The sequence below is a fragment of the Chryseobacterium sp. GW823-FHT05E08 genome (assembly GCF_058795655.1).
This window is the reverse complement of record NZ_JBXAHY010000009.1, coordinates 1-87,307: the sequence shown is the minus strand read 5'-3', so window position 1 is coordinate 87,307 and position 87,307 is coordinate 1. Positions and strand designations below refer to the sequence as shown.

Annotated in this window: 85 protein-coding genes and 1 tRNA gene; 55 read left to right on the top strand and 31 right to left on the bottom strand. The window is 33.5% G+C overall.

Annotated elements, in window-relative coordinates:
• The first annotated feature begins 212 nt into the window (after positions 1-212).
• Positions 213-1,094, top strand: a complete 882-nt coding sequence (locus AC1Q7L_RS22065; protein WP_492307975.1) for an SDR family oxidoreductase — start codon at positions 213-215, stop codon at positions 1,092-1,094.
• A 150-nt stretch (positions 1,095-1,244) separates the two neighbouring features.
• Positions 1,245-2,072: an endonuclease/exonuclease/phosphatase family protein gene (locus tag AC1Q7L_RS22060; protein WP_492307976.1), complete on the top strand. Its 828-nt coding sequence runs from the start codon at positions 1,245-1,247 to the stop codon at positions 2,070-2,072.
• 50 nt (positions 2,073-2,122) lie between these two features.
• Here the strand turns inward: AC1Q7L_RS22060 and AC1Q7L_RS22055 are convergent, their stop codons facing one another.
• Entirely contained in the window at positions 2,123-2,935 is an 813-nt protein-coding gene (locus AC1Q7L_RS22055; protein WP_492307977.1) for a DUF3658 domain-containing protein, read from the bottom strand.
• Positions 2,936-3,244: 309 nt separating this feature from the next.
• Between AC1Q7L_RS22055 and AC1Q7L_RS22050 the strand changes: the two genes are divergently transcribed.
• Positions 3,245-5,107, top strand: a complete 1,863-nt coding sequence (locus AC1Q7L_RS22050; protein ID WP_492307978.1) for a M1 family metallopeptidase — start codon at positions 3,245-3,247, stop codon at positions 5,105-5,107.
• A gap of 72 nt (positions 5,108-5,179) precedes the next feature.
• Here AC1Q7L_RS22050 and AC1Q7L_RS22045 read toward each other — a convergent pair whose 3' ends face one another.
• The 5 genes from AC1Q7L_RS22045 to clpB form a co-directional block, all read right to left on the bottom strand.
• Positions 5,180-5,824: a response regulator gene (locus AC1Q7L_RS22045; protein WP_410694145.1), complete on the bottom strand. Its 645-nt coding sequence runs from the start codon at positions 5,822-5,824 to the stop codon at positions 5,180-5,182.
• Positions 5,821-6,555, bottom strand: coding sequence for a sensor histidine kinase (locus tag AC1Q7L_RS22040; RefSeq protein WP_228394358.1), 735 nt, complete (start codon positions 6,553-6,555; stop codon positions 5,821-5,823). Before AC1Q7L_RS22040 ends, AC1Q7L_RS22045 begins: the two co-directional genes overlap by 4 nt.
• Positions 6,556-6,584: 29 nt before the next feature.
• A complete protein-coding gene (locus AC1Q7L_RS22035; RefSeq protein WP_410694146.1) occupies positions 6,585-7,232 on the bottom strand; it encodes a hypothetical protein in 648 nt (215 codons plus the stop codon).
• Positions 7,233-7,267: 35 nt separating this feature from the next.
• Positions 7,268-7,828 (bottom strand): hypothetical protein, encoded by a 561-nt coding sequence (locus AC1Q7L_RS22030; protein WP_492307979.1) that lies wholly within the window; start codon positions 7,826-7,828, stop codon positions 7,268-7,270.
• Between the two features lie 222 nt (positions 7,829-8,050).
• Positions 8,051-10,645 (bottom strand): ATP-dependent chaperone ClpB, encoded by a 2,595-nt coding sequence (gene clpB / locus AC1Q7L_RS22025; RefSeq protein WP_492307980.1) that lies wholly within the window; start codon positions 10,643-10,645, stop codon positions 8,051-8,053.
• Between the two features lie 587 nt (positions 10,646-11,232).
• On the opposite strand from clpB, the gene AC1Q7L_RS22020 reads away from it, so the two are divergent.
• The 24 genes from AC1Q7L_RS22020 to AC1Q7L_RS21905 all read left to right on the top strand — a co-directional run bounded on the left by AC1Q7L_RS22020 (position 11,233) and on the right by AC1Q7L_RS21905 (position 32,071).
• Positions 11,233-11,823, top strand: a complete 591-nt coding sequence (locus AC1Q7L_RS22020; RefSeq protein WP_492307981.1) for a TetR/AcrR family transcriptional regulator — start codon at positions 11,233-11,235, stop codon at positions 11,821-11,823.
• Between the two features lie 223 nt (positions 11,824-12,046).
• Positions 12,047-13,366: a phenylacetate--CoA ligase family protein gene (locus AC1Q7L_RS22015; protein WP_492308039.1), complete on the top strand. Its 1,320-nt coding sequence runs from the start codon at positions 12,047-12,049 to the stop codon at positions 13,364-13,366.
• Positions 13,363-14,448 carry a 2Fe-2S iron-sulfur cluster-binding protein gene (locus AC1Q7L_RS22010; protein ID WP_492307982.1) on the top strand — a complete coding sequence of 362 codons (1,086 nt, stop codon included), beginning with the start codon at positions 13,363-13,365 and terminating at the stop codon, positions 14,446-14,448. The genes AC1Q7L_RS22015 and AC1Q7L_RS22010 overlap by 4 nt, the downstream gene beginning before the upstream one ends.
• 38 nt (positions 14,449-14,486) lie before the next feature.
• Entirely contained in the window at positions 14,487-15,425 is a 939-nt protein-coding gene (gene paaA, locus AC1Q7L_RS22005) for a 1,2-phenylacetyl-CoA epoxidase subunit PaaA (RefSeq protein ID WP_129535011.1), read from the top strand.
• A 164-nt stretch (positions 15,426-15,589) separates the two neighbouring features.
• A complete protein-coding gene (gene paaB, locus AC1Q7L_RS22000) occupies positions 15,590-15,871 on the top strand; it encodes a 1,2-phenylacetyl-CoA epoxidase subunit PaaB (RefSeq protein ID WP_034679196.1) in 282 nt (93 codons plus the stop codon).
• Positions 15,871-16,620: a 1,2-phenylacetyl-CoA epoxidase subunit PaaC gene (gene paaC, locus AC1Q7L_RS21995; protein WP_492307983.1), complete on the top strand. Its 750-nt coding sequence runs from the start codon at positions 15,871-15,873 to the stop codon at positions 16,618-16,620. Before paaB ends, paaC begins: the two co-directional genes overlap by 1 nt.
• 106 nt (positions 16,621-16,726) lie before the next feature.
• A complete protein-coding gene (gene paaD / locus AC1Q7L_RS21990; protein ID WP_054511920.1) occupies positions 16,727-17,191 on the top strand; it encodes a 1,2-phenylacetyl-CoA epoxidase subunit PaaD in 465 nt (154 codons plus the stop codon).
• Between the two features lie 117 nt (positions 17,192-17,308).
• Positions 17,309-19,078: a right-handed parallel beta-helix repeat-containing protein gene (locus AC1Q7L_RS21985; protein WP_492307984.1), complete on the top strand. Its 1,770-nt coding sequence runs from the start codon at positions 17,309-17,311 to the stop codon at positions 19,076-19,078.
• Between the two features lie 153 nt (positions 19,079-19,231).
• Complete coding sequence (locus tag AC1Q7L_RS21980; protein WP_492307985.1) at positions 19,232-20,032, top strand: enoyl-CoA hydratase/isomerase family protein; 801 nt, start codon at positions 19,232-19,234, stop codon at positions 20,030-20,032.
• 86 nt (positions 20,033-20,118) lie between these two features.
• A complete protein-coding gene (locus tag AC1Q7L_RS21975) occupies positions 20,119-21,252 on the top strand; it encodes a 3-hydroxyacyl-CoA dehydrogenase NAD-binding domain-containing protein (RefSeq protein ID WP_492307986.1) in 1,134 nt (377 codons plus the stop codon).
• A 21-nt stretch (positions 21,253-21,273) separates the two neighbouring features.
• Positions 21,274-21,501 carry a hypothetical protein gene (locus AC1Q7L_RS21970; protein ID WP_123982793.1) on the top strand — a complete coding sequence of 76 codons (228 nt, stop codon included), beginning with the start codon at positions 21,274-21,276 and terminating at the stop codon, positions 21,499-21,501.
• A 13-nt stretch (positions 21,502-21,514) separates the two neighbouring features.
• Entirely contained in the window at positions 21,515-21,832 is a 318-nt protein-coding gene (locus tag AC1Q7L_RS21965) for a hypothetical protein (RefSeq protein WP_492307987.1), read from the top strand.
• Between the two features lie 2 nt (positions 21,833-21,834).
• Positions 21,835-22,248, top strand: a complete 414-nt coding sequence (locus tag AC1Q7L_RS21960; protein WP_492307988.1) for a PaaI family thioesterase — start codon at positions 21,835-21,837, stop codon at positions 22,246-22,248.
• 67 nt (positions 22,249-22,315) lie between these two features.
• Positions 22,316-22,570 carry a hypothetical protein gene (locus tag AC1Q7L_RS21955; protein ID WP_345204536.1) on the top strand — a complete coding sequence of 85 codons (255 nt, stop codon included), beginning with the start codon at positions 22,316-22,318 and terminating at the stop codon, positions 22,568-22,570.
• A gap of 61 nt (positions 22,571-22,631) precedes the next feature.
• Positions 22,632-23,837 carry a 3-oxoadipyl-CoA thiolase gene (pcaF, locus tag AC1Q7L_RS21950; RefSeq protein WP_492307989.1) on the top strand — a complete coding sequence of 402 codons (1,206 nt, stop codon included), beginning with the start codon at positions 22,632-22,634 and terminating at the stop codon, positions 23,835-23,837.
• A gap of 132 nt (positions 23,838-23,969) precedes the next feature.
• The gene (locus AC1Q7L_RS21945; RefSeq protein WP_492307990.1) at positions 23,970-24,563 is read left to right on the top strand and encodes an acyltransferase; all 594 of its coding nucleotides are present in this window, start codon (positions 23,970-23,972) and stop codon (positions 24,561-24,563) included.
• A 21-nt stretch (positions 24,564-24,584) separates the two neighbouring features.
• Positions 24,585-25,412: an alpha/beta hydrolase gene (locus AC1Q7L_RS21940; protein WP_492307991.1), complete on the top strand. Its 828-nt coding sequence runs from the start codon at positions 24,585-24,587 to the stop codon at positions 25,410-25,412.
• 56 nt (positions 25,413-25,468) lie between these two features.
• Complete coding sequence (gene paaZ / locus AC1Q7L_RS21935; RefSeq protein ID WP_492307992.1) at positions 25,469-27,958, top strand: phenylacetic acid degradation bifunctional protein PaaZ; 2,490 nt, start codon at positions 25,469-25,471, stop codon at positions 27,956-27,958.
• A gap of 117 nt (positions 27,959-28,075) precedes the next feature.
• Positions 28,076-28,687 (top strand): transposase, encoded by a 612-nt coding sequence (locus AC1Q7L_RS21930; RefSeq protein WP_492307993.1) that lies wholly within the window; start codon positions 28,076-28,078, stop codon positions 28,685-28,687.
• Positions 28,688-28,836: 149 nt separating this feature from the next.
• Positions 28,837-29,373, top strand: coding sequence for an SMI1/KNR4 family protein (locus AC1Q7L_RS21925; RefSeq protein ID WP_492307994.1), 537 nt, complete (start codon positions 28,837-28,839; stop codon positions 29,371-29,373).
• A gap of 43 nt (positions 29,374-29,416) precedes the next feature.
• Complete coding sequence (locus AC1Q7L_RS21920; protein ID WP_492307995.1) at positions 29,417-30,196, top strand: DUF4241 domain-containing protein; 780 nt, start codon at positions 29,417-29,419, stop codon at positions 30,194-30,196.
• 204 nt (positions 30,197-30,400) lie between these two features.
• Positions 30,401-30,763 (top strand): hypothetical protein, encoded by a 363-nt coding sequence (locus AC1Q7L_RS21915; protein WP_492307996.1) that lies wholly within the window; start codon positions 30,401-30,403, stop codon positions 30,761-30,763.
• A 20-nt stretch (positions 30,764-30,783) separates the two neighbouring features.
• Positions 30,784-31,275, top strand: coding sequence for a hypothetical protein (locus AC1Q7L_RS21910; protein WP_492307997.1), 492 nt, complete (start codon positions 30,784-30,786; stop codon positions 31,273-31,275).
• 94 nt (positions 31,276-31,369) lie between these two features.
• Positions 31,370-32,071 (top strand): SMUG2 DNA glycosylase family protein, encoded by a 702-nt coding sequence (locus AC1Q7L_RS21905; protein WP_492307998.1) that lies wholly within the window; start codon positions 31,370-31,372, stop codon positions 32,069-32,071.
• A 92-nt stretch (positions 32,072-32,163) separates the two neighbouring features.
• Here AC1Q7L_RS21905 and AC1Q7L_RS21900 read toward each other — a convergent pair whose 3' ends face one another.
• The 4 genes from AC1Q7L_RS21900 to AC1Q7L_RS21885 all read right to left on the bottom strand — a co-directional run bounded on the left by AC1Q7L_RS21900 (position 32,164) and on the right by AC1Q7L_RS21885 (position 34,814).
• Positions 32,164-32,994, bottom strand: coding sequence for a T9SS type A sorting domain-containing protein (locus AC1Q7L_RS21900; protein ID WP_492307999.1), 831 nt, complete (start codon positions 32,992-32,994; stop codon positions 32,164-32,166).
• 33 nt (positions 32,995-33,027) lie between these two features.
• Entirely contained in the window at positions 33,028-33,570 is a 543-nt protein-coding gene (locus AC1Q7L_RS21895) for a phage tail protein (RefSeq protein WP_492308000.1), read from the bottom strand.
• A 47-nt stretch (positions 33,571-33,617) separates the two neighbouring features.
• Positions 33,618-34,166 carry a phage tail protein gene (locus tag AC1Q7L_RS21890; protein ID WP_492308001.1) on the bottom strand — a complete coding sequence of 183 codons (549 nt, stop codon included), beginning with the start codon at positions 34,164-34,166 and terminating at the stop codon, positions 33,618-33,620.
• Between the two features lie 303 nt (positions 34,167-34,469).
• Positions 34,470-34,814 carry a hypothetical protein gene (locus tag AC1Q7L_RS21885; RefSeq protein WP_492308002.1) on the bottom strand — a complete coding sequence of 115 codons (345 nt, stop codon included), beginning with the start codon at positions 34,812-34,814 and terminating at the stop codon, positions 34,470-34,472.
• Between the two features lie 275 nt (positions 34,815-35,089).
• On the opposite strand from AC1Q7L_RS21885, the gene AC1Q7L_RS21880 reads away from it, so the two are divergent.
• The 9 genes from AC1Q7L_RS21880 to AC1Q7L_RS21840 all read left to right on the top strand — a co-directional run bounded on the left by AC1Q7L_RS21880 (position 35,090) and on the right by AC1Q7L_RS21840 (position 41,468).
• Positions 35,090-35,854, top strand: a complete 765-nt coding sequence (locus AC1Q7L_RS21880) for an enoyl-CoA hydratase/isomerase family protein (RefSeq protein WP_492308003.1) — start codon at positions 35,090-35,092, stop codon at positions 35,852-35,854.
• 236 nt (positions 35,855-36,090) lie between these two features.
• Positions 36,091-36,708: a hypothetical protein gene (locus AC1Q7L_RS21875; RefSeq protein ID WP_492308004.1), complete on the top strand. Its 618-nt coding sequence runs from the start codon at positions 36,091-36,093 to the stop codon at positions 36,706-36,708.
• Positions 36,709-36,767: 59 nt separating this feature from the next.
• A complete protein-coding gene (locus tag AC1Q7L_RS21870) occupies positions 36,768-37,058 on the top strand; it encodes a winged helix-turn-helix domain-containing protein (RefSeq protein ID WP_054511899.1) in 291 nt (96 codons plus the stop codon).
• 75 nt (positions 37,059-37,133) lie between these two features.
• Positions 37,134-37,433 carry a hypothetical protein gene (locus AC1Q7L_RS21865; RefSeq protein ID WP_492308005.1) on the top strand — a complete coding sequence of 100 codons (300 nt, stop codon included), beginning with the start codon at positions 37,134-37,136 and terminating at the stop codon, positions 37,431-37,433.
• A 16-nt stretch (positions 37,434-37,449) separates the two neighbouring features.
• Complete coding sequence (locus tag AC1Q7L_RS21860) at positions 37,450-37,935, top strand: Coq4 family protein (RefSeq protein WP_492308006.1); 486 nt, start codon at positions 37,450-37,452, stop codon at positions 37,933-37,935.
• 50 nt (positions 37,936-37,985) lie between these two features.
• On the top strand, positions 37,986-39,356 hold the full coding sequence (locus AC1Q7L_RS21855) for a DUF4153 domain-containing protein (RefSeq protein WP_492308007.1): 1,371 nt from the start codon (positions 37,986-37,988) through the stop codon (positions 39,354-39,356).
• 13 nt (positions 39,357-39,369) lie between these two features.
• Positions 39,370-40,038: a DUF1361 domain-containing protein gene (locus tag AC1Q7L_RS21850; RefSeq protein ID WP_492308008.1), complete on the top strand. Its 669-nt coding sequence runs from the start codon at positions 39,370-39,372 to the stop codon at positions 40,036-40,038.
• Between the two features lie 332 nt (positions 40,039-40,370).
• Positions 40,371-40,910 (top strand): hypothetical protein, encoded by a 540-nt coding sequence (locus tag AC1Q7L_RS21845; RefSeq protein ID WP_492308009.1) that lies wholly within the window; start codon positions 40,371-40,373, stop codon positions 40,908-40,910.
• A gap of 45 nt (positions 40,911-40,955) precedes the next feature.
• Positions 40,956-41,468, top strand: coding sequence for a hypothetical protein (locus AC1Q7L_RS21840; RefSeq protein ID WP_066752482.1), 513 nt, complete (start codon positions 40,956-40,958; stop codon positions 41,466-41,468).
• Between the two features lie 106 nt (positions 41,469-41,574).
• Here the strand turns inward: AC1Q7L_RS21840 and AC1Q7L_RS21835 are convergent, their stop codons facing one another.
• From AC1Q7L_RS21835 to AC1Q7L_RS21820, 4 genes are all read right to left on the bottom strand, one after another.
• On the bottom strand, positions 41,575-43,260 hold the full coding sequence (locus AC1Q7L_RS21835) for a S8 family peptidase (protein WP_492308010.1): 1,686 nt from the start codon (positions 43,258-43,260) through the stop codon (positions 41,575-41,577).
• A gap of 126 nt (positions 43,261-43,386) precedes the next feature.
• Positions 43,387-44,070, bottom strand: coding sequence for an FKBP-type peptidyl-prolyl cis-trans isomerase (locus tag AC1Q7L_RS21830; RefSeq protein ID WP_492308011.1), 684 nt, complete (start codon positions 44,068-44,070; stop codon positions 43,387-43,389).
• Between the two features lie 31 nt (positions 44,071-44,101).
• Positions 44,102-44,551 carry a D-aminoacyl-tRNA deacylase gene (gene dtd, locus AC1Q7L_RS21825; RefSeq protein WP_492308012.1) on the bottom strand — a complete coding sequence of 150 codons (450 nt, stop codon included), beginning with the start codon at positions 44,549-44,551 and terminating at the stop codon, positions 44,102-44,104.
• 1 nt (position 44,552) lies between these two features.
• Positions 44,553-45,005: a hypothetical protein gene (locus AC1Q7L_RS21820; protein ID WP_492308013.1), complete on the bottom strand. Its 453-nt coding sequence runs from the start codon at positions 45,003-45,005 to the stop codon at positions 44,553-44,555.
• A gap of 109 nt (positions 45,006-45,114) precedes the next feature.
• On the opposite strand from AC1Q7L_RS21820, the gene greA reads away from it, so the two are divergent.
• From greA to AC1Q7L_RS21785, 7 genes are all read left to right on the top strand, one after another.
• Positions 45,115-45,585 carry a transcription elongation factor GreA gene (greA, locus tag AC1Q7L_RS21815; protein WP_410694188.1) on the top strand — a complete coding sequence of 157 codons (471 nt, stop codon included), beginning with the start codon at positions 45,115-45,117 and terminating at the stop codon, positions 45,583-45,585.
• 40 nt (positions 45,586-45,625) lie between these two features.
• Positions 45,626-46,015, top strand: coding sequence for an HIT family protein (locus tag AC1Q7L_RS21810; RefSeq protein WP_492308014.1), 390 nt, complete (start codon positions 45,626-45,628; stop codon positions 46,013-46,015).
• Positions 46,016-46,081: 66 nt separating this feature from the next.
• Positions 46,082-47,269, top strand: coding sequence for an ATP-dependent Clp protease ATP-binding subunit ClpX (gene clpX, locus AC1Q7L_RS21805; protein ID WP_492308015.1), 1,188 nt, complete (start codon positions 46,082-46,084; stop codon positions 47,267-47,269).
• Between the two features lie 77 nt (positions 47,270-47,346).
• Positions 47,347-49,314 carry a T9SS type A sorting domain-containing protein gene (locus AC1Q7L_RS21800; protein ID WP_492308016.1) on the top strand — a complete coding sequence of 656 codons (1,968 nt, stop codon included), beginning with the start codon at positions 47,347-47,349 and terminating at the stop codon, positions 49,312-49,314.
• Positions 49,315-49,319: 5 nt separating this feature from the next.
• On the top strand, positions 49,320-49,532 hold the full coding sequence (locus tag AC1Q7L_RS21795; protein WP_066752461.1) for a hypothetical protein: 213 nt from the start codon (positions 49,320-49,322) through the stop codon (positions 49,530-49,532).
• A 60-nt stretch (positions 49,533-49,592) separates the two neighbouring features.
• Positions 49,593-50,879 (top strand): peroxiredoxin family protein, encoded by a 1,287-nt coding sequence (locus AC1Q7L_RS21790; protein WP_492308017.1) that lies wholly within the window; start codon positions 49,593-49,595, stop codon positions 50,877-50,879.
• Between the two features lie 44 nt (positions 50,880-50,923).
• Positions 50,924-50,997 (top strand) — tRNA-Met (locus AC1Q7L_RS21785).
• Between the two features lie 62 nt (positions 50,998-51,059).
• On the opposite strand, the gene AC1Q7L_RS21780 is transcribed toward AC1Q7L_RS21785, so the two are convergent.
• From AC1Q7L_RS21780 to AC1Q7L_RS21720, 13 genes are all read right to left on the bottom strand, one after another.
• Entirely contained in the window at positions 51,060-52,364 is a 1,305-nt protein-coding gene (locus tag AC1Q7L_RS21780; protein WP_492308018.1) for an HlyD family secretion protein, read from the bottom strand.
• On the bottom strand, positions 52,354-54,546 hold the full coding sequence (locus tag AC1Q7L_RS21775) for a peptidase domain-containing ABC transporter (protein ID WP_492308040.1): 2,193 nt from the start codon (positions 54,544-54,546) through the stop codon (positions 52,354-52,356). The genes AC1Q7L_RS21780 and AC1Q7L_RS21775 overlap by 11 nt, the downstream gene beginning before the upstream one ends.
• 97 nt (positions 54,547-54,643) lie before the next feature.
• Positions 54,644-54,838: a bacteriocin-like protein gene (locus AC1Q7L_RS21770; RefSeq protein ID WP_410694195.1), complete on the bottom strand. Its 195-nt coding sequence runs from the start codon at positions 54,836-54,838 to the stop codon at positions 54,644-54,646.
• Between the two features lie 106 nt (positions 54,839-54,944).
• A complete protein-coding gene (locus tag AC1Q7L_RS21765) occupies positions 54,945-55,121 on the bottom strand; it encodes a bacteriocin-like protein (protein WP_492308019.1) in 177 nt (58 codons plus the stop codon).
• A gap of 21 nt (positions 55,122-55,142) precedes the next feature.
• Complete coding sequence (locus tag AC1Q7L_RS21760; RefSeq protein WP_492308020.1) at positions 55,143-55,316, bottom strand: bacteriocin-like protein; 174 nt, start codon at positions 55,314-55,316, stop codon at positions 55,143-55,145.
• Positions 55,317-55,359: 43 nt separating this feature from the next.
• Complete coding sequence (locus tag AC1Q7L_RS21755; protein ID WP_157885961.1) at positions 55,360-55,503, bottom strand: bacteriocin-like protein; 144 nt, start codon at positions 55,501-55,503, stop codon at positions 55,360-55,362.
• 100 nt (positions 55,504-55,603) lie between these two features.
• Positions 55,604-57,115 carry a thioredoxin domain-containing protein gene (locus AC1Q7L_RS21750; protein ID WP_492308021.1) on the bottom strand — a complete coding sequence of 504 codons (1,512 nt, stop codon included), beginning with the start codon at positions 57,113-57,115 and terminating at the stop codon, positions 55,604-55,606.
• Positions 57,116-57,331: 216 nt separating this feature from the next.
• Positions 57,332-59,491 (bottom strand): peptidase domain-containing ABC transporter, encoded by a 2,160-nt coding sequence (locus tag AC1Q7L_RS21745; protein ID WP_492308022.1) that lies wholly within the window; start codon positions 59,489-59,491, stop codon positions 57,332-57,334.
• The gene (locus AC1Q7L_RS21740; RefSeq protein WP_492308023.1) at positions 59,491-60,573 is read right to left on the bottom strand and encodes an HlyD family secretion protein; all 1,083 of its coding nucleotides are present in this window, start codon (positions 60,571-60,573) and stop codon (positions 59,491-59,493) included. Before AC1Q7L_RS21740 ends, AC1Q7L_RS21745 begins: the two co-directional genes overlap by 1 nt.
• A gap of 12 nt (positions 60,574-60,585) precedes the next feature.
• Positions 60,586-61,047: a CPBP family glutamic-type intramembrane protease gene (locus AC1Q7L_RS21735; protein ID WP_492308024.1), complete on the bottom strand. Its 462-nt coding sequence runs from the start codon at positions 61,045-61,047 to the stop codon at positions 60,586-60,588.
• A gap of 53 nt (positions 61,048-61,100) precedes the next feature.
• Positions 61,101-61,274, bottom strand: a complete 174-nt coding sequence (locus tag AC1Q7L_RS21730; RefSeq protein ID WP_492308025.1) for a hypothetical protein — start codon at positions 61,272-61,274, stop codon at positions 61,101-61,103.
• A 172-nt stretch (positions 61,275-61,446) separates the two neighbouring features.
• Positions 61,447-61,665 (bottom strand): hypothetical protein, encoded by a 219-nt coding sequence (locus AC1Q7L_RS21725; RefSeq protein ID WP_492308026.1) that lies wholly within the window; start codon positions 61,663-61,665, stop codon positions 61,447-61,449.
• 191 nt (positions 61,666-61,856) lie between these two features.
• A complete protein-coding gene (locus AC1Q7L_RS21720; RefSeq protein WP_492308027.1) occupies positions 61,857-63,590 on the bottom strand; it encodes a helix-turn-helix domain-containing protein in 1,734 nt (577 codons plus the stop codon).
• A gap of 205 nt (positions 63,591-63,795) precedes the next feature.
• Here AC1Q7L_RS21720 and AC1Q7L_RS21715 point away from each other — a divergent pair, with 205 nt between their 5' ends.
• Genes AC1Q7L_RS21715 through AC1Q7L_RS21700 form a run of 4 tightly spaced genes read left to right on the top strand, consistent with a single transcriptional unit; the run spans position 63,796 to position 69,181 of the window.
• Complete coding sequence (locus tag AC1Q7L_RS21715) at positions 63,796-63,966, top strand: hypothetical protein (protein ID WP_492308028.1); 171 nt, start codon at positions 63,796-63,798, stop codon at positions 63,964-63,966.
• Between the two features lie 11 nt (positions 63,967-63,977).
• Positions 63,978-66,155 (top strand): prolyl oligopeptidase family serine peptidase, encoded by a 2,178-nt coding sequence (locus tag AC1Q7L_RS21710; protein WP_492308029.1) that lies wholly within the window; start codon positions 63,978-63,980, stop codon positions 66,153-66,155.
• 1 nt (position 66,156) lies between these two features.
• The gene (locus AC1Q7L_RS21705) at positions 66,157-68,346 is read left to right on the top strand and encodes a lantibiotic dehydratase family protein (RefSeq protein WP_492308030.1); all 2,190 of its coding nucleotides are present in this window, start codon (positions 66,157-66,159) and stop codon (positions 68,344-68,346) included.
• A 4-nt stretch (positions 68,347-68,350) separates the two neighbouring features.
• A complete protein-coding gene (locus tag AC1Q7L_RS21700) occupies positions 68,351-69,181 on the top strand; it encodes a thiopeptide-type bacteriocin biosynthesis protein (protein ID WP_492308031.1) in 831 nt (276 codons plus the stop codon).
• Positions 69,182-69,571: 390 nt separating this feature from the next.
• Here AC1Q7L_RS21700 and AC1Q7L_RS21695 read toward each other — a convergent pair whose 3' ends face one another.
• The 4 genes from AC1Q7L_RS21695 to AC1Q7L_RS21680 form a co-directional block, all read right to left on the bottom strand.
• Positions 69,572-70,528 (bottom strand): DUF3810 domain-containing protein, encoded by a 957-nt coding sequence (locus AC1Q7L_RS21695; protein WP_492329398.1) that lies wholly within the window; start codon positions 70,526-70,528, stop codon positions 69,572-69,574.
• Between the two features lie 94 nt (positions 70,529-70,622).
• On the bottom strand, positions 70,623-72,068 hold the full coding sequence (locus AC1Q7L_RS21690; protein ID WP_492308033.1) for an MFS transporter: 1,446 nt from the start codon (positions 72,066-72,068) through the stop codon (positions 70,623-70,625).
• A 41-nt stretch (positions 72,069-72,109) separates the two neighbouring features.
• The gene (locus AC1Q7L_RS21685) at positions 72,110-72,838 is read right to left on the bottom strand and encodes a lysophospholipid acyltransferase family protein (RefSeq protein WP_492308034.1); all 729 of its coding nucleotides are present in this window, start codon (positions 72,836-72,838) and stop codon (positions 72,110-72,112) included.
• 3 nt (positions 72,839-72,841) lie between these two features.
• Positions 72,842-73,300 (bottom strand): GtrA family protein, encoded by a 459-nt coding sequence (locus AC1Q7L_RS21680; RefSeq protein ID WP_492308035.1) that lies wholly within the window; start codon positions 73,298-73,300, stop codon positions 72,842-72,844.
• 230 nt (positions 73,301-73,530) lie between these two features.
• Between AC1Q7L_RS21680 and AC1Q7L_RS21675 the strand changes: the two genes are divergently transcribed.
• The 8 genes from AC1Q7L_RS21675 to AC1Q7L_RS21640 all read left to right on the top strand — a co-directional run bounded on the left by AC1Q7L_RS21675 (position 73,531) and on the right by AC1Q7L_RS21640 (position 86,464).
• Entirely contained in the window at positions 73,531-73,794 is a 264-nt protein-coding gene (locus AC1Q7L_RS21675; RefSeq protein ID WP_492308036.1) for a hypothetical protein, read from the top strand.
• 85 nt (positions 73,795-73,879) lie between these two features.
• Entirely contained in the window at positions 73,880-74,731 is an 852-nt protein-coding gene (locus AC1Q7L_RS21670; protein ID WP_410694304.1) for an ATPase, read from the top strand.
• A 12-nt stretch (positions 74,732-74,743) separates the two neighbouring features.
• Complete coding sequence (locus AC1Q7L_RS21665; RefSeq protein ID WP_492308037.1) at positions 74,744-77,038, top strand: NADP-dependent malic enzyme; 2,295 nt, start codon at positions 74,744-74,746, stop codon at positions 77,036-77,038.
• Between the two features lie 86 nt (positions 77,039-77,124).
• Positions 77,125-77,769, top strand: coding sequence for an HAD family hydrolase (locus AC1Q7L_RS21660; RefSeq protein ID WP_410694306.1), 645 nt, complete (start codon positions 77,125-77,127; stop codon positions 77,767-77,769).
• Between the two features lie 187 nt (positions 77,770-77,956).
• A complete protein-coding gene (gene ruvA, locus AC1Q7L_RS21655) occupies positions 77,957-78,541 on the top strand; it encodes a Holliday junction branch migration protein RuvA (RefSeq protein ID WP_066752393.1) in 585 nt (194 codons plus the stop codon).
• 6 nt (positions 78,542-78,547) lie between these two features.
• Entirely contained in the window at positions 78,548-85,624 is a 7,077-nt protein-coding gene (sov, locus tag AC1Q7L_RS21650; protein ID WP_492308038.1) for a T9SS outer membrane translocon Sov/SprA, read from the top strand.
• A 110-nt stretch (positions 85,625-85,734) separates the two neighbouring features.
• A complete protein-coding gene (gene gcvH / locus AC1Q7L_RS21645) occupies positions 85,735-86,112 on the top strand; it encodes a glycine cleavage system protein GcvH (protein WP_410694308.1) in 378 nt (125 codons plus the stop codon).
• 55 nt (positions 86,113-86,167) lie between these two features.
• A complete protein-coding gene (locus AC1Q7L_RS21640) occupies positions 86,168-86,464 on the top strand; it encodes a VanZ family protein (protein ID WP_492308041.1) in 297 nt (98 codons plus the stop codon).
• Positions 86,465-87,307 lie beyond the last annotated feature (843 nt).

Sequence of the window (87,307 nt, the reverse complement as noted above, 5' to 3'; positions counted from 1 at the left end):
GCCGAAACCCGAAGCCCTGAAAAATGAGCTCAAACAAAGCTGCAATCGGGGCTAGGGTTGCAGTCTCCCATTTAAAAATTTGGAGAAAAATTACTAATTCTTTTGCGATAAAGACTATAAAATTTAAAACAGTTATTTATAGCATCATTTCTTGATTTATTTTAAAGCATTACATTTTAATATTTGTTATTTTTAGGAAAAATTAAAACAATATGAATCTATATACACAACCGATGTTGCGTGAAGATGCACTGAAAGATAAAGTAGCCATCGTTACAGGCGGTGGAAGCGGTCTTGGAAAAGCAATGACCAAATATTTTCTTCAATTAGGCGCAAAAGTGGTCATCACTTCCAGAAATTTGGAAAAATTACAGGGAACTGCGAAAGAATTGGAGGAAGAAACGGGCGGAAAAGTTCTTTGCGTTGCGTGTGACGTAAGAAATTGGGATGAGGTAGAAGCGATGAAAGAAGCTGCTTTGAAAGAATTCGGAAGAATTGATATTCTACTAAACAACGCGGCCGGAAATTTCATCTCTCCAACAGAAAGATTGACGCATTCTGCTTTTGATTCTATTTTAGATATTGTATTGAAAGGAACAAAAAACTGTACACTTTCCATCGGAAAACATTGGATCGATTCAAAAACTCCGGGAACAGTTTTAAATATTGTAACAACTTACGCTTGGACAGGTTCTGCTTACGTTGTTCCATCTGCTTGCGCAAAAGCAGGAGTATTGGCAATGACAAGATCTCTTGCTGTAGAGTGGGGGAAATATAATATTCGATTCAATGCCATTGCGCCGGGACCATTCCCAACTAAAGGAGCTTGGGATAGATTGCTTCCTGGAGATATGAAAGATCAATTTGATTTAGCGAAGAAAAATCCGCTTAAAAGAGTAGGAGAGCACCAGGAATTAGCGAATCTTGCCGCTTATCTGGTTTCTGATTTTTCATCTTTTGTGAATGGAGAAGTCGTAACCATCGACGGTGGTGAATGGCTACAAGGTGCAGGAGAATTTAATATGCTCGAAGATATTCCGCAGGAAATGTGGGATGCGTTGGAAGCAATGATAAAAGCAAAAAAGTCAAACTAAAAATTACAAATTATAACTGATGAGTTAATTTTGCTTATTGCTTATTGCTTATTGCTTATTGCAAGAATTAACATACTAATTATACATCTAAAACTTCTCTCTCACGGAGAAGTTTTATTTTTGTTTCTTATTAATTTAAAATTGATGAATATGAATTTGAGATTTTCAATGGTATTCCTGATGTTTTTTGCATTGGGATTTTCGCAGGATCTAAAAGTGATGAGTTTTAACATCAGACTTCAGGTAGAATCGGATAAAGAAAATGCTTGGACAGAGAGAAAACAAGATGCAGTAGATTTATTAAATTATTATCATCCGGATTATTTCGGCGTTCAGGAAGCGCTTCCCGAGCAGATGAAAGATATCAAAAATGGATTGAAAAATTATGATTATGTAGGTGTGGGAAGAGAGGATGGCAAAGAAAAAGGAGAGTTTTCGGCTATATTTTATGATACGAACAGACTTCAGGTTGTAAATTCAGGAACATTTTGGCTTTCTGAAACGCCTGAAAAACCGTCAAGAGGTTGGGATGCTGCTTTGAACAGAATTTGTACTTATGCTGTTTTTAAAGATAAAAAATCAAAGAAAGAATTTCTAGCAATGAATCTTCACTTCGATCATATCGGAAATATTGCAAGAGTAAAATCTGCGGATTTAATTTTAAAGAAAATCAAGGAAATCAACCCTAAAAATTTACCGGTAACATTGACCGGCGATTTTAATTTAACAGATGATTCTGAACCCATTAAAATTCTTTCTCAAAATATGAAAGATAGTTTTTATAATTCAGAATCAAAACATTATGGCCCTGTTGGAACTTTTACAGCTTTCAACGTTAATGAAGTTCCGAAAAACAGAATCGACTATATTTTTGTAAAAGGATTGAAGATAAAATCTCACAGACATATCAATGACAGAAGGGAAAACTTATTGTATCCTTCCGATCATTTTCCGGTCTTGGTAGATTTACAGTTTTAATGAAATACTTAAATTAAAATAAAAATGAGCTTTATTCTACGGGATGAAGCTTATTTTTTTCTGATTTCTAAATCTCGCATTATCGACAGATCACCTTGATATTCTAGTAGTTGCTGATCGATCAACATATGAATTCTATACAAAAGATAATAGTCTCCGATTGTAGATTTTTGCTTCCCCATTGTTTCGCCAATTACTCTCGCTGCTTTTTGGTAGTCTGAACTGCAGTTATCTAAAATACTTTGGTCATAATAATCCTCATTTACAGAAATTACACGGTCATCTTGCAAGATTCTGTTTGTTTTTTGATCTTTTTTTAGTCTTTCCCATTCATTTGCGTAAAACGATTTCGTGTTTTCATCAATCTCGTTTAAAATATTGAAAACTCCGTCCAGATCTTCCGGATTTTGTATGGCTAAACAATTGGTTCTATAATCGTTCTTTAACGTTGTTGGCCAATCATCCAGATTGATTTCATACAAATCTCTGTTTTTTAAAAGACTACAATAACGGTATAACATGAGTTTTTCGCCAGCATCACTTCCATGCCAGATAATTAACGGGGTTTCTTTTGGGAAATCAATACTAAATTCAGTTGATAAATCATTGAAATTGATGTCATTCTCATCATTATTCTCAATTGTATCGGGCGAACAGACAGTATCAATGGTTTTCCAATATGAAATAAATTTTTCGTAATCCGAAGCTGAGGTGAGGTCACTCAAAGGTCCCGTCGTTAAGTCATTATAAATACAGTGAATTTGTATTTTATCTTCAGGAAAATGGATTTTGAAATAAGATTCTAAATTTCCTCTTCCGGGGTTGCTATACACCAAATGAATTGCCTTTTTAAAATCGATCATACTATTTATATTAAATCAATTAGAAGTCTATTATGCAAGTTATAAAATACGCTCTTACTGTTTGATAGAATAAAGATAAGAGTTTTTATAATGGAATATATTAATATTATTGCAATTAGATATTTGTATTCTAAATGACGGTTTTAGGATTTTAATTTTCTTATTATTTTGTATTTTAATGTAAGATTTTAATTGAAAAAACAATTAAATCAAAAAAAGAGGAAAAAGTTTTTAATGCAAAGCGCAACTAGATATTGCCATTTTTGTTACTTTTATGTTAAATTGAATACTTATTGTAAAATAATTGAAATGAGAGGGATAATTTTAGCGTTTGCTTTTGCAATTTCTTGTCAGATTTCTGCGCAGGAATTATATATGCCGAGAAATATTAAGAAAGCTTATGAAAATGGAACAAGAGATATTTCTGGCGCTCCGGGAAAAAACTATTGGCAGAATAAAGGGATTTATAACGTTGATGTAAAGGTTGATGCCAACACGAAAGTCGTGTCTGGGAAAGAAACAATTGTTTATACTAACAACAGCCCGAATGATCTGAATGAATTAGCCATAAGATTCGTTAATAACTTACATAAACCACAGTCACCAAGGTCAGGATCTGTTTCCAAAGACTTTTTGTCTTCAGGTCTACATATCAAATCTTTCATCGTAAATGGTGAAAAATACGAAGTGAACAGTGACGATTGGGGAACAGTTGAAAAAGTAAAATTAAATTCAGTTTTAAAATCTAAAGCCAAAGCTGAGGTTAAAATTGAGTGGGAATATCCGTTATCTGTGCAAAGTGGAAGAGAAGGGCAAATTGATTCCGAAACGTTCTATGTAGCCTATTCTTTCCCAAGAATTTCTGTGTACGACGATTACAACGGTTGGGATATGCTTCCGCACTCCGACAGACAGGAGTTTTATAACGATTTTAATGATTATAGTTTCGCGATCACGGCTCCGAAAAACTATGTGGTTTGGTCAACGGGAGATTTCTTAAATCCTGATGCAGTTCTTCAACCGGAATATTTAAAAAGATATAAATCTTCATTAAAAAGTGACAAAGTAATACACGTTGCCACCGAACAGGAAATGAAATCGGGGAAAGTTACAAAACCTAATAAGTGGAATGTTTGGAAATTTAAGGCCAATAATATCACCGATTTCTGTTTTGCCTTGAGCAATCATTACGTTTGGGATGCAGCAAGTGTTCAGTTAAAAACAAAAAGAGCCAGTGTTCAGGCGGGATATAAAGCAGGAGCAAAAGACTTTGAACATTATGTAGACTGGATGCGTTATAACTTGGATTGGTTCTCAAAAAACTGGCCGGGTGTAGAATATCCGTACAATGTGATGACGGCAATTCAAGGATATGCAGATATGGAATATCCAATGATGATCAATGATTCAACCGTTCCGGATAATTTTCAGGATGCGAGATTAACGGCAGATCACGAAATTGCACACACGTATTTCCCTTTCTACATGGGAATCAACGAAACGCGTTACGCTTTTATGGATGAAGGTTGGGCAACGACTTTGGAATATTTAATTGGAATTGATGAAAACGGAGAAGCTGCAGCCAAAGAATTCTATCAAAATTTTAGGGTTAAAAAATGGATCAATGATCCTTCAGCAGAACAAGATCAGCCGATTATTTCGATGAGTACGCAGGTAAGTGGAGCAGGTTATGGAAATAACTCTTATGTTAAAGCATCTCTCTCTTATTTGGCTTTGAAAGATTATCTGGGTGATGAGGTTTTCAAAAAAGCATTACATCATTACATGGATAACTGGAATGGAAAACACCCAATTCCGTGGGATTATTTCTATTCTATGAACGCTGGTTCGGGGAAAAACTTAAATTGGTTTTTCAATAACTGGTTTTACACCAATAATTATATTGATTTAAAAATCGCAAACGTTTCTCAATTGAACGATCTTTTAACCGTTAATATCGATAATGTAGGAGGTTTTGCTATTCCTTTTGAAGCGATATTGACCTACGAAGACGGAACTGTGGAAAAGCTTCATTTCTCGCCATCACTTTGGGAGAAAGATCAAAAACAGGCTGTTTTAACGATTCCGATTAAAAAGAAAGTAAAATCTGTGAATTTAGACGGCGGTCTTTTTATGGATTATACACCGGCGGATAATTCTAAGAATTTATAGAAATAATTAAATAAAAAACAAAATCCTTTTCAGACCGAAAAGGATTTTTTTATGTTTAAATGTGTATTTAAATTATGATTCAGCAAAACCATTTTTAATAGCAAAAACAGCCAAACCAACACGCGTTTTTAGGTCTAATTTATCACAAAGCTGATCTCTGTAACTTTCAACTGTTCTTGGACTACAGCACATTTTATCGGCAATTTCTTTATAGCTGAGTTCGGTTACGGTGTATCGTAAAAATTCTTTTTCACGGTCAGAAATTCTTACTCCGTTTTCAGTGCCTTTATCATTATTCATATTAGAGAAAATGATCTTTGAAGCCCATTCCGGATAGAAAAAACCGTCTGAATTTAATTTAATAAGAGCATTCTCAAGTTCTTTTGGGTGGGTGTTTTTCAGTAAATAACCTTTTGCCCCGTTTTTGATCATTTTAATGACACTTTTATCGTCACCCTGCATGCTCAGCGCCATTACTTTGATGTTTGGCTGATTTTCTTTGAGCCATAATACAGTTTCAAAACCATCCATAATCGGCATGCTGATGTCTAAAAGAATGATGTCGGGAATTTTGCTGTTATTCTCAAATTTTTGGATGAGGTCTTTCCCATTTTCAGCAACATAAATTACTTCAAAATCTTTAAAATTATCAATAATTCCTTCTAAAGCTTTTGCGATAAGTACATGATCATCAACAATAACTATAGTTTTTTTCATGGCTGTTTTTTTAAAATAATATTGAGTGTAGTTCCGAGGTTTTTCTGGCTTTCAAGGCTGAAATCTGCCCCGATGATCTCGGCTCTGTTTTTCATGTTGGTTAAACCGATTCCGTTTGAGGTGATCTTCGAACGATCAAATCCCAAGCCGTCATCCTTGATATTCAATTCCCAAAAAGATTCATCAGAAGTGTTCAGATTAATGAAAATATTTTTACATTTTGCGTGTTTTATACTATTCTGAATGAATTCCTGGGTAATTCTTAAAAGCATATTTTTCTGAACAAAGTCTAAATCAAGGTTTTCGAAATTATGCTGAAAATTTACTTTACACTTTTTAAAGCTGTTGGTATTGTCAACTTCTTCCTGTATTAAAGTTACGATTTCCTTTTGACTTATATTGTCATCTGTCAATGTTTTTGAAAGGCTCCTCAAATCCTGTAAAGATTGGTTGATGATCTGTGAAACCTGTTCTATTCTTTCACTCACCTCAGGAACTTTATTTTCATATAAAAGTTGCTGAGTGTAAAGGCTTACAAGGGTTAATTTCTGTCCGATATTATCATGAAGTTCACGCCCGATCTGCTGCATGGTCGCCTGCTGAATTTCCAGCTGTGTTGCCAGAAGTTCTTTCTGATGGATCTCGTTTTTTATTTCAATCTCAGTTAAATATTCCTTTTTACGCTGCTTATATTTTCTGATATAAACCATGATCGCGGCGACAAACAACACAAAAAATATGTTGAATAGGATTAACGTTATTAAGAGCTCTGTTTTCCCCATATGAATGAAATTGAGAATAATAAGTACATCACGATCCCGGAAATAAGGAAGTAAGCAAAATAGATATTGTAGATTTCTCTATATGTTCTGATAAGAGGGAAAAATGTCCAGAAAGGTAAAGTCCCGATATAAAATAATGTTACTCCTAAATTGATATAAAACATTGGATTCTTACTGAAATTAAGAATATTTGATGAATTAATTTGTTTATAATATTCCATTACAACGAGTATCATCAAAATTAGGCATCCAAATGTATAATTGATCGAAAACATGACTTTATCGGTATCCAAAATAAATTCACTTGGTATAAATGAAAGTAAATAAATGCCGGATAATACTAAAAATGTTTTCTTTTTTTCAAACGATTTAGCGGCATAAAGCCAAAAGAAAAAGATAAATTGAACTGGAATTACAAAATAGTTGTAAAATGCCTGTTTATTATAATCAACAACAAGTGAACCCCATTTTCCAATTGCTTCACACAGAAAAATAAATATTAAATAAAATACAAAGTACTTCCAAGACTGATTTTTTATACGATTATAATATAAAATTGAGATAAGTGCAGCGATACCCTCACTCCAGAATAAAGATTCATATATCACTTTTTGGAAGTCCGTCATTGTGTTAGTTTAATATTGGATTAAATATAAAAAAATTAGAATGATTCTGTTACAGTATTATCTGGCGGAATAAGATTTCCGTGATTTTGACATAAAATAGCTGATAAAGCCTTATTCATTGCCATTACTTCTCCCTGTTCGCCATCATTATCACTGTTCTGATTATAAGTGGAAGCGTCCAAAGGATTGAAGTCATAACTTAAAGTTTCTCCTTCTGTATTCTCCATTTTCAATGTAGGAATCATTACTAAAGTATGTTTTCCTGCATAGTTCGTTCCGATTGGAGTGCCTTCCATTGTGTTCCAGTTTTCAACCTGCGGATATGCTGCATAGTAAAATCTAACGCCCAGATCATTTTCAGTAATTGTTGGATTTACTTTTTTCGCTTCGTTCTCAATATCTGAAATAAATTTTTTCAAGGTTGATAAATCGAAACGGATAGAATGAGCATCTTCAATCCCAAATTTGGTATTGATTGCAGCTAATTGATTATTACGGTAGTTGTCAACTAATTTTTGAATAAATGATGAAGACATGGTGTTTGGAGCTTCTGTTAGCTCGATGGTGTCTCCGTTAAAGATAGGTTTTGTTTTCATAATGTTAGCTTTTATAGTAGAATGTTAGTTAGTATTGCAAATTTCGTAAATTTTTTATGTTAAATGATACGTTTTTTTCCTATTAATTCTCCGTGATTTTACGGATTGTTATGTATGGTTAAAATTATTAAGGATTTGGACGTGTTTGTATAAAAAAAATAAGTGCTGTAGATTGGGTCTACAGCACTTATTACAAAAATAATATATATGAAAAAAAACTACTTATTTTTCTGCAGGTCTGAAAACCAAACCTGTTTCCTCGAAATAATCTAACGTGATTCTATCACCTTCATTCACCGTTCCTGCCAAAATCTCTTTTGATAATTTATTTAAAACTTCCTGTTGAATGACTCTTTTCAAAGGTCTTGCCCCGAACGCCGGATCATATCCTTTATTCATCAAATAATCCAAAGCGTCCTGAGTGGCAGTCATGATGATATTACGTTTTCCTAATAAATCATTGAAACCTCTCAACTGATACTGAACGATTTTTCCAATTTCTTTTTTTCTTAAAGGCTGGAACAATACCGTCTCATCAATTCTGTTCAAAAATTCCGGACGTAAAGTCTGTTTCAACAAATCAAAAACCTCAATTTTAGTTTTGTCAACAATTTCGTCTTGATTTTCTTCGGTAATATCTTCAAAATTCTCCTGAATGATGTGCGAACCTAAATTCGAAGTCATAATGATGATCGAGTTTTTGAAATTCACGACTCTGCCTTTATTATCCGTCAAACGACCGTCATCCAAAACTTGTAACAATGTATTGAAAACATCTGGATGCGCTTTTTCAATTTCGTCTAAAAGCACGACTGAGTAAGGTCTTCTTCTCACCGCTTCCGTCAATTGACCTCCTTCATCATATCCGACATATCCCGGAGGCGCACCCACCAATCTTGAAACCGAATGACGCTCCTGATATTCACTCATATCAATTCTCGTCATATTGTTTTCATCGTCGAATAAAAACTCAGCCAACGCTTTTGCAAGCTCAGTCTTACCAACACCCGTCGTTCCTAAGAAAAGGAATGATCCGATCGGTTTTTTCTCGTCGCTCAGTCCTGCTCTGTTTCTTCTGATCGCATCTGCAACAGCCCCAATTGCTTCTTCCTGACCTACAACTCTGTGATGAAGTTCAGTTTCAAGATGTAATAATTTTTCTCTTTCAGATTGAAGCAATTTTGTAACAGGAATTCCTGTCCATTTTCCGATCACTTCGGAAATATTTTCTGCGGTTACTTCTTCTTTAATCAATTCATTCTGATGATTTTGCATCTCCAGTTCGAGTTTCTGCAAAGCATCTTCTTTTTCTTTAATTTTTCCGTACTGAATTTCAGCAACTTTCGCATAATCTCCTGCTCTTGAAGCTCTTTCGGCTTCTAGTTTCAAAGATTCTATATCTTTTTTAATCTGGGTTAAATCCTCAGATTTTTGTTTTTCTTTCAGCCATTTAGCATTAATTTCGTTTCTTTCCTCAGAAATCTTTGAAATATCTTCTTTTAAATGGTCAATTTTTGTCTGATTCCCTTCTCTTGAAATGGCGGCCAATTCTATTTCCATCTGCATTAATTTTCTGTCTAAAACATCCAATTCCTCAGGTTTTGAATTGATTTCCATTCTTAATTTAGCCGAAGCTTCGTCAATCAAGTCAATTGCTTTGTCGGGTAAAAATCGATCCGAAATATATCGTTGAGACATTTCCACCGCCGCAATAATCGCCTCGTCTTTGATTCTGACTTTATGGTGGGCTTCATATTTATCTTTAATTCCACGAAGAATAGAGATTGCAGATTCAGTGTCAGGTTCTTCCACCATCACTTTCTGGAAACGTCTTTCAAGTGCTTTATCTTTTTCGAAATATTTTTGATATTCATTTAAAGTTGTCGCACCGATCGCTCTTAATTCTCCTCTTGCCAAAGCCGGTTTCAAAATATTTGCTGCGTCCATTGCTCCTTCACCACCTCCAGCTCCCACCAAAGTGTGAATTTCGTCAATGAAAAGGATGATTTGCCCATCTGATTTGATCACCTCATTAACGACTGATTTTAATCTTTCTTCAAATTCTCCTTTATATTTTGCGCCGGCGATCAAAGCTCCCATATCCAATGAATACAACGTTTTATCCATCAGGTTTTCAGGAATATCTCCGCTGATGATTCTGTGGGCAATTCCTTCTGCGATTGCGGTTTTACCAACACCCGGCTCACCAATTAAGATCGGATTGTTTTTAGTTCTTCTTGAAAGAATCTGTAAAACTCTCCTGATTTCTTCATCACGACCGATTACTGGATCAAGTTTCCCTTCTGCAGCTAATTCATTAAAATTTTTAGCATATTTATTTAACGATTGATAAGTCTCTTCCGAACTTGCAGAAGTTGCCTTACTACCTTTTCTTAATTCTTTAATTCCGCCTTCCAAAAGACTTTTTGTAACGCCCATATCTTTCAATGTTTTCGAAACTTCAGAATTGGTTTCTAAAAGTGAAAGCCATAAATGTTCGATCGTCACAAATTCATCACCCATTTTTTTAGCGATGTTAGGAGCGTCAAGCAAAACTTTATTTGCTGATTGAGAAAGATAGATATTTCCTCCCTGTACTTTCGGAAGTTTTTCTAAATTTTCACGGTTGCGCTCTCTTACCAAATTGGCATCTGCTTCAGATTTTTTTAATAAGAAAGGCGATATATTTTCATCTATCTGGAAAATTCCTTCCAATAAATGTTGAGGTTCTATGCTTTGATTACCAAATTCCATAGCAACTTGCTGTGCCGCCTGGATGGCTTCTTGTGATTTTACAGTATATTGATTTAAGTTCATATTGTGTATATTTTTTGTAATGATTAAGTTTAGTTTAATTCTTTTTAAAAACATCAAGAAACTAAATTTTCAGGCTTAGCTTCTTAATGCTATCAATTATTTATCATTTAATTCAATTACCTTATCGCAAAAACTGTTCAATTATTAAATTTATAAAAAATGTAGACAAAATTTCCGAATATTGTATTTTTAACGTAAAATTAACTTGACAAAATTTCCGATAATTAAAAATTTTATTTAAAATGATGTAAAAGTCGTCACATCGCAGAAAAATCAAGCGGAGTTAAAATTCCCCTCCTCTGGAGGGGTGGCGAAAATTCAAAGAATTTGACGGGGTGGTTTAAAAAGGAATTATAAGTTTCGGTTAAAATTCTAATGATTGTTGTAAATTAAATGCCTTCTGTCATTCTGAATGAAACGAAGTGGGGTGAAGAATCTCTAATAATAAAGGGTTAAGATTCTTCCTTCGTCAGAATGACAAACTTTGAGTAATACAGAAAATAGATTAATTTTAAAATAAACTTTGCGACCATCGCGTTAAAAATTATTCCCCTCAAAATCAAATATTAAAATCAAAATAGTTACTTTTGCCTGCATTGATGGAACTTAAAGAAAAACAAAGAAAAATATTAGACGTTGCCGTAGAACTTTTCAAAGAGAAAGGGTATATGGGCAGCTCTGTGAGGGATTTGGCTACAAAACTCAATATTAAAGCAGCTTCCTTATATGCACACATCCGTTCAAAGGAGGAAATTCTGGAATGGATCTGCTTCGGAATTGCCAATGATTTCTTTACTGAGCTTCAAACTGTAAAAAATACAGACATCAATCCAAAAGATAAGTTGAATTTATTCATTGATAAACATTTATCAATAGTTCTCAGAAATCGTGATGTTACGCATATTTATTCTAATGAATGGAGACATTTGGAGGAAAGACTTCCTGAATTTGTAGAATTAAGAAAAAAATATCAACAGGAAGTTGAAGAACTGATTTCTGAAATTTATCAAGCTGAAAACTGGGAATTAAGCTCACCAACTTTTACAACAAGATTTATTCTTCACACTTTAAACAATTCTTATTTTTGGTTCAAAAGAAACATTGAATCCACTACTGAAATTACTGATGAAATAAGGGATAAGATTCTTTTTGGTCTTTTAGGAAATCACAAACAATAAACGTCTCTTTTGTCATCCTGACTAAGGAAGAATATCAACACTTTATTATTAGAGATTTTTCACTCCGCTTTGCTCCTTTCAGAATGACAGTCAAAAACGGAAAAGCCTTCTCAACCTCAAAACTATTTAGAATCATTCAAAATGTGACGAAAATCATAAAAATTTTGTCACCTCCCAAATTCTTTTTAAATTTACACCTAACAAATGTTAGTTAGTCATGGATGTGGATTTTTCAGTTGAATACTTACAGCTCGACCAATTGAGAAAACTCCAGTCGGAAAGATTGGTGGATTTGGTGGGTTATCTTGAGGAGAAGTCGGATTTTTATAAAGGAAAATTTGATGAATTAGGAATATCAACTGAGGAAATAAGGACAATTGAAGATATTTCAAAATTGCCTATCACATACAAGCAAGATTTAAGAGACAATTATCCGTTCGGATTATTTACTGTTCCAAAGAATGAATTGCAAAGAATTCACTGTTCAAGCGGAACAACAGGAAAACCAACGGTGGTAGGATATACAAAAGAAGATGTTGATTTATTCAGCGAAGTGGTAGCAAGATCTTTGAATGCAGCGGGAGCAAAACAGGGAATGCAGTTACACAACGCCTATGGATATGGAATTTTCACGGGCGGACTTGGACTTCATTACGGAGCAGAAAAATTAGGGATGAGTGTCCTTCCAATTTCAGGAGGAATGACAACGAGACAGATTGATTTAATTATAGATTTTAAACCTGAAGTGATCTGTTGCTCACCGTCTTATGCTTTAACAATCGCTGATGAATTTGCTAAAAGAGGAATTTCGGCAGACGAAATCAGTTTAAAATATGCCGTTTTAGGTTCAGAGCCTTGGACGGAGATTATCAGACATCATATTGAAGAAAAATTGGGAGTTCACGCTACCAATATTTATGGGTTGAGTGAAATTATCGGACCCGGAGTTTCGATGGAAGATTTTGAGGAAAAAGGAGGTTCTTACATTTGGGAAGATCATTTTTATCCTGAAATTTTAGATCCGATTACAAAACAACCGGTTCCTTTTGGCGAAGAAGGAGTTTTGGTGATTACGACTTTAACGAAAAAAGCAATGCCGCTTTTACGTTATTGGACGAATGATATCACAAGTCTTTATTATGAAGAAAACTCAAAAAGAACAATGGTTAAAATGAAACCAATTCTTGGAAGAGCCGACGATATGCTGATTGTAAGAGGGGTAAATGTATATCCAAGTCAGATTGAAGAAGCGTTTTCTCATGTGGAAGGAGTGGTTCCGAATTATTATTTAACACCGATTGAAAAAGAACAAATGTGTGTTGCATTGGATATTGATCTGGAAATCGATGATGAATTTGTGAAAGCCAAACAAATTGAAATTAATACCGATGATTATGCTATTTTTGTCGGAGACTTTGGAAAAAGTATAGAAAACGAAATAAAAAAACGAGTAGGAATCACCACGAAAGTGAAAATTCATGCTCAGGACAGTTTGCCTAAGTGCGAAGGTGGAAAAATTAATAGAATACTTAAAACAAAATGAATTCATTTTATAAATTAAAAACTGTAAGGGTTCAGAAAGATACCAACGATGCTGTAAATGTAGCCGTTGAAATTCCTGAAGAACTGAAAGATAAATTCAGATTCAAGCAGGGGCAGTATCTTAACTTCCGAATGATGATCGACGGAAACGAAGAGAGACGTTCTTATTCTATCTGCAATGCTCCAAGTGAAAAAAGCAACACGCTGGAAGTATTGGTTAAGCTTTTAGAAAATGGAAAAGTTTCAGGTTATTTCAATGAGCATCTTCACATGGATGAAGTTCTTGAAGTGATGCCTCCGATGGGCGGTTTTCATACGTCTTATCACCCGACAAACGTAAAAACGTATGTTGGTTTGGCAGCAGGAAGTGGAATTTCCCCCGTTTTATCAAATATTAAAGAAAGTCTTTACCAGGAACCGAATTCAAATGCCTATTTATTCTACAGCAACAGAAGCATGAATCATGTGATGAAAAAGGCTGAGATCGATAAATTGGTTGAAACTTTTAACGGAAGACTGAAAGTTGTTTATTTAGTAAGCCGTGAGCAGCATGAAGACCCGATTTTTGAAGGAAGAATTTCTCCTGAAAAAATAGATCATTTATTTGAAAGATATGCAGATATCGATGTTAAAGAATCTACATTTTTCATTTGCGGACCTTCGGAAATGATTAAAGGGATCGCAGATTATTTAAAGAAAGATAAAAAAGTACCTGCAATCCAGGTTTTATTTGAATATTTCACTGCTCCAGACGAAGAAAATTCTGAAGAAATGAGTGATGAATTCAAGGCAATTGCCAATTTAGAAAGTATGGTAACGGTCATTATCGATGATGATGAATATTCGTTCCACCTTAATTCTAAAAAAGAGAGTATCTTAGATAAAGCATTGAAAGACAATCTTCCTGTACCTTTTGCTTGCAAAGGAGGAGTTTGTTGTACGTGTAAAGCGCAGGTTTTGGAAGGGGAAGTTTTCATGGAGAAAAATTTCGCGCTTACCGAAGACGAGGTAGCAAGAGGATTTGTTCTTACTTGCCAATGTCACCCGACAACGAATGTGGTGATGCTTAATTATGATGTTTAATTTTTAATGAATTTTTTTCATTATTAAAACTAAAAAAGATGGACTTAGAAAAATTTGTTCAATACGTACACGACGAAAATAAAGTAGAACCAAAAGATGTAATGCCCGATGATTACAGAAAATTATTGGTTCGTCAGATTTCACAGCACGCGCATTCTGAGATTGTCGGAATGTTGCCGGAAGCTAACTGGATTTCCAGAGCACCTTCATTGAGAAGAAAAATGGCTCTTTTAGCTAAAGTTCAGGATGAAGCAGGTCACGGTTTATACCTTTATTCTGCGACTGAAACTTTAGGAAACGGAACTATCAGAGCGGATAGAGATGCGACTTATGATGATATGTTGGAAGGAAAAGCGAAATACTCAAGTATTTTTAACTATCCGACATTGAGTTGGGCAGATATCGGCGCAATCGGTTGGTTAGTTGATGGTGCAGCAATTATGAACCAAGTAATGTTGATGGGGAATTCTTATGGACCTTACTCAAGAGCGATGGTGAAGATATGTAAAGAAGAATCTTTCCACCAAAGACAAGGATATGAAATTCTAATGGCGCTTTGTCGCGGCACAAAACAGCAGAAAGAAATGGCACAGGCTTCGTTAAACCGTTTCTGGTGGCCGGCTTTAATGATGTTTGGTCCAAATGACGACAGTTCGCCAAACTCTAAAATCTCTATGAATTACAGAGTTAAAAGGGAAAGTAACGATAGTCTTCGTCAGAGATTTATCGACGTTACGGTTTCTCAGGCTGAATTCTTAGGATTAACAATGCCTGATAAAGATCTTAAATGGAATGAGGAAAGACAACATTATGATTTCGGAGAACTTCCTTGGGGTGAATTCATGGAAATCTTAAAAGGTAACGGACCTTGTAATAAGAAAAGATTACAGACAAAAGTAAAAGCGCAGCAGGAAAACCTTTGGGTAAAAGAAGCGGCGATTGCTTTTGCAGAAAAACAACAAAAAGAAGTAATATAATATTTAATTTAAACCATTAAGATTTTGTTTTGAGGTTTAGTTTAATTAAGATAAATCATTCTGATTTTAAAGCTAAACTTAATATTCTTAACAGCTTAATTGTCCTTAATGGTTCGAAAATTAAAGTTTAAAATAATTCAAAACTTAGAATTTAAAATTTGACTATGGCAAATTTAGATATGTGGGAAGTGTTTATTCAGACTAAACCGGGATTATCTCACAAACACGTTGGAATTGTACAGGCGCCAACAGCAGAAATGGCTTTGCAGAACGCAAGAGATGTTTATACAAGAAGAAAAGAAGGAACTTCTGTTTGGGTTGTTCCAAGTAAATATATTGTGACTTCAGAAGGAATTGATAAAGAAGCTTTCTTTGATCCGGCTGATGATAAATTGTACCGTCACCCGACGTTCTACGATATTCCTAACGATGTAAAAAACATGTAATGAGCGCACTATTCAATTATTTATTAAAGTTTGCTGATGACAGTTTCATCATGGGACAAAGACTGTCTGCATGGTGTGGTGAAGGGCCTTATTTAGAGGAAGACATTGCATTAACAAACATCGCATTGGACGAACTTGGACAAGCAAACAACTTTTATGTTTACGCTTCAAGAGTTATCGATAACGGTAAAAGCGAAGATGATTTAGCATTTTTAAGATACGAGCATGAATACGTGAACGCACATTGGGTTGAACTTCCGAATGAAGATTATGCGCAGACGATTCTTAAAGTATATGTTTTCTCGGTATATCAGAAATTGATGTATGAGGCATTATCAAATTCTGCAGATGAAGAACTTTCTGCTCTTGCTCAAAAATCGTTGAAAGAAGTTAGATATCACTATACACATGCTGCATCTTGGATGAAAATTTTCGCTCAGGGAACAGAAGAAAGTAAAGCTCGTTTGGTAAAATCTCTTGAAAATATTTGGGAATACACGAAAGGTTTATTCGCAAAAGTGGAAGGAGAAGATGATTTAATAGCTTTAAATATCGCTCCAAATGTTGATGCTATGTATGAAGATTTCCTTTCTATTACACAAAAAGATTTTGCAGATTTTGGTTTAGAATATCCTGCAAATCCTTTTATGCAGCCAAAATCAAGAACGGGATATCACACAGAATACTTCGGATTTATTCTTTGTGAATTGCAGTATATGCAGAGAGCATATCCGGGTTGTACTTGGTAATTTTTTGAACTTTGCTAAGTGAAGCGCCTTTGCGAGCTTAAAAACAGTTAGTAGTCAAAAAAAACTTTGCGCACTTTGCGTTTAAAAAAAATCAGATTAAAAAAGATTGAAAAATCCTTTAGAAATATTAGAATTAGTCCCAGATCCGGAAATTCCGGTAATCAATATCGTGGAATTAGGTATTGTAAGAGAAGCGAAAATTACGAGCGAAAATTCTTGTGAAGTAACGATTACGCCGACTTATTCTGCCTGCCCGGCTATGTTTACCATTGAGGAAGACATCATGAAAATCATGAAAGAAAACGGTTGGGATGCGAAAGTGGTCACCAAAATGTTTCCAATTTGGACAACAGATTGGTTGACGGATGAAGCGAGAGAAAAACTTCGTGTGTACGGAATTTCACCTCCCGAAAAAGGAGCAGACGAACATCACATCGGGAAACCGAAAAAATGTCCGCGTTGTGGTTCTATGCATTCAAAACAGATTAGCAGATTCGGGTCTACATTATGCAAGGCTTCGTATCAGTGTTTAGACTGTTTAGAGCCTTTTGATTATTTTAAATGTCATTAAAATATATTATAAATAAAAATGATACGTCAAGTTTTGTCGCTAGCAGCGCTTAGTTTTGCTTCAGTATCATTTTTTAATGATCTATTTAATTAAAATAATCAAAACAAAAAATTAATTATGACAAATTGTAACAGTCAGAAATTTCCATCAACGTGTATTCCTTCAGATTATGGATTCAAGAAATTTTTTCCTCATACAGGAGAAGAAGTTTATTATCAGAATATCACTGGAACTAATTTACCAGAAGATGGCATCGTTATTATTCTTGAAAACGGAGAATATTATAAAGCTATTTTAAATGAAAATACCATCAATATTGAATGGTACAGGTGTGACAAGGAAAATAGATATCATAATGACGAGGAAATTATTTTGGCAGCTGTTAAAATGGCAGCTTATTTAGGTGCTACATTGAGGTTTGATGCAAGAGAGTATATTGTAAATAATCAACTTTCTTTTCAGAACCTTTCCTGTTTTAAGCTTTTAGGAGATAAACAGCATACGTGGATTAAATCAAATACTAATGTAAGATTTGAAAGCTTTTATTTCAACTTTACAGATTGTAGTAATATTATTATAGAAGGATTCAACTTTGATCTGAACAAAAATAACTTACCAACCTATAATTCTTCTGATAATGCACTTTCAAAAGAATTTAATGGAGGAATATTATTTAAAGGGACATATGAAGTTAATGGTTCATATAATATAGAAATTACAAATTGTCATTTTTATGATCTATATAATCGTGCTTTACGTTTCTATAATTGTGGAGAAGGGCATATTACAGTGAAAAATAATCTATTTGAAAGTGGTGTCCAGCAACAAATCTATGTAATGGAGCATTTGGTTATTACGCAGTCACATAACGCAAATGTCATAGTAGAAAAAAATATTTTCAAAAATGCTGAAAACTATGATTCATCTAAAGCACCATGCGGTATTTTCGCATTTGATTTAGGGCTTTATGGATCAGTATTGATCAATGATAATTATTTTGAATATTGTGGAAGAGATAATACAGGACATCATAGGTTATATGCGATAGATTTCTACGATAGTGTTAATAATTTTGTCATTTCCAACAATACATTTAGAAATACGACTTGGGGAGCTATCAGATTTGATGGAATTAGAAAAAACGGAATTATTACTAACAATATAATTCATCAGTTAATTTCAGATGATGGGGGAATGATCAACGCTTCTTCAAGAGGTGCTGCAGAATTTAATCAGACAGAATTCAGAAATATAATAATTAGTAATAATATTTTGGAATCGTCTGGGACAGAAAGTTATGGGATAACTCTTCAGGGACTATCACCATTTTGTAATTCAGAAAACATTGAGATTTCAAATAATAAATTCTATAATTTAAAAAGCTGTATAACTCTGCATGGAGATATGGATGTGATTTCAATAAATAACAATCAGGCATTTAATCTTACATCTATAGGAGTGTATATTCAAGGACGTAAGATTGTTAATACAGTACAAGTTGAGCCTCGTAAAATTGCTAAGATTTACATTAATAATAATAATTTTAGTGGAAATTTAAACCCTGATTTTAAAGGAATAATTGGAGTTCAGATAGATGGACTTAACGGAACTCATACTTTTATGGGCAGAGTTTGGATTAATGATAATTTTATTACCAACAATAATTATGGATATGGAATTATTGCTAATACCGGAGATTCTTCAGATAATGTTATTACAATTACAAATAATTTAATTGAAAACGTTGGATGTGGACTTTATATAAGAACCAAAAAAGTTTTGGTTAAGGATAATTTGATTTATAATGCATCTGTAAATATTAATGATACAGATGTGCCTGGTCAAACTATTTATCACGAAAATTTTAATAATAACGTAATAATTTAAATAATTATATCAGCGATGAATATCCTTATTTAACAGTATAAAATTATAAAAGGAACAATTATGTATATGTTGAAATATTCATGTTTTTCATTACAGAATTGTTCCTTATATACTGTTAAATGATTATATTTAACTGATTTAAAATTAAAAACTATGTATACACAACTTGATATTGAAACGCATTTTGACGGAAAACTTAAAATCGCTTACCTCAATCAACCCGATACAATGAACGCGCTTACAAAGCCTTCTTTATCAGATTTAAAAGATTTTATTAAAGAATGTAGCGATGACGAAACAGTAAGATGTGTGGCAATTTCAGGAAGAGGAAAAGCTTTTTGCTCCGGCCAAAACCTGGATGATGCTTTCGTACAAGGTAACGAACACCACGACCACGATATCATCAGAAAAATTGTGGTAGATTATTATAACCCTTTGGTGACAGAGATTACAAAATGTAAAAAACCAGTTGTTGCATTGGTAAATGGTCCTGCAGTAGGAGCTGGCGCAATGTTGGCATTAATCTGTGACTTCGTTTTAGCAGTTGATAAATCTTATTTTGCGCAGGCATTTTCAAATATTGGATTGATTCCTGATACGGGAGGAACGTATTTCTTACCGAAATTATTGGGAAGACAATTGGCAAATTATTTAGCATTCACAGGGAAAAGATTATCTGCTGATGAAGCAAAATCTTACGGTTTGGTTGCTGAAATTTTCAATGAAGAAGAGTTCGCTCCAAAATCAATGGAAATCCTTGAAAAAATGTCAAATATGCCGACTGCAGCTATCAAATTAACTAAAAAGGCTTTCGCTCAGTCATATACAAATACATTGAGAGAGCAACTTGAATTAGAAGGAGATTTACAACAGGAAGCTGCTGAAACAGAAGATTTCAAAGAAGGGGTAAGTGCCTTTTTACAAAAAAGAAAGCCTAATTATAAAGGAAAATAATATTATAGAAATTAGAAATTAGAGGTTAGAAATTAGCAGGTAAAAAATCTAACTTCTAACTTCTAGATTCTAACATCTATAAATTAATGAAAAATATCGGAATTATTGGTGCAGGAACTATGGGCGTAGGAATCGCTCAGGTAGCTGCAACAGCGGGTTGCAAAGTTGTTTTATTCGACGCAAATACTCCGCAAATTAATAAAGCACTTTCTGGCTTAGAGAAAACATTAAATAAATTAGTTGAAAAAGCTAAAATTTCTCAGGAAAAAGCCACAGAAATCAGAAATAATATCGTTAAAGGTGAAACTTTACAGGATCTAAAAGATTCTGATTTAGTGATTGAAGCCATTATCGAAAACAAAGAAATCAAAACCAAAGTTTTTACAGAACTAGAGACTTACGTTTCAGAAAACTGTATTATTGGTTCTAATACATCATCTATTTCCATCACCTCCCTTGGTGCGGAATTACAAAAACCGGAGCGTTTCATCGGAATTCACTTTTTCAATCCGGCTCCTTTAATGCCTTTGGTTGAGGTTATCCCGTCTTTACTTACAGAAAAATCATTAGCGGAAAAAATCTATAATCTGATGAAACATTGGGGAAAAACTCCTGTTATTGCCAAAGATATTCCAGGTTTTATCGTCAACAGAATCGCTCGTCCTTACTACGGTGAAGGATTGAGAATTGTTGAAGAAAACATCGCAACTATAGAACAGGTTGATGAAGCGATGAAAACAATTGGAAACTTCAAAATGGGACCTTTTGAATTAATGGATTTAATTGGTGTTGATGTGAATTTCTCTGTAACGACAACAGTTTACAAGGAATATTTCTACGATCCGAAATACAAACCATCTCTTCTTCAACAAAGAATGTCTGAAGCCAAGCTTCACGGCAGAAAAACAGGAAAAGGTTTCTACGATTATAATGAAGGCGCAGAAAAACTTGTTGCAGAAAAAAACGATGCTCTTTATCAACAAATATTTTTGAGAATTATTTCAATGTTGATCAATGAAGCGGTTGAAGCAAAAAGATTAGGTATTGCCAACGATGAAGATCTTGAATTGGCAATGCAGAAAGGCGTAAATTATCCAAAAGGATTATTGGCTTGGGGAAAAGAAATCGGATATTCAAAAATCTCCGAAACCCTGCAAAATCTTTACGAAGAATATCAGGAAGAAAGATATAGACAAAGCCCGTTGTTGAGAAAATTATAAATAATAATAGCTAGTTTATTAATGAGTAGGTCAAGAAAGAAAACTCCGATAATAGGAATTACAACTGCAGTGACAGAAAAGAAAAATAAATTAGAAGCAAATAGAAAATTAAGAAGATTGAACAGAATCAAAATTCATAAAGGTGATTATGATTTATTTCAATTAAGAGAAATATCAAATGTTTGGGGTTTTGATAAAGATGGTAAAAGATATTTAAAAGATCCTGATAGAAAAGATTTGATGAAATAATTAATATTTTTTCATGAATATAGATGAATTCAGAGCCGAATTAGAAACAAGGCTTTTCATTGAAAAAGAATATATCGTTCAGGAACTTTCTTCGATCGATGATGATCAGGAAAGACTTGAGTTATTAGGGAAATTTAATGAAAAATATAAAGAGCTGATCAAACGGTTAGCTAATGAAAATGGTATTGACTTAAATGCTCCTTATCAAAATGAATCTAATCCGTCAAATTCAGAAAATCTTTCATACGAGCAGATAATTCTTGGTAAAACGATGGGGATTTATGAGAAGTTGGTTGAAGAATTATATGAAGAAATAACAAACGTAAATTAGAAATGAATCCAAGACAAGTTGCTGAATATATGTTCGATCAGGATTATTTTTCCCAATGGATGAATATCAAAATGATCGAAGTCAAAGAAAATTATTGTTTACTGGAAATGCCCATCAAAAAAGATATGATTAATGGGTTGAAAACCGTTCACGGAGGCGTTACGTTTGCTTTTGCAGATTCTGCATTGGCATTTTCGTCCAACAATTCCGGAGACGCTGCCGTTGCATTGAATTGCATCATCAATTTTACAAAAGCCGGAAAAGAAGGTGATATTTTCAGAGCAGAAAGTATCTTGGTAAACGATACCAGAAAAACTGCTGTTTTTGACATTAAAATTACCAATCAAAACGATGAATTGATTGCAAAATTCGTCGGAACAGTGTATAAAATCGGAAAAAAAGTAGTAGAGCTTTAAAGATAAATTGGATAAGAATAAAATTTTAAAAAAGTTTTCAAGTACTTTTTCCATTGATGGAGAAAAGATGAAAAGTTATTTCGAAGATAATAATCTTGAAAATTTTGATGAAATTTTAAAAGAGTTTGAAGATATGCGAACTGATACATTCAATATCATTTGGAATAAATCTGAGCATTCACAATTTACATCCAAAGAAATTGAAAACCTATCCGAAAAATATTTAAAAGAAAATCATTTTTGGATTGATGAAGAGGGAATTAAGACAGTTAATAATTATTTATTGTGGATGTCTTGGCATGAAGGAATTTTGAAAAATTAATAAGCGGTATAAAAAATAAACAGTCAATTTAGCATTGCTAAATTATTATATTAAAAACATTATGAACAACGTATATATCATAGATTACATCAGAACTCCTATTTCAAAATTACAGGGAGGTTTATCAGAAGTTAGAGCCGATGATTTGGCAGCAGTTGTGCTTAAAGAAATTGTTGCAAGAAATCCTGAAGTTCCAGTTGAAGAAATCGAAGACGTTATTTTCGGATGTGCTAACCAAGCAGGTGAAGATAACAGAAATGTAGCAAGAATGGGACTTTTATTGGCTGGACTTCCATACAAAATCGGAGGTGAGACAGTAAACAGATTGTGCGCTTCTGGAATGTCGGCAGTTGCCAATGCTTTCCGTTCAATTGCTTCAGGAGAAGGTGAAATCTACATTGCAGGTGGAGTCGAGCACATGACGCGTTCACCTTATGTAATGTCAAAACCAAGCGCAGCTTTTGGGAGAGATAGCCAGATGTTTGATACGACTTTCGGATGGAGGTTTGTGAATCCAAAAATGAAAGAATTATACGGAGTTGACGGAATGGGAGATACTGCGGAAAACTTAGCAGATATGCATAACATCAGCCGTGAAGATCAGGATAAATTTGCTCTTTGGTCTCAGCAAAAAGCAACCAAAGCTCAGCAAAGTGGAAGATTGGCAGAGGAAATTGTAAAAGTTGAAATTCCACAAAGAAAAGGCGAACCGAAAATTTTCGATACAGACGAATTCATTAAACCAACTTCTTCAATGGAAGGACTAGGGAAACTTCGTCCGGCTTTTAGAAAAGAAGGAACGGTAACCGCAGGAAATGCTTCAGGAATGAATGACGGTGCTGCAGCTCTTATTTTAGCAAGTGAAGAAGCCGTGAAGAAATATGGGTTGAAACCAAAAGCTAAAATTTTAGGTTCATCGGTTGCAGGTGTTGAGCCAAGAATTATGGGAATCGGACCTGTTGAAGCGACTCAAAAATTATTGAAAAGATTAAATCTTTCTTTAGATGATATAGATGTTATTGAATTGAATGAAGCGTTTGCCGCTCAATCTTTAGCAGTAACTAGAAGTTTAGGTTTACAGGATGATGATGCAAGAGTAAATCCAAACGGAGGTGCTATTGCGATTGGTCACCCGCTTGGAGTTTCCGGGGCAAGAATTATCGGTTCTGCAGCAATTGAACTTCAAAAACAAAATAAAAAATATGCATTGTGTACCCTTTGTATCGGTGTCGGACAGGGTTATGCAATGGTGATTGAAAAAGTATAATTTTTTCAATAATGTAACAATATAGAAATGTATCAATGTAACAATTCCATTGTCATGCTGAGCTTGTCGAAGCATCTATTGGTAAACTGTTAGATTGATACATTGTTAAATTAAATTTTTAACAAAAATTTTATGAATATTTACTCATATCACGGCATTCGTCCCATCATAAAGCCTTCAGCATACGTTCATCCACAAGCAGTGGTTATTGGAAATGTAGAAATTGGAGAAGAAGTTTATATCGGTCCCAATGCGGTGATCCGCGGCGACTGGGGTAAAATTATCATCAAAGACGGAGCCAATGTTCAGGAAAACTGTACGCTTCATGTTTTTCCGGGGATTGAAACCATTTTAGAAGAAGGTGCGCACATCGGTCATGGTGCAATTATTCATTCAGGACACATCGGTAAAAACTGTTTGGTGGGAATGAATGCAGTGGTGATGGACAAAGCCGTTATCGGTGATGAATGTATTATTGGAGCTTTGGCTTTCGTTCCCGCGAACTTCAAATGTGATGCAAGAAAATTAATTGTGGGAAGTCCTGCAAAAATCATTCGTGATGTTTCTGATGAAATGATTAAATGGAAAACAGAAGGAACGAAGCTTTATCAGGAGTTGGCAAGAGAAGGAAAAGATGCAATTCTTCCTTGCGAACCGTTTACAGAATATGTTGAGCAGATCCCTACGAAAGTTGTTGATTACAGCATTTGGGATGATGTAAAATAACCTCACCTTACAAAATTTAATATGTTAAAAAAACTTCTAATTTTCTGCAGTATTATATTTACATTCCAATCTATGGTTTTAGCCCAAAAAGGAAATGTGAAACCATTGAATATTGGAGAAATCAGAACAATAAAGTCTAAAATTTTAAATGAAGACAGAATTTTAAACATCTATCTTCCGCTAGGATTTGACAAAACAAAATCTCATCCAATTATCTATCTTCTGGATGGAAGTATGAATGAAGACTTTATTCATGTTACAGGTCTGGTACAATTCTTTAATCAAATGTATTCCATGCCAGAAACGATCGTTGTCGGAATTGCCAATATCGATAGAAAAAGAGATTTCACTTTTCACACTGATTTAAAAGATTTACAAAAAGATTATCCTACAACGGGACATTCAGATAAATTCATCAGTTTTCTTGAAAAAGAATTAAAACCTTATATCGAAAGTCAGTTTAAAACGACCGATACCTACATCTTCGGTCAATCACTTGGCGGACTTTTAGCAACAGAAATATTGTTGAAAAAGCCTGAAATGTTTAATAACTATTTCATCATCAGTCCAAGTTTGTGGTGGGATGATGAAAGTCTTTTGAAACAGGCTCCTCAATTGTTAGCTAAAATCCCGGATACTAAAAAATTCGTTTATGTTTCTGTCGGAAAAGGCGAGCATCCGGTAATGGTAAAAGATGCTGAAGCTTTCTACGATGTTCTTAAAAAATCAAATAAGAAAAACTGGACAGTAGAATATAAAATGATGGAAGGAGATAATCATGCAACAATTCTTCATAGGAGTTTATATGAAGGTTTGGTAAAAATGTTTCCTTATAAAGAACCGAAATAAATTTAAAATATAACAATCTAAAAATGTATTTGATACATTATTAAATTAAAAACTATATGGAAAAGTTAAAAAACTATATCCACGGAGAATGGATCGAAGGTTCCGGAAACGGAATTCCTTTATACAATGCCGTGACGGGAGAGCAGGTTGCTGTTTCAGATACTGAAGGACTGAATTTTGAACAGGCTCTTGATTATGGTAGAACGGTAGGGTACAAAAATCTTTCTTCAATGACGTTCTACGATCGTGGAGAAATGTTGAAAAAAGTAGCGCTTTACCTGTTGGAAAGAAAGAAAAAATATTACGAATTATCATATAAAACAGGAGCAACTCACGCAGATTCTTGGGTAGATATTGAAGGAGGTTTTGGTACTTTCTTTACATACTCAGGATTGGCAAAGAGAATGCTTCCGAACACTCCGTTTTGGGTGGATGGAGAAACTCAGAAAATTTCTGCTAATGGAACTTTCTTAGGAACTCACATTCTAACACCAAGTGAAGGGGTTTCTGTACAAATCAATGCATATAACTTTCCTGTCTGGGGAATGCTGGAGAAATTATCCACTTCATTGTTGGCGGGTGTTCCATCTATTGTGAAGCCATCTCCTTTTGGTTCTTATTTGACCAACGCAGTTTTTCAGGATATGATTGAAAGTGGAGTTCTTCCTGAGGGAGCACTTCAACTGGTTTGCGGGGAGCCGGGAAATATTTTGGATTATGTTCAGGATGGAGATTCTGTTTTATTCACAGGTTCTGCAACAACGGGTAGAAAATTAAAAGCTTTGCCGTCTGTTTCAGGAAATTCTGTTCGTTTCAATATGGAAGCAGATTCTTTGAACTGTTCAATTCTTGGATTGGATGCAAAACCGGGAACTCCTGAGTTTGATTTGTTCATCAAAGAAGTTCGTACAGAAATGACCACAAAAGCAGGTCAGAAATGTACAGCGATCAGAAGAATTATTGTTCCTGAAAACTTAATTGGGGATGTTCAAAATGCATTGTCTAAAGCTTTAGATCAAACTAAAATAGGAAATCCTTTAAGTAGAGATACAAGAATGGGTTCTTTGGTTGGAAAACAACAGTACGATGAGGTTCTTAGAAAAATAAATATTTTAAAAACTGAAAACGAACTTATATACGACGGAAAACACGAACTTGTAGATGCAGACTATGAAAATGGTGCATTTATGAGTCCGAAATTGTTCTTAAACGATTCTCCATTTACAAAGAACATCTCTCATGATGTTGAAGCTTTCGGTCCGGTTTCTACGTTGATGCCTTACAAAGATGCAGAAGAAGCTGCAGCGTTGGCAAAAAGAGGAAAAGGAAGTTTGGTAGGTTCTATTGTTTCTCATGATGAGAAATTCGTAGCAGAAACTTCTTGGAAAATGGCTTCTCAACACGGTAGAATTTTCGTGTTAAACAGAGATAATGCAAAAGAAAGTACAGGTCACGGTTCTCCACTTCCAACTTTAATGCATGGAGGTCCTGGTAGAGCAGGAGGTGGTGAAGAAATGGGTGGATTGAATGGTCTTCATTTCTTCCTTCAAAAAACAGCAATTCAAGGTTCTCCGAATATTTTGACGGCGATCACAAAAGTATATCAGCAAGGAGCAGAGAAAAAATATGCAGACAAACATCCTTTCCAGAAATATTTTGAAGATGTTGAGGTGGGTGATTCGTTGGAAACCGCAGGAAGAACGGTTACTGATGCAGATATCGTTAATTTCTCTAATGTTTCTTGGGATCACTTCTACGCACACACAGATGCAACGAGCTTGACAGGAACTATCTTCGATAAAACAGTAGCTCATGGATATTTTATCCTTTCTGCAGCGGCTGGATTGTTCGTTTCAGGGAAAAAAGGACCAGTCATTGCGAATTATGGATTAGAAAACTGTTCGTTCTTCAAGCCTGTTTATGCGGGAGATACGATTACGGTTTATTTAACCGCGAAAGAAAAGATCAACAGAGGCGTAAAAGGAAGAAATATTCCTTCCGGTGTGGTGAAATGGCTGGTTGAAGTTGTGAATCAGAGAGAAGAAGTAGTTTGTGTAGCAACGATTTTAACATTAGTAGCGAAGCATTCTCCTTTCATCGAACTTAAAAATGTTCAGAAAATAGTCAATGGATTAACTGAAAATACACAATCAAATTGGGGTAAAATGTCTCCTCAACAAATGATCGAGCATTTGGAACACGGTGTTTTGGTAAGCCTTGGCGAGCCGGAAGCTGATAAATGTTTCACTCCTGAAGAACACTTGGAAAAATGGCAGGATTCTCTTTACAATCACAGAAAAATGCCGAAAGATTTCCCTGCGCCATTCTTGGCTGAAGATGAAAAGTTATTGGAATTAAGACATAAAAATCTGGACGTTGCAAAACAGTCTTTCTTAGAAAGTTTGAAGAAATTCTCAATATATTACAAAGAAAATCCGCAGGCTGAACACATGAATTTTGTTTTCGGAAAATTAAACAAAGAAATGTGGGAACTGATGCACAAAAAGCATTTTACGCATCATTTTGAGCAGTTTGGATTGATTTAATTCAAAATAAATAAAATTTTATAATCCCTTTTGGTTTCTACTGAAAGGGATTTTTTTAATACTTTTAATCCTTGTCAAGGTTCCAAACCTTGACAAGGATTAAAACAACACACACAAATGACAGACATTAGAACTGCCCCCATTGAAGCAGATCGTTTTTACCATATTTATAATCGTGGAATTAACGGAGAAAATATTTTTAAATCAGATCGAAATTATTTGTTCTTTCTCAATAAAATGGCTGAATTTATTATTCCTGTTTGTGATGTATATGCATATTGTCTTATGCCTAATCATTTTCATCTTTTGGTTAAGATAAAATCTGATGTAGAGTTGGAAAGCCTTGTCAAGGTCAGAAACCCTGATAAGGCTTTTGTAGGACTTCACTCACCACAAAATATTTTCTCAAAGCAATTTGCTCGAATTTTTAATTCTTATTCCCAAGCTTTTAACAAGGAAAATAACAGACATGGCTCTTTAATAGAATCTCCATTTAAAAGAAAACAGATTACGTCGGATGAATATTTAATTAATACAATTATTTATATTCATCAAAATCCGCAGAATCATTCTATTGCGAGCGATTTTTCAAAATATAATTTTTCCTCCTATCAATCCATTTTAAGCCATTCTAAAACTTTATTGAAAAGAAGTGAGGTTATTGAATTATTTGATAATAGAGAAAATTTTATAATATCGCATAAAAAAGTTATTGATCTTGATCTTTGATTTTTAGTTAAATCATCCTTGTCAAGGTTCAAAACCTTGACAAGGATTGTTAGTGCTCAGTACAAAATCTTAGCGGAAAAAATGTTTTTAATTAAAAATGATAATTACTTTTACAGTAAAATCAGAATCTCATTTATTTAAAATAAAATATGGAACTACAATTTTTCAAAGGCTTTGACTTTACAAATTTCTGGAGTGAAAGCAGTTATTCAGTAAGAGATTACATCGAAGAATTTCCCGATGATGAAATGATTGCTTCAATTGAAAACGAATTAGGCTACAAACTTCCTGCTTCATACATTGAATTAATGAGAGTCCAAAACGGCGGATTGGTAGAAAAAAGCTGTTTCTCCACAACGGAAGACAATTCTTGGGCAGAAGATCATGTCGCGATTACCGGAATTATGGGAATCGGAAGAGAGAAAACCTATTCTGTTTGTGGAGAACTCGGAAGTCAATTTATGATTGACGAATGGGGATATCCTGCGATCGGAGTTTATATTGGCGATTGTCCTTCTGCAGGTCATGATATGATCTTGCTTGATTATTCCAAGTGTGGAAAAGACGGCGAACCGGAAGTCGTTCATGTAGATCAGGAAGCTGATTATAAGAAAATTTTTCTGGCAAAGGATTTTGAAACATTTATTAAAGGATTAAAAGACGAAGAAGAGTTTGATGTAGACTAAATAAGCTGTAATTTTAGTGCTTACAATTAAATCATAAATTATAATGAACGAAAACTGGATGCAAAAATGGGAAGAAGTAAAAGATATCATGGTTTGTCCTACAGACCTTGAAACCTATTTTACTTCGAATGAAATTCTGGGACAGAAAATGGAAACGATGGCCATCGGAAATGTTTCTCTTCCTTCCGGAAAAGTGGTGGTGAGAGATCCGCTTGTTTATCTGAGTTCTAATGAAAAACCTTATTTCATTCAGGCTCCGAAAGGAAATTTCCCTGTGACAATTGCTGTGGTAAAATCTGAAGATTGGGGCGACAGATACGCTGTTGTAAAAGTTGAATTTACCAAAGAAAAACCTGTTGTTTATCGTGAAGCCTTAATCGGAATTGAAGAATTGGAAGGAGTAACTGAAGACGATTTTTTCGGTTTTGGAGTTGATGCCGGTTTAGGTTGTATTACTGATGCTGAAGTTCTTCCGTCTGTAGATAAATTTGTAGCTGAGACCGATGTCGACAATGTATACGATGATTATTTTGCCGGAATTTTCGAACAAAGTTATAAAGATCATCCAAACAATCAGAGAGAAGCGGGAGATTGGATCAATTGGACGGTTCCCAACACAAATTATCAGATTCCGATGTTTGCAAGTGGTTTTGGTGACGGAAACTACCCTGTTTACTTTGCTTATGATGGCAATGGAGATATTTGCGGTTTATATATTCAGTTTATTGATATAGAATTGGCTTTAAGTGAAGAAGGAGACGAAGATGATGTAGACGGCGATGAGGATAATGAACCTGAAAACTTTATTTTTCTTAAAGAGTAAATTTTATTAATTTTTCTAAATGTAAGTAAAGTATTTAAAGTTGAATTAAAAATTCAGAATGTTATTTTTAAACTGATTTAATTCAAAACAAGCATAAAATTTATATAATCCCTTTTGGTTTTAAACTGAAAGGGATTTTTATTCACTAATTGTAGAAATATTTGTTGGGAATTTTATATTTTTATTAAACTAAAAATTTTAACCATGAAAAAAACAATTTTACTTATTGCAAGTGCATTATCAATTATTTCATGTAGCAATGAAAGTTTAGCAATCTCTCAGGAAGCTAATAAAACAGATGCTATGAAAAGTTTTGCAAAGGCAATGAAAGTTATGACTAGTCCAGAAAACCGAGCAACAGACGAGGAAAAACGGATGAAAAATTATCCGGAGCTAAGTGAAAGGAGAAAAGATTTATTGATACCGTCTGCAAAAGAACTCATAAAATCTAGAGATGTAAGTGATACTGAAATAGATGAAAAAACGCATGGAAACAAAGGAGATATTATAAATTGGGCTTTAGATATCTATTTCGATAATAAAAAAATTGCCAATTCTAAAAACTAATCCTTTAAATCTAAATTAACATGAAAAAAATATCATTACTACTTTTGCTTTGCTCAAGTTTATTTTACTATTCACAAATAAATGATTTTAAAATCGATAACCTTTCATCTCAGGATATTACGTTTGTCTCGGTAAGTATGAATTTAGCGGACCCACTGTTGAATTGTACTCCTTTGATATATAATGAATATCCTACATCGCTTCCCGCAGGGCAATCGACCTCTCATCAACAAATTAATAATTCACTTTCTGATAATCCTCCTGTGCAGTTTTGGCATTTGGTAGGTCAAAATTTTGATAAAGTGTATGATTTAACAATAGGTCCATTGGATAATGCAGATACAGACCTTGTTACTTGGTATCAGGTAATTATAAATTTACCGAACGGACAGAGTTTTACTCTTGGAAATGGCTGTATGGGAGGAGGTGTCTTTTCCTTTACATCGGGCAATATTTATGGAGAACTAATGTTTTTATCAGGTGCTGCTTACGTTCGTATAGAAGATATTTAAGCATAAAATATATTTCGAATAGCTTCAAAAACTTTTGAAGCTATTTTTTATGCATTTTTGTTATATTAGTTTTTCTTTATCTAAACAACAAATTATGTTTAAAACCTTCGCTGAACAAGTCGTTCAGTTCAATAAGAATCTGGAATATTCAGGAGATCTTCCAGATGGTTTTCAGGTCTTGAATCCATATTTGGATAATCCTGAAACAATGGAGGTCATGCAAAAGTTTTATCAAAAATATTATAACGATTCCAATAAAAGGAAATTCATTATTGGAATTAATCCTAGTCGTCATGGAGCAGGAGTGACAGGCGTTCCATTCACCGATACAAAACGTTTGGAAAGCGTTTGCGGAATTACAATGAAATCTGCCCACACGCACGAAATTTCTTCTGTTTTTATGTATGGTATGATTTCGGCTTATGGAGGTGCAGAAGAATTCTACAAAGATTTTTATATCAATTCTCCTTTTCCTTTAGCGATTGTCAGAAAAGCAAAAACAGGTTGGCTTAATGCTAACTATTATGACGATAAAAAGCTTTTCGAAGATGTAAAAGCTTTTATGATTGATTCTTTACAGAAACATATCAGCTTAAATCTCGATACTTCGGAAGTTTTTATTTTAGGAAAGAAAAATGCAGACTTTATTTCTAAACTTAATAAAGAAACAAAACTTTTTGATAAAATGACTGTTCTGGAGCATCCGAGATATATTCAGCAATATAAATTGAAGGAAAAAGAAATGTATATTGACAAATATATTTTAGCCTTAAAAAATAAAAATCCCCTGAAATAATTCAGGGGATTTCTTCACTTATGTATTAGAATCTTCGTGGTTAAAACTTATAGTAAAAAATTCATGGTTATTAGTTCTTTACCCTCTATAAGTTACTTTTTAATAATTTTATAAGACTCAGAAGCTGTTTTCATGATGTAAACTCCGGTTGGAAGTTCAGAAATATTTGCTTCATTGATGCCTTTTTTAATGTCTAGGCTTTTTACCAGTTTTCCTTCCTGATTGTAAACCTCAGCTTTGGTATTTTCCTCAGTTTTTATTGTAAGAGGACCAGTTGTCGGGTTAGGATAAATGCTTGCCTGTTTTTTGGCGATGTTTGCATCTTCATTGGTTGCTAAGACAATACCTGTATCTTTTACCCAAGTGAAAGCGTCAAGACCTACATAGGTATAAAGACCGCCTGCTGTAATTTGAAGCTGATCAACAATAATATTTGAATAGTTCTGACCATTAAGGTTGGTTAAATCTATCAAAGTATATCCATTCGTAGAGCCTAAACTGGTTACGAAACCTGTAGTTTTGGTTTGTGTATACTTTGTAACTCCGTTTAGTTTACCTGTTATGGTAAGCGTACCAGCTACCGCTTGATTTAAACTTGTATCAGATAAGAATACCCAAAATCTGTTTACTTTATACAAATTTGATGTTGTTTTGATACTGAATGATGCTCCAACTGCAATATTTCCCGCTCCTGAATTGTCAATATATCTATTGTCGTTTGCTGTTCCATTCCAACCTGTATTTGGGTAGTTGGCCTGAATGTCAAACCCACCTACATGAGTTAGAATGTTGAAGATTACTCCGTTATCTGTGAAGCTTGCACTTCCGTGAGATTCCGTTTCAAATTGTTCAGTACTAGTCTGCGCAAAGGTGAAAGTAGAAATGAGCAGACTACAGATTAAGAAAAAAGTAGTGCTTTTCATGATTTTAATTTTTAGATGTTTATAAAAGTAATTTTATGGTCTTGAAGGGAAAATTCCTTCTACACAAATCATATAGTTCATACCTAAGTATGGTGGCATATTTTCAATCGGTAGGTTTGCACCTGCAAAAGTAACTGAGGTTGCATTGATCACAGTGTCTGGCGCTGTATCTACAAAACTTGGAACCGCAGTGAAGTCTCTTCCAACAGTTGTTCCTGAAACAGCAATTGATGAAGCTGATGATGGAGAAGCTGTTGTTGCATTAGATTTAGAGATTTTCAATTGGCTCATAAAACTTGGTAGGTTTGAATTAAGCAAAGTTGTAGTTGGAGCTCCACCTACTTCACCAAGATTTACGGATTTTCCTGTATTAGCAATTCCTGAACCGATTGGTGCACGACCGTTTAGATTAGGCAAAGCAAAGTTTGTTGTACCGTTTCCTCCATAGGTCGTTCCTAAAAGTGAGAAAAGAGCTTGGTTTTGTGAAATACTTAATAAAGCTCCGTTGCATGCTAAATATCCTCTTGGGATAAAGTTTCCTGCAAACATTTTGATGGTTCCTAAATATTCTTCCATGATATTTTCTTTTTAATTGTTGGTTATTATTAATACTTATTTTTAAATTAAGGTCTTGAAGGATAAATTCCCTGAACACAAATAATGTAGTTCATTCCCATATATGGCATCATATTATTGATGGGTTGATTCTGCCCGATAAACATTACAGATTGTGGATTAAGAAATGTAATAGATGCTGGAGGTGCATTGTCGATGAAACTTGGTACAGCAGTAAAATCTCTTCCTACAGTTGTTCCCGGGATTGCAATTGATGAAGTAGCAGATGGCGAAGCTGAAGTAGCATTAGCTTTAGCAACTTTTAATTGACTTGTAATCGCAGGTAAGTTCATAGACATGATCGTCGTTTGTGGAGTTCCAGACTGTTCTCCCAATATGTAAGTTTGGCTTCCGTTGCTTCCAACTCCCAGAGGATAACGTCCGTTAAGGTTTGGTAAAGCAAAAGTTGAAATACCGTCCCCTCCATAGGTAGTTCCTAAAAGAGAGAAAAGAGCGGAATTTTGTGCAATACTTAATAATCTTCCATCGCAGAACATAAAGTTTACAGGGGCAAAGTTTCCGGAGAATGATTTGATGACTCCCATTAATTCTTCCATGATATTATTTTTTTCAGTTTTAAATGTTCCTACTCTTTTTTAAGGCTTTTCGGATCTCGCCAGTGTTGTGATGATTGTTTTAACACATTTCAAAGGAACGATTTATACAAAAGCAGAAATAGAGTAGAAAATACCAAATTGAGGACTCCGTATTTCTACGTAACGAATATTTTTTAGATATTAAATTCTTTAAAATGTATAGATATAGAAAGCCCTTCAGAAGATTCCGAAGGGCTAAATCTATTGTTAGATGGGACAATTTTTTTAGAACCTAAATTCATGAAAAAATTGAATGGAACTTTTTTATTTTTGCTGAGTTGTAGGCTCTACATGATCTTCAGGAGCTACATCTTCACTTAAGTTTACAATTCTTGTAACAGCGAATGTATTTGAACCTGTCTGAATAACAGCAAACTGACTGTAAGAAGTTCCCGATGATTCATAAGGAGTTGCTACAATATCTCCGTTTGGAGTTTTAACGGTAGCTGATATTCTTGTTAATAAGCATACTCCTCTGCTGCCCGCTTTCCAAGTTGTAAGCGGTGTTACAGTATAGCTGTCGTCTGAACAGAAAATACTTGCGTAATCTACTTTTCCTGTTACAATGTAATTTGTTGAATTCTTAATTTCTACTACTGGATAACCCATGATAATTAGTTTTTATGATTAGCTTTTTTCCTACTCTTTTTCAATGGTTTTTCGGATTTCACCATATTCAATTTTTTTTGAAGCTTCGTTAAATGAACAATACAAATGTAGTTTCGTATACAGGCAAAAAATAGAGTAGTAGTTACCAAATTGAAGATTGAGTATTTATACCTAATGTAAAAACTGAATTGATTTAAGGTTAATTTATATGGTTTTAATTTTCATTAAAAGCTTCGTATTTAGTATTTTTGTAAGAATCTAATTATAATTAAAAAATGAACGAATTCGTAGTTTCAGAACTGAAAAACAATATCGCCGAGATCACATTCGGAACTCCAAAAAGTAATTCTCTTCCAGGAGCAATTTTAGAAAAACTGGCTCAGACCATTTTGGATGAAGGTGCTAAAGATGAGGTTAAAGCTATTCTTGTAAAAAGTGAAGGTGAAAAAGCATTCTGTGCAGGAGCAAGTTTTGATGAACTTTTATCTATTGAAGAGCTGGAAGCATCAACAAAATTTTTCGGAGGTTTTGCTAAAGTTTTGAATGCGATGAGAAATTGCGGTAAAATTGTTGTCGTAAGAGTTCAGGGAAAAACAACTGGTGGTGGAGTTGGTCTTGCTTGTGGAGCAGATTATTGTTTTGCAACGAAAGATTCTGCTTTGGCTTTAACGGAAATCAATTTAGGAATCGGACCATTCGTAATCGGACCATATGTTGAAAGAAAAATCGGAAAATCTCAGTTTTCAGCGATGGCTATTGACGCAGATTTCAGATCAGCAGAATGGGCAGAGCAACATAATGTGTATCATTCAGTTTCAGAAAATATTGCAGAAATGGATGTTAAGCTAGAGAAATTTATGCAGACACTAGCTACAAGAAGCAGTGATGCTTTGGCTTTAATTAAAAAAGTATCTTGGGAAGGAACAGATCATTTCAATGAATTAATGCCTGCAAGAATCCACATGAGCGCAAGTCTGATTCTTGAAGATTCTGCAAAGAAAAATATTGAATCTATTAAAGAGAGATTGAGAGCAAAATAGGTTTTGATCTTTTAAGTAAATATAGCCGTTGATACATTCAACGGTTTTTTTATGAAATATAGGTAAAAGTCAATGGTCAATTATGCTTCGCAAGTCAATCGTAAATTTTTAGCACACAATTAAAAATTGACAAGTGAAACGAATTGACAATTCACAATTCATTCAATATTTTTTTTTCAAAAAAACATTTTGCAGATTGAAAATAAATTATAACTTTGTATTTCAAAGTTCTTTATATGGATTCAAAAAACTACCACGAAGATCTGTCGCATATTCGTTCCATGATGGAGCGTTCTTCCAGATTTATTTCACTGAGCGGGTTATCCGGAGTTGTTGCTGGTTTGGCGGCGCTTATTGGTGCCGGTTATGTGTATGTTGTTTTTCAGAGAGAGGGAATCAGTTATTTAGGTGGTGAGAGAAATATTCTTGGTCCATCTTTAGTCAAAGAGCTTGTTTTCATTGGTGTCGTAATCTTGTTGGTGGCAATTCTTAGCGGCTATATTTTTACGGCAAATAAAAGCAAAAAGAAAGGATTGAAGATTTGGGACAGTACAACAAAGCGCCTTTTGGCTACCTTTGCAGTACCTTTGGTAGCGGGCGGGTTCTTTTGTTTGGCTCTTCTTTATCATCATCTTTTTGTTTTCATTGCTCCAGCAACACTGATTTTTTACGGTTTGGCCTTGGTAAGCGCAGAACGATATACATTGACAGATGTAAAATATTTAGGATACTTTGAAATAGTTTTAGGATTACTTTCCCTATTTTTTTTGGGGTGGGGATTGTTATTTTGGGCGTTTGGATTTGGAGTTTTACATATTGTTTACGGACTGATAATGCATAAAAAATATAAATAAGACATAAATTTACGCTTCGGAAACTAATTCCTAAGCCCTGCAATCTATCACCTGAAATTATGATCAATATAAATCAACTCAATAAAGAATTCGAAAGCCGTGTAAGATTGGGCATTATGTCCGTTCTCATGGTCAACGACTGGGTTGATTTCTCGGAAATGAAAAGTCTGTTAGAAATTACAGACGGTAACTTAGCCAGCCACAGCAATGCTCTGGAAAAAGCCGCTTATATAGAAGTGAAGAAAGAATTTGTAGGTAAAAAACCTAAAACATCTTACAGAGTCACCCAAAGTGGGAGGGAAGCCTTTACAGAACATTTAAATATGCTGGAAAAATTAATAGGGAGATAAGCTCTATATTTTTTTGTTTTTACACTTTGCAATTCAAAGTTCTTTGTTTAAATGAAATTAAAAAAAATAATCAATATGGAAAACCGTGAAATTTTAAATGTTGGAAAATCTATGTTTTGGGGCTCTTTTATATTAGGAAACATCTGCCTTTTTGGATACTTGTTTACAAAAAATGAGGAGTTTGCCATCGGAGGATATTTGCTTCTAATTATAGGTTCTATTATAAACCTTATTGTAGTCTGCTGTCTGGTAATTGGTGGACTTATCAACAAAAATAAACTTGGTATTTACTTAAAATCAATTGGTATCATTCTCATTAATATTCCTTTAGCAATAATTTATACCATAATAGGACTTAGTATAATAGGATTTTAATTTAAAAATATAAACTATGAAAAAATTACGCGTTCAATTTTTGCTTTTCATGTACGAAAACTCTCAAAAGCAATATCGAAAATACTTTAAAAAGAAAAAAAGACAATGGCAGTTCAATGAAAAGCAATTGTTAAGCTTTAAAGAAGATTCACTAGGAAAAACGATGGGAGAATTTTATCAAAAACACGGCTTCAGAATGATTCCCAAGATGGAAAACCACGATGTCTACCACCTAATTACCGATTACAGCACCAATATTCAGGATGAGATTGCGATGCAGTATCTGCTTTTCGGGAACGGTAAGAGAAGTGCTTACCTTTTAGGAGTTTTGTTATTGGGAACTTTTGTCTTTCCTGAATACTTTAAAACTTATAGGAATGCCTTCCAAAAAGGCCGAAACATGAGATCATTCCACGACTGGGATTTTGAAAATCTCCTTTGGCAAAATTTTGATCATCTGAAAGATTTTATCCAACAAAAACAAACTCCAGTATATTACTAAAAACCATCAACCGACAACTATCAACTAACAACGAAACACCTACCCTCATTATGAAAACACATCATTATATATTACTCACCACCTTAGCATTCATCATCGTATTTTATGATGAAAATGTAGGATTGAACCTGGGAATTCTAGGAATCATTTATGCAGCACTTACATTGTATAAAACGCCTGAGAAAAACAGAACCAGAACATTTCTCATTCTTTTTGTAACGAGCATTCTTTCGAGTATTGCTTTTGCTTGGTATGGGGATTTCCCATCGTTTTTGGCGATTGCAAGTTCACTTTTGCTGTTGTCTTACAGATCAAAAAACAGGAGATTGAAAACTCTTTTTCTCATTCCTGTTTTTGTGGTCAACGGCATCACATTTATCTGTAGATTTTTCAATTTTGACAAATGGTTGCCGAAAAGAAATATCTCCGGATTATGGCAAAAAACATTGGCTTTTGTATTAATTCCGCTTGTGTTGATAGCTATTTTCTTTGGAATTTATTCCGCGGGAAGTGATCATTTTGCCAATCTTTTCAAAAATATCGAATTGAATATTAATTTCTGGCAGCTTTTAGTAATCACGGTTTTAGGTTTCTTTTTCGCATTCAATTATTGGAATTATACAGTTGAAAAACTGATCTACAAAAAGAATCATATTTTAGATGATAATTTCACAGATGAAAATAAAATTCAGAAACCAACATATTCTTTTCTTGATTTGGATGCAGAAAGAATGAGTGGAGTTATTTCTTTTTTTTCATTAAATATTTTATTGATATTCTTTATCGCCACCTACAATTACGAACAGTTTTTTGAATCTGTAAAAACACCCAATCAACTTTCCGAAGAAACTCATGAAAGGGTAAATGCGGTAATCGTTTCGATCGTAATGGCAATTTTGGTGATTATGTTTTATTTTAAATCGAGTTTTAATTTCGATCCTAAAGCAGGTTTAATGAAAATTTTAGCCAAAATCTGGATTGTATTAAATGTAATTTTAGTTTTCTCTGCAATGATGAAAAACTATGAATACATCGTGAGTTATGGTTTTACGTACAAAAGATTAGGCGTTTGCGGATTTTTAATTTTATCATTAATTGGTTTAATTATGACATTCATTAAAATTCAAAAGAAAAAAAGAAACGCATTTCTATTCAATACGATGGTTGGATATGTATACGGAACTATTTTGGTTTGCAGTTATTTTAATTGGGGAGGTTTTATAACTTCTCAAAACTTAAAACGCAATCATTTTGACGAATATTATCATACAACTTTTGTTAATTTTAATGAAGAGTATTTATTAAAATATGCTAAAGAAAAGCATTCCGATGTTATAAAAAATAGTGTTCTGGAAAGAGTACGAATCCAACAAAAGGAAAATTTCTTATCCAAGGTTCTTTACTATCAAACCATTAAATAATCTATTCAAAATGATGGAAAAGTTTAAAAAAAGTCAAAGGTTTGAGATTACGATCTTGTTGATTTTGATGACATTATTTTGTTTCAGTCTTTCAATTTTCAGATATTATTTGAGTGATACAAAAGTGTTTTTCTTTCTGAACTGGAATTTATTTCTGGCGTGGATTCCTTTTATCATAAGCAGTTTTTTATTGATTTTTGATATCAAAAGTAAAATTGCATTGGCTTTTGCGATTGTAGTTTGGATTTTATTTTTCCCGAATTCACCCTATATTCTGACTGATCTTTTTCATCTAAAGACCAGAAATTCAGTACCAATTTGGTATGATCTTATCGTTATTCTTTCATACGCTTGGGCGGGATTAATTTGTGGTTTTATAAGTTTATTGGATATTGAGAAAATGCTTTCATCCTATTTTAAAAGATCTACGATTAGCATTATTGCTGTTTTGTTTCTATTTCTGAGCAGTTTTGGAGTGTATCTTGGTCGATTTTTAAGATGGAACAGTTGGGATGTTCTGAACAATCCATTTGGATTATTTAATGATATTGCAGTGAGATTTATTTATCCGTTGGATTATACAAAAACGTGGGGAGTTACTGTATTAATGGGAATTATGCTCAATTTTATGTACTTTATGTTGAGAGCAGTAAGAAAGGGGGCTTTGATTCCTGAAAAATAACAGACTAAGCATTTTTTAAGGTTTTAATATACTTTATGGAACAATTTTAGCTTCTAAATAGATTCATTAGTTAAACTTGTTTAAAGCTTAGTTATTTTAACCACAAAAGAAACAAAAGAAACAAAAGATTAAACAGATTATTTAAATTTATAATGAACGGCAAAAAAGAACACATAAGTTTTTAAAAATCTTTGATTTTTATTCTTTTGAGAGCTTTTGTTTTCAAAATAGTTAAAATTAAATAGTTCAATCATGGCTTTTGTATCTTTTGTGGTTAAAATTTTTAATAAGCTTAAACTAAAACTCCAATGTCTCATTTAAAAATAACTATTATGAAAAAATCCTTATTGTTGATCCCATTGATTATTATTTCTTGTAAAAAAGAAGCCAATATTACGGAGGCTCCGAGTAAAGATTCAATGGCGGTCACAGAAATGCCCGACTCTCCATCCAAAGTAGATTCGGCGGCAATAAGAATGAAAGATTCAATCATCAATAATGCTCCTGTTACCAAAGAGGTCTTGAAAACCGGAGTAATGAGAAATATGAAAGAAGGACAGATCATCAGAACAGCCGATGCTTCTCAACTTCCGTTTACGCTTGGAGAAGAGTTTACAAAGGATAATCAGGAATTGGTTTTAAAAATTACAAACTACGAAAAACCCGATATCAAGGCTACGATTTCCACTAAAGAAAAAGATTTTAATATCAGATTCAATCAAATAAAAACACCGGACGGAAAGTACGACGGACCTTTCGGAAGAGAGATCACTCACGAGGTTGTCGGTAAAGGCGAAGTTTGGCTAATTATAGGAAAGAGCAATATGGCTTCCGGAAATACAAAAGGGAATTTTAAAGTAAGCGTAGAATAATTTTGGTACAATTTCTGTAAGTCATTCTATAAAAGAAGTACTATTATGAAAAATATGATATTAACAGCGATGGTAGCCTCTGCAGCTTTAGTGAGTTGTGGAACGGTACAGTCGCTAGTCCAGAATACATTTCCTTATACAACCAATGTTTTAATTTCTACGGGAGTTCCTGCTGACAAAGAAGTTTCTTCTACGGCAACGGCAACAAATGTTCAGACTTGGTTTGGAGGAAACAACAATGCACAGATTAAAGATGTAAGAATTTCAGATGCTAAAATTTCAGTAGTTTCTCCATCAGGAGGAAATCTGAGCGCTTTAAAATCTATCAAAGTATTTATTTCTTCAAGCGGAACTAAAGAAAGATTGGTAGCATCTCGTTCAAGTATTTCTACTGATGGAGCAAGTTTAAATCTTGATCTTAATGACACAGGGTTTTTGGATGAAGTAGTAAAGAGTTCAGGAGTTACCGTAAGAACGGTGTACGAATTGAAAAATCAGACAAGTTCAGATATGAACTTAAAAATCGCACTTAATTTCAGCAGTGTACCTGCGAAATAGTTTTTATAAAAGGTTATTTAAAAAAAAACGTCTCTCAAAATTTTGAGAGACGTTTTTAATTTTATCGTTATAACTGAAAAGATCTTAGTGAACTTTGCATTAAAAATTATTGCTTAATAAATTTCTCAACAACTCTTCTTTGCCCATCTGTAGCATTAATAATATAAGTTCCTTTTGGAAAATTAGAAATATTCAATTTTTCATCAGATGAAGTTGAACCTTTTAAAATAGATTGTCCTGCCATGTTAATGATCTCAAAGTCTATATTTTTTTCCGGGCTTCTCACTGAAATAGAATTGGTTGCCGGATTAGGATAAACTTCAATTTTTAATGGAGTTACATTTGTACTTCTTGCAGAAAGTACAAGACTGCTTTCCAATTGCTCGATAGCTGCTTTGATATTTGGTAGAGGGCCAATTTTTGTGGTTAAAGTTCCTCCCTGAGGAATTCCTGTTGTCACCAAAAGGTTTTTCATCGCTGCCGGAGTTAAAAACTGTCCAGTAGCCTGACGATAATAAGATTGAATTAAAATAGCTGCAGAAGATACAATTGGTGTTGCAGAACTTGTCCCACTGAAAAGTGTGTACGTTCTGTTGGTATCTCCGTCATAAGTCGCCCAACCGCCATAACCTGCGGCTAAAACATTTTGTCCCCAGCCTTGTACATCCACTCTGTTACCATACGTACTGAAACTTAATTTTGAGTGAGCAGTCGTATTGGTTCCTGCTCCAACAATAATAGCACCGCTGTTTCCTCTTGCGTTATAAGCCGCATAAAAAGAACCGTCAAGATTTTCGTTACCATTTCCTGCTGCTGCAATAATGATGATTCCGGATTCTGTTGCTGCTTTTGTTAAATCCCAGATAAGATTGTCATATTCTGCCGGAACATAATTGGAGTTTTGACCTCCGGTTTGCATTTCGTACAACACAATATCTCCTGCCTGAGAAGCATTAATAGCTCTTGTTACGGCTGCAACTCTGTTGTATGAAGCGGTTGTCCATTCTAAGAAACCTTTCATTTCAGTGGCATTGTAAGCACTTCCTGAAAGTCCGATATTATCTTTTGCTGAACCTAAAATACTCATCACGGCAGTTCCATGATCAAGCCAGCTATAATAAGTACTTGTTGGAGTTGTTAATGATGTATTTGGAGTAACTCCGGATTCTAATTGAACAGTATTTCTGTCAACCAACATTTCATGAGTCTTGTGAAAACCATATTCTACATCACGAACTCTCACATTTTGCCCTGTGATTCCTCTTGACCATGCATAATTTACATTGATTCCTGGATTTTCAAATAAATAAGTTTGAGAAGCTTCTAAATTAGGCGTAATAACAAAAGTAGCCGTTGCAGGTGGTTCAATGGGTTCATTACTTAATATTGAAGCATATTCTATTTCTGAAAATTTTTCTAAACTTTCTGCTAATTTTAAAATATCTTCATTGTTTTTTACTGAAGTTTCAACTTTGAAAATTCTTCTTAATTTTTCAACTGATTCTCCTGAGTTTTTATTTTTCTTGCTGCTTTCAATCATTTCGTTCAGCTTTCTATCACTGAAACCGAGATCGTTCACAAATGAAATTCCGTTTGCTCTTACAAATTCTTTGAATGCAGGATTTTTGCTTTGTGTGTAATTAATAATATCAACAGCATTGGCATTTTTAGAAAAAGCAACGTAAAGGCTGTGTGAGTTTGAGTTTTTCTGTAATTGAAATTCTCCCTTTCTATTCTGTCCAAAAGATAGGAAGAAGCAGAAAATCGATATAATAAAGATTCTGGTTTTCATAGGCGTTTTTCAGGTTTTAGGTTTTGTTTAATTCTGTAATTAGGGAATAAAGATAGTGATTTTAAGTTTATTACAAAAAAACGTCTCCCAAATTTTGAGAGACGTTTTTTATTGTAAATCAATTTCTTATTTAAAATCTACAAGCTCAACATCAAAGATTAACGTTGCTCCTGGAGGAATTACTCCGCCGGCTCCGCTGTCTCCATATGCTAAATCAGAAGGAATATAAAATCTGTATTTAGCACCTTTGCTCATTAATTGAATACCTTCTGTCCATCCTTTTATAACAGATGAAATGTTTAATTCAATCGGTTTTCCACCTTGTTTTTCTGTAGAATCGAAAATGGTTCCATCCATCAATTTTCCGCTATAAGATACAGTAGCTGTGCTTGAAGCAGTAGGTTTTGCTTTTCCGTCACCAGGCGCAAGAACTTCATATTGTAAACCGCTTGCTGTAGTTGTTATTTTCTTGTTTAGCTTATTTTTTGTAAGAAATTCTGCTCCTTTCTTTTTGTTTTCTTCAGCTTTTAATTTGTCCTGAGCCTGTCTTTTCTCATTTTGTTTCTGCATGAAACCTTGTAAGAAAGTGCCCATTTCTTCTTTTGGTAATAATCTTGGTTTATCCGAAAGTTCATCTTTTATTGCCTGAGCCAAAAGATCTGGATCAATAGTAAGTCCTTGCTTTTTAAGATTTTGAGCAATGTCAAGACCTATGTAATAAGACGCTTTTTGGTCGTCAGTATAAGCTTTTTGAGCATAAGAAAAATTAATTCCTGCAAGAAGAACTAAAGTAACTAAGGTTTTTTTCATTTTTTTGTATAAATTATTATCTGTTGTAAATTTAAGCTTTTGTAATGGAATCCATGACAATTGTTACGGGTCCGTCATTAATTAGGGATACTTTCATATCAGCTCCAAAAATTCCGCTCTCCGTTTTTAGCTCTGATTTTGAAATTTCTTCTTTAAAATAATCAAAAAGAGGTATGGCTTTATCCGGTTTTGCTGCTTTGATGAAAGACGGACGATTTCCTTTTTTGTAATCAGCAATTAATGTAAACTGACTGATGCAAAGAATTTCTCCGGAAATATCTTTTACAGAAAGATTGAGTTTATCATCCTCATCACCGAAAATTCTAAGACTTAAAATTTTCTGAACAAGCCAATCTGCATCATTTTTTTCGTCATTTTCATCAATGCCTACCAAAAGCATTAATCCTTTTCCGATTTCTCCTACAATTTTACCATCGACTTTTACGCTCGCTTCTGAAACTCTCTGTATTACGACTTTCATCTTAATAATAGATATTTAAAACATTACTATTTGCATCATAATTAGACAGATAAGTCTTTGGTGGAATATTGGCAACTGCTGTTGGCTGTCCGGTTAATAAGATCCATTTTGCATTGTCTTTCGGGCATACCACGCTGATGTCATCTTTAACCTCAAGAGTAGTGTTGGTATCCGGGCAAATATGAGGTGCATTTCTATCATAAATTTTAAATGTCGTGCTTGAAGCTCTTACAACGATCAGCCCTCTGGTACCCGAACTTTGTTCATCAATGTATTTCCAGCCTCCAACCTGGTTCAGAGAATAGTAAGCAGGAAGATTAAGGTTTAATATTACACCAATGGGAGCGTTCGGAAAACAACTGACAGTATCTTCCCTGCTACCGCATGAATTTATAGTTAAATTACTGAATATCAGCAACATGAAAATAGATAAGATTGAGAAACTTTTTTTCATTTCAATTTAAATTTTTATATATTTGTAAAACTTAAACGATTATTACAACAAAACATTGTCCGGCAAATGTCGGATTATTTTTTTATACTAAAACTAAATTTTGAAAATTATGGCAAGCTATGTAACAAAGGAGGGTTTAGAGAAAATGAAAGCTGAGCTGGAACAGTTAGAAACTGTAGAGAGACCAAAAATTACTCAGCAGATTGCAGAAGCCAGAGACAAAGGAGATTTGTCGGAAAATGCAGAATATGATGCTGCTAAAGAAGCACAAGGTATGTTGGAAATGAGAATTTCTAAACTGAAAGACGTTGTTTCTTCTTCAAAAATTATAGATGAAAGCCTATTAGATACTTCAAAAGTTTCAATCTTAACAACAGTGAGACTTAAAAATAATGCAACAAACCAAGAACAGACTTTTAAATTGGTACCAGATAACGAAAGTGACTTAAAAACCGGAAAGATCTCAGTAAATACACCAATTGCTAAAGGTTTGCTAGGCAAAGTTATTGGTGACACTGCAGAAATTACCTTACCAAACGGAAACAAACTCTCTTTCGAAGTTTTGGAAATTACTTTATAAACTAAATATCTAACATCTAACATCTAATTTCTAATAAAGGATGAGTACAATATTCACAAAGATCATTAATGGCGACATTCCATCATATAAAATTGCAGAAAATGAAGATTTTGTTGCTTTCTTAGATGCAATGCCGTTAGTGAAAGGACATACTTTGGTAGTTCCTAAAAAAGAAGTTGACCTTATTTTTGATCTTGACAGCGAAGAGTATAAAAACCTTTGGGGGTTTGCTCAGGAAGTTGCCAAGAAAGTAAAGAATGCGATTCATTGCGTAAGAGTAGGGGTGGCAGTTGTAGGGTTAGAAGTTCCTCATGCACATATTCATTTGATACCATTAAATAACGTGGAGGAAATGAATTTTAAAAATGAGAGATTAAAATTAACAAACGAAGAGTATACCGAGATTCAAAACTCAATTATTAATTCTTAAAAAATAAGGAGATCGTAAAGAAGAAATTTTTTACGATTTTCTTTAACATATATATAATAGTATAAGATGAATTCAAACCAATGTTCTTTCTGTGGCAGAAAAAGAAGTGAAGTTCAAATGCTTATTTCTGGTCAGAACGGTTTTATTTGCGAAAATTGTATAGAACAGGCTCATTTAATTGTAAAGGATGGCGGTTCTAAAACAGAACAGTCTCCTGCAGAAAATATTGAAGAGCTGAAAAAGCCTAAAGAGATCAAAGAATTTCTTAATCAATATGTAATAGGACAGGATCAGGCAAAAAAACAATTGTCGATTGCTGTTTACAATCATTATAAAAGACTGCTTCACGCTCAGAACGAAAACAGAGAAGTGGAGTTGGAGAAATCAAACATTATCATGATTGGTGAGACGGGTACAGGAAAAACTTTATTGGCTAAAACAATTGCCAGAGAGTTGAATGTTCCGTTTTGTATCGTGGATGCAACGATTTTAACGGAAGCTGGATATGTAGGAGAAGATGTTGAAAGTATTTTGTCGAGACTTTTGATGGTTGCCGATTATGACGTAGAAAAAGCAGAAAAAGGAATCGTGTTTATTGATGAAATTGATAAAATTGCAAGAAAATCTGATAACCCGAGTCTTACAAGAGACGTTTCTGGTGAAGGTGTTCAGCAAGGTTTATTGAAATTATTGGAAGGAAGTATTGTGAATGTTCCGCCTCAAGGGGGAAGAAAGCATCCAGACCAAAAATATATTCAGGTAAATACTCAAAATATTTTATTTATTGCCGGTGGAGCTTTTGACGGGATTAAAGAGATCATCGAAAGAAGAATGAATAAGCAGGCAATAGGTTTCAGCTCAGAAAAGATCAATAAAGTAGATGAAGATGATTATGTATTAACAAATATTAATGCAATCGATCTTCGTACTTTCGGATTAATTCCCGAACTTTTGGGCAGATTTCCAATCATTACTTATCTCGATAAACTCACGAAAGAAGTAATGGTTCGTATCATGAAAGAGCCAAAAAATTCAATTGTGAATCAATTTGTGGAGCTTTTTAAAATGGATGGCACGAATTTAGTATTCACAGACGGTGCAATTGATAAGATTGTAGAAGAAACAATGGAGAAAGGTTTGGGAGCCAGAGGGCTTAGAGGAACCACTGAGAAAGTACTTGAAGACTACATGTTTTCAATAGGAGAGGAGAAAGAAATAGTATTAACCGAAGATAATATTTTTGTTAATAAATAAAATATATTTTTTTCCTTGAAAAAAAAATCTTACCTTTGCGGGTGAAGATTGTATTAACACACAAATAATTATATACAATGAGAAAAAGTTTATTTGCTATTGGTTTATTAGCAGCCGCTTATTCTGTTCAGGCGCAGAATGTTCTATTACACGTAGACGATACGGCTACTACGTTCGTGAGTAAAGGCACCCTAGTATTTTCTGGAGGTGGCGTACAAATGAGAGGAAATGGAATCGTTGAAAATCACGGTAACTTTATGGTTAGCGGGACTGCAACAGATTCTTTTAAGACAATTAGTACTGGTGGTGTAGACAAACCAGAAGGTTCCACAACTGCTAATTTCGTTAACAAATTAAATGATCCGGCTGCTTATGATCAGCCAGCTTCTTTAGATCCTGCAAACCCTAATTATACTTATGGACAGTTATATATTACTGGTGTTCCACAAAGTAATATTACAGGTATTGTTGATGAAGAAATGAGACAGATAAGACATGGAGATTACCAACAAATGGGTATGCCATTCTTTCAAAAGTCTGTTGCTTCTTTAGGGACTGAAGTTGGAAAAACATTCAGTAATGTAAGAGGATCTAAAAATGATGTTCTATTTTGGAGAAATAATCAAGTAGATGCCAATCATTTTAGTAACCTTAGCCTTCATAAATTTGGTGATGCTGCATTAGGTTATGCTTATTATATGATTGGAGGTCAGGGCCTTGATTTAACTACTACAAGAACAATAAAAGGACGTCCTCTTGCAGATGATGGATCCGTTATTGTTGCTTCTCCTACTTTAAGTGGAGCTGGTGCTAGCGTTAACTTTGGTAATTTCGGTCAAGGACATAATGCTTTCAATGAAGCATATAATACGTATGTTGCAGATGAGTTCAACGGAGCTTCTGGTAAATGGCAAGGTAACTATGGGAAAAATATGTACCAATTTGCTAACCCATATCTTACTAATTTAGATTTAACTAACATCGGGGTAGCTGAAGCTGGTGGTGATGGTGTAGTTCTAAATAATATCTATGGTGTAAGAACTGAAGCAACTGGAGTTCAGTATACAGGTACAGGTAGTACAGCTGCTGCTTATAAAGTAGTAACGTTCCTTTCTGGAGTTCCTACCGGAGATGTTGCATCTACAATTGTTAGACCTTTTGGTGCATTTACTATTAAACTTACTGATAATGTTAATACGGGTAATACTGTTCTTAACTTTGGTAATTTGAGAAGATTTAATTATCTTGGTAGATCATCAGGTACTCCTTATAGTGTTACTGCTGCTAAAAATGGAGCAACAGGAACTGTTAAGCAATTAGGAGTTATCGCTCTTGATATTAACGGTAAAGAATTGGATAGAACATATTATGTTGTTTATCCAAACGGTACTACAGGAAATACTTCAGCTCAGAAGACTCAATATACAGCTAGTACAGCAAATCTTCTAGGTACTTTTGAAGAGGCTCCAACAGGAGGTATTGATCCTAACTATAGCTCTAACTATTGGTTATATATCAACGAAGCTAACGAGAATGACTTTAAAGGTAAAAACGTTAGTTTAATGAATTATAGTTCTCAAATCAAGTCTTATAAATTTGAGATTAGAGAGAATGCACAATTAGTTGCTAACGGAGCACATCAGCTTTCAACAGGTGTTGGTTTCTATTACAAAGCTCCAAATGGAACTGTAATGCAAGCTAAACAAGGTGAAACAATTCCTGTTACCACTAATGCTTCACCATATGATTTATATTATGGAGAGCCTAATCGTGATGTCTTAGCAACTCAGAATCCTGTTAAGTCTTCAAGAACAATGGTTGTTTATAACCCGGAAATTACTAACTATATTGTTAGATTTGATCCAAACTGGAAAAAAGCAGATATTGAAGTTTATGATATGAGTGGTAAACTGGTAATCTCTAAAAAAGCAGTAAATACTTCTACAGATTTTGTAATTGAATTAGATAACTCTATTAAAAATTCTTACGTTGTAAAAATTGTTTCAGATAAGGGAGAAACTGTTAATACCAAAATCTTAAAATAAAATATATGAAAACTATAAATAAACTAGTAGGTACTTTTTTTCTTTTAATTGCATTTATGGGGCATGCACAGAAAACAATTGTTGTAGATGATCCAACTGTACAAGGAGTTGGTCCGGGGGTTTCCTCACCAATTGATATGTATGTTTATGCTTTAGGCGCTATTGCAATCATGTTTATTGCATTTTATACTAAAAGATATAAAGGTCAAAAAATATAAAATTTTATTAAAATATTTTAAACTCTCTGATTAATCAGAGAGTTTTTTTATTTTTACATTATGAAAAAGATTTACGTACTATCAGCAGTATTATCTGCATTTAGCTTACAGGCTCAGTTTACTGTTACAGTACAGACGCCTGCAGATTTTAAAGAGCAAGACGCTATTCTATATACTTTGAACGGGTCGAAAGATATCATTGCATCCAAAGAGCAGGTTAAAAACAATACTTGGACTTTTAAGTATCCTAAAAATTATTCGGGTATGATGAAGATCTACTTTCCGAATACTAATAATTCGATTAGTTTTATTTCAGAAGATAAAAATGTAAGTATAAAATTAGATACTCAAAATAATAAGGTTAAAGATATTATTTATCAGGATGAATCTAATGATTTAATGAGCAAGTTACAGGAAGGTTCTCAGAAAAAAGAATTGATTTTACCCGCTTTAACTCAGATTAAAGAATATTATAAAGACAATACTGATTTCGGAAAAGCTTTAAAAACTGAAATGGGCAGACTTTCTGGGGGGCTTAGTTCTGTTGATCAGGCTCAACATCCTTTTATTTATTATTATAATACTAATTACAGTAAGTTTTTATCGGCTGATAGCGCTAAAAAGGTTACCCAGGACGATATCGTTAACTTCCTTGATAAATCTAACGATCTTCTTGAAACCTCATCATTATTAAGACCTATACTTGTTGCTTACCTGAATACAGGAGGGAACACGAATGTGGGTGCTTCTGTAGACAAGCTTTTAGATACTTTAAAGGTAGAAACACCACGTGGACAAACTGTTTTATCTGAATTGATCGATATCTTTGATGTATACGATATGAATGAATTCAAGGATAAATATCTAGGTCTTGCTAAAAATCTTAAATGCACGATCAATGACAGGTTAGCTTCAACGATTAAATCGAATACAAATGTAGAGATGGGGGCGACTTTTCCTAATAATAAATTTCAGTCTCCTTTAAATACAACAGCAAAGTCATTGTATGATGTGAAAGCTGATAAGAAAGTGATTGTTTTCTGGTCGTCTACTTGTTCACACTGTGAAAGTGAACTTCCAAAATTATTGGAAAAATACAACGATTTAAAAGCTAAAAATATTCAGGTTGTTGGGCTTTCTTTAGATACAGATAAAGATTCATACAGCAAAAAAATAAGTGTATTTCCATGGATCAATGATTCGGAATTAAAGGGATGGAACAGTAGTTATGTAGATACTTACAATGTTCACGCAACTCCGACTTATTTTATTTTAGATGCTAACAATAAGATAATCAGCAAACCAGAACATGTAGGCGATGTTTTGGAATATTTTAAGATAAAATAATTTTGGTGGTAAGTAAATATTTTCTATATTTGCACCACCAAAACGGCGAGGTAGCTCAGTTGGTTAGAGCGCAGGATTCATAACCCTGAGGTCACGGGTTCAATTCCCGTCTTCGCTACAATAGCAAGAAAAACCGCAACATTAAGTTGCGGTTTTTTGCTTTTCTATATGTAAAGAATATCAACTTTGATATCCCAATAATTTTCTGATTTGATAGAAGAACCTCTCGATAAGTCTTAAATCCTGAGTTACAATTTCGGCACTACCTCTAAGCTCCTTATCAAAAACTAAGGTTTTATTATAACTTGTCTTTAATCCTTTAGGAAGAATAACGTCTACATAATAATTTCCTTTATCATCTGAAGAAAGAGAAATATTTTGAACCCTTCCTTCTACTATTCCATATTCCTGGAAGCGATAATTATCAAGTTTAATTAAAACTTTTTCTCCTGGAGTTATCTTCCCTGAGTTTACCGCCGGTACAGACATTCTGCCTACTAATTTATCCTTGTTTTTAGGAAGAATGGATAAAATAGCATCTCCGGTTTTTACAAACTGATTTTCGCCAAAAAACTGCTGAAAACTAGCCACACCATCTGTTGATGAAATAACCAGATAGTTCTGTTCCCATTGCTTCAAAGATTTTCTTAATTGCTCAAATAACTGCAATGTTTGTGAAGAGTAAGTGATTTTATCTTTTTCGGTATTAATAACAGTCCCACTTTTTGTTCTATTAAGATTAGAAATACTTTCTTCCATTTGTGATAATGAAATATTGATGTTTTCTAAATTCTGCTGAGCCTGTAAGTATTTGATTTTTTCATTTTCAAGTTCCATTGCAGCAATGACTCCTTGATTGAACAATTCTTGTGAACGTTGATAGCTCTTCTTCGTAATCTCATACTTTGCCTTTTCCAGACTTTTCTGCTGTTTCATCGTTAGAATTCTCATTCTATATTCAGATAGACTCTGATTTGCAGCTAAACTTTCCGGAGCATAAGGTTGTAGTCTTGTAAAAAGTTCTTCATCCTGAAAAGCTTTAGCAAAATTATTGTAATCACCCTGTAATTCGCCCAATTTGAAATGAGAACTCTGATGAACTGGAAATGAACCTAGCTGATTAGGAGAAATAGAGTCTACCAGCTTTTTAAGCTCTAAAATATCGTTATAATTTGCAGCAGACTGCATCACCATTAAGACCTGATTTTTTTTAACTTCCTGATGATCTTTAATGAATATTTTTTCAATTTTAGAACTGATTCTTGCCTCTAATTTTTCCGGAGGATTTTGTGACGTAACGACAATAGGAGCGGGGATAAATTCCGGATATTTTATTACATAACTCATTCCTAAAATAAGCAGAAGTATAATAAAAATAATGGTATTTCCCCAACGGATCATCCAGTGGGGCGGTTGTGTAAGAATGTCCTGAACACTTTCAGAACGTAATTCTATATTGTCTAAAATATCTTTGTTAGTTTCCAAGTTCTAATTGATTTTTTACAAGTCTGTAATATTCGCCTCTTAATGCCACTAATTCTGCATGACTTCCTTCTTCAACTACATTTCCTTTGTCTAAAACGATAATTTTGTCTGCATGTTTTACAGTAGAAAGCCTATGAGCAATCACAATGGCAGTTTTCCCCTTAAAGAATTGTTCCAGATTTTCCATAATGACTTTTTCATTGTTGGCATCTAAAGCGGATGTTGCTTCATCAAAGAAAATATATTCCGGAGATTTATAAACAGCTCTTGCAATGAAAAGTCTTTGTTTCTGACCTCCACTTACTCCTAAACCTTCATTTCCGATTTTAGTGTTGTAGCTTAATGGTAAACCTTCGATAAAGTCTTTAATATTGGCAATTTCTACGGCTTTTCTTAATTTTTGCTTATCAATATAATCTTCGCCAACTCCAATATTATTGGCGATAGTATCATTGAAAACATAGCCTTCCTGCATTACCACACCGCATTGATCTCTCCAAAATCTTGGAGAAACATTCTTTAGCTTTGTGTTTCCGATTTTAATGTCGCCTTCAGTTGGTTCATAAAACTTCATTAATAATTTTAAAAGCGTAGTTTTTCCACTTCCGCTGGCTCCAACAATAGCTGTTGTTTTTTGATACGGAATAGTTAAGTTTAAACCTTCAAAAACAAAAGCATCAGAACCAATATATCTGAATGACATATCCTTGATGTCTATATCTTTTTGAGGAATTTCGGCAACGTATTGTTCTTCTTTATTTTCTTCATCATCTTTATCGTGGATTTCACCTAGCCTTTCAAGAGAGATTTTAGCATCCTGAAATTGTTTAATAAAATCAATAAGCTGTAAAAGCGGACTGTTAAGCTGTCCGATAATATATTGAACGGAAAGCATCATTCCCAGTGTTAGATTTCCTTCCAAAACCAATTTAGCAGAAAGAAAACTTACCAGAATATCTTTCATTTGATTAATGAAATTTCCTCCCACCGATTGCCACTGTTCTAATGATAAAGATTTAATTCTAATCTTAAATAATTTAACCTGTAAAAACTCCCAGTCCCAGCGTTTTTGCTTTTCGGCGTTATGCATTTTAATTTCCTGCATTCCGTTGATAAGTTCAATCACTTTACTTTGTTCCTGAGAAACTTGTGAGAATCTTTTATAATCTAATTCTTTTCTTTTATTAAGGAAGAAAGTAATCCATCCGATATATAAAACAGCGCCTATCAAATAAACGACAAACAGCCTGTAATCATAAAACAAAAGAACAATACTGAAAATAACAAGATTCACCAATGAGAATAGGGTATTTAGAGATGAACTTGTTAAAAGCTGTTCTATTCTGTGGTGATCGTTGATACGCTGCATGATATCTCCGGTCATTCTGGTGTCAAAGAAACTTATGGGAAGTTTCATTAATTTAATAAAGAAATCCGAAATAATAGAAATATTAATTCTCGCAGAAAGGTGGAGTAGGATCCAGCTTCTTATCATTTCAATACCCATCCTGCCAAGGAAAAGCATGACTTGGGCTAATAAGACAACGTAGATGAAATTTAAATCCTGATTCTGAATTCCGACATCGACGATACTTTGGGTAAGAAAAGGGAAAATCAATGATAATAAACTTCCCGCTAAAAGTCCGACCGCTAATTGGGCGACTAAAGATTTATACTTTAATAAATATTTTGAAAGGAAAGTAAAACTTGCCTTGCTTTCCTGATCATCAAATTCAGTTTGAAAAAACGCTGGAGTAGTCTCTAAAATAAGAACGATACCTTCTTCTGTTTTTTCATTGGCATTTTCACCGATCCATAGTTTGATGAATTCATCTCGGGAATAGGTAATCAGCCCATAACTCGGATCTGAAATATATACTTTGTTATTTTTATCAATTTTATAAACGACTACAAAATGGTTTTTGTTCCAGTGAACAATGCATGGGAAGGGAACTTCTTCTGCAAGGGTTTCAAAATCAATTTGAACTCCCAATGAGCGAAAACCTAAGTCTTCCGCTGCATCGCTTAAACCTAATAAGCTACTGCCTTCTCTTGTAGTCTCAGAGAGGTTACGAATTTGCTGTAAGGAAATGCTTTTTCCATAATGTTTGCTTACGATACGAAGACATGTGGGACCGCAATCCTTGGAATCGGGTTGACGGTAGAAAGGAAAAGTTTTCAACTTCAATTATCTATCTATTTGTTTAAAATAAGTTGCCGCCATTTTTTGACGGCAACCTTTCTCTTATGTTTAAAAGTATATTAACTTTTAATGATTCTTAGTAGCAATATCTATTGCAATAACGTATGCAAAAGCTAAAACCAAAATCTGGATCTGGCGGGGAAGCTGTTTCGCAAGCTGCTAATGTCGTAAAGCATGCAGTAGATGCTGCCTGTCCTCTTGCACATTCTTCTGTGATTCCTCCTTTTACTGTTTTAAGGTTTTCTCGGGATAGTTTTCTTAGGTTTTTCATAGCTTAAAAAATTTGTGATTAATGGTATCGAAAATATGATATTAATTTTTAAGTATCAAAAAATAATATCATATTTTGTTATTTTGTTTGTGATCAGTGGTTTAACTTAGTCTATTGGATAGTAAGTACACAAATAGGTAGACGGGCTTGCTCCTGCAATTGTACGACATGCACCGTTTGCACAGCACCAGCCTGATCCGCAATCTCCATCTACTGGACACATTTTAAGACCTCCTTTAATTGATTTTAAATTTTCTCTTGAGATTTTTGTAAGATTTTTCATAATATTTGATTTATTGGTTGATTAAAATGGACATTGACTCTCTATTTGTTGTGGTGATCTGCACAACCCATCAAATTGACCGCCGTTTCTACAACAAATAGAAGTTCCCGGGCAATAATCATCATTAAATCTACATGCTAAACCGCCAGTTACTACTTTTAGTTGCTCTCTGTTTAGTTTTTTTAGATTTTTCATAATATAAATTGTTTTAAAATGATTTGGTGATTTTGAAATAAGTTTAATCAATTAAGATTCCACATGATGTTCCAACAGGAGTACATTTTCTAGTTATGGCGCACCAGTAATATCCAGCAAGGCACATCGGAATTGATCCCTGGATAGATTTCATGTCTTTTTTCGAAAGTTTTCTTAAATTTTTCATAGTAATAGTTTTTAGTGTTCCTACTCTTTTTAAGCTTTTCGGATACCGCTTATAATTTTTCCTAAGTTAGTGAATTTTTATAATTGGTGAATATTTTTATTTAAAACTCCTCGTCTTCTATTAAATCGGTAATGAAATACCAAATATCTTCACGATCATATTTTTCTGGGAACTGATGTCCGTTGATAATAAATACGGGTGTAAAGTTTAATCCGGCATTACTATTATCATGTGACATTTGAATCAGAGGATCCAGATTTTCCTGATTTGAACTTGTTCCCGCAATTTCTCTGATTTTGTTTTCGTTTTTGTTTTCAAACCAAGTATCTACGGTTTTTAGGAATTCTTTTTCCGGTTTGTTGTTGTAAATATGAGTGAAATCTGAGATCAGGTTGGTGAATTTTTCATCCGCTCTTTCCGGGGTATAATTAAATCTTATCTGAGCCGAAATATCATTAGGATATTTTTCTAACAATTGCTCTGTTATTTTGTGAGCATCTTTACAAAATCCACAGTACGGATTTGATACAATTGAAATATGAAGTTTGGCATCTTTATTTCCTAAAGAAAAAGTTTCGTTATCAGAAAATTGAATTTTTTCATTATCAGTAAGTTCTCTTTTGAAGAGATCATAATTTCTTTTGAACCTTAAATTCTTCGCATTAGATTTTTGTAATGTTTCTTTATGCTCAAGAACATTGTTTAAAAATAAAATAAGCGAAAAAGATGATAACCAAAGAATTATACTTAACAAAAGTATTTTGGAATCAAAAATAAGATTTTCAAAAAGGAAAAAACTGATGGCTATCTGAGCAACAAGAATAGAAATGATAATAAGACAAACTCGGCAGAAAGTTTTCTCAATAAAAGCCTGTACATAAACCGAATAGCCAATTGCAACCAACGATGCCAACGTAAATCCTTTAATTACAAATGCTGAACTTGGCAAAAATAGACCTAAAATAGAAATTCCTATAAAATAGATAAGAGAGAAATCTGAAAATTTAAGTCCAAGAATACTCGTTTTATCTTGATTGATAATTTTGTTACAAGAATTTACATTTTGAGTAGCTGAAGCACCAGCACCGCAAATACTTCCAATTACCGCAGAAATATTTCCAAATTTTTGATTGAAAATTTCAAGAGAAATATAAACCCCAATAATGGATAAAAGGTTGAATATAACGTTATACCAAGCATGATTTAGTAAAGAATAAGCCAATATAATCCCTAAAATTGCATAAACAAAAGGTTTAAAATTGGTAACAGACTTACTTTCGGCTTTCTCATCTTTTTCAAAAAGAAGCACAAAGTCTGTTGAGCTTTTATGAAGTTCTTCTTTATTTAAAGTTTTCGCTTTATCTGAATAAACGGAGTATTGCTCTCCTGCTTTTTTCACCAGGGAAAAGGAATTTTCAACAATGGCAATAAACTCTTCAGGCAGTTCGTCCCAATATTCTTTGTCTAATTCATAAGCATCATTTCGTACTCCCATAAAATTTAGCGTATCACTAAAAGCCAATGCTGACGGGTAATTCGGATGAGAATTGAACTGGAAAACGAATTCCTGCTTGTCAAGTTTAAGATAGTTGATGAGTTTATCAAAGGTCATGTTAATATTTTTAACTAAAATACGCAGATGTTTTAAAAAAACAAATTTTTTTCTTGAAATGGTGATTTATATTTAATTTTCAAGGTTATTAGTTTTTTATATTCTGTTTATTAGTATAGAATCTATCTTTCAATAGAACATATAAGTTCCATAATTAACAAAAAAATAATGTTAATATTAAATGGATCATTATTGCTTATTATTTTTATTTAAAGATTAATTGAGTTTTATACTTTGTTTTTCCCACATAGACTTATAAACAGAATCTTTAGATATAAGTTCATTATGATGACCTTGCTCAATAATTTGTCCATCCTTCATTACTAAAATAGTATCTGCATTAGAAATAGTACTCAAACGATGGGCTATAATAATCATAGTTTTACCTTGATTTCTAAATTCTTGTAATGTGTTTTGAATGACTAGCTCTGATTCAGTATCTAATGAAGAAGTTGCTTCATCCAATATTAAGATTTCGGGATTTTTATATAAAGCTCTTGCAATAGCAATTCTTTGCCTTTGCCCACCTGATAGTAGGGCTCCATTTTCTCCTAAATAGGTTTGGAAACCGCTGGGAAGTTTTTCTACAAAACTTAATATTCCAAGTTTTTTAGTAATATCTAAAATTCGTTGTATATCTGGAAAATCTTCTCCTAAAGCGATATTTTCGATCACATTTCCTGAAAATAAATCTATCTGTTGCGGAACTACGGACACTAAATTCCTTAAAGAATAATTGGAAATATAATTAATATCATAATCTCCAATCATAATTTTACCTGTTTTAAGCGGATATAAATTTTGGACTAAAGAAGCTAATGTCGTTTTACCACTACCACTTTCTCCAACAATAGCTATTGTTTCTCCTTTTTTTATAAGACAATTAAAATTTTTAAAAACTTCTGTTCGACTACCATAGCTAAAACTTACCTCTTTAAATTGTATATCACCGATATTTTCTTTTGTAAGGTCTAGCTTTTCGGTATTTTCCTCACGTTCCAAATCCATGATTTCAAAGAGTCGGTCGGCAGCTATTAAAGCATTCTGAATAGTTTTGTTCATTCCAATTAATTGCGAAACTGGATTGGTGAAATATCCGATTAAAGCATAGAAAGATAATAACTCTCCAGGAGTAATAACTCTATCAATAACATAACCTGAACCTGCCCAAAGCAATATAATAGTAAATATTCTCGATAAAAATTCTGATGAGTTTCCTGAAAATAATGCATTCATTACCGAAGAATAAATAGTCTTCAATAATTTTGAAAAAGCATTATCTGTTTTATTATTGGCAAAAGTTTCTACACCAAATTGCTTGATGGTTTTTACAGAAGTGATGGACTCTACTAAATGGGATTCCAGTTCCGCACTTTCTTCCATTAGTTTTCTTTCTACTTTTTTATTGAGTTTATTAGTTATCCAATAAACTAAAAAATAAAAAGGAATCACAAACGCAGTAATTAATGCCAGCTTCCAATAATAAGTGAACATTAAAGCAAATGAAAAAATAATGATAAATAGATTTACAAAAATCTGTATCGAAACATCATTGATAAACGTTCTTATTTTAACAGCATCATTTACCCTTGAGATTATTTCCCCCACTTTCATCGTGTCGAAAAAACGTTGTGGAAGTTTTAACAAATGTTTATAATAACCGAGGATAAGATGCTTGTCCATTTTTTGCCCAGTTTGCAATACCAAGACACTTTTCATGGCTCCAATAAAAATTTGAAACATCAATATTACAATCATTCCTACAGAAAGTAAATTTAGTAACCGTTTGTTCCCATCAATAAGAACATAATCTGTTATTTTTTCAATATAAATAGAGGTTGATAGTCCCAAAATAGTATATATCAACGCTCCAATTAAAGCCTGAATTAAAATACTTTTATGTGGTTGAACTAAGTTCCAGAATCTTTTGTATAGGTTTGTTTTTTCATTTCTTTGTTCAAAATACTCATTAGGTTCCAATAGAATAAGAACACCTGTCCATATTTTTGAAAACTCTTCTATTTTGTAATCTTCCAATTTTCCTCTTGCAGGATCCATCACCGTGATTTTATCTTTTGTAACTTTGTAAATGACTACATAATGATGCATTTGTCCGTTAACAATAACATGAGCAATAGCTGGTAATGGAAGTTCCGGTAACACATCAATAACACCTTTTACCCCTTTCGCATTGAAGCCCATTTGTTCCAACCCTTGTATTAAACCTAACACATTTGTACCTCTTGTATCAGTATGACAGATCTGTCTGATCTTGGCAATCGGCATTTTTAAGCCGTAATGAAGGGCAACGGAAGCAAGGCAGGCAGCACCACAATCTTTAATATCGTGCTGTTTGATCAGTATATTTTTTTTCATCATTTTAATTTTGGATTAAACCAATCGTCTATCCGATCGAATAATAGCTGCCATAATGTACGGTCGACAAGATGGAAACGAGCTGTAAAAGTCATTCCCTTATCAATTTGTCCTTTGTATCCGTTTTTCAATTGTAAATAATTTTTATCCATTTGGCAGAGGACTCTGAAAAATGCTTCTCCGGTTTGCTCATTAATTTTAATATTTTGATCTATTTCAGAAACCTTGCCTTCTAATAATCCCCACTGGTTATAATTATAAGTATCGATTTGGTATTTTACGTTCTGATTGGTATGAATAAAGCCTATATCTTTTGGTGAAATTAAACACTCTGCAACTAGGGAAACTTCCGGCGAAATTTCTGCTATAATTTGTCCTTGTGTTAGGAAATTATTTTTTTGTATTCCAGAGAAATTAACAAGTCTTCCAGAAATTGGAGCCGTAATGATATAATTTTTTTGCTCTTGAATAATACGTTGCACTTCCGAATCTAAAGAACGGACTTGCCTTTCAACCTCTCTTTTTTGTGTTTGCCATAGAGCAATCTGCTGTTCTCTTATTCCTGAGATTTGTCTTTTAAAGCCTTGATAATCGTAATAATATTTATCATATTCTGCTTTTGGAATTACACCTTGATTATAAAGAGCTGAAGCTCTGTCGAAGTCTTTCTGCGCCAATGATAATTGTGTCTGTACTTGGGCGATTTTTTCTTGCATTGCAGATAGTTCCCTTTGATATTGTCCTGTTTGCAATCCTGAAACTTGTCCTTTTGTAAGCTTATTCAAATCCTGCAATTGCACTGAATAATCTGAACTCTGGCCATTTTGCAGATTTTTCTGAGTATCTAGTTGTTCTGCTGTAACAATAAGCAAAGTATCGCCTTGCTTTATTTCCTGATTATTTTTTTGTAATTGAGTATAAATTACTTTCCCTGATATAACAGCGGAAATTTTAGTGTTCTCCTGAACAGATCGTATTATACCTCTTGAAGAAGAGGATATGGGTACGGAAATGATAGGTAAAGTGCATAGGAAGATAATTATAAGAATTAAAATTCCTATATAAATTGATTTTTTGAACATTGAAAATTAAAATTAGTTTACAAATAGAAACCCATATAAATTATAGAGTGAATGTAGAAGAACTGTTAATATGAATGCTGTAAGTTCATTTTTAAGTTTAAATACTTTGACGTATAAAAAGTTAAGAGCAAGACCACTGAAAAAAACCATGACTACATAACTCCAATGATACCAATGAAGTTGTGAAAAAATGAAACTCATAATAAAAATATTTAAATTATCATTTTTAATTTTAATCCCTCTTAAAAATTTATATAATAAGAGTTGGCAGAAAAGAGTTTCCATAACTGGAGCAAATATAACAGATATAAAAAACATTTCGTTTTTGGAAAAATCATCATATTTTTTATTCTCAAAATGAATAAAATTGTCACTTATAAAATTGAAAAAATATCCATTTAATATTGCATAAAGTAAAGAAAAAATGAATATTTTAAATAATTTTTTATTTTCTTGTGATAAAGCATATTTCATCATATCTAATTATAGTAAAAAGGCTGTCAAAATGACAGCCTCATTTATATTAACTAATATCCAACACCAACGTGGCTAGCTGAACTTGCTAAAGCTACCTGAGTCTGATACCATTTGACTGCACCACCTACAGTATACATAACCCAATACCATCCAGATTCACCGCCAGAAATATTTCTCATTTGAGTTTCATTTAATGACTCAATTTTTATATTATTTAAATTCATTTTTTTTAATTTAAAAGATTGATTAAAGATTTAATAATTATAGGAGAATACTTCATTACAGAAATTGTTAATATGAAAATAAGTAAAAATATCATAACCTTTTTTTTAGTAATATTATTGTTGTTTCCTTTTAACATCTCCTTTATTTTAGTTGTTTATAAATAATTTAATATTAATGTCTTGGCTTTACACCATTATAGCCATCACTGAAGCCTTCTCTGATATCTCCAACGTTTTCCCAAGCTGACCATGCAAGACCAACTAAAACTGGAATGATCCAACCTCCTTCAGTTTCTTTTAATTCTTGAGTATTAAGTTCTACTAGATTTAAATTTTTTAAATTCATTTTTTTAGGTTTTTTAAAATTAATAATATTTATTTTGTCATACAATCCCTGACATAGGAGTTTTGCTGATCAGCTTTTATATCATTTTTTATACTGTACACATATAAAAAATAAAATGGTTGTGTTTTTACCCTGAGCAAACTTACAGAAGAAGGTGGTATGAAAAAAATAAATGAATTCTATATTTATAAATCTAGAGCTATGTATTTATAAAAATATAGTCATTAAGGATTTGATTAATATATAGTTGTATTGTTATTTGAAACTGTTTGCTTTTCTATCTCTTTAATGTAGATAGAAAGAGTAGTGCCTGTTTTTTTCTTGAAAGCTAATGAGAAAGCCTGTTCATTATTGTATCCTAATTCATCTGCAATGACGGATAATTTATAAGATCGGAATTTTTTATCTTTTACGAGTTTATTTAATGCAAAGTCAATACGAAGATCATTCAGATAAGTAGCAAAGTTTTTCCCTTTCTGAGTATTAATGACATCGGACAGATAAGTTGTATTTGTTTTTATGCTTTTTGCTAAACTTGCTGATGTAATGCCTTTCTTCAGAAAGAGCTCTTTCATTTCGAAAATTCCTAATTCTTTTAAAATGTACTGAGTTACATCTTCTGGAGTAGTCTTTGATGTTTTGTCTTCTATCTTAGCTTTTTCTATTTCTTGAGGTAAAATTATCTCTGATTGTTCTTTTGGAGTTTCAAAATATCTTTGTTCAATAGAATTGATTAAATCCTGAGCAATTTTTCGATGCTTTTTTTCTGTTTTTTTAGATCTATAATAAAAGAAGGAAAGTAATAACAGAGATATTGATAGAAAGCCAATGGAAACGTATAGAGTTGTTTTCCTATTTTGAAGATCATTAATGATATCTTCTTTTTCCTGTAAGAGATTTGGAGTATCATATTTTTTTGGTAATTCTGTAGATAAATATTTGAATTGTTCATCTAGTTTTTTATCGACTTTTAAAAATCTTTCAATATAATATAATTGTTTTTCTTTGTCATTTTTTTCTTTATAATAATCTATGAGATAGATGTATACTTCTCTAAGTTGGGGGAAAGTCTTATTTGTTTTTTGTACATTAAAATCTAGTAGGCTAAAATATTGAACAGCTTTTTCTTTGTCTTTTAATCCATCATAGGATTTACCCAAGCTATATAGTGCATAATTTGCATTGTCATCATTAATACTATAAAAAAAATTATAGGCTTTTAACAATTCAGCTATGGCAGATCTATATTTTTTCTGTTTAAGATAGGCATATCCAGAAAAATAAGAATATTGATTAGCACTATATTTACTTTTACTTGTAAATGAGGATGTTAGTCCCTCTTTGATTAAAATATTAGCAGAATCCAATTTATTAAGTTCAATATAACAATAGATAAGACTTACACGTATTTGATTATGTTGGGATGCATTGGTAATATTATTGGATCCATGTAAGTAATACCTGAATGTTTTAGCGGCTTCTGTATATTTACCTAAATAATTATTTAAATAAGCAATATTTATATTAGCATATGCAATCTGTTTCTGATCTTTTCGCGCTTTTGCGTACTGTAAAGCTATAAGATAATTGTCTAATGCCTTCTTCAGGTAATCATTTTTAAAATATAAATTTCCTTTCATCAAATATGTTCTGGTAGGGTATAAGCTACCTTTTATATTTTTTGTGATTATATCTAAACTATCTATGTACTTTAAAGCTATTGGAAAATCTTCATTAAAATGTACTAGTATATAACCTTCTGCGATTTGGAGATTGTTTTTCTCCTTTTTTGCTTTTTGTAAATAGTATTTGGCGGTGAGTTTAGTTTTTAAAATATTATCATTTTCATAATATTCATAAAATTTATTTTTCAGTTTATCATAATCTAATGTTTTTAAGTTGTCAGTAGTCTTATTTTGCGCGAAAAATAAATTACTAATAAGTAGTAAAAAAAATTGTGTGTGCTTCATCATTTTGTAAATACGTTACAAAAGTATTTATTTTTTATATAAAATTATGCTTATACCAAATTAAAATGAATGTATGGTAAGTTGCTTTTAACTAGTTGTTTATGATTTTTTTATACCTATAAATTTACAAATCTATAGGTACTTTTTATGTACAGTTAGAGAAATATTACTTTCTTTGCATAAGTTTAATTAAAAACATATTATAATGAAAAAACAAAATCAAAACAAAAAGAAATTATCACTAAAAAAAATGCAAATAATGAAAATTAGTGGTATGAAAATAGTTATAGGGGGGAGCATTAATCCTATAGTAGATTTTAATGAAAATGGTGATCCTACTGACCCTACTGTTCATCAAACTATGGGGCAACAATAATCCTGATGTTCATGAAAGTAAGAATATTTATTATTATCTGTTTGTTGCCTATTTCTTTTAATGCTCAAAAAACAAATTTAGCAATATCAAAGCCGGTTGCGGAAGACTATTTTGGCATTAAAATAATTGATGATTATAGGAATTTGGAGAACCTAGATGACTCTCAGAATATTAATTGGATGAAATCTCAGACGGCTTATACTAATTCTGTTTTAGATTTAATTCCTAGAAAAAAATATTATTTAGAAAAAAGACTAGAGCTTGATAAAAGACAAGGATATTCAATATCTGATTTGAAAATAGTGGATAGTGATAAATATTTTTATTTAAAGAAAAAAGGTGATGAAAAAGTAGCTAAGGTTTACTTTAGAGAAGGATTTCAAGGAAAAGAAGAACTTCTTTATGATCCTATCAATTATAAAGATTCAGAGAGAAATCATGAGTTTGTTATCAATTATATAAGTCCGAGTTGGGATGGTAATCAAATTGCTATTTCTATGTCTGAAAAAGGTAATGAATTGGCAGATGTAATTATTATGGATGTCAAAACAAAATATCTTCATCCCGAGACGATTACTAATGCAGCTCCTGCTACTTTTGATGGAATTAAATGGATAGATGATAACAGTAGTTTTTTCTATGTAGCTTTTTCAACACTAGATCCTAAATCTAAGGATTTTTATAAAAATACACGAACCGTTTTATATAAGTTAGGAACAGATCCAAAAAAATCAGTTGATGTTTTTTCTGCTAAAAATAATCCTGATTTAGATATTACAGAAAGTCAGTATCCAATGATTTTAAGCTTTGATCAAAATGATCAGTATTATATAGGAATGATAGTTGATTTTCAATCTTTCAGAAAAACATTCATTATTAACAAAAAAGATTTATTAGCGGGTAAAAAAAATTGGAAACCATTTTCTGAACCAAGTGATAAAACTAAGAATTTAGACTTTTGGAATGATAATGTTGTCTTTCAATCCGCTTATAATTCGTCTCTTAATAAATTATGTAAAACCAGTATTGATAATCCAAATTTTAAAAAAGCAGAAACTTTAGTTCCAGAGAAAAAAGATGAAATTATTAAGAGTTATAGAATAACTAAGGACGGTATCTATTATACTACAACTAAAAATGGAGTAGAAGCTAAGCTATATTTATATAAAGATGGAAAAGATATTGCGATTACACTTCCTTATCCATCTGGAAGTATTGATTTACAATCTAAAGACGGAAACTCTCCTGATATTTGGATAACATGTTCAGGATGGGCGAATGAGGAGCAACGTTTTAAGTATGATGTGAAAACTAATACATTTAAACCGGAAAATTTAGGTCCTATTACAGAATATCCCGAATTTAATAATATAGTAGTTAATGAGATTACTATTAAAGCTAGGGATGGAGAAGAAATTCCAGTATCCCTAATATATAATAAAAACCTCAAAAAAGATGGTAAGAATATGATACTTATTGATAGTTATGGCTCTTATGGAATATCATACGCCCCATTTTTTGCTAAAATGTATTTATTATGGGTTAATCAGGGTGGGATGGTAGCTGTAGCCCACGTAAGAGGAGGGAATGAAAAAGGAGAAAAATGGCGCTTAGGGGGATATAAGGAAACCAAACCTAATACTTGGAGAGATCTAATAGACTGTACAGAATACCTGATAAAAGAAAAATATACATCAAAAAATAAAGTAGCTATTTGGGGAGCAAGTGCAGGAGGAATTACAGTAGGAAGAGCAATGACAGAAAGACCTGACCTTTTTAAAGCTGTTATTGCTGAAGTGGGTGCGCTAAATACTCTTCGAGAGGAAGCAACTCCTAATGGACAGCCAAAAGAATTTGGAAGTGTAAAAGATCCAAAGGAGTTTAAGGCATTATTGGAAATGGATGCCTATCATCATATTAAAAAAGGAGTGAAATATCCTGCTACATTTATAACAGGAGGAATAAATGACCAAAGAGTAATAGTTTGGGAACCTACAAAATTTGCAGCCAAACTAATGGCAGATAATGTTTCGGATAATCCCATATTACTAAAAATAGATTTTGAAGGAGGACACGTTGGTAATGTACCTGTAGCACAACGATACGCCAATTTAGGAGATATGTTTACCTTTGCCTTCTGGCAACTAGGTCACCCAGACTATCAACCAAAAGAAACCACAAAAAAATAAAATGTCCCGCTTTCCCTATAATTTCTTCGATGAGTATATATTTCGTACTCCTTTATTTTCGCGAAAAAACTTTAATGATCAGTTCAATAAAGAGGAATTATCGGAAGAAGAATTAAAAGAAATCTGTAGAGATTCTGTTTTTCAGGAAGCCATTTATTTGGCATCGCCTTATTTATATGAAGAGGTCAATCTTTGGTTGAATTCAGAAAAAGAACTTTCACCAAAACAATATCAAAAACTAATAAATACCATACTGAAATACTATGGCCGAATGAGTACACGCTGTACACCATTCGGCTTGTTTTCAGGAGTTGGTTTGGGGAAATTTGAAGATTCTTTGGAATCAAAAGATTTGGACTTGGACAAAATTCGGGATACAAAACTGGACATGCATTTTTTGGTAGGCTTATCAAAAAGTTTTACACTAATTCCCGAGATAAAAAATCAATTATTATTTTTTCCGAACAATAGTATTTATAAAATCGGAGACAAAATCCGTTATGTTGAATATGAATATAACAATGGAAAGAGACAATATATAATTTCTTCCGCTCCATTTTTAGATTATCTGGAAATGGTTTTACATTTTTCAAAAGAAGGTAAAACGATTTTACAGATTGCAGAAATTCTTGTAAATAATGAAATCTCATTAGAAGATGCCTCTGAATTTATTGATGAACTTATAGATAATCAGGTTTTGGTAAGCGAACTGGAACCAACTGTATCTGGAGATGATTTTTTAGAAGTAATAATTTCTGTCTTAAGAAGAATAGGCGCCGAAAAAGAAACATCAACTTTAATTTCAATAAAAGAAAAACTTTTAGAATTGGATTTACAAATTGGAAATCCAATTACATGTTATGCTGAGATCGAGAAACTCATTCAGTCTTTTCAAACAGAATATGAGCAGAAATATCTTTTTCAAACCGATTTATATTTTCAAAATAAATTTCAGCTTCCTAATCATTGGAAGAAAGAACTGAAAAAAGGCTTTAGTTTTCTTAATAAAATTACTTTGCTTCAAAAAGATACATCTCTTGAGAAATTCAGAAAAGCTTTTAATGAAAGGTTTGAAGGAGAAGAAATGCCTTTGTCTTACGTTTTAGATACCGAAGTTGGGATTGGATACCTGCAGGATATTCAGTCAAAAGGGGTTCATCCTTATTTAGATGATCTTCAGTTGCCATTTTCTAAAAATATTCAGGATCTTACGATTAAAATCAATCCGGTTCAAAAAGTCCTAAATGAAAAATTACAGGAAGCTTTGCTCGACAATCAATTTGTAATAGAATTATCCGATGAAGACTTTAAAGACTTTGAAGAAACTTGGGATGATTTACCCAATACAATTTCTTTTATGTCACAGATCATTTTAGAATCCGGACATGAGAAACTTGTGTTAGATGGAGGAGGAGGGAGCAGTGCTGCAAACTTATTAGGACGTTTTTGTTCTGAAAGATCTGAAGTGCAAAATCAGACAAAAAGAATCGTAAAAAAAGAAGAAGAACTAAATCCGGACTATATTTTAGCAGAAATCATTCATTTGCCTGAAGCCAGAATTGGAAATGTGATCAGACGGCCTTCTTTGAGGAATTACGAAATTCCTTATTTGGCGCAATCAATTTTACCAGCAGAAAGTCAAATTTCTGTTGATGATCTGTATATTTCTTTGAAGTATGATAAGCTTATTTTGCGCTCCAAAAAATTCAATAAACAGGTTAAACCCTATCTTACAAATGCTCATAATTATTATACAAATACTCTTCCGGTTTATCACTTTCTTGCTGACTTTTCTTCACAAAATGAAAGGACAAACTTGTATTTCAGTTGGGGAGGATTGGCTCAGCTCTATAAATTTTTACCAAGAGTAGAATATAAAAACATTATTTTATCTAAAGCTCAATGGACGATCAATGAAAAAGATATTCATACTTTACTTATATCAATTGATAATAAAAAAGAATTTTTAGATGAAATGAAAAATTGGAGATTGAAAAGAAAAATCCCGGAGTGGATTCAATGGGTAAAGCATGACAATACTTTAACGCTGAATCTGGATAATTATGACCTTGCCCAACTATTTGTGGAAACTGTAAAAACCGAAAAATCAATTATAATAGAAGAGTTTCTCTATAATGAAAATGATGAATTTATGCGTCAGTTTGTATTTTCAATGTATAAAGATAAGTAATGGAATGGTGAGAAAATTGAGTCCGGGAAGTAAGTGGTTGTACCTTAAAATTTATACAGGTGTAAAGACTTCCGATGTTCTTTTGGAAGAGGTAATTCAACCTTTGACCGAATTTTTTATTGAAAATAAATACATTTCGAAATGGTTTTTTATTCGATACAATGATCCAAAATCGCATTTGAGAGTTAGATTTGAGTTGTCTGATAATAATTATTACAGTGAAATTCTCGACAAGATCCAATTTACTTTTGAAAAATATATCAATTCAGGAGAAATTTCAAATTTTGTTATTGATACTTATAACAGAGAAATTGAAAGATATGGAATATCAACAATGGATGATGCGGAGTATCTTTTCTATAAAAACAGTGATTTTTTTGTAAAAGAATGTCTTCATTTAGATGATGAAGATAAAATAATTCTCTCACTTTTTTATATTGATAAGATATTAGATCTTCTAAAACTGTCTATTAATGAAAAGTTGTTGTGGATAAAAAATTCAAATGATGCTTTTAAAAGAGAATTTAATGCGGATAAAAAACTGAACAGTCAGCTTGATAAAAAATACAGACTTTTCAAACCTAAATATATTGATTTTATCGAATCTGAAGAATATCTGGATTTTAGAAAAAATACTGAAGCTCATATTTTAGAACTCGCTCCAACTTTAGAAAATATCATTTTGAAGAATTCTTCTTTACAGGATTTTTTTCAGAGCATTTTTCACATTAATATAAACAGGATGTTTGTTTCGAATCAACGATTATTTGAAATGATCATTTATGATTATTTATTTCGATATTATAAGACAATTTCTTTTCACGAGTTTAAATAATTTGGGTTCGATATTTTAAATAATTCAATTTACATTTTTATTTTCGAAACGTTATTTTTGATTATGTCTCAATTTGAGAAATGATAATTTTCCAAACAAATGTTAGGTTTATTATTATTTTTAAGTTAAAGTTTATTTTTAACTAGTATTTTATTATTTATTTAAAGTTTTAATCATAATTCATTAAATTGGGACGTGAACTCAAGTGAACTTAAAAAGTCATAAAGTTTTCATAAATTTTAAAAAAAGAAGGGAAATGTTTTTGTAATTCTAAAATATATTGTACTTTTACAACGCCTTGAATGAGGGAACAAGTCAAGGTAATAAATTTTTTTTCATCATTTGTGTTTTTAGAATCGTATCGCCTGATACGATTCTTTTGTTTTATGGCTACTTTTCATAATTTAATAATAAATCTATAAAGTAAGAATAAGTTACAGATCCTTCCTGCTGATTACTTTTTAAGAACAGATTATTGGTAAATCCGAAGAAATCATCCAGCCAGCCTTGATGTCTCATTATAAAACTCTTCTCATATGATCTGTCTCTTTTCATTCCGGCAGAATAATTCTTCAGAATAGACTTCACAAATTTGGGATCGTTTTCAACAATATATCTTAAAAGGCTTTTTAACGTAAAATATTCCGTGCTGTATCTCAGTTCTAAATTTTCAGATTTAATTCCAATTAAATATCCCACAAAATTAGCTTCCTGCTCTCTTGCGAAACCTAATTGATGCGAACTTTCATGAGCGGAGGTAAAAGGGATGAATGTAGACGGTAATTCGGAGTTGTATTGTGCTTCTGCAGTGAAAGGATTATAGTAGCCCAGAATGCCCGTAAAACTCATCACATTCTTAAATAAGCTTGGTTTAAATGAGTTAATCTGAGGCGCTTTCTTATCCGAAATATATTTTGGAAGTTTTTCCTGCTGAAAAAGTATTTCTTTTTGAATCGCTTTTAAATCTTTCACAACGAAAATTCCATTTTTGTCTTCCTCTACAAGCTGTCTTGTTGCTTTGCATTTTTCAAGATATTGTAAGGCTAAGATTTTTGCTTTTCCTAAAGTTGGTTCTTTCTGACTTGATAACTTCTTAATAATCGGAGTTTGAAAATATAACATTCCCCAAAATATCTGATAAGTAAAATAAAAGATATTAATAACGATTAAAAGTCTTAAAATAGAACTGCTTCTGCTTTTTTTCTTAAATATCTTGATAATCGAATACAAAAGAAATGCTCCTAATATTATATAGAATAAATCTCCAAATGAAAAAGGAATCCAGAAAAATACTATTTGATGAAGACTTTTCTGAAACTCAAAAAAATGGTCGAAAAACGAGATCATCATTTTAGATCTCGAAAAAACATAGAACAAAAGAATTTGGACAACTAAAATAGCTGTCCAAAATGTCTTTTTCTTATATATTTTTGTAGTGCTGTTAGTGACCACTACCTTTTGATATTTTATCTAAATCAATTCCCTGAGCCTTTAAAATTCCACTCACACGGATCGCGTAGAATGCTAAATAAGCAAAACAGATAACGCCAACAATATAACTTGTATGAATGTCTGTTAAATCAGCTACATATCCTTGAGTAAGACTTACAATTCCACCTCCCATAATCATCATGATTAATAATCCTGAACCTTGGTTAGTGTGTTTTCCTAGTCCATTGATCGCAAGAGCGAAGATACAAGGCCAAAGCGTAGAACAGAATAATCCAACACTTGTAAATGCGTATACAGAAACCATTCCTGTAGTAAACATACCGATTAGTAGAGCTGCAATACCTGCAGAAGAGAAAATAAGCAGCATTCTTGCCGGATTTCCTTTACTCAAGATATCACAAATGATCATTGCGATAATGATAAGTCCGTAAACATAGAAAGGAGCTAAATCGTGATGCGCAATAGCATTAACCAATAAGAACAATGCAAAAGCCAAATACGGAGCCAAAAATCGTAAGATCTTTTTGAATCCCGCGCTAAAATCAAATGCATCTACAGCACCGGTCCAACGTCCGATCATCATCGAAGCCCAATATAAAGAAATGTAAGGAGCAACGTCTTTGGTTGCAAAACCTAAATCTTTTTCCATATACGCAGGTAAATTACTTGCAGTAGAAACTTCTACACCTACATAAACAAATATAGCGATCATTCCTAAAATCAACTGAGGATATTGTAATGCCGACTTTCTGTGTTCTCCTGGAACAGAATCGTCAGTGTTTTCAATATTAGTAGGAGTAATTGCAGGAAGTGATGAGAATTTCAGTAAAAAAGCAACAAGTGCGAACGCTGCTCCTAAAATAAGATAAGGTACTTTAACACTTTCTATGCTCGCCTCCGTATTAGCTGCACTTGCAGAACCGAAAATAGCAAAAGAAACGATAAGCGGACCTATTGTAGTTCCTAGGTTGTTAACACCCCCGGCCATTGTTAATCTTTGAGATCCCGTTTCAGACGGACCAACCTCAATAGCTAACGGATTCGCTACAATTTGCTGTAAAGAGAACCCTAATCCAACAATAAACAATCCGGAGATCATTAATGGGAACGATCCCATGTTGGCTGCCGGATAAAACAATAATGTTCCTGCTGCAGAAATAAGGAGTCCTACTATTAGACCGTTTTTATAACCGATTTTATTAATTAAATCTTGTTTCAATCCTTTTGAAACTGCCATATAAATTAAAGAACCTACCGTATATGCGACGTAGAAACAGATCTGGACGAGCATACTTTCGGTTTGTGATAAATTGAAGGCTTTTTTAAATACCGGGATCAGGATGTCGTTACTTGCAGCGACGAAGCCCCAGAAAAAAAACACAATAACTAATGGCAGGAATTGCCCCCAATTAGTTTGTTTAGAATAATTTGACATGTTTGTTAAAGATTTCTTAATAACAAATATAATTATTTCTTTTAAATAGAACGTTCTAGCAAGGTTTTTTTTATTTCGTCAAACGCTTCTGTTTTCAGGTCTTTTGAGGAGGTTGAAGAGTCTAAAATTCCGTTAAAATAAACTTTTACTTTACCGGGATGACCTTTTGCATTATCAAACGGAAAAATTTCCTTTAATCCGATGAAAGTATAGATTGCGATAGGTGACTCATGTTTTGAAGATAATGTAAATGCGCCGTCTTTAAATTCATCCAAAATTACAGAAGTGTCATCCGGAACACCTCCTTCCGGGAAAATAACGATGCTGTTTCCTTCTTCCATTTTCTCAGCACATCTGCGATAAACATCAGCTCGGCTTCTTGGGCTGCTTCTGTCTACCATCACACATATCCTTTTATATATGGTTCCAAAAATTGGAATTTTCACTAATTCTTTTTTTCCCACAAAGCAAACCGGATGTTTGGAACATAAAATACACATCAGCATAATATCCATAATAGAAGTATGGTTGGATATGAAAACGTGGGGTTTATTCTTATCAGGTTTTTGGTCAGAGAGATTGATGACTTCGTATCTTAGACCCATTCCGTAGAACATAGCGTAGCTCCAAAGTCGTATGAATTTGTAGGCATATTTATAATGTCTCTTATTAAAAGATAAAATATAAACAGGTATTCCGAAAATAACTGTTAAAACAAAGGCTAAAATAAGCAGCCAGAATCTCCAGAGATAATTTAAAATCTTTACCACAAATTAACCGTTAAAAATTACTTTCTTTTTTATAGAATAATTAAGAACTGAAACCAATAATATTGCCGCAATCTTACTGGTTATTTCGGGACTCAAGGTATAAAAAATTAAATCAATATTATCTTTAAATATAAAACTATAGAATATTTGGAAGAAGCTAAGACTTAATAATGTTGAAATAAAAGAAACCACCATAAAATAAGCAAATTCTTTTCTTTTGGAGTGCTTTCCTCTTTCAAATACAAACCAGATGCTCAGGAAGTAATTGGTGATAATCCCACAGCTGGTAGAGAAAATATTACTTAAAGGATAATGGATTCCGTGAAAGTTGGTTTCACTGGAAAAAAACTGAGGCAGATAGGTGCTGAAGGCTTTAAAGCTTCCGATTTCTATAATGGCGCTAAGTCCTCCCGCAATAATAAAGAACAAAATTTGTTTTTGACGTAGTAGTATATCTTTCATCTCAATTTTATGATATGCAAATTTATAACTATATGTTAAACAGTAAAAAAAGATGTTAAATATTTTTTTTACATGAAAAATATTTCTAATTTTAATTTTCAGAACGATATAAAACAGACCTGATAATAAATTCATTTTCAACTACTTGTGTTGATGGTTTTTCCTATCTTGTAATGCGTGATTGAAGCGTACTTCCAACTATATATTTACCACTTAATAATAATATTTGTATGAAATCTCAAAACAAATACAGAAAATTTCAGCTTCAACAACATAATATTGAGGCTCTTGAGAAAGAAAATTCCCGTTTCAAACGGGTGTATTCAGAGTACGAAAATATGTCAAACGAGCTCTGGAATCTTGAAAATTCTAAAGATGAACCTGTTCCTGATGATTTTATTAATGCAATGATCCTTCAGACTTCATATTTAGAAGATGAAATCGAAGATTGGTTAATACAATTCAATGAAAAGAAAGCTGATATAAAACATTAATCAGTACGCTAGTTTCTGAGCTGTTTTTAAGCTCTTCTCAAGATAAATTCATAATTTAGCATCCTTAAACTAAAATGTGAAAAATATGGTTGCTATTGTTGATAGTGGTTCTACTAAATCAGATTGGGTAATATTGGATGAATTCAAACAAGTATTTCTAAAGACGGAAACCATTGGTTTTAATCCCAATTTTATCAACATAGAACTCATTGTTCCCGAAATTGAAAAGAATACTAGTTTAACATCCGTTAAGAATTCCATCAAGAAAATTTATTTCTATGGTTCAGGATGCGGGATTCAAAAAAACTGTGATACCATCGTAGAAGAATTAGGTAAAGTGTTTGGTGATGCAGAAATTACTGTAAGGGAAGATCTTTTGGCAGCTGCTTATGCTGCTTATCAGGGAAGACCTGCAATCGTCTGCATTATGGGGACGGGCTCTAATTCTTGCTATTTCGACGGCGAAAATTTAAAAATAAAACTTCCTTCTCTTGGATTCCTGATGGGAGATGAGGGAAGTGGAAGTGCAATTGGTAAACAATTGGTACGCAGATTTTTTATGCAAAAACTTCCTGAGGATCTTAGTCAGGAATTTCAGGAAATTTATAATTTAACGATTGATGATGCATTAAAAAATATGTATCATGTCACAAGACCGAATGCTTATTTAGCGAATTTCAATAAATTTGTTATAGACCGAAAAGATCATCCTTACCTCCGAAATATGGTTTTGGAGGAGATGAAGAATTTTTTCGACTACCAGGTTCTTCCTTATGAAGAAAGCAAAGATGCTGAGATCAACTTTATAGGCTCAATTGCTTATTATTACGAAGATATTCTACGTTCTGCAGCTGCAGAGCTTAATTTAAATGTGGGGCATGTTGTACAAAAACCTATCGAAAGTTTAGTCGACTACCATGTTAAATACATACTTTAAAAAATATTATTTATGTCAAATAAAACTCACCGCGACGAAAAGAACTTCAATCAGGCCGCGTTAGATTATCATAAAGCTGAACCCAAAGGAAAAATCGAAGTAATTCCTTCAAAACCGCACTCTTCACAAAGAGATTTGTCATTGGCATATTCTCCGGGAGTGGCAGTTCCTTGTATGGAAATCTACGAAAAGCCCGAAACAGTGTATGATTACACAGGAAAAGGAAACTTGGTTGCTGTAATTTCTAACGGTACAGCAGTTCTTGGATTGGGTGATATTGGGGCAGAAGCTTCAAAACCGGTAATGGAAGGTAAAGGTCTTTTATTTAAGATTTTTGCAGATATCAATGTTTTTGATATCGAGATTAATGAGAAGGATCCGGATAAATTTATTCAGATTGTAAAAGGTATTGCTCCAACTTTTGGAGGAATTAACCTTGAAGATATTAAAGCTCCTGAAGCTTTTTATATTGAACAAAAATTAAAAGAGGAATTAGATATTCCTTTGATGCACGATGACCAACACGGAACAGCGATCATTTCTGCAGCAGCTTTGATTAACTCATTGCAAATTGCAGACAAAAAGATCGATGAGGTAAAAATGGTGGTAAACGGAGCAGGAGCTGCGGCAATTGCTTGTACCAACTTATATATATCTTTAGGTTTAAAAAGAGAAAACGTTTTAATGTGCGATAGCAAAGGAGTTATCAATCATAAAAGAGAAAATCTTACGCCTGAAAAAATAGATTTCATCGCCAATACAGATCTTGAAACACTAGAAGATGCCGTAAAAGGTTCAGATGTTTTTATCGGATTGTCTAAAGGAAACGTTATGACTCCCGAAATGCTATTAAGCATGAATGAAAACCCAATCGTTTTTGCTTTGGCAAATCCAGATCCTGAGATTGCTTATGATTTAGCTTTTGAAACTCGTAAAGACGTAATCATGGCAACGGGAAGAAGTGATTATCCTAACCAGGTTAATAACGTTCTAGGTTTCCCTTACATTTTCCGTGGAGCATTGGATGTTCAGGCAAAAGGTATTAATGAAGAAATGAAATTGGCTGCCGTTCACGCGATCGCTGATTTGGCTAAAGAACCGGTTCCAGAGGCTGTAATTTTGGCTTATAATGTTCAGAATTTACAGTTTGGTAGAGAATATTTTATTCCAAAACCATTTGATAACAGATTAATTACCAAAGTTTCAAGTGCTGTTGCAAAAGCGGCTATTGAAAGTGGTATTGCAAGAAAAACGATTGCTGATTTCGACGAATACGAAAACAGTCTTCTTGACAGAATGGGAAGAGACGAGAAGTTAGTAAGAATGATGCAGACCCGTGCTAAAGCTGATCCGAAGAGAATTACGCTTGGAAATGCTGAGGAATACAACGTGTTAAAAGCTGCTCAGATTCTGTACGAAGAGGGAATTGCTTTCCCAAGTCTTTTAGGAAACAAAAAATACATCAAAGAGCAAATGGAGCGTTTTGGAATTGAATTAGATATTCCGATTATCGATCCAAGTGATGACGACCAAAAAGAAAATAGACAGAAATACAGAGAAACGCTGTGGAAACTTCGCCAGAGAAAAGGGATGAACGAGTACAAAGCAAAAAGATATGTACGTCAGAGAGATTATTTCGGGCCATTGATGTTAAGACATGGTGATACTGACGGACTTATCGTTGGATTCTCTAAAAATTATACTTCAGTTTTACGTCCTGTTTTAGAAGTTATCGAAAAAGAGAAAGGCGTAGATAAAGTAGCGGCAATGATGATGATTTTGTCTGAAAAGAAACCAATTTTCTTCGCAGATACATCAATTAATCAAAATCCGACGGCTGAAGATTTGGTTAATATTGCTAAAATGGCAGAAATTACCGTTAAAACTTTTGCTGTTGAGCCAAGAATTGCAATGCTAGGTTTCGAAAACTTCGCAGGAATCTCTGATACTTCGAAAAAAGTAGCAAAAGCAGTAAGCATTCTTCACGAAAAATTCCCTAAAATGGTTGTTGATGGAGAAATTCAACCGGATTTTGCCATGAATGCAGATCATTTAAGTGATTATCCTTTCTCAAAATTAGGAACAACTCCTGCCAACACATTCATCTTCCCAAATCTTGAAAGTGCCAACTTATCTTACAAGATCATCAGAGGGATGAAAGTTGCTCAGGTTATCGGGCCAATCTTGATGGGATTAAAACAGCCTGTTCACGTTTTACAGATGCGTTCAAGTGTAGACGAGATCGTAAACTTGGCAACAGTTGCTGTTCTTGATGCTCAGAGAAGAGAGAAAAAGGACAAAAAATAATTAGTACATCACTAAACCTCATAGGTTTCTAAAACCTATGAGGTTTAAACAATAAAAAAACAAACACAAACACACAAATTTTGAAAATGAAGTTAAATGAAAAGGCGATAATTTTTGATATGGATGGAACCATTGTAGACAACATCCCTTATCATGAAGAATCGTGGATCTTATTTTTAAAAGAATATGGAATTATTATCGAGCCTGAGAATTTCAGTGCCCAAAATCATGGAACATTGGATGAAATGATCATCCGTTTTTTCGGAGCAGAAACTTCTAAAGAAAGAGTTCATGAGTTGGGATTAGCGAAGGAAAAAGCATATCAGACTTTATATCAAAACCATATCAAAGAAGTGAACGGATTAACGCCTTTCCTTCAAAAATTGAATCAGAATAACATCAAAACAGGACTTGCTACGATGGGAATTCCGTCAAGTATTGATTTTATTTTAGGGGGATTGAATGTTAAAAACTATTTTCAGGAAATTACCGGTGGAATAGAAGTTTCCAAGGGAAAACCAAATCCTGAAATATTTTTAAAAACACTCGAAAAACTAAAAGTTGATGCTAAATACACCGTTGCAGTAGAAGACTCAATGGGAGGAATAAAAGCTGCCAAGGATGCAGGAATGAAGGTGATTGGGATTACAACTACCCATTCACTGGAAGAATTGATGGATAACGGCTGTGCTGAGGTGATTAATGATTATACTAATATTGAGATTGTTTAGAAGATATTTTTAATTAAATAACTTTTAAATCATAATAATTTTACAAAGACTCCAAATTTTGGAGTCTTTTGTTTTTGTGAAAAATCCTTGAATTCTATCTTAAAAATTAAGTTAAATTTCATTCGCGCATGAAATGAAAACATTAATTAGTTTAAATTGCTATATTTGGGAGTTTTAAAAATTAATAATGATATTTTCTTTACAAGGCACTGTTCAAGAACTTACGCCTACCTACGCAGTAATCAACGTACAAGGAGTTGGTTATTATGTGGGTATCAGTTTAATGACCTCACAAACCCTGACTTTGAATCAGGCAACCGTACTTTTTATCCAGCAGATCATCCGTGAAGATGCTCATTTACTTTTTGGATTTAACACTCGTTCAGAAAAAGAAATGTTCAATCTGTTAATAAGCGTTAATGGAGTAGGTGCTGTTTCTGCACTTATTTTACTGTCAACTTTAAGTCTTGATGAGATCGCTTCGGCCATACTTTCCAAGAACAGCGCGTTGATCCAAAAAGCAAAAGGTCTTGGGGTAAAAACTGCTGAAAGAATTATTGTAGATTTAAAGGATAAAGTCCAGAAATTCACCAATGCAGAAGAAAATATTTCTACATTTGTGGATAATAAAATCAAGGAAGAATCGTTATCTGCATTAGAAGTTTTAGGAATTCCTAAAAGAATGAGCGAGAAGATTGCAGATAGAATAATAAAACAAAATTCGGCTATTACGGTAGAAGAATTGGTAAAACAAATCTTAAAAAACATTTAACATTTGGTGGCGAATAATAAGTTTCTCAATATATTTTTGTTCCTGTCCTTTCTGTGTGTATCAGTAAGTACTTTTGCGCAACAGCGACCAGTACGTGATACCGCAATTGTAAAGAAAGACTATGAACTGGCTGATCCTACGCAGTATGAAGCCTTTTACGATGTAAAAACGGGTATGTACTACGTTTATCCTAAAATTGGTAATACAATAACCGGGCCGCCAACAGCGATGTCTCCTGAAGATTACAAGGAGTTTATGCTGGCAGCACAGACGAAGGCTTACTACAAGGAGAAATCAGACAAATACAGTTTGATGTTCCGAAAAGATAAAGAGGGTGCCCGAAGAAAAGGTTTGATCCCTTCTTTAACCATTCGAAACAAGCTTTTTGAAACCATTTTTGGAAGTAACAAAATTGAAATCATCCCATCCGGATATGCTTCTTTTGACTTCGCAGGACTATATCAAAAAATAGATAACCCACTAATTTTACCTCAAAACAGAAAAAGTTTTACGTTTGATATTGATCAAAGGATTCAGCTTGGTTTATTGGGTAAAGTAGGGGAGAATCTTCAGTTAAAAGCCAATTACGATACTCAGAGCGGTTTTGCTTTTGAGAACAGAATGAACTTGGTTTGGCAGGCAAAAGGAAGCTGGAAAGATCTCCAGCAAAAAGGTCTTGGAAATGTCGATCAGCCCAATGCAGGAGGAGAAGATAAAATTATAAAAAGAGTTGAATTCGGTAACGTAAATATGCCGCTTTCAACGAGTTTAATACGAGGTTCTCAGTCATTATTCGGGGTTAAAACCGAGTTTCAGCTTGGAAAAACTTTCGGAACTGTGGTTCTTTCCCAACAACAGGGTGAGGCCAGAAACATTGTTGTTCAAGGGGGAGGTGTAATGAATACCTTCAAAATGAATGCAATTGACTATGAAGATAATCAGCACTACTTTTTAGGACATTATTTCTTAGATAATTATGATAATGCATTGCTTAATTATCCTCAGATCAACTCAAAAATCAGTATTACAAGAGCAGAAGTTTGGGTTTTAGATCAAGGGAACAGTAACTTAGCTTATCAGAAAAGTATTGTCGGAATTAGAGACTTAGGTGAAGGAGCTTCAGGATTGCCCGATAACACACAAAATGGACTTTATCAGGCGGTGTCCAATACAATGGGAACGCCAAGAGACGCCGGAGCTAATTATGGCGATCTTCTGCAAGGACAGGTTTTTCCGGGAAGTGCAGAGCCTTATCAAAATAGTGAACATTTTATATTCAATAAAAAAGCAAGAAGATTAAATTCAAACGAATATACATTACAACCGCAATTAGGATACATATCATTAAACCAGAAGCTGAATGACAATCAGCTTTTAGCTGTTTCATACTCGTACACGGTAAACGGAAGCAATCAGGTTTATAAAGTAGGGGAATTCTCCGAAGAAAGCCCGGTGTTGGTAACTAAAGTTTTAAGAGTAAACAACAAGCTGAATGTTGCCTCGCCAATGTGGGATTTGATGATGAAGAACATCTATGCTTTGGACGCAGGACAGGTAAATCAGGATGGGTTTATTTTAAATGTTTTCTATAGAGATTCTCAAACAGGAGGTAAAGTAAATTACCTTCCAAATACGATCGTTAAAGACACCAATTTATTGAAATTACTAAACTGGGATCGACTTAACACGAATGGAGATATTCAGAATAACGGAAGTACAACCGGTGACGGTATTTTTGACTTTGTAAACGGAATAACGATCCGGCCGGAAACCGGAAGGGTTATCTTTACGAAAGCTCAGCCGTTCGGTAAATATATGTCGCAGGTTTTGGGAAGTAATGATCCGCAATATGTTTTCAATGAATTATATACTCAGCAGAAACAGGTTGCATCATCTAACAACCTAGCTCAGCGATATACATTGGAAGGTCGTTACAAAGGAACGCAGGGACAAGGAATTTCCTTAGGAGCTGTAAATGTTCCACAAGGATCTGTAAAAGTATCTGCAAACGGTGTTCAGTTAACAGAAGGTGTTGACTATACGGTTGACTATATGCTGGGAACAGTTACCATTATCAATGAAAATGTAAAACAGTCCGGACAGGCAATTAATATCGCATTAGAAAATCAATTAACATTTAATACACAACGAAAAAGATTCTTAGGATTAAACTTAGAAAGAAGAGTTAATGAGAACTTTATTTTTGGTGGAACGGTTGTTAATTACTCCGAATCTCCGCTTACTCAAAAAGTAAACTACGGTCAGGAAGCTGTAAATAATACAATGGCTGGTGTTAACTTAATGTACAACAACCAACTTCCTTTCCTTACGAGATTAACGGATAAAATTCCATTAATAAATACAGAAGCGCCATCTAATTTGAATTTCAAAATGGAAGCGGCTTATCTACTTCCTGGACTTAATAAAGGAACAAATGACCAGTCATACATTGACGATTTTGAACAAACCACTTCTAAAATTTCATTAAAAGAGCCTACCGCTTGGAGTTTAGCTTCAAAACCTGAAAAGAATCAGGGTGATGCTATTTTCCAAGGAGCTGGTGCAAATAATGATATTACAAATGGTTATGGTAGAGGTTTATTATCTTGGTATAACATTGACCCGAGATTCTATGGTGTAGGTGGTAGAGCTCCTGCAGGAATTACTCCGCAGTCGGTTTCTAATCACGCTTCGAGAAGAGTTCAGCTTTCTGAGATCTTTAATAACAGAGATTTTGTTGCAGGTGAACAAACCTTCACTAATACTTTCGATATATCTTATTATCCTAGAGAAAAAGGACCATATAACGTAAACCCGGCTAACGAAACAACTCAGCAAAGATGGGCGGGTATTATGAGACCGATAAGCATTTCCAACTTTGTGAATTCTAATATTGAATATGTTGAATTCTGGATGATGGATCCTTACGCTGATGGAAATAACTTAGGGACAAATCCAAGGCTTTTACTACAATTAGGAAACGTTTCCGAAGATGTTTTAAAAGACGGACAAATGCAGTATGAGAATGGATTACCAACGGGATCAGCTCCTTCTACAACAACAAATACAAATTGGGGAACTCAGCCAAAACAGCCACCGATTTTATATGCATTCTCAAGTGAAGGGGATGATAGAAAAGCACAGGATTTAGGGTATGACGGTTTGAGCTCTGAACAGGAAGCAATAAAATTCGGAAATACATTTATTAACCCTGTTACAAATATTGCCGATCCAGCTGTGGATGATTTCGTATTCTATTTGTCGGATAAATTTACGGGCAGTCAGGCAGCGTCAATTATTCAGAGATATAAATATTTCAGAAATCCGGAAGGAAACTCTCAGGCTAATTCTCTGGAAGTATCTACTCAAACTCCGGATGCAGAAGACATCAATAAAGATTATAACTTAGATCAGAATGAAAGCTATAATCAATATGAAGTAAAATTAGATCAAGGTAACTTGGTTTTAGGTCAGAATAATATTGTTGATGTTAAAACTGTTCAGGCAACTTTCCAAAACGGGCAGACTGATCAGGTGAAATGGTACTTATTCAGAGTTCCAATTGCTCAGTATGATGCTACTGCAGGAGATCATGCTGCAGATGTTCTTAACAATGTAAGATTTGCAAGATTACTATTAACAGGTTTTGATCAAACTTCAACGTTGAGGTTTGGGACATTAGATCTTGTAAGATCAGATTGGAGAAGATATCCTAAAAACTTCGCAGTATACGGAACAGATACAACTGCTGATCCTGCAACAAATGAAGGAACATCTGATGTTGTAGATCCAAATAATTTTGAAATTGGAAGTGTAAATATTGAAGAAAATGCATTAAACCAACCTCCATATGTATTGCCTCCGGGAATTGACAGACAGGTATTGAGCGGAAATGCAGGTGCGCAAAGACAGAATGAAGCTTCTCTATATATGAGAGCGAATGAACTTCGTACTACAGAGGCTAGAGGGGTGTTCAAGAACTCTTCATTAGATATGAGAAGATACAAGAAGCTAAAACTTTTTGTACACGCTGAAGATCCTGAAAACAGAGATCCTAATATTGGATTAATGGATAAAAAGACGAAATTCTTTATCCGTTTCGGAAACGATGCAACGGATAACTATTACGAATATGAAGCTTCTTTAAAGCTTACTTCAAAAACAGCTACGGCGCCAATGGATATTTGGCCATTGGATAATGAAGTAGACTTGGATATTCAGGATTTTGTAGATGCTAAAATCAGAAGAGATAAAAACTTCCCGAATGATATTGCTAAGAGAATCATGGATCAAGAGTTTGGAAGTGATATTAACTTCAAAAAAATCTATGTTAAAGGGCGTCCAAGTTTAGGAAATGTGACATCCATTGTATTAGGTATAAGAAATGCGGGAGATAGAACAGGAGTATCAATAGACAGGGTGCTTTGGGTAAACGAAATCCGTCTTTCAGAAATTGAAAACGATGGTGGTTATGCAGGAAATGCAAGCTTAAACTTCAACCTTGGAGATTTTGCGACCGTTAATACAAGTGCATCTTATACATCTGTTGGTTTCGGTAATATTGATTCTAAACCTGCGGAAAGAAATCAGTCTACACAATCTGCATTCAGTATTAATACTGCGATCAATGTAGATAAGTTCCTTCCTGAGAAGAGTGGGGTGAAAATTCCGTTAAACTATTCTTATTCTCAAACAATCGAAGATCCAAAGTACAATCCTTTGGATACTGATGTTGAGTTCAGTAAAGCAGCAAACAAAGAACAGCTTAAAAAAGTAGCGAGAACGTATACTCAACAAAGAAGTTTGGGTGTTGTGAATATGCACAAGGAAAGAATGAATCCTAATAAAAAGGCTAAATTCTATGACATAGAAAACGTTTCTGTTACTGCGGTTTATAATGACGATTATTACAGAGATATTTACACAAAGAAAAATTACAGACAATATCTGAGAGGATATATTGATTACAATTATACATTCAAACCGTGGGTAATTAAGCCATTCAATAAAATGATCAGCGATACCGCGAAGTCTACAAAATATCTGAGATGGGTTAAAGAATTTAATTTCAATCCGGTTCCTACAAGATTATCTTTCAGAACAGAAATCGACAGAAATTATAATGAGCTTGAATTCAGAAATATTGAATCAATCTTAAGTGGAAATATGACTGATGACTTCGCAGCTATCAGAAACAGAAATTTCTATTTTGGATGGCAGTATGGATTAGGTTTCAACTTCACGAAATCATTGAAATTAGAAATCAACTCTGTAACAAGAACGCTGAATGATAATGTTGATGTAAACACAATGGACAACACTGCCATCTTTGGAAACATCTTCAGAGCAGGTAGACCGGTGTTGTATAATCATAGAATTCAGTTGAATTACAAATTGCCATTCCAATATCTTCCATATTTGGATTTCATTGATGCAGAAGTGGGATATGGAACGACTTATAACTGGAATGCAAGATCTACAGCATTGCTTTCATCTCCGGGCGGAAGTTTAGGATCTATTGGTCAGAACACAAGCGTAATTCAGGCAACGGCAACAGCTGATTTCCCTAAGTTCTTTGGACAGTTTAAATATTTCAAAAATATATCAACTAAACTTCAGAAACGTAAGCAGGAAATTGACTCTCTTAATAATGCGTACACACAGCAGTGGGAGAAGAGAAGATATAAGTATAAAGATTATAAATTTAAGAATAGATTAACGCCGTTGCAAAGTGCAGCGTTCTTATTGACATCATTTAAGCAGTTAGATTTTAATTATTCTGAAAATAACGGAACTGTACTTCCAGGATTATTATCTGCTCCAAACTTCTATGGTTATGGACAAACACTAGGAGGTCCAACACTTGGATTCTTATTTGGATCACAGGCAGACATCAGAAGATTGGTCATGGAAAATGGCTGGGTAAGTGATTCCGAATTTATGACCGATCCTTACGTCAAAATGTCAACAAAAGAACTGAGGGCGAATTTACAGATCGTTCCGATGAATGATCTTAGAATTGATCTTAACGGAATACATACTTATAACAGAAACTTTACGCAAACCGGATTTAATTATCGCGACAGTAACGGAAATCCAAATCCTAACTACACTTTTGCTAATGATTTTGTGACGTATTCAAACTCGGTAATCCTTCTGAAAACGTCTTTCAAAGATGGACAGGCAATTTTCCAGGCTATTAAAGATAACGCAAGAGCAATATCTCAGCAGATGGGAGGTGGTATTGGTGCTGACGGATTTACAGAAGGTCACAGTATTTCGAATGCCTACGTTTTAATACCTGCATTTAGAGCAGCAGTTGAAGGTAAGGCTCCGGAACTTATCGGGAATGCTAAAAAAGCAGGACTTCCGTTACCAAACTGGAAACTTACCTATTCAGGATTGAGAAATGTACCTTTCATTAATGGTCAGTTCTCTAAGTTTGATATTCTACACGGTTATACGGCAACGTATACTGCAACGGGTATTCAGTCAAGTGTTGATTACTTCAATACATTGACCTCTAATACAAGTTCGGGTAGAGATGTTAATAATGATTATATAAATCCATTTACTTTTGCTCAGGTTGGATATGTTGAAAACTTCTCACCACTTATCGGAATCGATGTTACGATGAGAAACAACTTCCAGTTTGGTTTACAGTATAACAAAACAAGAATGTTATTGTTAGGATTAATCAACCATACGCTTACCGAAGATGCCAATACAGAATATGTAGTAAGATTGGGTTATATCGTTCGTAATTTCAGATTAGGAATGGCAAACACAAGAGGTAGCAGAGGTAAAGGAAGCGATCTTAATATTAGAGGTGATATCTCATTAAGAGACAGCAGAACAAGTATCATGAATATCTTATTGGATGATTCTCAGGTGACAGGTGGACAGAAATTAATGAACATCAGACTTTCTGCAGACTATAACGTTTCGGAAAATCTTAACCTAAGAGTATTCTACGAACAAATGACTTCCAAGTATAAAATTTCAACAGCATTCCCTCTGTCAACGATCAGAGCCGGGCTTTCTGCGACATTTACATTTGGAGATTCAGGTGGTGGTTTTTAAACTAAATAAACATAAAATTAAATGTCCTTCAATTTTGAGGGACATTTTTTATATTCAATATTTGAACCTACTATTATTTTGAATACATTTGTAAAAATAAAAATTTAAAAATGAACACACCATCAGAATTAAAGTACACTAAGGACCACGAATGGATCAAGATTGAAGGAAACGTGGCTACAATTGGTATTACTGATTTTGCACAAGGAGAACTTGGAGATATCGTTTATGTTGATATTGATACAGTAGATGACGATTTAGAAGGAGGTGCAGTTTTCGGAAGTGTTGAAGCAGTAAAAACAGTTTCAGACTTATTCTTACCTATCGCAGGAAAAGTGATTGAATTTAATTCAGAACTAGAAGCTCAGCCAGAATTGTTAAATACAGATCCTTATGGAAACGGTTGGATCATCAAATTAGAATTGGCTGACGGTGCAGATCAATCAGAATTACTTACAGCAGAAGAATACCAAGCTATCATTGGATAAAATTTCAAAAATATTTAGTAAGATATTGCCCATTTATTGGGCATTTCTTACTTATATGCTCTTAAAGCCGGGCGAAGAAAACCATGAATATTGGTTTATGTTCAGCGGAATCGACAAAGTTCTACACTTGAGCATATTTGCGATGCTGGGTTTCCTGTTCATTGCAACTTTCCCAAAGATCAAATTTTCCTATTTCTTTCAAATCATCCTTATATATGCTTTCCTCACAGAAATCCTCCAGGACGAAATGGGCTTAGGCAGATCCATGGAATCCCTAGATATCGTCGCAGACACCATCGGCTGCTTAATCGGGTACTTTATATATAAAGCGTTAGTCAACCGATTTTTCTAATCTTTCACTCAACGCAAGGATTAAACCCTCCAACTCTCAAACCCATTAACCCTCCAACTCGAAACTTTTCAGGAGCTTCATCCGGCTTTCCACTCTATCTTTTTGGTGACGGCCTTCGCTTCGCTCCGGCCGCCCCCAAAAAGGATACCGCTCCAATCCGGGCTAGGGTATTGGGCGTTCTTATTACTTTTTCTCGTAATAAAATTTTTCTCAAGTATTAATGACTTATTAATCCTTATTCTTTCTTCCAAATATTTCCTTTCCCAACTCTCCAAACCAATTCTCAAATCAATCTATGAAATTATAGGCTGGTACTCTTACTCTCCAACTCTCCCCACACTAAACCCTAGTTTTAAGATCTGTGCAAATCTGTGAAAATCTGTGGGAAATAAAAAAGGCATCCTCAAGCATAACCTCTCACGACTCCCAACCTCATAGGTTTTCAAAACCTATGAGGTTTAATTAGAACATACCTTATATATAGTATACCTATTATATAAAAGTAAATCCTTTCAATTCATATTAAAAGCTCCAAAACCCTCCCGAACGCCTATTCCCAGATCTTTCAACAAACCAATCGAATCCTGTGGATAACTATGGCTCATGCCATAAAGTAATTTATATCAACAAATTAGATTTGAAACTTTTCCACAATACGAATTCCACATGAACATTATGTTAAATAGATTTGGAATGGTGGGTAAAAAGGTGCTACTTTTGCCCCACTGAAAAACGAGAGTGGATTGGTAGCGCAGAAGGAGGTAATAGAGTATAAAGACTACGAAACAGATTACAACAAACATTAAAATTTTTATTAAATAAAAGTTGTTAAAGTTAAAATAA

What these genes read in the sequence shown, in the direction of transcription:
- AC1Q7L_RS21900 (WP_492307999.1), bottom strand. Translation starts at nt 32,994, where the DNA reads ATGAAAAGCACTACTTTTTTCTTAATCTGTAGTCTGCTCATTTCTACT.
- AC1Q7L_RS21765 (WP_492308019.1), bottom strand. Translation starts at nt 55,121, where the DNA reads ATGAAAAATCTTACAAAAATCTCAAGAGAAAATTTAAAATCAATTAAA.
- AC1Q7L_RS21915 (WP_492307996.1), top strand. Translation starts at nt 30,401, where the DNA reads ATGAAAAAAACAATTTTACTTATTGCAAGTGCATTATCAATTATTTCA.
- AC1Q7L_RS21865 (WP_492308005.1), top strand. Translation starts at nt 37,134, where the DNA reads ATGGAAAACCGTGAAATTTTAAATGTTGGAAAATCTATGTTTTGGGGC.
- AC1Q7L_RS21840 (WP_066752482.1), top strand. Translation starts at nt 40,956, where the DNA reads ATGAAAAATATGATATTAACAGCGATGGTAGCCTCTGCAGCTTTAGTG.
- AC1Q7L_RS21905 (WP_492307998.1), top strand. Translation starts at nt 31,370, where the DNA reads ATGTTTAAAACCTTCGCTGAACAAGTCGTTCAGTTCAATAAGAATCTG.
- AC1Q7L_RS21860 (WP_492308006.1), top strand. Translation starts at nt 37,450, where the DNA reads ATGAAAAAATTACGCGTTCAATTTTTGCTTTTCATGTACGAAAACTCT.
- AC1Q7L_RS21975 (WP_492307986.1), top strand. Translation starts at nt 20,119, where the DNA reads ATGAAAAATATCGGAATTATTGGTGCAGGAACTATGGGCGTAGGAATC.
- clpB (WP_492307980.1), bottom strand. Translation starts at nt 10,645, where the DNA reads ATGAACTTAAATCAATATACTGTAAAATCACAAGAAGCCATCCAGGCG.
- AC1Q7L_RS21885 (WP_492308002.1), bottom strand. Translation starts at nt 34,814, where the DNA reads ATGGGTTATCCAGTAGTAGAAATTAAGAATTCAACAAATTACATTGTA.
- AC1Q7L_RS21755 (WP_157885961.1), bottom strand. Translation starts at nt 55,503, where the DNA reads ATGAAAAATTTAAGAAAACTTTCGAAAAAAGACATGAAATCTATCCAG.
- AC1Q7L_RS21835 (WP_492308010.1), bottom strand. Translation starts at nt 43,260, where the DNA reads ATGAAAACCAGAATCTTTATTATATCGATTTTCTGCTTCTTCCTATCT.
- AC1Q7L_RS22010 (WP_492307982.1), top strand. Translation starts at nt 13,363, where the DNA reads ATGAATTCATTTTATAAATTAAAAACTGTAAGGGTTCAGAAAGATACC.
- AC1Q7L_RS21740 (WP_492308023.1), bottom strand. Translation starts at nt 60,573, where the DNA reads ATGTTCAAAAAATCAATTTATATAGGAATTTTAATTCTTATAATTATC.
- AC1Q7L_RS21730 (WP_492308025.1), bottom strand. Translation starts at nt 61,274, where the DNA reads ATGAATTTAAATAATATAAAAATTGAGTCATTAAATGAAACTCAAATG.
- AC1Q7L_RS21770 (WP_410694195.1), bottom strand. Translation starts at nt 54,838, where the DNA reads ATGAAAAACCTAAGAAAACTATCCCGAGAAAACCTTAAAACAGTAAAA.
- paaZ (WP_492307992.1), top strand. Translation starts at nt 25,469, where the DNA reads ATGGAAAAGTTAAAAAACTATATCCACGGAGAATGGATCGAAGGTTCC.
- AC1Q7L_RS21820 (WP_492308013.1), bottom strand. Translation starts at nt 45,005, where the DNA reads ATGAAAAAAAGTTTCTCAATCTTATCTATTTTCATGTTGCTGATATTC.
- ruvA (WP_066752393.1), top strand. Translation starts at nt 77,957, where the DNA reads ATGATATTTTCTTTACAAGGCACTGTTCAAGAACTTACGCCTACCTAC.
- pcaF (WP_492307989.1), top strand. Translation starts at nt 22,632, where the DNA reads ATGAACAACGTATATATCATAGATTACATCAGAACTCCTATTTCAAAA.
- paaB (WP_034679196.1), top strand. Translation starts at nt 15,590, where the DNA reads ATGGCAAATTTAGATATGTGGGAAGTGTTTATTCAGACTAAACCGGGA.
- AC1Q7L_RS21640 (WP_492308041.1), top strand. Translation starts at nt 86,168, where the DNA reads ATGCTCTTAAAGCCGGGCGAAGAAAACCATGAATATTGGTTTATGTTC.
- AC1Q7L_RS21790 (WP_492308017.1), top strand. Translation starts at nt 49,593, where the DNA reads ATGAAAAAGATTTACGTACTATCAGCAGTATTATCTGCATTTAGCTTA.
- AC1Q7L_RS21660 (WP_410694306.1), top strand. Translation starts at nt 77,125, where the DNA reads ATGAAGTTAAATGAAAAGGCGATAATTTTTGATATGGATGGAACCATT.
- AC1Q7L_RS21850 (WP_492308008.1), top strand. Translation starts at nt 39,370, where the DNA reads ATGGAAAAGTTTAAAAAAAGTCAAAGGTTTGAGATTACGATCTTGTTG.
- AC1Q7L_RS21720 (WP_492308027.1), bottom strand. Translation starts at nt 63,590, where the DNA reads ATGAAGCACACACAATTTTTTTTACTACTTATTAGTAATTTATTTTTC.
- AC1Q7L_RS21855 (WP_492308007.1), top strand. Translation starts at nt 37,986, where the DNA reads ATGAAAACACATCATTATATATTACTCACCACCTTAGCATTCATCATC.
- AC1Q7L_RS22065 (WP_492307975.1), top strand. Translation starts at nt 213, where the DNA reads ATGAATCTATATACACAACCGATGTTGCGTGAAGATGCACTGAAAGAT.
- AC1Q7L_RS21735 (WP_492308024.1), bottom strand. Translation starts at nt 61,047, where the DNA reads ATGAAATATGCTTTATCACAAGAAAATAAAAAATTATTTAAAATATTC.
- AC1Q7L_RS21870 (WP_054511899.1), top strand. Translation starts at nt 36,768, where the DNA reads ATGATCAATATAAATCAACTCAATAAAGAATTCGAAAGCCGTGTAAGA.
- AC1Q7L_RS21895 (WP_492308000.1), bottom strand. Translation starts at nt 33,570, where the DNA reads ATGGAAGAATATTTAGGAACCATCAAAATGTTTGCAGGAAACTTTATC.
- clpX (WP_492308015.1), top strand. Translation starts at nt 46,082, where the DNA reads ATGAATTCAAACCAATGTTCTTTCTGTGGCAGAAAAAGAAGTGAAGTT.
- AC1Q7L_RS21960 (WP_492307988.1), top strand. Translation starts at nt 21,835, where the DNA reads ATGAATCCAAGACAAGTTGCTGAATATATGTTCGATCAGGATTATTTT.
- AC1Q7L_RS22060 (WP_492307976.1), top strand. Translation starts at nt 1,245, where the DNA reads ATGAATTTGAGATTTTCAATGGTATTCCTGATGTTTTTTGCATTGGGA.
- AC1Q7L_RS21750 (WP_492308021.1), bottom strand. Translation starts at nt 57,115, where the DNA reads ATGACCTTTGATAAACTCATCAACTATCTTAAACTTGACAAGCAGGAA.
- AC1Q7L_RS22035 (WP_410694146.1), bottom strand. Translation starts at nt 7,232, where the DNA reads ATGACGGACTTCCAAAAAGTGATATATGAATCTTTATTCTGGAGTGAG.
- AC1Q7L_RS21670 (WP_410694304.1), top strand. Translation starts at nt 73,880, where the DNA reads ATGGTTGCTATTGTTGATAGTGGTTCTACTAAATCAGATTGGGTAATA.
- AC1Q7L_RS21700 (WP_492308031.1), top strand. Translation starts at nt 68,351, where the DNA reads ATGGTGAGAAAATTGAGTCCGGGAAGTAAGTGGTTGTACCTTAAAATT.
- AC1Q7L_RS22050 (WP_492307978.1), top strand. Translation starts at nt 3,245, where the DNA reads ATGAGAGGGATAATTTTAGCGTTTGCTTTTGCAATTTCTTGTCAGATT.
- AC1Q7L_RS21665 (WP_492308037.1), top strand. Translation starts at nt 74,744, where the DNA reads ATGTCAAATAAAACTCACCGCGACGAAAAGAACTTCAATCAGGCCGCG.
- AC1Q7L_RS21760 (WP_492308020.1), bottom strand. Translation starts at nt 55,316, where the DNA reads ATGAAAAATCTAAAAAAACTAAACAGAGAGCAACTAAAAGTAGTAACT.
- AC1Q7L_RS22045 (WP_410694145.1), bottom strand. Translation starts at nt 5,824, where the DNA reads ATGAAAAAAACTATAGTTATTGTTGATGATCATGTACTTATCGCAAAA.
- paaA (WP_129535011.1), top strand. Translation starts at nt 14,487, where the DNA reads ATGGACTTAGAAAAATTTGTTCAATACGTACACGACGAAAATAAAGTA.
- AC1Q7L_RS21910 (WP_492307997.1), top strand. Translation starts at nt 30,784, where the DNA reads ATGAAAAAAATATCATTACTACTTTTGCTTTGCTCAAGTTTATTTTAC.
- AC1Q7L_RS21875 (WP_492308004.1), top strand. Translation starts at nt 36,091, where the DNA reads ATGGATTCAAAAAACTACCACGAAGATCTGTCGCATATTCGTTCCATG.
- AC1Q7L_RS21690 (WP_492308033.1), bottom strand. Translation starts at nt 72,068, where the DNA reads ATGTCAAATTATTCTAAACAAACTAATTGGGGGCAATTCCTGCCATTA.
- AC1Q7L_RS21930 (WP_492307993.1), top strand. Translation starts at nt 28,076, where the DNA reads ATGACAGACATTAGAACTGCCCCCATTGAAGCAGATCGTTTTTACCAT.
- dtd (WP_492308012.1), bottom strand. Translation starts at nt 44,551, where the DNA reads ATGAAAGTCGTAATACAGAGAGTTTCAGAAGCGAGCGTAAAAGTCGAT.
- AC1Q7L_RS21845 (WP_492308009.1), top strand. Translation starts at nt 40,371, where the DNA reads ATGAAAAAATCCTTATTGTTGATCCCATTGATTATTATTTCTTGTAAA.
- AC1Q7L_RS21880 (WP_492308003.1), top strand. Translation starts at nt 35,090, where the DNA reads ATGAACGAATTCGTAGTTTCAGAACTGAAAAACAATATCGCCGAGATC.
- AC1Q7L_RS21795 (WP_066752461.1), top strand. Translation starts at nt 49,320, where the DNA reads ATGAAAACTATAAATAAACTAGTAGGTACTTTTTTTCTTTTAATTGCA.
- AC1Q7L_RS21705 (WP_492308030.1), top strand. Translation starts at nt 66,157, where the DNA reads ATGTCCCGCTTTCCCTATAATTTCTTCGATGAGTATATATTTCGTACT.
- AC1Q7L_RS22055 (WP_492307977.1), bottom strand. Translation starts at nt 2,935, where the DNA reads ATGATCGATTTTAAAAAGGCAATTCATTTGGTGTATAGCAACCCCGGA.
- AC1Q7L_RS22030 (WP_492307979.1), bottom strand. Translation starts at nt 7,828, where the DNA reads ATGAAAACAAAACCTATCTTTAACGGAGACACCATCGAGCTAACAGAA.
- AC1Q7L_RS21940 (WP_492307991.1), top strand. Translation starts at nt 24,585, where the DNA reads ATGTTAAAAAAACTTCTAATTTTCTGCAGTATTATATTTACATTCCAA.
- paaC (WP_492307983.1), top strand. Translation starts at nt 15,871, where the DNA reads ATGAGCGCACTATTCAATTATTTATTAAAGTTTGCTGATGACAGTTTC.
- AC1Q7L_RS21925 (WP_492307994.1), top strand. Translation starts at nt 28,837, where the DNA reads ATGGAACTACAATTTTTCAAAGGCTTTGACTTTACAAATTTCTGGAGT.
- AC1Q7L_RS21715 (WP_492308028.1), top strand. Translation starts at nt 63,796, where the DNA reads ATGAAAAAACAAAATCAAAACAAAAAGAAATTATCACTAAAAAAAATG.
- AC1Q7L_RS21890 (WP_492308001.1), bottom strand. Translation starts at nt 34,166, where the DNA reads ATGGAAGAATTAATGGGAGTCATCAAATCATTCTCCGGAAACTTTGCC.
- greA (WP_410694188.1), top strand. Translation starts at nt 45,115, where the DNA reads ATGGCAAGCTATGTAACAAAGGAGGGTTTAGAGAAAATGAAAGCTGAG.
- AC1Q7L_RS21970 (WP_123982793.1), top strand. Translation starts at nt 21,274, where the DNA reads ATGAGTAGGTCAAGAAAGAAAACTCCGATAATAGGAATTACAACTGCA.
- AC1Q7L_RS21985 (WP_492307984.1), top strand. Translation starts at nt 17,309, where the DNA reads ATGACAAATTGTAACAGTCAGAAATTTCCATCAACGTGTATTCCTTCA.
- AC1Q7L_RS21810 (WP_492308014.1), top strand. Translation starts at nt 45,626, where the DNA reads ATGAGTACAATATTCACAAAGATCATTAATGGCGACATTCCATCATAT.
- AC1Q7L_RS21955 (WP_345204536.1), top strand. Translation starts at nt 22,316, where the DNA reads ATGAAAAGTTATTTCGAAGATAATAATCTTGAAAATTTTGATGAAATT.
- AC1Q7L_RS21695 (WP_492329398.1), bottom strand. Translation starts at nt 70,528, where the DNA reads ATGATCTCGTTTTTCGACCATTTTTTTGAGTTTCAGAAAAGTCTTCAT.
- AC1Q7L_RS21920 (WP_492307995.1), top strand. Translation starts at nt 29,417, where the DNA reads ATGAACGAAAACTGGATGCAAAAATGGGAAGAAGTAAAAGATATCATG.
- AC1Q7L_RS21680 (WP_492308035.1), bottom strand. Translation starts at nt 73,300, where the DNA reads ATGAAAGATATACTACTACGTCAAAAACAAATTTTGTTCTTTATTATT.
- AC1Q7L_RS21980 (WP_492307985.1), top strand. Translation starts at nt 19,232, where the DNA reads ATGTATACACAACTTGATATTGAAACGCATTTTGACGGAAAACTTAAA.
- AC1Q7L_RS21745 (WP_492308022.1), bottom strand. Translation starts at nt 59,491, where the DNA reads ATGAAAAAAAATATACTGATCAAACAGCACGATATTAAAGATTGTGGT.
- gcvH (WP_410694308.1), top strand. Translation starts at nt 85,735, where the DNA reads ATGAACACACCATCAGAATTAAAGTACACTAAGGACCACGAATGGATC.
- AC1Q7L_RS21800 (WP_492308016.1), top strand. Translation starts at nt 47,347, where the DNA reads ATGAGAAAAAGTTTATTTGCTATTGGTTTATTAGCAGCCGCTTATTCT.
- AC1Q7L_RS21965 (WP_492307987.1), top strand. Translation starts at nt 21,515, where the DNA reads ATGAATATAGATGAATTCAGAGCCGAATTAGAAACAAGGCTTTTCATT.
- AC1Q7L_RS21675 (WP_492308036.1), top strand. Translation starts at nt 73,531, where the DNA reads ATGAAATCTCAAAACAAATACAGAAAATTTCAGCTTCAACAACATAAT.
- AC1Q7L_RS21710 (WP_492308029.1), top strand. Translation starts at nt 63,978, where the DNA reads ATGAAAGTAAGAATATTTATTATTATCTGTTTGTTGCCTATTTCTTTT.
- AC1Q7L_RS21830 (WP_492308011.1), bottom strand. Translation starts at nt 44,070, where the DNA reads ATGAAAAAAACCTTAGTTACTTTAGTTCTTCTTGCAGGAATTAATTTT.
- AC1Q7L_RS21945 (WP_492307990.1), top strand. Translation starts at nt 23,970, where the DNA reads ATGAATATTTACTCATATCACGGCATTCGTCCCATCATAAAGCCTTCA.